At 66.8% G+C, this 115343-nt stretch carries 91 protein-coding genes, 1 tRNA gene, 1 pseudogene and 1 riboswitch (2 of these 94 only partly in view); of the genes and pseudogenes, 62 read left to right on the top strand and 31 right to left on the bottom strand.

Features of this window, described 5'->3' with window-relative positions; genetic code table 11:
* Positions 1-779, top strand: the 3' portion of a protein-coding gene (locus tag L1080_RS18845; protein ID WP_250774821.1) for an antibiotic biosynthesis monooxygenase. 193 nt of this gene lie to the left of the window's left edge; 779 of the gene's 972 nt are visible here — the last part of the coding sequence; its start codon lies off the left edge, out of view; the stop codon is at positions 777-779.
* Between the two features lie 38 nt (positions 780-817).
* Entirely contained in the window at positions 818-1438 is a 621-nt protein-coding gene (locus L1080_RS18840; RefSeq protein ID WP_250774823.1) for a PepSY domain-containing protein, read from the top strand.
* Between the two features lie 8 nt (positions 1439-1446).
* Here the strand turns inward: L1080_RS18840 and L1080_RS18835 are convergent, their stop codons facing one another.
* Positions 1447-4593, bottom strand: coding sequence for a multicopper oxidase family protein (locus L1080_RS18835; protein WP_250774825.1), 3147 nt, complete (start codon positions 4591-4593; stop codon positions 1447-1449).
* A gap of 120 nt (positions 4594-4713) precedes the next feature.
* Complete coding sequence (locus tag L1080_RS18830) at positions 4714-5481, bottom strand: hypothetical protein (protein ID WP_250774827.1); 768 nt, start codon at positions 5479-5481, stop codon at positions 4714-4716.
* Between the two features lie 209 nt (positions 5482-5690).
* Between L1080_RS18830 and L1080_RS18825 the strand changes: the two genes are divergently transcribed.
* Positions 5691-7931 carry an NADP-dependent isocitrate dehydrogenase gene (locus tag L1080_RS18825; protein ID WP_250774829.1) on the top strand — a complete coding sequence of 747 codons (2241 nt, stop codon included), beginning with the start codon at positions 5691-5693 and terminating at the stop codon, positions 7929-7931.
* Positions 7932-7958: 27 nt separating this feature from the next.
* Here the strand turns inward: L1080_RS18825 and L1080_RS18820 are convergent, their stop codons facing one another.
* The 5 genes from L1080_RS18820 to L1080_RS18800 form a co-directional block, all read right to left on the bottom strand.
* A complete protein-coding gene (locus L1080_RS18820; protein WP_250774831.1) occupies positions 7959-8591 on the bottom strand; it encodes a hypothetical protein in 633 nt (210 codons plus the stop codon).
* A gap of 65 nt (positions 8592-8656) precedes the next feature.
* Positions 8657-9850, bottom strand: coding sequence for an ABC transporter permease (locus L1080_RS18815; protein ID WP_250774833.1), 1194 nt, complete (start codon positions 9848-9850; stop codon positions 8657-8659).
* Positions 9847-10743, bottom strand: a complete 897-nt coding sequence (locus L1080_RS18810; protein ID WP_250774835.1) for an ABC transporter ATP-binding protein — start codon at positions 10741-10743, stop codon at positions 9847-9849. The genes L1080_RS18815 and L1080_RS18810 overlap by 4 nt, the downstream gene beginning before the upstream one ends.
* Positions 10744-10775: 32 nt before the next feature.
* On the bottom strand, positions 10776-11315 hold the full coding sequence (locus tag L1080_RS18805) for a hypothetical protein (protein ID WP_250775050.1): 540 nt from the start codon (positions 11313-11315) through the stop codon (positions 10776-10778).
* 22 nt (positions 11316-11337) lie between these two features.
* Complete coding sequence (locus L1080_RS18800; RefSeq protein ID WP_250774837.1) at positions 11338-11643, bottom strand: helix-turn-helix transcriptional regulator; 306 nt, start codon at positions 11641-11643, stop codon at positions 11338-11340.
* A 146-nt stretch (positions 11644-11789) separates the two neighbouring features.
* Here L1080_RS18800 and fdxA point away from each other — a divergent pair, with 146 nt between their 5' ends.
* On the top strand, positions 11790-12116 hold the full coding sequence (gene fdxA / locus L1080_RS18795; protein WP_005244047.1) for a ferredoxin: 327 nt from the start codon (positions 11790-11792) through the stop codon (positions 12114-12116).
* Between the two features lies 1 nt (position 12117).
* On the opposite strand, the gene L1080_RS18790 is transcribed toward fdxA, so the two are convergent.
* A complete protein-coding gene (locus L1080_RS18790) occupies positions 12118-13755 on the bottom strand; it encodes an ABC-F family ATP-binding cassette domain-containing protein (RefSeq protein ID WP_250774846.1) in 1638 nt (545 codons plus the stop codon).
* A 61-nt stretch (positions 13756-13816) separates the two neighbouring features.
* Entirely contained in the window at positions 13817-14410 is a 594-nt protein-coding gene (locus L1080_RS18785; protein WP_109327485.1) for a class I SAM-dependent methyltransferase, read from the bottom strand.
* Positions 14411-14548: 138 nt separating this feature from the next.
* Here L1080_RS18785 and L1080_RS18780 point away from each other — a divergent pair, with 138 nt between their 5' ends.
* Positions 14549-15403 (top strand): aldo/keto reductase, encoded by an 855-nt coding sequence (locus L1080_RS18780; RefSeq protein WP_250774848.1) that lies wholly within the window; start codon positions 14549-14551, stop codon positions 15401-15403.
* On the opposite strand, the gene L1080_RS18775 is transcribed toward L1080_RS18780, so the two are convergent.
* From L1080_RS18775 to L1080_RS18765, 3 genes are all read right to left on the bottom strand, one after another.
* Positions 15400-15843: a cupin domain-containing protein gene (locus tag L1080_RS18775; protein ID WP_159919929.1), complete on the bottom strand. Its 444-nt coding sequence runs from the start codon at positions 15841-15843 to the stop codon at positions 15400-15402. The two genes, L1080_RS18780 and L1080_RS18775, sit on opposite strands and share 4 nt — an antisense overlap.
* A gap of 32 nt (positions 15844-15875) precedes the next feature.
* Positions 15876-16589 carry a hypothetical protein gene (locus L1080_RS18770; protein WP_159919931.1) on the bottom strand — a complete coding sequence of 238 codons (714 nt, stop codon included), beginning with the start codon at positions 16587-16589 and terminating at the stop codon, positions 15876-15878.
* A 116-nt stretch (positions 16590-16705) separates the two neighbouring features.
* On the bottom strand, positions 16706-18202 hold the full coding sequence (locus tag L1080_RS18765) for a phospholipase D-like domain-containing protein (RefSeq protein WP_250774850.1): 1497 nt from the start codon (positions 18200-18202) through the stop codon (positions 16706-16708).
* 91 nt (positions 18203-18293) lie between these two features.
* On the opposite strand from L1080_RS18765, the gene L1080_RS18760 reads away from it, so the two are divergent.
* Positions 18294-19436 carry a lipase family protein gene (locus L1080_RS18760; RefSeq protein ID WP_250774852.1) on the top strand — a complete coding sequence of 381 codons (1143 nt, stop codon included), beginning with the start codon at positions 18294-18296 and terminating at the stop codon, positions 19434-19436.
* On the opposite strand, the gene L1080_RS18755 is transcribed toward L1080_RS18760, so the two are convergent.
* A complete protein-coding gene (locus L1080_RS18755; protein ID WP_250774854.1) occupies positions 19408-20499 on the bottom strand; it encodes an NAD(P)-binding domain-containing protein in 1092 nt (363 codons plus the stop codon). The two genes, L1080_RS18760 and L1080_RS18755, sit on opposite strands and share 29 nt — an antisense overlap.
* A 143-nt stretch (positions 20500-20642) precedes the next feature.
* Between L1080_RS18755 and L1080_RS18750 the strand changes: the two genes are divergently transcribed.
* The 16 genes from L1080_RS18750 (at position 20643) to L1080_RS18675 (ending at position 39209) form a co-directional block, all read left to right on the top strand.
* Complete coding sequence (locus L1080_RS18750) at positions 20643-21374, top strand: enoyl-CoA hydratase (RefSeq protein ID WP_204164881.1); 732 nt, start codon at positions 20643-20645, stop codon at positions 21372-21374.
* A 44-nt stretch (positions 21375-21418) separates the two neighbouring features.
* Positions 21419-22534 carry an MBL fold metallo-hydrolase gene (locus tag L1080_RS18745; protein WP_250774856.1) on the top strand — a complete coding sequence of 372 codons (1116 nt, stop codon included), beginning with the start codon at positions 21419-21421 and terminating at the stop codon, positions 22532-22534.
* 37 nt (positions 22535-22571) lie between these two features.
* Complete coding sequence (locus L1080_RS18740) at positions 22572-23903, top strand: MFS transporter (RefSeq protein WP_250774858.1); 1332 nt, start codon at positions 22572-22574, stop codon at positions 23901-23903.
* Between the two features lie 36 nt (positions 23904-23939).
* Positions 23940-26390 (top strand): HAD-IC family P-type ATPase, encoded by a 2451-nt coding sequence (locus tag L1080_RS18735; RefSeq protein ID WP_250774861.1) that lies wholly within the window; start codon positions 23940-23942, stop codon positions 26388-26390.
* 127 nt (positions 26391-26517) lie between these two features.
* A complete protein-coding gene (locus L1080_RS18730) occupies positions 26518-26709 on the top strand; it encodes an antitoxin (RefSeq protein ID WP_159919945.1) in 192 nt (63 codons plus the stop codon).
* 106 nt (positions 26710-26815) lie between these two features.
* Positions 26816-28444 carry a Na+/H+ antiporter gene (locus tag L1080_RS18725; protein WP_250774863.1) on the top strand — a complete coding sequence of 543 codons (1629 nt, stop codon included), beginning with the start codon at positions 26816-26818 and terminating at the stop codon, positions 28442-28444.
* Positions 28441-29679 carry a lipase family protein gene (locus tag L1080_RS18720; RefSeq protein WP_250774865.1) on the top strand — a complete coding sequence of 413 codons (1239 nt, stop codon included), beginning with the start codon at positions 28441-28443 and terminating at the stop codon, positions 29677-29679. The genes L1080_RS18725 and L1080_RS18720 overlap by 4 nt, the downstream gene beginning before the upstream one ends.
* Positions 29676-30041, top strand: a complete 366-nt coding sequence (locus L1080_RS18715) for an MmcQ/YjbR family DNA-binding protein (RefSeq protein ID WP_250774867.1) — start codon at positions 29676-29678, stop codon at positions 30039-30041. The genes L1080_RS18720 and L1080_RS18715 overlap by 4 nt, the downstream gene beginning before the upstream one ends.
* Positions 30038-31201: a sensor histidine kinase gene (locus L1080_RS18710; RefSeq protein WP_250774869.1), complete on the top strand. Its 1164-nt coding sequence runs from the start codon at positions 30038-30040 to the stop codon at positions 31199-31201. The genes L1080_RS18715 and L1080_RS18710 overlap by 4 nt, the downstream gene beginning before the upstream one ends.
* A gap of 33 nt (positions 31202-31234) precedes the next feature.
* Complete coding sequence (locus tag L1080_RS18705) at positions 31235-32047, top strand: LytR/AlgR family response regulator transcription factor (RefSeq protein WP_109327512.1); 813 nt, start codon at positions 31235-31237, stop codon at positions 32045-32047.
* On the top strand, positions 32032-32403 hold the full coding sequence (locus L1080_RS18700) for a hypothetical protein (protein ID WP_250774872.1): 372 nt from the start codon (positions 32032-32034) through the stop codon (positions 32401-32403). Before L1080_RS18705 ends, L1080_RS18700 begins: the two co-directional genes overlap by 16 nt.
* A gap of 7 nt (positions 32404-32410) precedes the next feature.
* Positions 32411-34168 carry a sodium/solute symporter gene (locus L1080_RS18695; RefSeq protein WP_250774874.1) on the top strand — a complete coding sequence of 586 codons (1758 nt, stop codon included), beginning with the start codon at positions 32411-32413 and terminating at the stop codon, positions 34166-34168.
* 188 nt (positions 34169-34356) lie between these two features.
* Positions 34357-34719, top strand: a complete 363-nt coding sequence (locus L1080_RS18690) for a DUF485 domain-containing protein (protein WP_159919957.1) — start codon at positions 34357-34359, stop codon at positions 34717-34719.
* Positions 34716-36350 carry a solute symporter family protein gene (locus tag L1080_RS18685; RefSeq protein WP_159919959.1) on the top strand — a complete coding sequence of 545 codons (1635 nt, stop codon included), beginning with the start codon at positions 34716-34718 and terminating at the stop codon, positions 36348-36350. The genes L1080_RS18690 and L1080_RS18685 overlap by 4 nt, the downstream gene beginning before the upstream one ends.
* A gap of 66 nt (positions 36351-36416) precedes the next feature.
* A complete protein-coding gene (locus L1080_RS18680) occupies positions 36417-36848 on the top strand; it encodes a type II toxin-antitoxin system Rv0910 family toxin (protein WP_159919961.1) in 432 nt (143 codons plus the stop codon).
* Positions 36849-36935: 87 nt separating this feature from the next.
* Positions 36936-39209: an ATP-dependent DNA ligase gene (locus tag L1080_RS18675; protein ID WP_250774886.1), complete on the top strand. Its 2274-nt coding sequence runs from the start codon at positions 36936-36938 to the stop codon at positions 39207-39209.
* A gap of 13 nt (positions 39210-39222) precedes the next feature.
* Here the strand turns inward: L1080_RS18675 and L1080_RS18670 are convergent, their stop codons facing one another.
* The gene (locus L1080_RS18670) at positions 39223-39807 is read right to left on the bottom strand and encodes a hypothetical protein (RefSeq protein ID WP_250774888.1); all 585 of its coding nucleotides are present in this window, start codon (positions 39805-39807) and stop codon (positions 39223-39225) included.
* Between the two features lie 180 nt (positions 39808-39987).
* Between L1080_RS18670 and L1080_RS18665 the strand changes: the two genes are divergently transcribed.
* The 3 genes from L1080_RS18665 (at position 39988) to L1080_RS18655 (ending at position 43261) form a co-directional block, all read left to right on the top strand.
* Positions 39988-40674: a response regulator transcription factor gene (locus L1080_RS18665; RefSeq protein ID WP_109327526.1), complete on the top strand. Its 687-nt coding sequence runs from the start codon at positions 39988-39990 to the stop codon at positions 40672-40674.
* Positions 40671-41693 carry a HAMP domain-containing sensor histidine kinase gene (locus L1080_RS18660; RefSeq protein WP_159919967.1) on the top strand — a complete coding sequence of 341 codons (1023 nt, stop codon included), beginning with the start codon at positions 40671-40673 and terminating at the stop codon, positions 41691-41693. The genes L1080_RS18665 and L1080_RS18660 overlap by 4 nt, the downstream gene beginning before the upstream one ends.
* A gap of 80 nt (positions 41694-41773) precedes the next feature.
* Positions 41774-43261 carry a DUF4153 domain-containing protein gene (locus L1080_RS18655; protein ID WP_250774891.1) on the top strand — a complete coding sequence of 496 codons (1488 nt, stop codon included), beginning with the start codon at positions 41774-41776 and terminating at the stop codon, positions 43259-43261.
* A gap of 4 nt (positions 43262-43265) precedes the next feature.
* Here the strand turns inward: L1080_RS18655 and L1080_RS18650 are convergent, their stop codons facing one another.
* The 3 genes and pseudogenes from L1080_RS18650 to L1080_RS18640 all read right to left on the bottom strand — a co-directional run.
* Positions 43266-44768 carry an HNH endonuclease signature motif containing protein gene (locus L1080_RS18650; RefSeq protein ID WP_250774894.1) on the bottom strand — a complete coding sequence of 501 codons (1503 nt, stop codon included), beginning with the start codon at positions 44766-44768 and terminating at the stop codon, positions 43266-43268.
* A gap of 3 nt (positions 44769-44771) precedes the next feature.
* Positions 44772-45086, bottom strand: a complete 315-nt coding sequence (locus L1080_RS18645) for a hypothetical protein (protein ID WP_236603394.1) — start codon at positions 45084-45086, stop codon at positions 44772-44774.
* Positions 45087-45224: 138 nt separating this feature from the next.
* Positions 45225-45347 (bottom strand): annotated as a pseudogene (locus L1080_RS18640) (TetR/AcrR family transcriptional regulator); the annotation flags it as partial.
* 178 nt (positions 45348-45525) lie between these two features.
* Here L1080_RS18640 and L1080_RS18635 point away from each other — a divergent pair.
* Together L1080_RS18635 and L1080_RS18630 are read left to right on the top strand one after the other, a co-directional pair.
* Positions 45526-46110, top strand: coding sequence for a hypothetical protein (locus tag L1080_RS18635; RefSeq protein WP_250774896.1), 585 nt, complete (start codon positions 45526-45528; stop codon positions 46108-46110).
* 102 nt (positions 46111-46212) lie between these two features.
* Positions 46213-46554, top strand: coding sequence for a hypothetical protein (locus L1080_RS18630; RefSeq protein ID WP_159919975.1), 342 nt, complete (start codon positions 46213-46215; stop codon positions 46552-46554).
* Between the two features lie 3 nt (positions 46555-46557).
* On the opposite strand, the gene L1080_RS18625 is transcribed toward L1080_RS18630, so the two are convergent.
* Together L1080_RS18625 and L1080_RS18620 are read right to left on the bottom strand one after the other, a co-directional pair.
* A tRNA-Arg gene (locus L1080_RS18625) sits at positions 46558-46630 on the bottom strand.
* A 111-nt stretch (positions 46631-46741) separates the two neighbouring features.
* Entirely contained in the window at positions 46742-46999 is a 258-nt protein-coding gene (locus L1080_RS18620; RefSeq protein ID WP_159919977.1) for a hypothetical protein, read from the bottom strand.
* A 204-nt stretch (positions 47000-47203) separates the two neighbouring features.
* Here L1080_RS18620 and cycA point away from each other — a divergent pair, with 204 nt between their 5' ends.
* Positions 47204-48682, top strand: a complete 1479-nt coding sequence (gene cycA, locus L1080_RS18615; protein ID WP_250774898.1) for a D-serine/D-alanine/glycine transporter — start codon at positions 47204-47206, stop codon at positions 48680-48682.
* Positions 48683-48795: 113 nt separating this feature from the next.
* Positions 48796-49590: a M23 family metallopeptidase gene (locus tag L1080_RS18610; RefSeq protein WP_159919979.1), complete on the top strand. Its 795-nt coding sequence runs from the start codon at positions 48796-48798 to the stop codon at positions 49588-49590.
* Between the two features lie 3 nt (positions 49591-49593).
* Here L1080_RS18610 and L1080_RS18605 read toward each other — a convergent pair whose 3' ends face one another.
* Complete coding sequence (locus L1080_RS18605) at positions 49594-49854, bottom strand: hypothetical protein (RefSeq protein ID WP_159919981.1); 261 nt, start codon at positions 49852-49854, stop codon at positions 49594-49596.
* A 112-nt stretch (positions 49855-49966) separates the two neighbouring features.
* Here L1080_RS18605 and L1080_RS18600 point away from each other — a divergent pair, with 112 nt between their 5' ends.
* From L1080_RS18600 to L1080_RS18580, 5 genes are all read left to right on the top strand, one after another.
* The gene (locus tag L1080_RS18600) at positions 49967-51475 is read left to right on the top strand and encodes a glutamate-cysteine ligase family protein (RefSeq protein ID WP_250774900.1); all 1509 of its coding nucleotides are present in this window, start codon (positions 49967-49969) and stop codon (positions 51473-51475) included.
* A 102-nt stretch (positions 51476-51577) separates the two neighbouring features.
* Positions 51578-52462, top strand: coding sequence for a universal stress protein (locus L1080_RS18595; RefSeq protein WP_250774902.1), 885 nt, complete (start codon positions 51578-51580; stop codon positions 52460-52462).
* Between the two features lie 58 nt (positions 52463-52520).
* The gene (locus L1080_RS18590; RefSeq protein WP_109327549.1) at positions 52521-53561 is read left to right on the top strand and encodes an LLM class F420-dependent oxidoreductase; all 1041 of its coding nucleotides are present in this window, start codon (positions 52521-52523) and stop codon (positions 53559-53561) included.
* Between the two features lie 55 nt (positions 53562-53616).
* Positions 53617-54504 (top strand): universal stress protein, encoded by an 888-nt coding sequence (locus tag L1080_RS18585; RefSeq protein WP_250774904.1) that lies wholly within the window; start codon positions 53617-53619, stop codon positions 54502-54504.
* Positions 54505-54509: 5 nt separating this feature from the next.
* Positions 54510-55145 carry a response regulator gene (locus tag L1080_RS18580; RefSeq protein ID WP_159919991.1) on the top strand — a complete coding sequence of 212 codons (636 nt, stop codon included), beginning with the start codon at positions 54510-54512 and terminating at the stop codon, positions 55143-55145.
* Here L1080_RS18580 and L1080_RS18575 read toward each other — a convergent pair.
* A complete protein-coding gene (locus L1080_RS18575) occupies positions 55142-56782 on the bottom strand; it encodes a sensor histidine kinase (RefSeq protein WP_250774906.1) in 1641 nt (546 codons plus the stop codon). The two genes, L1080_RS18580 and L1080_RS18575, sit on opposite strands and share 4 nt — an antisense overlap.
* A 116-nt stretch (positions 56783-56898) precedes the next feature.
* Here L1080_RS18575 and L1080_RS18570 point away from each other — a divergent pair, with 116 nt between their 5' ends.
* On the top strand, positions 56899-57522 hold the full coding sequence (locus L1080_RS18570; RefSeq protein ID WP_250774907.1) for a Tat pathway signal protein: 624 nt from the start codon (positions 56899-56901) through the stop codon (positions 57520-57522).
* Between the two features lie 11 nt (positions 57523-57533).
* Here the strand turns inward: L1080_RS18570 and L1080_RS18565 are convergent, their stop codons facing one another.
* The 5 genes from L1080_RS18565 to L1080_RS18545 form a co-directional block, all read right to left on the bottom strand.
* Positions 57534-58259 carry an SRPBCC family protein gene (locus L1080_RS18565; RefSeq protein WP_250774909.1) on the bottom strand — a complete coding sequence of 242 codons (726 nt, stop codon included), beginning with the start codon at positions 58257-58259 and terminating at the stop codon, positions 57534-57536.
* 1 nt (position 58260) lies between these two features.
* Positions 58261-58587 (bottom strand): cupin domain-containing protein, encoded by a 327-nt coding sequence (locus tag L1080_RS18560; RefSeq protein ID WP_159919999.1) that lies wholly within the window; start codon positions 58585-58587, stop codon positions 58261-58263.
* A gap of 71 nt (positions 58588-58658) precedes the next feature.
* On the bottom strand, positions 58659-59057 hold the full coding sequence (locus L1080_RS18555; RefSeq protein WP_250774911.1) for a hypothetical protein: 399 nt from the start codon (positions 59055-59057) through the stop codon (positions 58659-58661).
* 72 nt (positions 59058-59129) lie between these two features.
* Entirely contained in the window at positions 59130-59636 is a 507-nt protein-coding gene (locus L1080_RS18550; RefSeq protein ID WP_250774913.1) for a dihydrofolate reductase, read from the bottom strand.
* Positions 59636-60436, bottom strand: coding sequence for a thymidylate synthase (locus L1080_RS18545; protein ID WP_109327565.1), 801 nt, complete (start codon positions 60434-60436; stop codon positions 59636-59638). Before L1080_RS18545 ends, L1080_RS18550 begins: the two co-directional genes overlap by 1 nt.
* A gap of 85 nt (positions 60437-60521) precedes the next feature.
* Here L1080_RS18545 and cobF point away from each other — a divergent pair, with 85 nt between their 5' ends.
* The 5 genes from cobF to L1080_RS18520 all read left to right on the top strand — a co-directional run bounded on the left by cobF (position 60522) and on the right by L1080_RS18520 (position 64703).
* Positions 60522-61262 (top strand): precorrin-6A synthase (deacetylating), encoded by a 741-nt coding sequence (gene cobF / locus L1080_RS18540; protein WP_159920007.1) that lies wholly within the window; start codon positions 60522-60524, stop codon positions 61260-61262.
* Positions 61263-61280: 18 nt separating this feature from the next.
* Positions 61281-62147: an Fpg/Nei family DNA glycosylase gene (locus tag L1080_RS18535; protein ID WP_159920009.1), complete on the top strand. Its 867-nt coding sequence runs from the start codon at positions 61281-61283 to the stop codon at positions 62145-62147.
* Positions 62148-62173: 26 nt separating this feature from the next.
* The gene (gene purT, locus L1080_RS18530; RefSeq protein ID WP_250774915.1) at positions 62174-63385 is read left to right on the top strand and encodes a formate-dependent phosphoribosylglycinamide formyltransferase; all 1212 of its coding nucleotides are present in this window, start codon (positions 62174-62176) and stop codon (positions 63383-63385) included.
* Positions 63382-63864: a DUF456 domain-containing protein gene (locus L1080_RS18525; RefSeq protein WP_159920013.1), complete on the top strand. Its 483-nt coding sequence runs from the start codon at positions 63382-63384 to the stop codon at positions 63862-63864. The genes purT and L1080_RS18525 overlap by 4 nt, the downstream gene beginning before the upstream one ends.
* Positions 63865-63938: 74 nt before the next feature.
* Positions 63939-64703 carry a hypothetical protein gene (locus tag L1080_RS18520; protein WP_250774917.1) on the top strand — a complete coding sequence of 255 codons (765 nt, stop codon included), beginning with the start codon at positions 63939-63941 and terminating at the stop codon, positions 64701-64703.
* On the opposite strand, the gene L1080_RS18515 is transcribed toward L1080_RS18520, so the two are convergent.
* Both L1080_RS18515 and L1080_RS18510 read right to left on the bottom strand, forming a co-directional pair.
* On the bottom strand, positions 64700-65455 hold the full coding sequence (locus L1080_RS18515; RefSeq protein WP_250774919.1) for an amidohydrolase family protein: 756 nt from the start codon (positions 65453-65455) through the stop codon (positions 64700-64702). The genes L1080_RS18520 and L1080_RS18515 overlap by 4 nt on opposite strands.
* 93 nt (positions 65456-65548) lie before the next feature.
* The gene (locus L1080_RS18510) at positions 65549-66940 is read right to left on the bottom strand and encodes an FAD-dependent oxidoreductase (protein ID WP_109327579.1); all 1392 of its coding nucleotides are present in this window, start codon (positions 66938-66940) and stop codon (positions 65549-65551) included.
* 259 nt (positions 66941-67199) lie between these two features.
* Here L1080_RS18510 and L1080_RS18505 point away from each other — a divergent pair, with 259 nt between their 5' ends.
* From L1080_RS18505 to L1080_RS18495, 3 genes are all read left to right on the top strand, one after another.
* Positions 67200-67646: an Rv0361 family membrane protein gene (locus tag L1080_RS18505; protein WP_159920019.1), complete on the top strand. Its 447-nt coding sequence runs from the start codon at positions 67200-67202 to the stop codon at positions 67644-67646.
* Positions 67647-67712: 66 nt separating this feature from the next.
* Positions 67713-68132, top strand: a complete 420-nt coding sequence (locus tag L1080_RS18500; RefSeq protein ID WP_250775052.1) for a rhodanese-like domain-containing protein — start codon at positions 67713-67715, stop codon at positions 68130-68132.
* Positions 68129-69352 carry an O-succinylhomoserine sulfhydrylase gene (locus L1080_RS18495; RefSeq protein WP_159920021.1) on the top strand — a complete coding sequence of 408 codons (1224 nt, stop codon included), beginning with the start codon at positions 68129-68131 and terminating at the stop codon, positions 69350-69352. The genes L1080_RS18500 and L1080_RS18495 overlap by 4 nt, the downstream gene beginning before the upstream one ends.
* 22 nt (positions 69353-69374) lie before the next feature.
* On the opposite strand, the gene L1080_RS18490 is transcribed toward L1080_RS18495, so the two are convergent.
* Complete coding sequence (locus L1080_RS18490; protein ID WP_109327585.1) at positions 69375-70154, bottom strand: HAD-IIA family hydrolase; 780 nt, start codon at positions 70152-70154, stop codon at positions 69375-69377.
* Between the two features lie 79 nt (positions 70155-70233).
* Positions 70234-71001 (bottom strand): sulfite exporter TauE/SafE family protein, encoded by a 768-nt coding sequence (locus L1080_RS18485; RefSeq protein ID WP_250774921.1) that lies wholly within the window; start codon positions 70999-71001, stop codon positions 70234-70236.
* A gap of 214 nt (positions 71002-71215) precedes the next feature.
* Positions 71216-71314: riboswitch (SAM riboswitch) on the top strand.
* Positions 71315-71638: 324 nt separating this feature from the next.
* Between L1080_RS18485 and L1080_RS18480 the strand changes: the two genes are divergently transcribed.
* From L1080_RS18480 to L1080_RS18400, 17 genes are all read left to right on the top strand, one after another.
* Positions 71639-72694: an LLM class flavin-dependent oxidoreductase gene (locus tag L1080_RS18480; RefSeq protein ID WP_250774924.1), complete on the top strand. Its 1056-nt coding sequence runs from the start codon at positions 71639-71641 to the stop codon at positions 72692-72694.
* Positions 72695-72771: 77 nt separating this feature from the next.
* Positions 72772-74403: an ABC transporter substrate-binding protein gene (locus L1080_RS18475; RefSeq protein ID WP_250775054.1), complete on the top strand. Its 1632-nt coding sequence runs from the start codon at positions 72772-72774 to the stop codon at positions 74401-74403.
* A gap of 3 nt (positions 74404-74406) precedes the next feature.
* A complete protein-coding gene (locus L1080_RS18470) occupies positions 74407-75393 on the top strand; it encodes an ABC transporter permease (RefSeq protein ID WP_159920028.1) in 987 nt (328 codons plus the stop codon).
* On the top strand, positions 75386-76306 hold the full coding sequence (locus L1080_RS18465; protein WP_236603395.1) for an ABC transporter permease: 921 nt from the start codon (positions 75386-75388) through the stop codon (positions 76304-76306). The genes L1080_RS18470 and L1080_RS18465 overlap by 8 nt, the downstream gene beginning before the upstream one ends.
* A complete protein-coding gene (locus L1080_RS18460) occupies positions 76303-77952 on the top strand; it encodes a dipeptide ABC transporter ATP-binding protein (RefSeq protein ID WP_250774926.1) in 1650 nt (549 codons plus the stop codon). The genes L1080_RS18465 and L1080_RS18460 overlap by 4 nt, the downstream gene beginning before the upstream one ends.
* The gene (locus tag L1080_RS18455) at positions 77945-79087 is read left to right on the top strand and encodes an LLM class flavin-dependent oxidoreductase (protein ID WP_250774928.1); all 1143 of its coding nucleotides are present in this window, start codon (positions 77945-77947) and stop codon (positions 79085-79087) included. Before L1080_RS18460 ends, L1080_RS18455 begins: the two co-directional genes overlap by 8 nt.
* Positions 79084-80460: an NtaA/DmoA family FMN-dependent monooxygenase gene (locus tag L1080_RS18450; protein WP_250774932.1), complete on the top strand. Its 1377-nt coding sequence runs from the start codon at positions 79084-79086 to the stop codon at positions 80458-80460. Before L1080_RS18455 ends, L1080_RS18450 begins: the two co-directional genes overlap by 4 nt.
* Before the next feature lie 44 nt (positions 80461-80504).
* Entirely contained in the window at positions 80505-81647 is a 1143-nt protein-coding gene (locus tag L1080_RS18445; RefSeq protein WP_250774942.1) for an LLM class flavin-dependent oxidoreductase, read from the top strand.
* A 44-nt stretch (positions 81648-81691) separates the two neighbouring features.
* A complete protein-coding gene (locus L1080_RS18440) occupies positions 81692-81991 on the top strand; it encodes an acyl carrier protein (protein ID WP_159920038.1) in 300 nt (99 codons plus the stop codon).
* Positions 81988-83085, top strand: coding sequence for an acyl-CoA dehydrogenase family protein (locus tag L1080_RS18435; protein ID WP_250774945.1), 1098 nt, complete (start codon positions 81988-81990; stop codon positions 83083-83085). The genes L1080_RS18440 and L1080_RS18435 overlap by 4 nt, the downstream gene beginning before the upstream one ends.
* Positions 83082-84086, top strand: coding sequence for a 3-oxoacyl-ACP synthase (locus L1080_RS18430; protein ID WP_250774947.1), 1005 nt, complete (start codon positions 83082-83084; stop codon positions 84084-84086). The genes L1080_RS18435 and L1080_RS18430 overlap by 4 nt, the downstream gene beginning before the upstream one ends.
* Before the next feature lie 5 nt (positions 84087-84091).
* Entirely contained in the window at positions 84092-85126 is a 1035-nt protein-coding gene (locus L1080_RS18425; RefSeq protein ID WP_250774950.1) for an HAD-IIIC family phosphatase, read from the top strand.
* The gene (locus L1080_RS18420) at positions 85123-86682 is read left to right on the top strand and encodes an amino acid adenylation domain-containing protein (RefSeq protein ID WP_250774953.1); all 1560 of its coding nucleotides are present in this window, start codon (positions 85123-85125) and stop codon (positions 86680-86682) included. Before L1080_RS18425 ends, L1080_RS18420 begins: the two co-directional genes overlap by 4 nt.
* Positions 86683-86841: 159 nt before the next feature.
* Positions 86842-96009, top strand: coding sequence for a non-ribosomal peptide synthetase (locus L1080_RS18415; protein ID WP_250774955.1), 9168 nt, complete (start codon positions 86842-86844; stop codon positions 96007-96009).
* A 31-nt stretch (positions 96010-96040) separates the two neighbouring features.
* Positions 96041-100534: a condensation domain-containing protein gene (locus tag L1080_RS18410; RefSeq protein ID WP_250774959.1), complete on the top strand. Its 4494-nt coding sequence runs from the start codon at positions 96041-96043 to the stop codon at positions 100532-100534.
* A complete protein-coding gene (locus L1080_RS18405; protein ID WP_159920052.1) occupies positions 100531-101373 on the top strand; it encodes a 3-hydroxyacyl-CoA dehydrogenase family protein in 843 nt (280 codons plus the stop codon). The genes L1080_RS18410 and L1080_RS18405 overlap by 4 nt, the downstream gene beginning before the upstream one ends.
* Entirely contained in the window at positions 101360-112894 is an 11535-nt protein-coding gene (locus L1080_RS18400) for an amino acid adenylation domain-containing protein (RefSeq protein WP_459031291.1), read from the top strand. The genes L1080_RS18405 and L1080_RS18400 overlap by 14 nt, the downstream gene beginning before the upstream one ends.
* Positions 112895-112922: 28 nt before the next feature.
* Here the strand turns inward: L1080_RS18400 and L1080_RS18395 are convergent, their stop codons facing one another.
* Positions 112923-113882, bottom strand: a complete 960-nt coding sequence (locus L1080_RS18395; RefSeq protein ID WP_250774972.1) for an alpha/beta hydrolase — start codon at positions 113880-113882, stop codon at positions 112923-112925.
* Between the two features lie 91 nt (positions 113883-113973).
* Between L1080_RS18395 and L1080_RS18390 the strand changes: the two genes are divergently transcribed.
* Together L1080_RS18390 and fgd are read left to right on the top strand one after the other, a co-directional pair.
* Positions 113974-114315 carry a YidH family protein gene (locus L1080_RS18390; RefSeq protein ID WP_250774976.1) on the top strand — a complete coding sequence of 114 codons (342 nt, stop codon included), beginning with the start codon at positions 113974-113976 and terminating at the stop codon, positions 114313-114315.
* A gap of 55 nt (positions 114316-114370) precedes the next feature.
* Positions 114371-115343: the 5' portion of a glucose-6-phosphate dehydrogenase (coenzyme-F420) gene (fgd, locus tag L1080_RS18385; protein ID WP_159920060.1), read on the top strand. 35 nt of this gene lie beyond the right edge of the window; only the first 973 of its 1008 coding nucleotides appear in the window; its start codon is at positions 114371-114373; the stop codon falls past the right edge of the window.

Genomic DNA, 115343 nt, shown 5'->3' with positions numbered 1-115343 from the left:
TCGATTCCATCGCTCACGTGCAGGCCTGGATCAACAGCGCCACCCGGCAGGAGCACCTCGACGCGGGGCAGCGGTACGTCGACGGTCCCGCCACCCAGCAGGTCCTCGGCGGGGACACCCGACCCCACGACCCGCTCGTGACCGTCGTGGTGTCACATCGCGTCGCGCCCGGCAAAGTCACCGCCTTCCTCGAATGGCAGGAGCGACTGCGCCTGGAAGAGAGCAGGTTCGAGGGCTTCCGGGGCAGCGAACTCTTCCGTCCCGTGGAGGGCGTGCAGGACGAGTGGACCGCGCTGTACCGCTACGACACCGCGGCGCACCTCGACACCTGGCTCACCTCGAAGAAGCGGCGGGAGCTGCTGGCAGAGGGCGAAGAGTTCTCCGACTTCGAGTTACGCACCGTCGACAACTCCTTCGGCAGTTGGTTCGCGTTCGACGAGAACGGCACGGAGGCACCGCCGCCGTCGGAGACCAAAACCTCCATCGCTGTCTGGGTCGGCCTGTATCCCACCGTCGTGCTGCTCACACTTGCGCTGTCGCCGTTGCGGATGCCGCTGTGGCTCGGAATGCTCGTCGGCAATCTGCTGTCCAGCTTCACCATGAGTTTCTTGACGATGCCCCACTACGTTAACCCGCTCCTGGGGCGGTGGCTGCGGCCCCCGGCGGGTGCGTCGAAGGTGAAGACCAACGTCAGAGGGATCGCGCTCGTCGCAGCCGCCAATGTGTTCTGGATGCTCGTCTTCTTTTTGGTGACCACCCAGTTCTGGACGCTGCCCTGACAGCAGCGCCCCCGACACCGTCAACGGAAGGATCGATGATGACCGCGAAAACCGTTCGAGGTACGAGCCTGACCGCCCTTGCCATGGCATCGGCACTGCTCCTGGGAGGTTGTGGCTCGGACAGCGCTGACGACTCCGGTTCGCAGACCAGTGCCACGGCAGCCACCACCACGACGGATTCGGCAACCACGACTGGCGCCGGCACCTCGCCCAGCGGGACGGCGGCCTCGACGGCGGTGGGCAAGCAACAGGCCGAACAGATCGCTCTGGCGACGGTGCCCGGAGGCACGGTCGTCTCGTCCGAAGAGGTGAAGCGGGACGGTAAGACGGTGTGGCACGTGCATATCCGCGATGGCAGAGGCTGGGACTACGACGTGAACGTCGACGCTGCCAACGGCACAGTCGTATCCGAGGATCAGGACCGGGACAACGACGACACTGCGACGACACCCACCGTGCCGGCCGCGCCGCAGCCGGTCACCCAGCAGCAGGCGGAGCAGACGGCTCTGGCTACGGTGCCCGGGGGCACGGTGGCCTCGTCCGAGGAACAGCAGCGGGACGGTAAAACGGTGTGGCACGTGCATATTCGAGACGGTAGGGGCTGGGACTACGACGTGAACGTCGATGCCGCCACCGGCGTGGTGGTACCCGACAACTGACGGACGATCTACCGCCCACCGAGCGGCACCGGTCCGCTCGGTGCGGGAAGGGGAGGCAGAACGCCCAGTGGGGACGGCACGAGGGTGCCGGCCTGCGGGTCGGCCCTGCCGAGCCCGAACTTGCGGACCTCGGCGCCGCCCGGTCCGGCACCACTGACGAGGAGATCTGCGCCCGTGGTGGTGCTCGTGGTGGCCACCTGCACGCCGCTGCCCGGGAACGGCACGAAGGCGGCGATCTGCGTGAAGGTGACGGGCCCCGAATGATGGTTGGGACTTTCGAGATACATCGCCGGTTCGCCGTCGAGTCGTGAACCGCTCGACCAGACGCGAACCGTGCCGTCGCCGCCGAGCATGCCGGTGACGATGCTCTGAGCGCCGCCCTCGGCGCCCGCGACCCACCCGGTCGACAGGGAGACGCCACCGGTATAGCCCTCGTCGAAGGCCAGGAAGTCCGAGGTGGTCACAGGTCCGGCAGCGTGGCCGGCATGCTCGTCCGCCGATCCGCTCGCCTCGGCCGCGGCGGTCGGGGTGTACAGGTCGTAGCGAAAGGTCTTGACGCGGGGTGCTTCACCCGGACCGGGCGCGGTGACGATGCTGTCGCGGCCCGAGACGGCGTCGACCATGCCGGTGGCAACTGTGACACCCGACGTCGATCCTGGGTACGGCGTGAAGCTTCCGAACAGCCCGGGGGCCGTGCCCTTCTCGCCGGGAAGGCCGAAAATCTTCACTTCCGACTCGATTCCGGGACCGGAGCCGACGATGATGTTGTCGGCCAGGGCGTTGCCGTCGATGTCCGCGCCTGCGACGGTGACACCACCGCGGAATTCAGAGTCGAAGGGCGCGAAACGGGTGAGCTCGGAGAGGAACTCGTCTGCTCCGTCGTAAGCCACCACCTCGGGTGCCACACCCGCACCCGTGCCGGCCACGAGGTCGAGCACCATGTCGCCGTCGACGTCGGCCATGGCGACGGTCGGCGTTCCCTCGAACGAGGGAAAGGGCGTGGCGGTCGAGACGAGCCTGTCACCGTTGCCGTCGTAGACCTGCACGGTCGCCGCCCTGCCCGGTGATCCAGGTACCGCGACCGCGTACGTTGACACCTCGGGGATCACGTTGACGGTGGCCATCAGCCCGTTGTCCTCGTGGTTGAGGCGATGGCAGTGGATGACGAAGGTGCCGATGTACTCGGTGAACTTCGTGCGCAGCGTCACCGAGGCCGGTACGAGCGGATTCTCGTTCGCGTCGGTCACCGGCGCCGGCACGTTGACGTTGTCCTCACCCCACATCTGCACCCCTGTCCTCGTGCCTGCGACCGGGTCCACGATCTCGGTGACCTGAAAGTCGTTGACGTGGATGTGCATCGGGTGTTCGTCGTTGTTGAGATTGGTGATCAGCCACTCCTCGACGGAGTTCAGCCGGGGCTGAATCAAGGGAATGTTGGGGAAGGTGTTGTCGTCGAACTCATAGGTGAATGCCTTGGGGTCGCTGTTGCTGGCTTTCTCGTTGCCGAAACCGCCCGAGACGGTGAGGGTGCGTTTCACGTCGGGCGTCATCGCCGACGTGTCGACGAAAGACGTGTAGGCGTCGAGTTTCTGCCCGGGTTCGAACGGTGTGGTCCGTCCCTGGCCGTCGTCCGGTGTGGCCTGGATGAGCTTCTGCGTGGGAAAGGTGAAGAACCCGTCGGCGTAGCTGATGACCGACGGATCGACGGTGACGGTGCCCAGAACGGCGGGCGGGTTCTCGGTGCCGTCGTTCGTGTACAGCACACCGGGATTGCTGACCGGCTGCGCGTTGTCCAAGGGCGGCATGTCCAGCACCAGGTCGCCGGTCTGCGGCATCGTCACCGCAATCGCGTACCGCGACGCCGGCGGGATGACGAGCCGGGTCCCGTCACCGCCGACGGGCCTCTCGACCTGCGGGAAGGGATTACCGTCCTGGCCGACCACCGCAAATTTCGGGTGGTTGCCCGTCGCCGTCTCGGTGAGGCGCAGCGGCATGTAGGCGAAGTCGCTGATGTTCGCGAGCACCCAGATTTCGGTCTGTCCCGGTTTCAGCTTCAGTTCCGGCTGGAACTGGCCGTTCACCGTGTACTGCACATCGCGCTGATTGTCCGGCAGGGACGGATCTGCGGGGATGTTCGTCGTGTCGCTGCTGAAACTCTGCAGGTTGCCGGGCACGAACTGGTTCTGTCCCCGGTGGTTGGCGGGTGACAGCGGTCCGCTGTACCAGTTGGTGAAGTACTGGGCGCCCTCCGACGTCTCCGAGAAGTTCACCGGGGCCAGGCTCGGCGAGTAGGTGCCGTCGGCAAGCTGATCGCCTTCGGGAGGCGTCAGCGTGCTCACGTACTGCGGCCAGTTCGGGTCGTTCAGCTGATGCCCGCCGCCCTTGCGGTCGAACACGAAGTTGTACTGCAACGCCATGTCCCGGATCGGGATGTCGTTCTCGGTCACCAGCGGCAGGTTGCCGTCCGGACGCCCGATCTCGAGGAGTCCCGCGAGCCCGAGATATGTCTGCTGCGCCGTGACCGTGTGGCGGTGGCTGTGATACCAGTACAGGCCGTTCGGCATGTCCTTCGGCACCGCGTAGTCGTAGACGTTGCCTTTGCCCGCCGGGATGTCGAGTAGGACGTTGTCGGCGTTGCCGTCCGGACTGACATGAAGTCCGTGGGTGTGGAGATTGAGCGGTGACGACGTCAGAGCCGGTGGGTAGATCGGTACGTCCCCACCTGCGGGTGTGAAGGCGGGATCGTAGAAATCTTCGATCGTCAGGTTCTGCAGGTCGTTGTCGTAATGGATGATCAGACGCTCACCCGCATCGACCCGCAGTGTCGGGGCCGGGTAGACGCCGTCGGCCTCCGTCGAACCGTCGGAGGCCTTGCCTCGGAGAACCTCGTACCCGAAGAGCAGAAAATTCGATACCGGCGCCGAGGCGGTGTCGAGGTCGACGGTGCCCTGGCGGGCCGAGAGCCGCACTTCGAGGACCCCGCCGTCGCTCGTCAGCTTCACCGGCTCCTGGTACGCGACGGGCGTGCCGTCCGGCCCGGAATTGCCACCACCCACGGTGGCCGTCTCGGATGCGCAGCCGGCGAACATCAGAGTGAGCGACGTGACCATCGTGACAGCGACCAGGACGACCGGCCTTCTACGACGGACGACCATGACGTTCCCCGTTCCACGACCGCACGTGAGCAGCGCCGATCGACATATCGAACGCTACACGGCACACACGGCCGCAATCAGGGGATTCATGCCTTCACCCGCTCACGACACGGCACGGCCTCAGCCCCTGTCGTAGTCGCGTAGGTACTCCGCCAGCGGAGCGTGCCGTTGTATCCGCGACACGGCGATCCGGCGCGCCACCACCCACATCAACGCGGAGATGACGACGGCGAGGACGACGCACGGCGCGAAAGTGGAGGTGTCGATCCGGGTAGGCGCATCCGCGGGTCGCACGAAGCGCCACAGCGCGACTGGGGCGACGGCAACCGCCACCGACAACGCCGGGAACACGCCGTAGGGAAGTACCAGCAGGATCAACCATCGGACGACGACGGTGCGCCAGCGGGCGCGTTGCTCCCACCGCCACCGCAGGGACCGCTGATGATAGGGGAAGAACACCCCCACCAGACTCGACCCGGCCAGCGGACCGAACGGACACAACGCCACAGCGACGACCACCACGGCAGTGAACATCCAGTCCCGCTCGGCGAAACCGACGACGATCGCGATGGTCGCGCACAGCGGCGCGATCAGCATCCACAACGCCACCGCCTTGGCGCCGAGAATCCTGCGCAGCGCGGCGCGGTCGTCGAGCGAAGCGAGAACTTTCTCCCGGTCCGGTGCCAGCACGTTGGTCGCGGTGACATCGGCGTACATCCAGCCGGCCAAGGCCAGGGCGAAACCCGACGGTCCGGTCCACTCGAACAACCAGTTCCGCGGCAGCAGGAACCAGGCCCCGATCATCAGGACGGCGTTGAACGCGACGGTCGCAAGAGTGTCCGCGGGGTTGCGCCAGATTCTGATCCACTCCGCGTGAAGAGCGGCCACGACGTTCAGGGTAGAGCGCGCGCCATCGGACGTAGGTCTGTTTCCCGTGCGTCGAGCGGTCGACGAAACCAACGGCAGTGAAGCGGAGTTCGGAGTACCGGGCACCGGCGCTCGAATATGGTTCTATTGATCTCGCACGTAGCCTGGTTTTCGTCGCGATGCCACGAGCACCTTACGAAAACGGACCGAACTGACGCGGGAGAACAAGCATGAGCGCCGATAAACAGTCGACCATCATCTACACGCTGACCGACGAGGCGCCGTTGCTTGCGACCTACGCCTTCCTGCCGATCGTGCAGACCTTTGCCGAGGCCGCGGGCATCGAGGTCGAGTCCAGCGACATCTCGGTTCCGGCGCGCATCCTGGCCGAGTTTCCCGAGTGTCTGACCGAAGAGCAGCGTGTCCCGGACAACCTCGCCGAGCTGGGTCGTCTGACACAACTGCCCGAGACCAACATCATCAAGCTGCCCAACATCAGCGCGTCTGTGCCGCAGCTCCTGGCCGCCATCAAAGAGCTCCAGGGCAAGGGCTACCAGATTCCGGACTTCCCGGACCCCCCGAAAACCGACGAGGAACGTGAGATCCGGCAGCGCTACGGCAAGATCCTCGGCAGCGCGGTCAACCCGGTCCTGCGTGAGGGCAACTCCGATCGCCGCGCACCCAAGGCGGTGAAGGAGTACGTCCGCAAGCACCCGCACAGCATGGGTGAGTGGTCGATGGCCTCGCGGAGCCACGTGGCGCACATGCGGCACGGCGACTTCTATCATGGCGAGAAGTCGATGACGCTCGACCGGCCGCGCACGGTGAAGATGGAGCTGGTGACCAAGGGCGGCGAGACGATCGTTCTCAAGCCCGGGGTGGAACTGGGTGAGGGCGACATCATGGACAGCATGTTCATGAGCAAGAAGGCCTTGCTCGATTTCTACGAGGAGCAGATGGAGGATGCGCGCAAGACGGGCGTGATGTTCTCCCTTCACGTCAAGGCGACGATGATGAAGGTCTCGCACCCCATCGTCTTCGGTCATGCGGTGAAGACGTTCTACAAGGACGCCTTCGCCAAGCATCAGAAGCTGTTCGACGAACTGGGCGTCAACGTCAACAACGGCCTCGCCGACCTCTACGACAAGATCGAGAAGCTACCCAGCACGCAGCGGGAGGAAATCAGTCGGGATCTGCACGATTGCCATGAGCACCGTCCCGAGTTGGCCATGGTCGACTCCGCCCGCGGCATCTCGAACTTCCATTCGCCCAGCGACGTGATCGTGGACGCCTCGATGCCCGCGATGATCCGCTCGGGCGGCAAGATGTACGGCGCCGACGGACGGCCCAAGGACGTCAAGGCAGTGATGCCGGAGTCCACGTTCGCGCGCATTTACCAGGAGATCATCAACTTCTGTAAGACCAACGGCGCGTTCGACCCGACGACGATGGGTACCGTCCCCAACGTCGGGCTCATGGCGCAGAAGGCCGAGGAGTACGGCTCGCACGACAAGACCTTCGAGATTCCGGAGGAGGGCGACGCCAATTTCGTCGATGTCGACACCGGTGAGGTGCTGCTCACCCAGCACGTCGAGGCGGGCGACATCTGGCGCATGTGCACCGTCAAGGACGCGCCTATCCGCGACTGGGTCAAGCTTGCGGTCACCCGGGCGCGTAACTCCGGCATGCCGGTCCTGTTCTGGCTCGACCCGTACCGCCCGCACGAGAACGAGCTGATCAAGAAGGTCGAGCTGTACCTGCAGGATCATGACACCGAGGGCCTCGACATCCACATCATGTCGCAGGTGCGCTCGATGCGGTACACGCTGGAGCGGCTCATCCGCGGGATGGACACCATCGCCGCGACCGGCAACATCCTGCGCGACTATCTCACCGACCTCTTCCCGATCCTGGAACTCGGCACGAGCGCCAAGATGCTGTCGATCGTGCCGCTGATGGCCGGCGGCGGCTTGTACGAGACGGGCGCCGGCGGGTCGGCGCCCAAGCACGTCAAGCAGTTGGTGGAGGAGAACCACCTGCGCTGGGATTCGCTCGGGGAGTTCCTTGCCTTGGCCGTCAGCCTGGAGGACCTCGGGATCAAGACCGGCAACGATCGGGCCAAGATCCTGGCCACGACGCTCGACGCAGCCACCGGTCGGCTCCTGGACACGAACAAGAGCCCGTCGCGCAAGACGGGCGAGCTCGACAACCGGGGCAGCCAGTTCTACCTCGCGATGTATTGGGCGCAGGAACTCGCCGCGCAGACCGAGGACGAGGAACTGGCACAGCACTTCGCCCCGCTCGCCGAGGGGCTGGCCGAAAACGAGGACACCATCGTGCGGGAACTCATCGAGGTTCAGGGCGAAGCGGTCGACATCGGCGGCTACTACAAGCCGGACAGCGACAAGACGGTCGCCGTGATGCGGCCGAGCAAGACCCTGAACACCACGCTGGCGGGCGCCCAACGCTGAGCCCGAACGCCCGGGCGATCTTTCGGTTCAGGTCCGCTCTGCCACCGGTGGTGTGACCGCCAGGTCGTCGAGCAGCCCCAAGAATGCCCGGGTTCGGGGGAGGTCAGCGGTGACCGCCGCGACAGTGGTCCAGTCGACCTGTTCGCGTAGTGCGCGGGCGACCGGCAGCATCGGCACGAAGTTCCACCGATGAGCATCGAGATGACGAAGTTCGTCGATCATCAGATCGGTTGCGCTGAGGACCGGTGCCCAGATCTGCCCGATTCGCATCGTCTCGGCCCGTTCGAGGAGTCCGTGCCCGGTCCCGGTGGTGCGGGACGGATACAGCAGGGTGATCCGGTGATCGCCGTCGACCAGCAGGCGTGACCCGAGCCGGGGGGAAACGAGGGGCCGCATCCCGCCCGTCGCCAGCGCAGCCCTTGCCCCGGCCAGGTGAGTGTCCGAGGCGATGATGGTCACCGGGTGCTCGGCCGGCGGTCCGCCGCGGGCGTACACCGCGCAGTCCCCGCCCACCGCGAACGGCACTTCGGCGGCCGAGAGCAGGGACACCACCCGCCCCAGCGTTCGCATCAGCTGGGCTTCGCGGTTTGCAACCTTCCGGACGGTGGGGTATTCCTTCGCCCACGGCACACGATGGCGCGACAGGTGTTCTGTGGTCATGACCCTGGATACCCGGCGCTCCGGACCTCAACCGTGCGACGGGTATTCCCGGGAGATGCGCGACACTAGCGTCCCAGTGCCTCTTTCCACGACACCACCTTGCCGATACGCAGGATCGAGCGCTGGTAGATCTTGGCGGCCAGCACACTCAGCGCGGCAGTCACGGCGAGCATCAGTGCCACGGTTGCCACGACCTGCGTGGGTGATGCCACGCCGGCCGCGATCCGCAACGGCATCAGGATCGCGGAGAACGGCGGGATCCAGCTGAGTACGTTGCTCACTGTGCCGTCGGGGTCGCTCACCGAGGAGAACGCGCTGAAGAACATGATGACGATCAAGACCATCAGCGGTGACGCCGTGGCGTTGACGTCTTCCTGCCGGGACACCATCGACCCTGCAGCGGCGTAGAGCACGGCGAAGAACGCGAAACCGAGGACGAACCAGCCGAGTGTGCCCACCAGGACCCCGAGTGCCGTACCGGTCACGGTGAGGGTGCCGGTGGCGAGGCCTGCGCCCACGCCGGCCACCCCGTACGCGGCCAGCTGCAGCAGACCGACGGCGCCGATACCGATGACCTTGCCCCACAACAACTGCAGTGGCCGCAGCGTCGACAGCAACAGTTCCACGACGCGGCTCGACTTCTCCTCGACGACGCCCATCGCGACGTACATCCCGAACATCATGATCTGCATGTAGAGCAGCACCACCACGGCAACCGACAATGCCACCCGCTGCCCCTTCTCCGGGTCGGGCGGGTCCAGGGCGTCGACCGTCACCACGGCCTTGCCGGCTTCCTCTGCAAGTTGAGCGGGATCGACACCCTGCGCCGTCAGTGCTTCGGCCTGTGCTCGTTGCAGCACGGCGCCGTCGATCACGGCACGTAGGCCGGAGCCGATCTCCGATTCGGTGACCGCGGTGGCAGAGCCGTCGGCGCCCGGGATGAGGACCACGTCCAGATCACCGTTCTCGACGCGTTCGCGGCCGGCCTGTTCGCTGTCGATCGCCGTCACCTCCACCGGGGTGGCCACGGCGTCCCCGGTCGCGACGAGAACCGGTGCGAGCGCCTGGTCGCCGACGACGCCGATCTTCGCCCGGTCGTCGCCGCCGCCCGAAAAGAGCGAGTAGGCGACGATTCCGCCGATGATCGCGAGGAGAATGATCACGTTGCTGATGAGGAAACTCTTCTTGCCGACCTGTGTCAGAAACTCGCGGCGGGCTACCAAGCCGATGGCACGGACAGGACTCAGTGGGGCGCTCATGCCGTCACGACCTCTCGGAACATTTCGGTGAGGGACGGCCTATGCAACGAGAATTCGTGCACCGGGCCGGTTTTCAACGCGGTGTGGAGTATCAGCTGATCGTCCACGTGTGGTTCGAGCGACAGCAGGGTCCGGCCGTCGACGTGGCTGATCGTGGTCACACCGTCGAGGTGGTGCGCCCACCCGACGGGAGCTTCCGGTGCATACACGTCGAGTTGGACGTTGCCGGCGCCGCGTAACTCCTCGACAGTCCCGACCGCACGCATCTTCCCGGACGCGATGATGCCCACCCGGTGGCACAGGCGCTGCACCAGTTCGAGCTGATGGCTCGAAAAGATCACCGGGACACCGGTTCGCGCCTTCTCCAGCAACACGTCGCTCATGACGTCCACGGCGACGGGATCGAGCCCGGAGAACGGTTCGTCGAGCACCAGGACCGCCGGATCGTGGACCAGCGCTGCCGCGAGCTGGACTCGTTGCTGATTACCCAGCGAGAGTGCATCCACGGTGTCACCGGTGCGGTCCGAGATGCCGAGGCGTTCGGTCCACCGGCCTACCGACTCGCGGGCAGCCGCGCGCGTGAGACCGTGCAGCTCCGCGAGATACGCGAGTTGCGCACCCACTTTCATCTTCGGGTACAGCCCGCGCTCCTCGGGCATGTAGCCGATGGTCCGTCGCACCTCGAGGTCCACGGGCTTGTTCCCGAGCCGCACCTCACCCGAGTCGGCGGACAGAACGCCGAGGGCGATACGCATCGTGGTGGTCTTTCCGGCGCCGTTGCTGCCGACGAATCCGAAGATCTCGCCGGGCCGCACGTCGAACGAGAGGTCGTCGAGTGCGACGACGTCGCCGTACCGTTTGGAGATGCCGTCGATCGTGAGGGTGTGAGACATGGGTCCTTCCCATTTCGGAGGGCGAGAAGTTGTCATGGCGTCAGGTCTTCCGGTTCCGGATCGGGTTGTGTCCAGCCCAGAATCATGGCCGGGGTGCATCCGCCGACCATCAGCGCGGTGACCACGAGGAGACCGGCGGCGTACGGCACGTTGCTGTGATCGCCGTCCTGCGCGCCGACGAAAATCAGGTACAACCCGGGAACGAGCGTCAGCAGCTGGGTCACCGTGAGTCCGATCGACCGGGCGCTGTTCCGCTGCTGGATCTCCCACTCGTCGAGTGCATCACGGGGTGCGTCACCCTGCCGTCCGGAGACTATCTGCAACGTCGTCCACAGTGGGAAGAAGAAGAGGCAGGCGGGAAGCCACAGCAGTGGTCCCACCGCCATGTCGAAGTGGCACACGATCCCCACGGCGACCATGAACACGAATGTGAGCGCAAGGAGCACGACGAGTAGCCGCCGGCGGCGCTGTGTCCGCCACCCCGGCAGCCACGTCCGATAACGGGCTTCGTTCTGCAAAAACCTTCGGGTGCGGAAACCCTGGTACCGCTCCAACAGAGTCGTGTCAGGCAGAGTTGTATCAGGCAGAGTCGTGTCAGGCATCGGAACTCCTCTCGCTTCCTGTTTCGCGCACCGGACGGGTGTTGTGGTAGAGCTCAGTGGACAGTGGACCGAATTCGGTCCGGGAGAAGATCGCCTCCACGGGTAGCTCGAACACCCACGCGATGCGGAAGGCGAGGTCCAGGCTGGGGTAGTGGTCGCCCCGTTCCAGCGCGCCGACGGTTTGCGGATTGACGTCGATGAGGCCCGCCAGCTGTGCCCGGCTCATCCCTCGCTCGGCGCGAAGCACCCCGATGCGGTTGTAGATGGGAAGAGACTCCCCCCGGCGAACTGGACTCACACACAGAAGTGTTGTGAAAACCCAACGATTTGTCAATTGTGGGCAACGATCCGCGCGCCGAAGTCGACTTCGGTTGACCACGGGCAATTGAGTGGCAGAGTGGAGGCGATTCGCGCCGGACGGCAGGAAAGGCCAGGATTACTGACGTGACGTATACCATCGCCGAGCCCTGTGTCGACGTTCTGGACAAGGCATGCATCGAAGAGTGCCCGGTCGACTGCATCTACGAGGGTGGTCGGATGCTCTACATCCACCCCGACGAATGCGTCGACTGCGGAGCCTGTGAGCCCGTGTGCCCCGTCGAAGCCATCTTCTACGAGGACGATGTCCCCGATCAGTGGGTGGAATACACGAAGGCGAACGCCGACTTCTTCGACGACCTGGGGTCGCCGGGAGGTGCGGCGAAGCTGGGCAAGGTCGACTACGACCCGCCGTTCGTCAAAGCCCTGCCTCCCATGGCCGAGGGCGACTGACCTACTCCTCGAACAGCCGGCCCGCATCCATCCGCCACCGGCGGGTGCTGCGGGTCGTCTCCAGCATCCGGCGGTCGTGGGTGACGAGCAGCAGGGTGCCGTCGAAATTTTCCATCGCCTGCTCGAGTTGCTCGATCGCCGGAAGGTCGAGATGGTTTGTCGGCTCGTCGAGCACCAGGAGATTGACTCCGCGGGCCTGCAACAACGCGAGTGCCGCCCGGGTGCGCTCGCCGGGGGACAGCGACGACGCGGGACGCAATACGTGGTGGCCCTTCAATCCGAATTTCGCGAGCAGTGTTCGCACGTCGGCGTCTGCCCAGTCCGGCACCTGGGCGGCGAACGCGTCGGACACCTTTTCCGCGCCTTCGAACAGGCCGCGCGCCTGGTCGATCTCGCCGATCGCCACACCCGAGCCGAGCGACGCGCTACCCGCATCCGGAACGAGCTTGCCCAGCAGTACCTTCAGCAGCGTCGTCTTGCCGGAACCGTTGGCGCCGGTGATGAGGATGCGATCACCCCAGTCGACCTGGGTGGTCACGGGCCCGAACGCGAAGTCGCCGACGCCCTGGGTGATCGTGGCACCATTCGCCGTAGCGACCACGGACCCGCTGCGCGGGGCAGCAGCGATCTCCATGCGCAGTTCCCACTCCTTGCGGGGTTCCTCGACCACGTCGAGTCGCTCGATTCGGCGCTGGGTCTGACGGGCCTTCGCGGCCTGCTTCTCGGTCGACTCGGTACGCAGGCCCTTTCCGATCTTGTCGTTGTCCTTCGCTTTCCGCCGCGCGTTGCGGACGCCGTGCTCCATCCAGTTGCGCTGCATCTGCGCGCGGTCTTCCAGCTCCGAACGGGTGCCCGCGTACTCGTCGTAGGCCTCGCGGGCATGCCGTCTGGCGATCTCGCGCTCCGCGAGATACGACTCGTAGCCGCCGTCGTACACGGCGATCTGCTGCTGAACCAGGTCGAGCTCGACGATGCCGGTCACCGTGCGTGCAAGGAATTCGCGATCGTGGCTTACCACCACCATCGCTGCCCTGCTGTCCGCGACGAAACGCTCGAGCTGTTCGAGCCCGAGGAGATCGAGGTCGTTGGTCGGCTCGTCCAGCAGAAGGACGTCGTAGCGGGACAGCAGCAGCGACGCCAGCCCTGCCCGCGCGGCCTGCCCACCCGACAGGGCCGTCATCGGGGCGGTCAGCGGCACCCCGAGCCCCAGCTCGGCGACCACCTTCTCGGCACGTTCGGCGAGATCGGCTCCGCCCAGCGCCAGCCACCGTTCGAGAGCGGGGGAGTAGAGATCCTCCTCCGACTCGCCCAGGGTTTCGGCTGCGGCGTTCATCGCGTCCTCGGCCACGGTGACGCCGGTGCGCCGTCCCAGGAAATCGAGAACTGTCTCACCCGGCACACGCTCGGGCTCCTGCGCAAGGTAGCCGACCGCGGCGTCGGGTGGGCTGAGGATGATGCTGCCCTCGACGTCGGCCGATCCGACGCCGGCCAGAGCGGTGAGGAGGGTGGATTTGCCTGCGCCGTTGGCGCCGACCAGGCCGGTGACGTCGCCGGGGGCGACAGTCAGGTCGAGGCCGGAGAACAGTGTCCGCTCACCCCGCGAAGCCGACAGTCCGCTGATGCGCAGTGTTGCAGTCACCTGGGCATTATCCCCCGTGCGCACTTGTGCACCGCGGGCGGTGGACAAGTGCGCACAGGGGTCAGCGCTTGACGAGGCGGAACCAGCGGGGGTCGGCCTTCTTCAGCGGCCCGGGCATGCCCGTGGTGTCGGCGTCCACGTCGGAAGTCAGCTTCCACGCCTCGAAGGTGCGCTCGACGTTGGAACGGGAGGCACCGCGGGGGAGGGGTCCCCGGTGACCCGGGCCGAATGCGAACATCAGGAGAGTGGCTCCCGGTTCGGTGACGGTGGTGACGTTTTCTGCGTACGCGATGCGGTCGGCGTCGCTCATGCCGTGGTAGCACCCGACGTCGAGGACGAGGTGGTAGCCGCGGCCGACGGTGTGCTCGAGATCGGTGGCGTCCGCACGGAGAAATCGCGCGTCGACGCCCGCCTTCCGCGCCTTGGAGCGTGCCTTGTCCAGCGCGAGCTGGACGGTGTCGATTCCGGTCACGTCCCAGCCTCGCCTGGCCATTTCGATGGCATGGTCGCCCGTCCCGCAGCCGACGTCGAGGACTTTGCCCGGTGGGGTGTCGCACGGGTCGAGCAGACCTTCGATCTGATCGCCGAAGATTCGGCCCGCTTTTACCCAGGGTGTGATCTTGAACCGATAGGCCAGTTCGTACCCGAGGCCCATGCTCGCCCCTTCCGATGGGTGCGTCCCCACCTGAACACACCACTACCGACCGATTACCCGCTCCCCACCGGACGACACGCGACGTCCACATCCTGAGACTGAGGAACATCCTCGTCGGGTGTCCGGTTGGATTCACCTATGGGTTTCAACACTGCACAGAGTCCTGTACCTGTACCTACGGTCACGCTGAGCGACGGGAACAGCATTCCTGCGCTGGGCTTCGGTGTCTGGCAGGTACCCGACGACGAGAGCTACGGCGCGGTCACCGAGGCGCTGAAGGCGGGGTACCGCAGCATCGACACGGCGCGCATCTACGAGAACGAGGCCGGGGTGGGCCGTGCGCTGGCCGACTCGGGCATCGCTCGGGACGAATTGTTCGTCACGACCAAGCTGTGGAACGACGATCAGGGCTACGACTCCACGCTCCGCGCTTTCGACGCGAGCCTCGGCCGGCTGGGCCTCGAGTATGTGGACCTCTACCTCATCCACTGGCCGGTGCCGTCGGCGGATCGATACGTCGAGACCTTCAAGGCTTTCCAGAAGATCAAGGCCGAAGGGCGCGCCCGTTCGATCGGCGTTTCCAACTTCACGCCGGCCACCCTCGAGCGCCTGATCGCCGAGACCGGTGAGGTGCCGGTTCTCAACCAGGTGGAACTTCATCCTCGATTCAACCAAGCCGAGTTGCGGGCTTTCCACACCGGGAAGGGAATCGCGACCGAAGCGTGGAGCCCCCTCGGACAGGGCACCATCCTCGAGGACGAGTCGATCACCGCAATCGCGGCGGCACACGGTAAGTCGACAGCGCAGGTGATTCTCCGCTGGCATATTCAGATCGGGAACGTGGTGATCCCGAAGTCGGTGACCCCTGAGCGCATCGCCGCCAACATCGACGTTTTCGACTTCGAATTGTCCCCCGACGAGATCAACACGATCGGCTCCCTCAGCCGCCCGGACGGCCGTCTCGGCGGCGTCCCGGACACGTTCGCCGGCTAGACCAGCCGAAAATCCTCGAAGTCGAAACCCGGGGCGACGACGCAACTGACGAGAGTCGGTTCGTCGCCCGCCGGAGTGGCGCGCTGCCAGTGTCGGGGCGGGACCAGTAGCTGTGGCTGCTGGCCCGCCGCGACGTCGGGTCCGAGAATGTGCGCTGCCGGGGCGTCGGGTTCGCCGCCGTCACCACCGAGGTCGAGGCGCAGTGGGCTGCCCCGGTGGTAGAACCAGATTTCGGCACTGCGCACCGTGTGCCACGCCGACTGCTGATCGGGCAGCAGGAGGAACAGGATCGCGGTGCCTGCCGACCGCGGTCCCGGATAGTCGGCGGGCAGACTTTCGGCGGGGACGGTGATGTCGCTGCGCCACGTCTCGCGATACCACCCGCCCTCCGGATGAGGAGTGAGATCGAGGGTGCGCGCCCAGTCCGGAAGATCTGTCATGAACCCATTGTGTTCTGCCGATGGCGCACCCGTCACTCGGTCGGCCGATGGCGTTCCGGCTCATACGGCTCGAAAAACGACTCGCCGACCACGAACATGCCGCGCTGTGGCAACCAGAAGTCTCCCAGTCTCGCTTGATGATCGAGCGGTCCAGGCGGACCGATGTCGACGCCGTCGACCATGGCCCGGCTGTCGTCGACGGTCCACAGCATCCGTGGATTGGCGCGGAACCATTGGCCGTTCGACACCGTCCCGGTGAGGCCGACCTTTCCGGCGCGCAGCACTGGTCCCGCCACCTTCGACATCGCGGACAGCACCTTGTCGCTCCGCCACCAGGCCGCAGGCATGAGGCGGCCGATCCCGGTCATCGCCGCGGTGGCAACCGAGCGACCGAGCTCGAGTTCCCACACGATCTTGTGCCGTATCTCCACGGTGAAAGCGCGCGGACCGGTCCACTGGACTGAAATATCATCCACCCGTGCATCTTCGAGTTCCGAGCCGAAGTAGCGCGCGCAACTCGAGCTGGGTGGGACGCTGCTGTAGATCACCCAGTTCCCGGCCGGGTCGCGATGCCACACCGAGTCGTACCCTTCCCCGACCGAGCTCGCCGGGAAATGCCGGAACGCGAGGTAGTGCCCGCTGGCGAACGGCAGGCCCATCACCCCGTACCCCGCGAAACGCTCCTCGTTCAAACCGGCGGGAAGCGGCGTGTCGCGTTGGGCGATCGATCGCGGGCTGTCCGTCATCACGGCCTCCTCGGCTGAGCCCTGTCCGTTCATCATACTTTCCGGGAGCTCGAATTCCGGTACTCAGCAACCACATCAGGCGACGCGTCACTCGGTTGCGGGGCGCAGCCTGTAGCTCACGCGTGTAGCGATCCGGCCGCTTTCCTGCGTCGGACCAGTCTGCGCCGGAACCGGGTCCAGTTGGTCCTCTCCCAGATGCTCGGCGGTGTCCGTTCCGGGTCCATCAATTCACTCTCGGCCAGCGGGCTGTCCTCGCCCTCGACGGTGTCCGGTTCGAACGGCATCAGCGTCCGGCCGTCGCCGCGCAGCGCCTCGACGGTGGCCAACAACGAACCCTTCTCGGTGAGGAGGTCGTCGAAGGTGTCCGACGCGACGTCGAGGTGCTCGCACAACAGCTGACGCCGTATTCCGACGATGGTGTCGCGGAGTCGGTCGCCGTCCGCGGTGTCTGCCGTCACCTCGACCACCAGGTCGCACTCCGAGTCGAAACCCATCGACCGGTTGTTGAGATTCGACGAGCCGACCCGCAGAAGACGGTCGTCCATCACCAGAATTTTGGCGTGTACGTAAATAGGGTTTCCGCCTGCGGTGACCGGGTAGTACACGCCGAGCTTGCTGCCGGCGTCGGCGTCCCACAACAGGTGCAGCAGTCGTCGGCGGGCCCCGTCCATGGCCAGCCGCTCGAGCCACCCGTCGGCGTTGCGGGGCAGCACCAGGATGATCTCCGGGCCGTCCGGTTCACGCAGTCGCGTGGCGATCGCCTCCGCGATGGTGCGGGACGCCAGGTACTGACTCTCGATGTACAGCGATCGTGCCGCGCCCGCGATCGCCGCCAGATAGAGAGCCTCGATCTCGCGAACCTCCCCCCGATCGGCGAGTTCGGGCAGAGTACGGGCGATGCCGACGTCGACGGAATGCATCGTCGGCTCCAGCCCGTCCGGCCAGGGTGTCGTGGGCGCGGTGTCGTCGAGCGCCGGAAGTTCCTTGCCGGTGGCGGTCTTCCATCGGGCGCGGGCCTGTTCGCTGACAGCTTTGGCGGCGTCACCGTCCACCGCGGTGGTCGCGTCGTGCCACGGCCCGTAGCGGTTGCCGTTCGGCTGGGTGCGGTAGTGGTTGTCGTCCCGGTGATCGGAGGTGTCCCAGCGGTCGACGGTCATGTCGATACCGCCGCAGAACGCGAGCGTGTCGTCGATCACGACAATCTTCTGGTGATGAGCGGACCCGACCGGGTGAGCTCCGTCGATCTCGAAATGCAACCGGCGATCCGTCACCCAGTTCACCATGAACACCGGGGTCATACCGCGCCCGATCGCCGCGAAGGCCCCGATGTTCCACTTCAGCAGATAAATCTCCAGATCGGGACGCTTCCGGGTCAGCCAGACGAGGAATCGTCCCAGCCGATTCGGGCCCTCGAGCGTCTTCTCGTCCGGCTCGAACTTGATCCGGGTGTCGAAGTCCCAGCCGATCAGGATGATGCGGTGCCGGGCCTGGAGCATTGCAGATTTGGCGTGGCGGAAGTAGTCGGCGGCGTCGACGATGCACGCCAGCCGATCGGCGTGCGTGACCTGCCAGCACGTCTCGCCCGGTGCGAGTATCGGGCTCTCGTAACTCATGTTTCCGCTCTCCCCGTCCGGTGGGACCGCCCTACCCCCGAAGGCGGACGATTCACACTACTGCCATCCCTGCGCGGACTACCGTGGAGAGGTGCGGCGTTGGTGGCGCATCGTGGCGTTACTCGCACTGGTCAGCGTGCTAGGGGCACCCACTGTCGGTGCGGTGCCGGTGCGCCCCGATGACCGTCCCGGAACGGTCATCGCATCCTCCGAACTCCCGGCGGAGCTCCGACTCCCGGGTGCAGGCGCCGCGTACCGGATGACCTACCGCACCACCGACCGGCACGGCGTCACGCCCTGTACCGGAATGCTGTTCGTGCCGGCAGGCCCACCGCCCGACGGGGGCTGGCCGGTGATCGCCTGGGCGCACGGCACGGTGGGGAACTCCGATTACGACGCTCCGTCGGTGACCGGCGTCGACACGGAGTCGCGAGACTATGTCAGCAGCTGGCTGCAGAGGGGCTACGCCGTCGCGGCGACGGACTACGTGGGGCTGGGCACTCCGGGGGTACCGCCCTACCTCGACGGCAAGGTCGCCGGACGCAGTGTCGTCGATTCGGTCCGGGCTTCGAGGGAGGTCGACGACACCCTGTCCTCGTCCTGGGTCACGGTCGGACTGTCACAGGGTGGGCAGGCCTCCGTGTTCGCCGCACACGCTGCCACCACCTACGCGCCGGAGCTCGACTACCGCGGCGCCGTCGCGGGCGGTGTGCCCTCGAACGTCGAGCTGGTGGCGCCGTGGAGTGGTCCCTGGTTTCCGCCGCAGGGGCTCGCAGGCCTGACGGTGTACATGTCCTATCTGATCGCCGGGTTCCGCGACGCGTATCCGGAACTCGACCTCGACAGTTACCTCACCGAGGTGGGCAGGCGATTGGTCGATGCGGCGCCGGAGTTGCCGTTCCGCGACTTCGCGAGGCTGACACGCAACGTCTCGGTGGCGCAGATGCTGTCGCGCGGACTGGACGCGCCCGACCTGCAGTCGGCGCTGCGCGAGTATCTGGAAGTACCCGTCACCGGCTACGACCGCCCGCTACTGATCGTTCAAGGTGTCACGGACCCGTCGGTGCCGTTCCCCCTGACGGACAAACTGGCCGCCGACATGCGCCGAGCGGGAACCCCGCTCGACTACCGCATGTACTCGGGCGGCCACTTCGGCAGCATGTACCAGTCCGCGCCGGAGCAGGCCGTGTTCGTGGCGGCACTGTTCAGGCAGTCGACTCGAGGTACCGGGTGAGTTCGCGTGCGGCGGCTTGTCCCGCACGGTTGGCGCCGATGGTCGACGACGACGGGCCGTAACCGACCAGATGGATCCGCGGATCGGCAGCTACCTGGGTGGCCAGCCGCCCCGTCATCTCGATGCCGCCGCCCGGACCGCGGAGTCGCAGCGGCGCCAGATGGTCGAGCGAACTGCGAAAGCCCGTGCACCACAGGATCACATCGACGTTCTGCTCACGCCCGTCGGCCCATCGGACACCGGTCGCCGTGATCTCGCTGAACATGGGCAACCGGTCCAGCACCCCGCGCTCGCGGGCGGCGCGAATAGCGGGAGTGACAGGGAGGCCGGTCACCGACACCACCGAACCGGGCGGGAGACCACGCCGGACCCGATCCTCGACGAGGGCGACCGCGGCTCGGCCGATCTCGGGAGTGAAAGGCTCGTCCCGGAACTCGGGCGGACGCCGGGTAACCCACGTGGTGGTGGTGACCCGGGAGATCTCGTCGAGCAGTTGCACCGCCGAGATCCCGCCGCCGACCACCAGCACGTGGCGTCCCGCGAACTGATCCGCCGACGAATAATCCTTGGTGTGGAGCTGCTGTCCGGCGAACAACTCCGCGCCCGGATATCGGGGGATGAACGGGCGCTCCCAGGTGCCGGTGGCATTGATCAGCCCGCGAGCGGTGAAGGTGCCCGCGTCGGTCTCGATCCGCAGCCGCTGCTCGCGGGCACACACCACGCGCGTGTGCACGGGCCGGTGCACGGGAAGTTCGAACTGCTTCTCGTACGTCGCGAAATACTGAGGGACGGCGGTCGACGCCTGCACCTGGGCCGCCGCCACGTCATCGACGTCGACGCCGACCGCATCGGCGAAGGACAGGCCGGGAAGGTCGTGCACCCCGTTGACGGTGCTCAGGGTCAGTGACGGCCAGCGGAACTGCCAGGCGCCCCCGGGCCCCGCCGCATGGTCGAGAACCACGAACTCCGTCTCCGGCTCCACCCCCAACCTGCGCAGGAAGTAGGCGGCGGACAACCCCGCCTGACCGGCCCCGATCACCACCACGTTGACATTCCGACTCATGTTCGTCCTTACCTCCCCTTAGACAACTATCCGACCGGCTCCCGTGTTCCGGGCGTTCCGGCGTGTGGTTGGCTGGCAGCGGTCCAGTCGGGTGGGCACGTCAGCAACGCAATGGACAGCAAACACGGAGAAAGCGAGTGGACATGATCGGGACGAGTCGTGACGGCGACGTCATCACCCTCGAATTACAACGCCCCGACCGCCGGAACGCCCTGAACACCGAACTCTGCGAGCGCCTGCGCGAGGAGATGGAGACGTCCGTCACCGACGGCGGACGAGTGATCGTGCTCACCGGACAGGGCACCGCGTTCTGCGCGGGAGCCGATCTGTCGGGCGACGTGTACGCCGACGGGTTCACCGACACCCTGCTCGAGATGCTGCACACCATCGACTCGGTTCCCGTCCCGGTGATCGCCGCGATCAACGGTCCTGCCATCGGCGCAGGAAGCCAACTGGCCCTCGCCGCGGACCTACGGGTGGTGGCCCCCGAGGCGCGTTTCGCCATCCCCGCTGCCAAACTCGGTATCTCCGTCGACAGGTGGACCGTGCACCGGCTGGCGTCGCTGATCGGCGGCGGACCGGCCCGCACCATCCTTCTCGGGGCCGAGGAGGTCGGTGCCGACGAGGCCCTCGCCCACGGTCTCGCCAACAAGCGCGGTGACCTCGCGGTCGCACAGCGCTGGGCGCACTCCATCGCCCGGCTCGCCCCGCTGTCGTTGCAGCACCTCAAGATGGTTCTCAACGACGACGGAACCCAGAGCCCGCCGCCGCCCGAGCAGCTCGCCGCACTCCATGCCGCGTGGAAGAGTTACGACGCCCACGAAGCGCGGGTGGCACGCGCGGAGAAGCGGCCCCCGGTGTTCCGGGGCCGATAGCCGGCCGGGCCACGTACGGCGCACTCGTGGTTACAGTTGTCGGGATGAACGCGAAACGCGCTGTGACCACAGTCCTGGCAACTGCCACACTCGGGTGGCTGACGAGGGCTGCGTGGGGTCTGCCCGCGCAGATCGGTGCGTCCCGCGCGCAGGTGCGTCCCTACGCCGCGGCGTCGCCGAGATACCGCAACCAGCAGTTTCACAATTCCGACCCCGGCAGCACGATGTTGCCGGGATCGGAAACCGGAATCCTGAAGGCGCTCGTCACCCGGGGTACCGCCGGACGACCGCGCAGGCCGATTCCGCTTGCCACGCCCCTCGCACCGGTCGAGGCAGCCGACGTCGCGGTCACCTGGTACGGCCATTCGAGCGTGCTCGTCGAGGTCGACGGATACCGGGTCCTGGCCGATCCGGTGTGGAGTCGCCGGGTGTCTCCGTCGACCTTCCTCGGTCCGTCCCGCATGCATCCCACGCCCGTGCCACTCTCGGACCTGCCTGCCGTCGACGCCATCGTCATCTCCCACGATCACTACGACCACCTCGACATGGCGACGGTGCGGCAACTCGTCTCGAGCCAGAAGGCGCCGTTCGTCGTCCCGGTCGGGCTCGGCGCGCACCTGCGGCGGTGGCGGGTGCCGGAGGAGCGGATCGTGGAACTCGACTGGGACGAGTCGACCACCGTGGGTGCGCTCACGCTGACCTGCACGGAGGCGCGGCACTTCTCCGGTCGCGGGCTCGTCCGCAACACCACGCAGTGGGCGTCGTGGGTTCTCGCCGGCCCCGAACGCACCGTGTTCTTCGGTGGTGACAGCGGATACACCCCGAGGTTCGCAGATCTCGGCCGCCGCTACGGGCCGTTCGATCTCACCCTGCTGCCGGTCGGTGCCTACGACCCCCGGTGGGCCGATATTCACATGAACCCCGAAGAGGCGGTGCAGACACACACCGACCTCCAACAGGGCGACGCCGCCCGCGGACTCCTGGTTCCCGTGCACTGGGCAACCTTCAATCTCGCCTTCCATGCGTGGTCCGAACCGATCGTGCGGCTCGTCGAGGCCGCGGAAGACAGCGGCACGACGGTGGCCGTGCCGATGCCGGGCCAGCGCGTCGACGTGACGAAGCCGACGGCGCAGACGCCGTGGTGGACGGCCCTCGGCTGATCTGTGGAACGCGGTGCCGGGTGCTAACTTCCGGTCCATGAACACACGAACCCAGCGGCTGGACGAGCTTCCCTTCACCCGGAAGCACGGAAAGCTGCTGCTCGGCTCCGGCGTGGGGTGGGCGCTCGACGCGATGGACGTGGGGCTCATCTCGTTCGTGATGGCGGCGCTGGCCGTGCAGTGGAAACTGAGTTCGACGGAGCTGTCGTGGATCGGGTCGATCGGCTTCGTCGGCATGGCGGTGGGTGCTGTCCTCGGCGGGCTACTCGCCGACCGGATCGGACGACGTCAGGTATTCGCGGTCACGCTGCTGATCTACGGCATCGCGACCGGTGCTACCGCGCTCGTCGGTTCGGTCGCTCTTCTGCTCGTTCTGCGATTCGTCGTCGGCCTCGGCCTGGGCGCGGAACTTCCGGTGGCGTCGACGCTGGTCAGCGAGTATGCGCCGCGCAAGGTACGGGGGCGCGTCGTGGTGGCGCTCGAGGCGTTCTGGGCGCTCGGCTGGATTCTGGCCGCGCTGATCGGATACTTCGTCATCCCTCTCGGTGACGACGGATGGCGATGGGCCCTGGCCGTGGGACTCGTCCCCACCCTGTACGCGGTGGCGGTGCGGATCGGACTGCCCGAGTCGGTGCGGTTCCTCGAACGACAGGGCCGATACGAGGAAGCGGAAGCCGCGGTCCGCTCATTCGAGGAATCGGCGGGCGTGACGGCCGCGGTCGATGGTGGTAACGCCGACAACGCCGCCGGCCCCGACAGCGCTACCCCGCAGCCCCCGGCAGAGTCGATCTGGTCGCCGCGGCTGCGGTCCCGGACGGCCGCGCTGTGGACGGTGTGGTTCTGTATCAACCTCTCCTATTACGGCGCCTTCATCTGGCTGCCGAGCCTGCTCGTCAACCAGGGATTCGACCTTGTGAAGTCGTTTCAGTACACGCTGTTCATCACGCTCGCCCAACTGCCCGGTTATGCGGTCGCCGCCTGGCTGATCGAGGTGTGGGGCCGCCGCAGCACGCTCGCCACGTTCCTCCTCGGCTCCGCGGTGGCGGCAGGGCTGTTCGGACTCGCGGATACGCCCACCCCCATCGTGGCCGCCGGAATGATGTTGTCGTTCTTCAACCTCGGCGCGTGGGGTGCGCTGTATGCGATCGGTCCGGAGCTGTATCCGACGTCGGTGCGGGCGGCAGGGACGGGTGCGGCGGCCGCCTTCGGCCGGATAGCGTCGATCCTTGCGCCGTTGATGGTTCCCTGGCTGCTGATCGGCGGGGGAAACGCACTGGTGTTCGCCGTGTTCGCGGCAGCATTCCTCGTGGCCGCCGGTGCGGCGTTCACGCTGCCGGAGCGGGCCGGGATGGTTCTCGAGGCGGGATGACCGCCTGTCGCCGCCCCGTTGCGTAGCCTGTGGACCATGGCGTACGACGAGACCGGTACGGACGGCGTTGCCGTCCTCGCTGCGCACGGCTTGACCGCCGACCAGGTCGCCGAGCGGGTGGCCGCAGGCAAGACCAACGACGTGCCGGACCGCGCCAGCCGGTCGATCCGCGACATCGTGCGCGCCAACGTCTTCACCCGGATCAACGCGATCCTCGGCATACTGTTCGCCATCGTTCTGGCGACGGGTTCGATCATCGACGGGATGTTCGGGCTGCTCATCATCGCGAACAGTGGCATCGGCATCATCCAGGAGATCCGCGCCAAGCGGACTCTGGACGAACTTGCCATCGTCAGCCAGACCAAACCGGTGGTGCGCCGCAACGGATCGGCCGTCGCGATGGCGCCTCGGGAGGTGGTGCTCGACGACCTCATCGAGCTGGGATCGGGCGACCAGATCGTCGTCGACGGTGTCGTGGTGGAGGCGAGCGCGCTCGACATCGACGAATCGCTGCTCACCGGCGAGGCCGACCCGGTGCACAAGGCGGTGGGTGATCCGGTTCTGTCGGGGAGTTTCGTTGCCGCCGGCAGCGGCTGCTACCGGGCGACGAAGGTCGGCAGTGACGCCTATGCCGCGAAACTGGCGGAGGAGGCCAGTAAGTTCACACTCGTACATTCGGAGTTACGCAGCGGCATCGACACTATTCTGAAGTTCATCACGTACCTGATGATTCCGGCGGGGCTGCTCATCATCTACAACCAGCTGTTCTCGAGCGGTCAGGCGTTGCGACCGGCGTTGAACGGCATGGTGGCCGCACTGGTGCCGATGGTGCCCGAGGGGCTGGTGCTGATGACGTCGATCGCGTTCGCCGTCGGCGTGGTCCGGCTCGGCCGGCGTCAGTGTCTGGTGCAGGAGTTGCCCGCCATCGAAGGGCTCGCCCGGGTCGACGTGGTGTGCGCCGACAAGACGGGCACGCTTACCGAGAACGGGATGCGCCTGTCCGAATTGCGTTGCGCTGTAGCCGAAGATGTCGGTCCGGCCGGCGCCGCACTCGCTGCCCTGGCCGCCGACGATCCACGCCCCAACGCCAGTGTCCTGGCGATCAAGGAGGCGTTCCCGGACGATCCCGGCTGGGGCGACGCCACGGCGGAGGCGCCGTTCTCCTCGGCGAAGAAATGGAGCGGACAGTCGTACGGTTCCCACGGGAACTGGGTGCTCGGCGCACCGGACGTTCTCCTGGACCCGGGCAGCGTCATGGCACGGGAGGCGGAGCGTGCGGGTGCGTCGGGACTGCGGGTGCTGCTCCTCGGCAGCGGAGACGTTCCGGTCGATCATCCGGCGGCGCCGGGAGTTGTCACGCCTCGCGCGCTCGTGATCCTCGAGCAGCGGGTGCGACCCGATGCGCGCGGCACCCTCGAGTATTTCGCGGGTCAGAACGTCACGGTCAAGGTGATTTCCGGGGACAACGCCGTGTCGGTCGGTGCCGTGGCCGGATCCCTCGGCCTTCCGGGTGGGAACCGACCCGTGGACGCCCGCACCCTGCCGTCGGAACCCGAGGCCCTCGCCGATGCTCTCGAAGAATCCACCACGTTCGGCCGGGTGCGGCCGGATCAGAAGCGGGAAATGGTGGCAGCGTTGCAATCTCGCGGCCACACGGTGGCGATGACGGGTGACGGTGTCAACGATGTTCTCGCGCTCAAGGACGCCGACATCGGCGTGTCGATGGGATCGGGAAGCCCCGCGACGCGGGCGGTGGCACAGATCGTGTTGCTGGACAACAAGTTCGCCACCTTGCCGTACGTGGTCGGTGAGGGTCGCCGGGTGATCGGCAACATCGAACGCGTCTCCAACCTCTTCCTCACCAAGACCGTCTACTCGGTGTTGCTGGCGTTCCTGATCGGCCTGACGGGTGCGCTGTCGCAGATCTTCGATTTCGAACCGGTCCCATACCCCTTCCTGCCGAGGCATGTGACCATCGCGGCCTGGTTCACCATCGGTATCCCCGCATTCATCCTCTCGCTGGCTCCCAACAACGAACGTGCCCGCTCCGGCTTCGTCCCACGGGTGATGCGGCTGGCGGTGCCGTCCGGCGTCATCATCGGTGTCACCACATTCATTTCGTACCTCCTGGTCTACGCCGGGCCCGAGCAGACCCAGGCACAGAAAGTGCAGGCGGGTACGTCGGCACTGATCACACTCATCATGATCGCGCTGTGGGTGCTCGCCGTCGTCGCACGCCCGTACGTGTGGTGGAAACTGGTCCTGATCTTCGGGTCCGTCGCGGCCTACCTCGTCCTGTTCGCTCTCCCGTTCACGCGGACGTTCTTCGAGCTCGACCCGACCAACGTGGCTGCCACCACGTCGGCGCTCACCTGCGGTCTCGTCGGGGTGGTTCTGGTGGAGCTGGCGTGGTGGGTGACGGGCCGCCTCCACGGAGAGCACCGACGCCCCTTCGCGCCACCGGCGGATCTGCCGGGCCGCCGCTGAGGGCGGTGGCTCGCGTCCTGATAACGGGAGCGTTGGCGTCCCCGGCTCGATGCTGTGAGACTGGGTGCGCTGCGAGTGTTCGATCTCGCGCAGACGCTATGTGCGCAAGCACAGAGGAGGAAGAACGATGAGTTTTGGCGACACACTGAAGGGTTTGCTGGGCAAGGGGAAGGCTGCGGCCTCGCAGAACGCGGACAAGGTTCACGGCGCCATCGACAAGGCTGCCGACATCGCGAACAGCAAGACCGGTCGCAAGTACAGCGACAAGATCGACAAGGCTGCCGACGCGGCGAAGAAGGCAGTTCCTCCGAAGGAGTGACCACCCTTCCCTCCAGAGCTGTCCGGGCCCCGGTTCTCGAACCGGGGCCCGGACGCGTCCGCGGTGATGAGCCGCGATCTCGGGGCGGGCACGGCACAATCGAACTGTGAACGGCGTCCTCGTGCTTCTCGTCATCATCGCGGCCATCGCCGTGACGAGTCTCGCGAAGCGCCGCGATCTGCAGCCGCCCCTCGTTCTGGTCACGATCGGCGCGATCGCCTCCTTCATTCCCGGCCTTCCGCGCCTCGAACTCGACCCCGAGGCCATCCTCGGAGTCGTGCTGCCGCCACTGTTGTACTCGGCGGCCCTCAAATTTTCGGTGGCCACCTTCCGTCGCCACCTCGGGCCGATTCTGCGGCTCGGCATCTTCACCGTGCTGGCCACGGCATTCGCCGTCGCGTTCTTCGCCTCGTGGTTGTCGCCCGAGCTGACGTTGGGGGCTGCACTGGTACTCGGGGCGGTGGTCGCGCCGACGGACGCGGTCAGCGCTGTCGCCGTCGGCCGCCGGCTGGGGCTGCCGAATCGGGTGATCGCCATTCTCACCGGTGACGGCCTGGTGAACGATGCCACAGCCCTGACACTGTTCGCCGTGGCCGTCTCGGCCGTGGTCGGGACGGACGTACCGGTTCACCCGGTGTTGTACTTCGTCTACGAGGTGATCGGTGGAGTGCTCGTCGGACTGGTCCTCGCCAAGATCGTCGAGTGGGTGCGGCGCCGCATGTACGACTCGCCACTGGAAACGGTCCTAGGGCTGATGCTTCCCTTCGCGGCGTACCTCGCCGCCGGGCAGCTGCACGCCTCCGGCGTCCTCGCGGTGGTCACGGCCGGCTTCCTGATGGGCCACAAGGCAACCGACGCCTCGGTGTCCACCCGTATACAGGAGCGGTCCCTCTGGGAGAGCGTGGATCTCGTGCTCGAGATGTTCGTGTTCGCCTACATGGGTTTGCAACTCAAGTTCGTCATCGTCGACGTCCGCGACAACGGATTGCCGGTGCACCACATCTTCTTCTACGGGTTCGCGGTCCTCGTCGTGGTGATGGCGGTGCGACCGGCGTGGATACTGCTGCACCGGTTTCGCCGCCACATCGGTCTGGTGGTGCGTACACCGGGCGACACGGTGGAACTCGGCTGGCGCGAAAGCCTTGTCGTGTCGTGGGCCGGCATGCGCGGAGTCGTCACGATCGCGGCAGCGGCGGGAATTCCGATGACGGTCGCGAGCGGAGCGCCTTTCCCGGGACGGGAAGTCATCCAGGCCATCGCCTTCGTCGTCGCGGTGGGAACCCTGCTCATCCAGGGCGCCACCATGCCGTTGCTGATTCGAATGCTCGATCTGGCAGATCCCCTCGAACGTCAACGGGAAGAGGAACAGGTGAAGCACGCGCGCACCATTTCGCGCGAGGCCGGCGAACGGTTTCTCGACGACTGCGCCGAGCATCCGCCCTCGGGAATCGACTCCGCAGAGATGACCGACATTCTGTCGCGGGTACGCCGGTCGATGCGGGCACGCCTGCAGGCCGAAGAAGCGGAAGAGCCCGGCGAGAAGGCGCGGGCCGGCGTGGTGTTCGACGACATCCGCCGGGCAGCGCTGCGTGCGCAGCGGCAGGCGTTGATCGATGCCCGTGACGCGGGCAGTCTCGACGACGAGGTGATGCGTACCGTATTGGAAAGCCTCGACGTGGAAGAGGCTGCAGCGGAAGAGCGGGTCCGACGGCGTCGAGAATGGGGTGCGCGATGACAGGTCTGTCGAGGCGGCGTGCGGGATGGCCCGTGATCTTCGCCCTCACCGGTGTCGTGGTGCTCGCAGGGTGCGGCGCAGACGGGGCGACCGTCCCGCCGCCCTCCGCTCCCGCAGCGACCTCCACCGCCCCGTTGCCGCCGGCCCCCACTGGGGACGACCGCGGCGCGCTCACCGCGCAGACCCCCGTGGCCGACATCGACCCGGCGATCACGAATCTGGGAGCAACGGCAACCCGCGTCGTCTATCGGTCGACGTCGGGGGTCGACGGGGCCGGTACCGAAGTGGTGGGCACCGTGTTCACACCGGCAGGGCCCGCGCCCGAGGGCGGTTGGCGGGTGGTCACGGTGGGGCACGGCACGACCGGGGTCACCGACGACTGCGCGCCGTCGGCGTCACCGACGCTGTCGGGCACCACCGGACTCGTCATGCAGCTCCTGCAGAGGGGGTATGTGGTGACCGTCAGCGATTACCAAGGTCTCGGCACCGACGGCCCGCACCCCTACCTCGAACCCGTCACCGCGGCATACAACCTCATCGACGCCGTCCGCGCGGCCCGGAACGTGGTGCCCGAGGCCTCGATTCGCTGGGCGGCCCTCGGGGTTTCCCAGGGCGGTCAGGCGTCGTGGGCGGCGGCCGAACACGCGGACGACTACGGGGGCGGGCTCGAATTCGTGGGTTCGGCCAACCTGTCGCCCGCGGCTGATCTGTCGGGCATCATGGCGGAGGGAACCGCAGCCCCGTTGTCGTTGCCGCAGAAGATGTTCCTGCCGTATCTACTCGAGGGACTCTCGGTGCTCCATCCGGACCTCGATCCGGCCGACTACATGCGCGGCGCGCTCGCCGACAATCAGGAGATCACGCTGTCGTGCGTCACGGCGAGACTCTCCGAGAAGTGGACTGTGGCAACCCAGCTCACTCCGGAGGACACCGGACCGCGCACGGAGGCCGCCGCCGAACGGATGAACGGTTGGCTCGAGGAGATCGCGCTGCCACGCGAGCGTGCCGAAGGCCCGATGCTCGTCGTGGTCGGTGAGCGAGACAATCTCATTCTGCCGCAGTGGACTTTGGAGGCCGTCTACAACGCGTGTGTGCAGGGCGACGTCATCGAGTTCGAATCCCGACCCGGGGAGGGTCACGCCGACGGACGGGCCGTGCCCGGTGCGGTGCAATGGATTGCCGACCGCTTCGCCGGTGAGCAGGCGCCGAACACCTGTGACGGCGGCGCACGGTGAGCGAATCGGTGATCGACCGACTGCGGGCGTTGTGCCTGGCGTTGCCCGAGGCGACCGAACGCGTCAGTCACGGAGAACCCGCGTGGTTCGTCCGCCGGTCACCCCAATTCGCGACTCTCGCAGACCATCACCACGACGACCGCTTGTCGTTCTGGGCCGCCGCTCCCGCAGGCGCGCAGCAGGACTGGGTTCGGCGCGACGAGGAGCGCTTCTTCGTGCCGCCGTACGTCGGCGGGCGCGGGTGGGTAGGTGTGTACCTCGACGTGCCGCAGGATTGGCGCGACCTTGCCGACATCGTGGAGGAGGCTTACCGCACCGTGGCCCCGAAAACGCTGGTCGCTCGACTGGACGCCGGAGAATGAGCCGTCGCGGGCTGCTGCAGTGGTTGCGGGCGAGGCAGGAGCTGACCACACCCACCGAACGAGCGGTCCACACCACCTTGCACACGGCGTCGCTGGCGGCCGGATCGTTGCGGCGGGGACTCGACGAGACCTCGGCGCAGGAGGCGGCGCCGCATCTGCGCCTGCTTACGGGCGCCCAGGCGCTCGCAATCTTCGATGCCGCCGGACACCTCCTCGCCTGGAACGGCCCCCACGAGGCGTTGGCGGAACAACTCCACGATGCGGCGAGCCGGGCCGTCGACGGTGAGCGCCGGGTGCTCGTCGCCTACGGCGGACTGGTTCGCAGTGCCGGTGACCACGGGGTGCGGGCGCTGATCGCCCAGCCCCTGCTCATCGAGGCCACCGGCGTGGTGGGAGTGCTCGGGGTGGTCACCACGGAGGACCCGGGGCCCGGCATGCTGGGCGCCGTCACGGAGGTGGCCCGGTATGCGTGCAGTCAGATCGAACTGGCCGACCTGGATGCGTCTCGCGCGCGACTCGACCGCGCCGAGGTGCGGGCGCTCCGCGCACAGATCAGCCCGCACTTCATCTACAACGCGTTGAACACGGTGGCGTCGTTCGTGCGCACCGATCCCGACCGGGCCAGGGAACTGATCCTCGAGTTCGCCGATTTCACCCGGTATTCGTTCCGGTCGGCGGGGGAGTACACCCTGCTGGCGGACGAACTCCGCAACATCGACCGATACCTCACCCTCGAACGCGCCCGATTCGGTGACACGCTGGCCGTCACCCTGCAAGTGGCCCCGGAGGTGCTCAATGTGGTGCTGCCGTTCCTTGCGCTGCAACCGCTGGTGGAGAACGCGGTGCGGCACGGAATCTCCGGCAAACCCGAGGGGGGCACCGTCTCCATCGTCGCCGCCGACGAGGGTACGGACTGCGTGATCAGCGTGGAGGACGACGGAATCGGGATGGACCCGGAACTGCTGCGGTCGGGGTCGCTCGACGCGGTCGCCGAGTCGTCCGGCATGAAGGAGGCGGCGCATGTCGGGCTCGCGAACGTCGACGACCGGTTGCGCGCCGCCTTCGGCAACGACTACGGGCTGGTCGTGGAGACCGCGCCCGGGGCGGGCACCAAGGTGAGCATGCGCGTTCCCAAGTTCCGGCAGGGGATCCGCCCGTGACCCGGTGGGGTCCGTGCGAAAATCGGTTCCGTTGTGAATGACACTGACGACATGGCCCCCCGAGCGTCCGGAAGCGACGCGCCGCTCACCGTGCTGGCCGTCGACGACGAGAAACCCGCCCTCGACGAGTTGGCGTTCCTGCTGCGCGCGCAGGATGCCGTCGGGGAAATCCGCACCGCAGGAGAGGCCACGACGGCGCTGCGCATCCTCCGGGACGGGAACATCGACGCCGTGTTCCTCGACATCAACATGCCGGGACTCGACGGCCTCGAGCTGGCCGGCATCCTGTCGAACTTCGCGTCGCCTCCACCGGTCGTGTTCGTCACCGCACACGACGACCGGGCTGTGGACGCGTTCGACCTCGGTGCCGTCGACTATCTGCTCAAACCGTTGCGCGAGGAACGTCTCGCCGAGTCCGTGCGGCGGATCGTCGAAGGCCGGCGGCGCCGACAGGAACCCGCCGCACCCGGGGCGGTGTCCGACGAGGTGATCCCCGTCGAGCTCGGCGGCGTCACCACTCTGGTACACCGCTCGTCGGTGGAGTGGGTCGAAGCCGACGGTGACTACGCACGACTGCACACCGCCGACCGTTCACATCTCGTGCGCATCCCGATCTCCGCGCTGGAGGCACGCTGGGCCGATGCCGGTTTCCTCCGCGTGCACCGTTCCTACCTGGTGTCCCTGCCGCTGGTCACGGGAATTCGCACCGTCGGCAACGGCCTCGTCGTCTGTCTACGCCCGCACGGTGATCTGCCGCCCGTCGAATTGCCGGTCAGTCGAAGGCACACGCGAATTCTCAAGGATCGCCTGGTCCGGGCACCGAAACAGTCATGGACCGCGCGATGAGCTCGCCCGAACGGGTTCGAGTGGTGCTGGCGCAGCGGCGTGGGGCCCGCATCGTGCGTACCCGTGTCGAGGTCCAGGAACAGACCGAGGTCGGGGACGCCATGATCCGCGGACTCGTCCGGGCCCAGCTGTGGCTCGCTGTCCGGCTCGCCGTCCTCGCGGCAGGAGTGCTGTGCGCGGTACCGGTTGTCCTGCTGTCGTTCCCCGCGGTGTCGGAGGCGACCGTGCTGGGGATTCGCCTGCCGTGGGTGGTGCTCGGCGCCCTGGTGTATCCGGTGCTCCTGACGACCGGGTGGGTCTACATTCGGCAGGCCGAGCGCAACGAGCAGGAATTCACCGAACTCGTGGACGACTGAGCACGCCGTGACCACCGACCAGCCGATTCCCTGGCTCACGTTGGCCGGTCTGGCTGCGGCGGCCGTCGCCACCGTGGCCATCGGAATCTACGGCGTGCGGTTGGCCCGCACCACCTCCGACTTCCTGGTCGCCTCGCGTAGCGTCGGCCCGCGCTGGAATGCCGCCGCGATCTCCGGTGAATACCTCTCGGCCGCATCCTTTCTCGGAGTCGCCGGGCTCATCGCCAAGTACGGTGCCGACGCCCTGTGGTACCCGATCGGGTTCACGGCCGGATACCTGGGGCTGCTGCTGTTCGTCGCGGCGCCGCTGAGGAGGTCGGGGGCCTACACGGTGCCCGACTTCGCCGAGTTCCGGCTCGGCTCGGCTCGGGTTCGTACCCTCGCCATGATCGTCGTCGCCGTCGTCTGCGCGCTGTACCTCGTCCCGCAGTTCCAGGGGGCCGGTCTCACGCTGAATATCCTCCTCGGCGTCCCGAGCTGGGTCGGAGCGGCGGTGGTCGGGGTCATCGTCATCGCGAACGTGGTGGGCGGCGGCATGCGGTCCGTCACCTTCGTGCAGGCGTTCCAGTACTGGCTCAAACTGACCGCGGTCGCGATACCGGCGCTGGTGTTGTCCGTGTACTTCTTCGCCGACTCCCACGAGTTGGGTGCACCCGCACCGCCCACCGTCGACGAGCAGACCACCGTCGACATCACCACCGACGTCGTCGTGCAGGTGTCGGCTCCCGTGACGGTCGGGGGGTCGGGAACGATCGACGGAGTGAAGAACGCGGAAGACGTCATACTGGCACCCGGTGAACACCATCTCGGCGAGGGGACGTCGATGACCCTCGAAGCGGGGTCGCCCGTACCCGTCGTCGCGGGCGCACCGGCCGACAACTCCGACTGGATCACGCCCGGATGGGGTTTCGGGGGCGGGAATCCGACATATCAGGTGTATTCGCTGATCATCGCCACATTCCTCGGCACGCTAGGGCTTCCGCATGTCCTGGTCCGGTTCTACACCAATCCCGACGGACGGGCGGCGCGGTTGACGTCCCTCGCTGTCGTCGGACTGCTCGGGGTGTTCTACCTGTTCCCGACGCTGCTCGGCGTGTTCGCGCGGCTGTACGTGCCACAACTGCTGATCACCGGTACCTCCGACGCCGCGGTGCTCCTGCTGCCCGGCTCGGTGTTCTCCGGTTGGGGCGGTCAGCTGCTGGCCGCGCTCGTCGCCGCCGGTGCGATCGCCGCCTTCCTGTCCACGTCGTCCGGACTGCTCGTCAGCATCGCGGGGGTCCTCAGCACCGATGTGCTGCGCGGACGGGTCCGCGACTTCCGGATTGCCGCGACCCTCGCCGGGGTCGTGCCACTGGCGCTGTCGTTGGCGGTGACGTCGCTCGACCTGTCCCGAACTGTCGGCCTGGTCTTCGCGGTCGCAGCGTCGACGCTGTGTCCCTTACTCGTCCTCGGCATCTGGTGGCGCGGACTCACCGCGGCCGGGGCGGGCGCCGGGATGACGGCCGGGGGACTCGTCGCCGGTACTGCCGCAGCTGTCGTCGTGGTGGGCGGCGTCCCCGACGACATCGCCGACGGCTGGCCCGCCGCGATGGTCGCCTACCCTGCGGCGGTCAGTGTGCCGCTGGCCTTCGCCACGATGGTGCTGGTCAGCAAGATGACGAAGCGTCAGATCCCCGCCGACCTCAGCCGGATCTTCACCCGCATGCACGCCCCCGAGCGCCTCGGTGTCGGCTCCGACCGCGAGAGGGAGCTCCGCTCCCCGTGAGCCTTTTTGGTAGCTCCAGCGACCAGAAAGGCGCACGAGGGGTGAAGCCGCTCGTCGCGGTCGGGTAACCGTTCGGCGCACACTCCGACAGTTCGGCGTGTGACTGCCGCCACACTATGTTGTTGTGACTCACCTCTCAGTACCGTCGATTTTCAGTTCACTTCACGCGTGCGACCAAGGAGTCAGCAGTGACCACAGCCGATATCAGCGAGGGAGCGTCGCAAGAGCGGCGCACCCCTGATGCGCAAGCCTTCCTCGACATGCAGGCGAGTCCCGAATTTCAGGAGTTGCGGCGCCGCCTCCGTAGGTTCGTCTTCCCCATGACGGCGTTCTTCCTCGCCTGGTATGCGGCGTATGTGCTCCTGGCTACCTACGCCTCCGACTTCATGGCTACCAAGGTGCTCGGCAACATCAACCTCGGCATCATCCTCGGCCTCGGGCAGTTCGTGACCACCTTCGCGATCACCGCCCTGTACGTGCGGTTCGCCAACCGGGAACTCGATCCCCGATCCGCCGCCATCCGTGAAGAGCTGGAAGGACCCGTCAAGTGATCACCACCCTCGCGGCCGGTACCGACGTCGGCAACCCGCTCCTCAACATCGCGATCTTCGCGGCCTTCGTCGTGATCACGATGACCATCGTGATCCGTGCGAGCCGCACCACCAAGAAGGCCTCGGACTTCTACACCGGTGGCGGTCAGTTCTCCGGACCGCAGAACGGTTTCGCCATCGCCGGCGACTACCTGTCGGCGGCGTCGTTCCTCGGTATCGCCGGAGCCATCGCGGTGTACGGGTACGACGGATTCCTGTACTCGGTGGGCTTCCTCGTCGCCTGGCTGGTGGCTCTACTGCTGGTCGCCGAACTTCTCCGCAACACCGGCCGATTCACGATGGCAGATGTGCTGAGCTTCCGGCTGAAGCAGCGCCCGGTGCGCATGGCCGCGGCGCTCTCCACGCTCGTCGTGTCGCTGTTCTACCTGCTCGCGCAGATGGCGGGCGCCGGCGGACTCGTCGCGCTACTGCTCAACATCGACGGCAAGGTAGGCCAGGCCGTCGTTGTCGCCGTTGTCGGTGCGTTGATGATCGTCTACGTCCTCGTCGGTGGCATGAAGGGCACCACCTACGTGCAGATGGTCAAGGCGGTGCTGCTCGTCCTCGGTGCCGGTGTCATGTTCTTCCTCGTCCTGTTCGCGGTGCGCGGCAATTTCTCGCAGCTGCTCGCCGACGCGCAGGCCACGGCCGCCGGTTCCACGAACGAGGCAATCGCGGGCCGTGACATGCTCAGTCCCGGTGCCAAGTACGGCATCAGCTCGATGAGCAAGCTCGACTTCATCTCGCTCGGTATCGCGCTGGTTCTGGGTACCGCCGGTCTTCCGCACGTCTTGATGCGGTTCTACACGGTCCCCACCGCCAAGGAAGCTCGCCGCTCGGTCACCTGGGCAATCGGACTGATCGGCGCGTTCTACCTGTTCACTCTGGTCCTTGGTTACGGCGCCGCCAAGATGGTCGGACCGGACGCCATCCTCGCCGCGCCCGGCGGTGAGAACGCGGCCGCGCCGCTGCTCGCATTCGAACTGGGCGGCACCATTTTCCTCGCAGTCATCTCCGCGGTCGCGTTCGCGACCATCCTCGCAGTGGTCGCGGGCCTGGCGATCACGGCCTCGGCATCGTTCGCCCACGACATCTACGCCAGTGTCATCAAGCGCGGTAACGCCTCCGAGGAGTCGCAGGTACGGGTGTCGCGCATCACCGTCGTCGTGATCGGCGTCGTGTCGATCATCCTGGGCATACTCGCGATGGGGCAGAACATCGCGTTCCTGGTGGCGCTCGCATTCGCCGTCGCCGCTTCGGCCAACCTGCCGACGCTGCTGTACTCCCTGTTCTGGAAGAAGTTCAACACCACCGGTGCGCTGTTCAGCATCTACGGCGGCCTCATCAGCTGCCTCGTGTTGATCGTCTTCTCCCCGGCGGTGTCCGGCAAGAAGTCGTCGATGTTCCCGTCCGCCGACTTCGACTTCTTCCCGCTGGCCAACCCCGGCATCGTGTCCATTCCGCTCGCGTTCCTGCTGGGCGCTGTCGGCACCTACATCGGTCGCAGCAAGGCGGAGGATCCCGCCAAGCAGGCGGAGATGGAGGTCCGTTCACTCACCGGTGTCGGCGTGGAGAAGGCGGTCTCGCACTGATCCCCCTGTGAGTACTTATTAACCGCCCGCGGTTAATAAGTACTCACAGGCGGCTAGGCTGCAGCGATGGCGAAACTTACGGTCGAGACGGACGTCCCGCTGACTCCCCAGGACACCTGGGACAAGGCATCGAATCTGCAGGAGTTCGACAAGTGGTTCGTGGTGCACGACGGCTGGCGCAGCGAGCTTCCCGAAACGCTCACCGCTGGTACGGTTCTGAGCTCCGTCGTCACTGTCAAAGGGCTGCGGAACCGGGTGAAGTGGACCATCAAGGAGTACGACGCTCCGCGGCGACTTGTACTGAAGGGTGACGGCAAGGGCGGCGTGAAGCTCGGCCTCACGCTGGAAGTGAAGGCGAAGGGTGGCGGCTCCGAGGTGGTGTTCACCATCGAGCTGGGCGGCGCGCCGCTGTTCGGACCCATCGGCTCGGGTGTCGCGAAGGCATTGAAGGGCGACATCGAGAAGTCGCTGCAGACGTTCGTGGAGCTGTACGGCTGATCGACACACCTGCCGGACCCGGAATCGGAGCGAGGAAAATCCTTCCGCAGCGCACAATATGTATGTATTGGCGGCGGAAGGGTGTCGATGGCGAACACGGGAACCCGGCAGGTGACGGTCGACGGACATCGGCTGTCGCTGACCAACCTGGACAAGGTCCTCTACCCCGAGTCGGGCACCACCAAGCGTGAGGTGATCGAGTACTACACGCGCATCGCGCCCGCGATGATTCCCCACATCCTCGATCGGGCCGCCACCCGTAAACGTTGGCCGAACGGCGTGGAGAGCGACCCGTTCTTCGAGAAAAACCTGGCCGCTTCGGCCCCTGCCTGGCTGGAACAACGGGCCCTGGAACACTCCGACCGTTCCGTGCACTATCCGATTCTCAACTCTGTGGCGGCGCTCGCCTGGGCGGGTCAGCAGGCCGCGCTCGAAATCCACGTGCCGCAGTGGCGATTCGACGGGTCGCGGCGCGGACCGGCCACCCGGATCGTGTTCGACCTCGACCCGGGACCGGGCGTGGGTCTGCCGGAATGCGCCGAGGTTGCCCGCGCCGTCCGGGACCTCGTAGCCGAGCTCGGCTGGACCGCCTTCCCGGTGACGAGCGGCAGCAAGGGCATTCACCTGTATGTGCCCCTCGACCGGAAGTTGGAGGGGTCGGGGGCGTCGACCGTCGCGAAGCAGGTGGCGACGGGCCTGGAGAAGCTGATGCCCGATCTGGTCACCGCCACGATGGCCAAAGCGGTTCGCGCCGGGAAGGTGTTCGTCGACTGGAGTCAGAACAATCCGTCTAAGACGACCATCGCGCCGTACTCGTTGCGGGGACGACCGCAGCCGTTGGTCGCGGCGCCCCGCAGCTGGGACGAACTCGACGATCCGGAGTTACGGCAGTTGAGCTTCACGGAAGTGCTCGAGCGGTGGGAGACCGACGGTGACCTGCTGGCCGATCTCGACCCGCCGTGGGAGAACGAGGCGACGCTGGCTGACTATCGCCGCAAACGCGACCCGAGCCGAACCCCGGAACCGATGCCGGACAAGGTCATTCCCGGTGCGGGCAACAGTTTCGTCATTCAAGAACATCATGCCCGGCGCCTGCACTACGACCTCCGGCTGGAGCGCGACGGAGTGCTGGTGTCGTGGGCGGTGCCGAAGAATGTGCCCACCTCGACTGGTGAGAACCGGTTGGCCGTCCACACCGAGGACCACCCGCTCGAATACCTGACCTTCTCGGGCACCATCCCGAAGGGGGAGTACGGCGGCGGAACAATGACGATCTGGGACACCGGCACATACGACGTCGAGAAGTGGCGCGACGACGAAGTGATCGTGCAGTTGCACGGCGAGCAGGTGGAGGGTCGTTTCGCGCTGATCCGCACGAAAGGTGACCAGTGGTTGATGCATTTGATGAAGGACCAGTCGACGGGTGAGTCGACATCCGCCGAACTGCCACGGGATCTTTCACCGATGCTGGCCACGCCGGGCACCCTCGACGGGCTCGATCCAGCGGAATGGGCTTTCGAGGGTAAATGGGACGGCATCAGAGTGATCGCCGAGATCGTTGGGGGAGAAGTGCGTCTGCGCAGCCGGGCAGGTAACGACAAGACCCGCGACTACCCTGGATTGGGTTGGCTTGCAGACGCTCTCGCCGACCACGACGTCGTGCTCGACGGTGAGGTGGTCGCCTTCGATCGGCACGGAATCACCAGTTTCAGCCTGCTCCAACAAGGAAATGAACCCCACTTCCTGGCGTTCGACGTGCTGTACCTGGACGGTGTGTCGTTGCTGCGGAAGAAGTACACGGACCGCCGTCGGGTGCTCGAAGCCCTCGCCGCGAAAGTCGACGACCTCGTGGTGCCGCCGCAGCTGCACGGTACGGCGGAGGAGGCGCTGGAGGAGAGTGGCCGCCGCGGTTGGGAAGGTGTGGTGGCCAAACGTCGTGAGTCCGTGTACTTGCCGGGCAAGCGTGGGTCGAGCTGGATCAAGGTGAAGAACTGGCGGACCCAGGAAGCGGTGATAGGAGGTTGGCGGCGCGGGCAGGGCGGCCGTTCCCGGGGGATCGGTTCCATCCTTCTCGGAATCCCCCAGGACGGCGGACTGCGCTACGTGGGCCGGGTGGGTACCGGATTCACCCAGCGCGACCTGGACGAACTCGCATCCACCCTCGGTCCGCTCGAGACCGCAACCAGCCCCTTCGTCGACGTCCTCCCGACCGCGGACCGTAAAGGTGCGGTGTGGGTGAAACCCACCCTGGTGGGGGAGGTGCGATTCATGGAATGGACCGGCGCCGGACGACTACGGCACCCGAGCTGGCGTGGGTTGCGGGAAGACAAGCGTCCGGCGGATGTGGTGGACGAATCGTAGCGCTCCGATCCACTTACTCGCCGACAGTCGTTCCGCCGACGGACCCGCCCATTCCACCGGGGGCCTGCGGAACGCTCGGCGGCCGGGGCTTCGGTCCGCCACCGGCCGGGAAGGGATCGGTCGCGGGCGAGAGGACTTCGTCGTCGATCTTCCCGGGGAAGGGGAACGGGCGCTTCGGCGGCTTGACCGGATCCACCACGACGGGCGGTTCGACGACGGGCGGTTCGACGACGGGCGGTTTGGCGACGGGCGGCTGTGCGATCGGCGGAATCACGACCGGGGGCGCTGCGACCTGGGGTACCCCGACCGGCGGCGCTGCGACCTGAGGTGCCGGCGCGAAGACGATCGGTGGGACGACCTCCGGTCCGGGCGCCGCGACCTCGATATCGGCCGCCGCAGTACCCGGATCCACCGCGACGGCACCGGGCACAGCAGCGATGCCGGGAAGGACTCGCTGCTGCGAGTTGCTCCTGTCGGACGTCGGTGAGGGTGCGCCGTCGATGTGCCCGCCGGCGAGGAGGACGACTGCCGTCCCCACGAACGAGAAGGCAATGGCGGCGGTGGTGCCGAGTGCGATGCGGGTTGCGGTGGTGGTCACGGTGTAGGTCCTCCGGTGGGTTGGGGGTGTGCCGGGCTGATGACTCAAGCGTGCGCTGAAGACGAACGCTGCGACAGCGACCCCAGGGTGACGATCCACCACCCCGTGCGCGGGCAAACCTGCACAGAATCTTCACAGGCTCTGACGGGGATCCGCACGCGCGGGCAATACAGTCGGGGCATGAGCCAGCGAAGAGTGCTCGTCGTCGACGACGAGGCGACGATCTGCGAGTCGGTAGCCGCCAGGTTGCGTGCCGAGGGCTTCGACGTCGTCACGGCGTCCGACGGTCCGGGTGCCGTGGCGGAATGCGAGGCTTCCGAACCGGACCTGCTCGTCCTGGATGTGATGCTGCCCGGATTCGACGGGCTCGAGGTCTGCAGGAGGGTGCAGGCCGCACGGCCGGTACCGGTGTTGATGCTCACCGCCCGAGCGGACGAAACAGACATGCTCATCGGACTCGGGGTGGGTGCCGACGACTACCTGAGCAAGCCATTCAGCATGCGGGTGCTCGTGGCCAGGGTGCACGCGCTCGTGCGCCGCGCCGAACGGGCCACCGAGGCCGCCTCCAGCGGACAGGCGGGGATGTCGGTGGGTGATCTCGAGGTGGATCTCGTCGAGCGACGGGTCCGGCGCGGTGACGACGAAATACACCTCACGAGGACGGAGTTCGACCTTCTCGCGCATTTCGCCTCTCGCCCACGGGCCGCCATCTCCCGGGAGTCGCTGCTCGCGGAGGTCTGGGGATGGGGTGACGTGGCCGGCAGCAGGACCGTCGACAGCCACGTCAAGGCCCTGCGCCGCAAACTCGGCGGCGACCTCATCCGCACGGTCCATGGTGTCGGTTACGCGCTGGACGTGCAGAAATGAGCGCTGGTGACCGGGTCGGTGGCGGACGGATCGTCGACAGGTTGCCCCGACCGCTCGATCCCTTTCGGTCGTTCAAGGTCAAGACCGGGTTACTCGTGGTCGCGGCACTGTTCCTCGCCTCCCTGATGTTCTGGGTGACGGCGCGCTGGCCCTTCCGATACGCGCTCGCCCTGGCGATGCTGGTGTCGTTAGCAGTGACCCAGATCCTCGCGCACGGGATGACCTCGCCCCTGCGAGAGATGACGGCTGCGGCCCGCGCGATGGCGACGGGCGACTACTCCCGCCGGGTCCGGTCGACGTCGAGAGACGAAATCGGTGAACTAGCCCGCGCATTCAACTCCATGGCCGAGGATCTCGAGGCAGCCGACCGCTATCGCCGTGAATTGATCGGCAACGTCTCGCACGAGCTGCGCACACCGATTTCCGCACTGTCGGCACTGCTCGAGAACGTGGTCGACGGTGTAGAAGAACCCGATCCGGCTCGGATGCAGGTGGCACTCGATCAGACCGAGCGGCTTGGCCGGTTGGTCGCCGAACTTCTCGACCTGTCGCGCCTGGAAGAGGGTGCGGTGCAACTCGACCGCGAGCGATTCCCGGTCCGGGACTTCCTCGAGGATGTGGTTCGTCAGGCGGTGGGACCGGCAGGACCACGGCGGGTGCAAGTGGACGTGCAGCCGTCCGGCCTCTGCGTCGATGCCGATGTCGCGCGACTCCACCAGGCGGTGACGAACCTCGTCGACAACGCTCTTCGGCACGGCTCCGCCCACACCCAGGTCGTAGTGCGCGGCCGCCCCGCTCCGGGTGGCGTGATGATCGAGGTGGAGGACGACGGCCCCGGGATCAGCCCCGGTGAGCGCTCCCGGGTATTCGAGCGTTTCACACGCGGGGGTTCGACGGATGGCGGGACCGGGCTCGGACTCGCGATCGCGCGCTGGGCGGTCGAATTGCACGACGGCCGCATCGAGGTCGTCGACACGGTGCGCGGCTGCTGCATCCGGGTGACCCTGCCCGCCGGTTGACACGAACACACCAGATACGGGACCCGCCGGTCCCGCGATGACGCCTGCCCGAATCCGGGTGATGCAACCAGGGAGGACACATGACAATCGCACCTGCCCAACCAGTTCGGCCACGGCGGACACGATCGTGGCCGGGGGGAGTGTGGCGACGCGACCGCACGTCGATCGCTCCCCGCGCGATCGTCCTCGCCGCCGTCGGAGCCGGCGTGGTCGCTGCTCTCACGCTCCACATCACGGTGGTCGGTCTGGGTTACCTGCTGACCGGTACCGCGATCGCACTGGCGGTCTTCGCGACGCGCAGGGTGAGACCCACAGCTGCGCAGGCAGTTGCAGTAGTCACTGCACTCGCCCTGCTCGCTGTGCTCAGTGTTCGTGGCGCCGGCTGGCTCGCCGCCGTGTGTGTAGCCCTCAGCTGGGTGGTCGGGTCCTTCGCCGTGGTCGGAGGCAGAACCTGGACGGGTCTGGCCGCCGGTTCGTTCGCGCTGTGGTTCACCCCGCTGCGGGTGATTCGCTGGACACGACGCGGAGCCTCCCGCTGGAGTTCCGCCGAAAGAGTCTCGCTGCTTCGTGTTTTCGGCGTGGCGGCCGTCAGCGCGGTCCTCCTGCTGGTGTTCGGATCGCTGTTCGCCAGCGCTGATGCGAAGTTCGCCGAACTCCTCGAACAGGCGACACCCTCAGTGGAGGTGTCCAATCCGGTCGGCAGGCTCGTGCTCGGCACGCTCGTGTGCGGTGGGACGCTGGGTGCTGCCTATCTGCTGAGACGCACCCCACGGGTGGACGCACTCGCACCCGGTCCTGGTCGACCCGTTGCCCGCTGGGAGTGGGCTTTTCCACTCGCGCTGCTGAACTTGCTGTTCCTCGGTTTCGTCGCCGTGCAGTTGAGAGTGCTGTTCGGTGGGGACCGGCACGTGTTGACGACGGACGATCTCACGTACGCCGAGTACGCCCGGCAGGGCTTCTGGCAGTTGCTGGCCGTGACGGGGCTGACGCTGCTGGTGATCGCTGTTGCTCTCCGCAAGGCGGCGTGGAGGGAGGCGATCGACCGCACGCTGGTGCGAGTGCTGCTCGGCCTGCTCTGTGTTCTGACGCTCGTCATCGTCGCATCGGCGGTCGCCCGGATGTCGCTGTACGAGAGCCACTACGGGTACACGCAGCTGCGCCTGCTCGTTCTGGTGACCGAACTGTGGCTGGGATTGGTGTTCGTACTGTTGATCGTTGCCGGGCTGCGGTTGTCGGGGCGGTGGTTGCCGTGTGCGGTTCTGAGTTCGGCAGTGTGCGGGGTGCTCCTCCTCGCTGTGGTCGATCCGGACGCCTATATCGCGCAGAAGAACGTGGAACGCTTCGAGGAGACCGGACGCATCGATGTGAGCTACCTGAGGTCGTTGTCGGTCGATGCGGTTCCCGCTCTGGATCGACTGCCGGAGCCGGAACGCTCGTGTGCCCTGTATCGGCTCCAACACGAGGTCGATGAAGGAGCCGAGTGGTACGAGTACAACGCAGCGCGGAACAGGGCCCGCGATCTGTTGGCCGCTCACCCTGTCGGGCGCTGTGATCGGGTCGCGTCGTAGATCGCTAGAACGGCGGATCGTCGCGTGCCGGACCTGACACGGGAATATGGGTGAGGTCGGGGACGGCTGGTGCGGATCGTCGTGTTCGGTGAAGTTCTATGAGGTAGTCGAGGTCATGCTCGGCGTGGGAGCGTCGGGTCATCAACGCCAGCGTCCGGTCGTGCCGCGATGTGCGAGCGGTACGGACGAGATGGACTGCGGCACCTTCGGGTTCGGTGTACATGGTTTCACCGTGTGGGGTGGTCCATTCGAGATGTCCGGCGCCGCTCTGTTTCACGGTCCACAGTCCTCGGGTTTTGAGGCGGTGGTGTCGTCGGCAGAGGCAGGCGAGATTCGAGTCGACGGTGAGACCACCATTCTTGGGATCCTTGTGGTCGAACGGAGTCGTATGGTCGAGGTCGCAGTGTCGGGCGGGCACCTGGCAGTTCGGGAAGCGGCACTGTCCGTCGCGGGTACGGATGCGGCGGGACTGCCCGGTGCCGGGTGTGTAGGTGGTGGCGCAGGTGTCGTTACGGATCAGGTCCTTCGGTACGCCCGGGTGTTTCACGATGGCACTGATGCCGAGGATGTGGCTGCCGTCGCCGGGTACGTCGTTTTCGGTGAGGGTGTGGACGCGTTGGAAGACCCCGTCTGCGGCGAGAAGGCGGGCGGTGTCGGCGTCGATGGGCCCGTACCCGTCGAGGTGGGCAGGGGTTTCGTCCAACCCGAGCAGTGTTTCGGCGTTGATTACCACCTGGATCAGTGGTGCCCGACGGGTAGGAGAGGGCCTGGTTCGGGTGTGGCAGCCGACGTCCAGGCAGCGGCAGAGGAGTCTGCCGCTGCCGTCTGCGAGTGCGGTCAGGGCGTCGGCACGGCGTTGGGCGAGGGTTCGGGGGTCGCCGGTGCAGACGTCGTGAATGGCCATCTCACGTAGCCGCATCCCAATGGTGTGGGCGTCGGCCGCGGGGAGATGTCCGTCGACGAAGGACATGCCGTTCTCGGCGGGCCGCACCCGGACATCGCGGTCGACGGCGGCAAGCTTCGTCCGGCGACGGAGACTGCCGGGATCGTGCTTGGCGATCAGCCGGCGGCAGCGGACTCGGAGCGTGGTGGGTGGCACGTTACGGCCCTCCAGCACTGCGGATTCGAGGATGTCGAGGGCGCTGTCGTTCACTCCGGTCAGCATGGCGGAGATGACGCGGGCCTGGGCGAGGTCGATCCGGCCGGTCGCGAACGCCTCGCGCGTCCGGTGGAGACGGTGTCGTAATTCCAGTCCCAACTCGATCGACGCGGTGACCGTACCTTCATTCATGCCCAGTGCAGCGGACAGTTCGACTGCGGCGTGCATGCCGGAATGCGCGGGATTGATCCCACGTCGCTCGTCTTCGTTCGAGCACAGGTAGTAGTAGTCGGTGATGGCGTGGACCTGTGTGTACTGCGCCTGCGCGAGTTCGGCCTTCTGCTCTCGTAAGGCGTCGAGCGCCACGATGCCTGGTGGCGTCGCATCTAACTCGTTCTGTACCAACATCACTCACCCCCCGGTTGAATGTTCGTCGATACTACCTCCACCCTCCGACAAGTCCTGTAAGCCCGGGGCGAAGGACGCCAGCACTGTTTTGGTGATGTAGGACGCGGCGTCGCCCGGATCGACCCGTCCGGCACCGACTTCGGTTGCGGCGCAGTGCACGACACTGTGGAGAACGGCGGCCAACCACGACGTGGGCAGGTCGGTGCGGAACACGCCTTCGCTCCGACCGCGCTCGAGGAGCTCCCCGACGGGAACCAGCATCCCGTCGTGGGCGGCACGTATCTGTGCGGCGGGCAGGCTGCGTTCGGCGGCGGCCACCAGTGCACCGGCATCGGCAGTGAGTGACCAGGAACCGGCGACGAGCCGGTGTATGGCCTCCCGTGGATCACCGGTGAGGTCGATGACAGCAAGGGCGTGTTCGGCGGCGGTGAGTGCGCGCGTGACGACTGCGTCGACGAGGTCGGCGCGAGTCGGGAAGTGTCCGTAGAGCGTGACCCGCCCGACGCCGGCGGCTTTCGCGATGTCGCCGATGCTGGCGTCCGGGTCGGAGCTCAGACATGCGTGAGCTGCGTCGAGGATCGCTTCGATGTTGCGTTCCGCGTCCGCGCGGCGTCGGCCGGACTTCCTGGGTACCTCGCTGGTGCTCGTGGCTTCTCTTCCTCTTGTCGAACAGTTGTGTACAGGTTACGCTTCAAATAAGTTGAACATGCATGTTCAACTTGAGGACTTGATCGCTGACACGCGAGGGGAAGTCGATATGAGCACCACAGTCACACGGCACGCTCACCACCCGGACCGTTCCGTCCTGCAACGCTGGCCGACCCTGGCTGCCGTCGTATTCGCGATGTTCGTCATGTTCGATGGCAGCACCGATCTCGCGCCGGTCCTCGCCGCCGCCGCTCTCGTCTATCTAGGTGCCGCACTGCTGGGGCGCAGAAGCTCCGCGTGGCCGCTGTTCTTCGGGACGGTCGTAGTGATCACCGCGGGAAAACTGGCGGAGCGTGCCACGGACGTCGGCGTCGACGTCACGTGGGTGCTGTTGGGGTTCGGCGTCATCGGAATCGGCTACGCCGTGGGCCGAGCGGTCGTGGGGCACACGTTCCGGGTGCAGCCTGCGGTCCTGGCGATGGCCGCCTACGGTGCAGTGGCGGCCACGGCCGTCGTTGTCGCGCCCACGGTGGGGGCCTTCCTCGTCGGCTCCGGTCTGCTCGCTCATGCGGCGTGGGACCTTTACCACTACCGAGCGAATACGGTGGTCGACCGGTCCCTCGCGGAGTTCTGCGGTGTCCTCGACGCACTGCTCGGGCTGGCGGTCATCGGCATCGCATGCGCGGCACTCTGAGATGTGAGTAACTGTGCATCACAACTAGTTTCACTCACCGCTCGTTGGGGTCAAATTTCGCGCTCCGGTCCCCGGTGACCGCCGTCGCACTACACTCAGCGGATGAGAAATGCGATCGACGTTGCCCACGACTTGTCGCAGATCGCCGAGCCCTTCCTCGACGCCGGTGCCCGAAATCGGGTCGATGATTTCCTGGACATGGGTGAAGGACGCATCGCTGTCGAGACCATCCTGCGTGCTGCAGTTGCCGGCATGTTCACCATTCCGCGCCCGCTGCTGCACGAAGTGACGTCCTGCTTTCTGGTCGGCACCAGCTCCGAGCAGGGCGGGGAGGATCTTCGCTCGCTGGTCGACGCCGCACTGCGACACAACCGAGGAGTCGCAACAGATCGAATCGCAACCGAGGCGTCATCGCGCGTCCATTGCAAGCTGAGGCTGGGCTGACAGTGCCCTCGGCAGGATTCGAACCTGCGACCTACCCTTTAGGAGAGGGTTGCTCTATCCCCTGAGCTACGAGGGCGCGTGTACACCCGTGGCGTACGCCGTGGTGAGTGTAGCGGGAATTGTGGTGAGCTCGCGATCCGGAGTGCAGAGTCGGCAACAGATGTCCTGATGGAGCTATGCCCGGCAGTCAGGAGACGGCGTGCCGAGCGCGGGAGGTGGCGTTCCGGTAGTCGAGGCCGCAGACCTGCATGACCTGACCGAGCGTGAGGTACCCGTCCATGGTCGTGGCCTTCGCGAACTTGCCGTCGGCGCGCACGGCGACGGTCACGGTGGAGCGGTCGCAGTCGATGCGGGCGAGTTCGTACTCGTCCACACCGTTGCTCGCACGGGCGGCGGTCCGCACGGCGCCCTGTGCGTACGCGATCTCGATGAGGTCGTCGATCATGAACTCAGCTCCTGCCTCGGGAAGTTCTAGGAAGGTTAGCCTTAGCTGGGTGTGGCCTGTCAACCCCTGCGTCCGAAGACACTGCCCTCGAACGCTGGCCTCGAGGAAATCGCGCGTAACGTGACCCACGCTTTTGTGGGGTGCGTTTCTCGGGCGCCAGACTCCGAGGGCGCGGCACGTACGACGAAAGGGTTGCGGGTTTCCATGGCTGACCGAACTTCCTCGGCGGGCGCGATCGGATCGGAATCGGGCGAAACTCCGTCCACCGGATCAGCGGAAGCACCGCATCTGTCGCGGCAGCTGGCAAACCGTCACATCCAGCTGATTGCGATCGGTGGAGCCATCGGCACGGGCCTCTTCATGGGCTCCGGCAAGACGATCTCGCTGGCAGGGCCGTCGGTGATCTTCGTATACATGATCATCGGGTTCATGCTGTTCTTCGTCATGCGGGCGATGGGTGAACTTCTGCTCTCGAATCTGCAGTACAAGTCCTTCTCCGACTTCGCGGCAGACCTTCTCGGCCCGTGGGCCGGATTCTTCACCGGCTGGACGTACTGGTTCTGCTGGATCGTCACCGGAATCGCCGACATCATCGCCATCTCGGGCTACGTGCAGTACTGGTGGCCAGACCTGCAATTGTGGATTCCAGCGGTCGTTGCCATTGCAGCGTTGCTTCTGCTCAACCTCCCCACGGTGCGGGCGTTCGGCGAGACCGAGTTCTGGTTCGCTCTGATCAAGATCATCGCGATCGTCAGTCTCATCGTGGTGGGTCTCGTCATGGTGTTCGCCCACTTCACGGCTCCGAACGGTGCTCAGGCCGGCTTCGACAATCTGTGGAACGACGGTGGCATGTTCCCCACTGGCGCAATGGGTTTCGTCGCCGGATTCCAGATCGCGGTGTTCGCGTTCGTGGGCATAGAACTGGTCGGCACCACCGCGGCCGAAGCGAAAGATCCGGAGAAGAACCTTCCGAAGGCGATCAACTCCATCCCCATCCGCATTCTGTTGTTCTACGTGGTGTCGCTGATAGTGATCATCTCGGTCACGCCGTGGCGTGAGGTGGTTCCCGGTGAGAGTCCCTTCACGGCGATGTTCTCGCTCGCCGGTCTCGCGATCGCGGCGGGAGTGATCCAGTTCGTGGTGTTGACCTCGGCCGCGTCGTCGGCCAATTCGGGTATCTACTCGACGTCACGGATGGTTTACGGTCTCGCCCGCGAGGGTGACGCACCTGCCCGATTGGGCACGCTCAGCTCGCGCCGCGTGCCGGCCAACGCCTTGATGTTCTCGTGCACGTTCCTGCTGTCGGCCATCGCGCTTCTCTTCTCCGGCGATTCCGTGATCGAAGCCTTCACGACGGTGACGACCATCTCGTCCGTGCTCTTCATGTTCGTGTGGACAATGATTCTGGCTAGTTATCTGGTCTACCGGAAACGTCGGCCGGAACTGCACGAGGCGTCGGCGTTCAAGATGCCCGGCGGTGTGGTGATGTGCTGGGTGGTGCTGGGCTTCTTCGTGTTCCTGCTCTGGGCTCTGACGCAGGAAGAGGACACGCTCGAGGCCCTGCTCGTCACGCCCATCTGGTTCGTCGTGCTGGGTATCGCCTGGGCGGTAGTGCGGACGCGCGCCCCGCACAAGGCCCGCTATGCCGAATTCCGCGCCGAACTCGAACGGCGCAAAGCATAAAGATTCGGTCACGGTGGCGCTGACCTATATCGTTTTGTTACATTCGTCGCCAGACAGAGGAGCCCACCCCACACGGGGCGTGCTGCAATCCGACGACTGACGAGGTATCAACTGTGGGTTCCCACCACCGCTCGAACGGCAATTCGCTCCGATTCGAGATCGATCCGGACGCGGCGCGCGGGCGCCATCGCACTGCGCAGACCGGAGCGGGAGTGGGCGTGAAGGCAGCCACGGTTGCGGCGGCCACCGGCGCCCTCGTCGTCGGCGCAGCCCAGCTCGGAGCGGGCAGCGCGGCCGCTGCCCCGGCCGACTCGCACGCTGTCGAGCCGGCAGCCCCGCACACCGCTCCCGGCCTGCCCTTCGAGATTCCGGCGGGCGTCCTCCCTGCCGGCTTCGAATTGCCCACAGATTTGGGGGCCGCCGTCCAGAACTTCGGCGGACCCGACCTGGGGGCCCAGGCGCAGCAGTGGTTGAGCTCGGTCAACCCCGTCAAGCCGCACGCGGTGCAGCCGGTCTCGGGCACGCTGACCTCCAACTTCGGCTCGCGCTGGGGGGCGCACCACGGCGGCATCGACATCGCCGCTCCCATCGGTACACCCGTCCTTGCGGCCGCCGACGGTCAGGTCATCGACGCCGGCGCTGCGTCCGGTTTCGGCCTGTGGGTGCGGTTGCTTCATGACGACGGCACCGTGACGGTGTACGGGCACGTCAACGACTACACCGTCGCCGTCGGGCAGCGTGTCTCCGCCGGACAGCAGATCGCTCACGTGGGCAACCGCGGTCAGTCCACCGGCCCGCACCTGCATTTCGAGGTCCATGACGCCGCCGGCAACAAGGTCGATCCCGCCCACTGGTTGAAGGAAAACGGCGTGGCTGTCACGTGGGGCGACGCCGGCGCCAACGCCTGAGTCTCATTCCGGCTCGAGATCCGGGTCGTTACGGAAGACGAGGGGCCCACCGTCGAGGGCTATCGCCCATCGGCGCGACACGGCCCAGTTGCGGCCGTAGGACTCGTCGGTGATGTCCTGGACGCCGCCGAACTCGTCGACGATGACGCCCGTCTCGAGTGGCCACTCCTTCTCGGGTAGCTCGGGATCGACCGAATGGCGGGTCTTCACCCGCGTTCCCACGCTGAACTCTGGTTTCTTCCTCGAGTCGGTGTGAGGTGTCATCTCGGATCCTTCCGCTCACCAGCGTCTGGTTCGAGGTTATCCCGCCACCCCGGTCTCGTGCCGACCGAACGGATATGCTCGCGGAACCGAAGTCGCAGAGCAGAGGAGTGGCATGGGCCGCGAGGTCACCTCTCGGACATTCAGCCGAGCAGATCGACGTTTGTTCCGCCAGAAGGTACTGATGTGCGCCGACGCGCTCGAACGCATGCTGAAGGAAGGCGCTTTCCGGGACGACATCGATCCACCACGACCGATGCTGGGCATGGAGATCGAGTTCAATCTCGTGCACGCAGACATGACGCCGGCGATGTCCAACAATGCCGTGCTCGAGTCGATCGGCGACGACGCGGTGTTCCAGACCGAGCTGGGTCAGTTCAACGTGGAGATGAACGTCAAACCGGGGCCGCTTGTCGGTGACGGGACGTTCGAACTCGAGCGCACGCTGCGGGCATCGCTGTCCGTCGTCGATGCCCGGATCCACCGCCACGACGCACAACTGGTCATGATCGGGATGCTGCCGACCCTCGAGCTCGAGCACCTGGATCGCGAGTGGATCTCGGCCAACCCTCGCTACGAACTGCTCAACGAGCAGATCTTCGCGGCACGTGGGGAGGACATCGAACTCGACCTCGAGGGTGTCGCTCTCGAAGGCCGTCCGCAGGAGCAACTACGTGCCGACAGCAATTCTGTGGTCCCCGAGGCAGCGTGCACGTCACTGCAACTGCATCTGCGAGTGGCACCCGAAGAGTTCGCTGCACACTGGAATGCTGCGCAGTGCCTCGCAGGTGCACAGGTCGCGCTGGCAGCCAACTCGCCGTTTCTCGCGGGGAAAGCGCTGTGGCACGAATCGCGCATACCGATCTTCGAGCAGGCCACCGATACCCGACCCCTCGAGCTCAAGAATCAGGGCGTCCGGCCGCGGGTGTGGTTCGGGGAACGGTGGATCTCGTCGGTCTTCGACCTGTTCGAGGAGAACTCCCGGTACTTTCCGGCGCTTCTTCCGGAGGTGACGGATGTCGACCCCGCGGCCGAACTGGACGCCGGCCGCATTCCCGACCTGAGTGAACTGCAAATGCACAACGGCACCATCTATCGCTGGAATCGTCCCGTCTACGACTGTGCCGACGGCAAACCGCACCTGCGGATCGAGAACCGGGTGTTGCCTGCCGGCCCCACCGTGCTCGACATCATGGCCAACGCGGCCTTCTACTACGGCGCATTGCGAGGATTGGTCGAAGCCGATCAGCCCGTATGGACGCGGATGTCGTTCAACGCGGCGGAGGAAAACCTACGCGCCGGTGCCCAGCACGGCATGGATGCCCAGATGTACTGGCCGGGTGTCGGCACGCTGGGAGCGGACGAGTTGGTACTGCGGAGGCTGCTGCCGATCGCCGACCAGGGACTGGCGGCCTTCGGCCTGTCACAGAAAGCGCGGGACCGCTACCTCAGCGTCATCGAGGGCCGATGCCTCACCCGGCAGACAGGGGCGGCGTGGCAGCGCGCGCAGGTAGTTCGTCACGAGGACGCCGGGATGAACCGGCGGGACGCCCTCGCCGCCATGATGCGTCAGTACGTCGAGAACATGCGTGACGGGAGCCCGGTCCACACGTGGCGGGTGTGAATGCGAGGCGAAATGCGTTCGCGGGCAACATCTTGGACGCCGATCACATCGAAAGATGAAGGGCGGCAGACCCGAATTGGCGACCGGGGATAGTGTGGAGGCATGAGCGCACGGGACCGCAACAGCGTCGTCGTCGGGGTCGACGGGTCGGACAGCTCCAAGGCTGCGGTGCGAATGGCGGCTGAACTGGCCACCGAACGCGGACTGAATCTGAAGATCATCCACGCGCTCGATTTCGCCCCGTACGGTTTCGGTGGGCCCTACATGGACTCGGGGGGCGTGTACGAGTGGGTCGAGGCGAGCGGGAAAACGATCCTCGCCGAAGCGCAGGAACAGGCGTACGTGGTCAACCCCATCATCGACGTCTGCACCGAGCTGTCCATCGGCAGCAGCGCGCAGTGGCTCGTCGACCTATCCGAGACCGCGCGGATGGTGGTGGTCGGCGCGTCGGGGTCGGGGGCTGCGGCCACGGCCCTGCTCGGCAATACCGCGATCAACGTCACCAGTCACGCCCATTGCCCGGTCGTGGTGGTACGCGGTGACGCGCACTCCGGCGGCCCGGTCGTGGTGGGGGTCGACGGGAGTCGCACCAGTGAACGCGCCATCGCCGTGGGCTTTCACGAGGCCTCGTTGCGGAACGCGGCGCTGGTGGCCGTCCACGTCTGGAGCGACCTCGGCCCGATGACCTTCGACGACCCCCGCAACGCCGCGCTGGTACCCGTGGGCCTCGAGGAGGACGAGCGGGCAGTGCTCGCCGAGCGACTCGCCGGCTGGCAGGAAAAGTACCCTGACGTGCAGGTTTCCCGGAAGGTTTACGTCGACAACCCGCGAGCCCGGCTGCTCGGATGGTCGAAGAAGGCGCAGCTCGTGGTGGTCGGCAGCCGCGGCCGGGGCGGGTTCACCGGGATGCTGCTCGGCTCCACCAGTAACAGCCTGGTGTGCGGCGCCCATTGTCCGGTCGTCGTCGTGAGGCCTGAACGCCCCTGACGCCATCGGCGGCAGTAGTGTGCTGAGTTAGAGAAGAACGCCAGGATTGGGGAGCGACGTGCGCATCGGTATGGGCTTGAACTACAGCGGCGGATTCGCCGAAACGGTCGAAGAGGTCGCAGACCTGGAGAGGGCGGGCCTCGACATCGCGTTCGTGCCCGAGGCCTACTCGTTCGACGCGGTGAGCCAGCTCGGCTACCTGGCCGCCAAGACGTCCACGCTCGAACTGGCCTCGGGGATCTTCCAGATCTACACCCGTACGCCGAGCCTGACCGCCATGACGGCCGCCGGTCTCGACTTTGTATCCAACGGACGCTTCGTGATGGGTCTGGGCGCGTCGGGCCCACAGGTGATCGAGGGTTTCCACGGCGTCAAGTACGACGCACCGCTCGGCCGCACTCGTGAGGTCGTCGAAATCTGTCGTCAGGTGTGGCGTCGTGAGAAGGTTCAGTTCCAGGGCAAGTACTACCAGGTGCCGCTTCCTGCGGATAAGGGCACAGGCCTCGGCAAGCCGCTCAAGATCATCAATCATCCTGTGCGTGAGCGCATTCCGATCATCATCGCCTCGCTCGGCCCCAAGAACGTCGAGCTGACGGCCGAGATCGCGGAGGGCTGGGAGCCGATCTTCTACTACCCGGAGAAGGCGGCGAGTGTATGGGGCGAGCCACTGGCCAAGGGTAAGGCGAAGCGCGACCCCAGCCTGGGTGAACTGCAGGTTTATGCGTCGCCGGCGCTCGCTATCGGTGAAGACGTGGAGCACATGCTCGACTGGGTTCGCCCGAGTCTCGCGCTGTACATCGGCGGCATGGGTGCCAAGGGCAAGAACTTCTACAACGACCTCGCGGTCCGGTACGGCTACGAGAAAGAAGCCGAGACGATCCAGGATCTCTATCTTGCAGGCAAGAAGGACGAGGCCACCGCGGCGGTGCCCGACGAACTCGTCCGGGCCGTCTCGCTGATCGGACCGGAGAGTTACGTGGCGGAGCGCGTCGCGGCGTTCGCCGAGTCCGGCGTCACCACCCTCACCGTGTCGCCGCTGGCCGCCGACCGAGCCGGCCGCGTCGAGTTGGTCGAGAAGCTGCGCAAGATCTGCGGGTAACCGAACCACCGAATTGCCGTGCCTGGTAGCAGGTGTGAAGGAGGGGAAGGCAATCATGACCGGACATAAGCCGATCATCGTGGGTGTCGACGGATCCGAGTCGGCGTCCGCTGCCGTCGTGTGGGCGGCCAGGACTGCAGCTGCGCTGTCCCTGCCACTGCACATCGTGACGGTGGTGCATATCCCCGCCTTCTACTACACCGAGCCCTATCTGGCCGAGAGCTTCAAGGAAGAGCTGGCCGACACTGCCAAGGCCCGCCTCGGCAGTGCCCGCGTGCTGGCCAAGCAGACCGTGGACGGCACCCTCGACATCACCACCGAGCAGCACGAGGGCAAGGTGAGTCAGACGCTGATCGCCCTGTCTGCCGACGCGCACATGGTGGTGCTCGGCTCGCGCGGGCACGGTGAGTTCACCGGGTTGCTGGTCGGTTCCACCACATCCTCGGTGGCGGCCCACGCGCAGTGCCCGCTGGTGGTGGTGCGTGGCCGCACACTCGACGGGCGGCCGCCCACCGAAGGTCCGATCGTTGTCGGCGTCGACGGTTCGGAAAGCAGCAAGGCGGCAGTGGACGTCGCCTTCGCGCAGGCGTCGGCGATGTCGTCGACGTTGGTCGCGGTCAACGTGTGGAGTGACGTCAGCGTTCAGCCTTCGCTCGGTGCAAGCCCGGACGACCCTTTGTGGGGGGGTATTCAAACCGGGGAAGAGGTAGTACTTTCCGAGCGGCTCGCCGGCTTCCAGGAGCGGTATCCCGACGTCACGGTCGAACGCGTCGTCGCGCGGGATCGTCCAGTGCGTGTCCTCAGCGAATTCGCCGAGAAGGCGCAGCTCGTCGTGGTCGGCAGCCGTGGGCGCGGCGGCTTCACGGGTATGCTGCTCGGTTCCACCAGCAATGCCCTGATGCATACCGCCGACTGTCCGGTGATGATCGTGCGGGAACAGTAGCAAGCATGACCACGCGAGTGTTTCTCGTCGACGACCACGAGATCGTTCGCCGGGGCCTTCTCGACCTATTCGGCAGCGTGCCGGATCTGGAAGTGGTCGGGGAGGCGGGTTCGGTAGCGGAGGCTTTGTCCCGGTTGCCCACCAGCGGTGCGGATGTCGCCGTCCTGGACGTCCGGCTGCCGGACGGCAATGGTGTGGAGCTGTGCCGGGACCTTCGAGCCGCCCTGCCTGCGCTCCGCTGCCTCATGCTCACGTCGTACTCGGACGACGAGGCGCTATTCGACGCGATCATGGCGGGTGCGTCCGGTTTCGTCCTGAAGCAGATTCTCGGCACAGACCTGGTCTCCGCGGTCCGGACGGTGGGACAGGGGGGTTCGCTACTCGACAGCCGTGCCACGTCGGCGCTGATGCAGCGCATTCGTTCCGAGCGGAGAGAGGATCCGCTCGCGCAACTGTCGGAACAGGAACGGGCGGTATTCGAGCTGATCGGGGAGGGTCTCACCAACCGGGAGATCGCCGAGCGGCTGTTCCTCGCCGAGAAGACGATCAAGAACTACGTCTCGCGGCTGTTGGCCAAGCTTGGAATGCAAAGGCGAACTCAGGCAGCGGTATTGGCGACCGAGCTGCGGCGCCGGACCTAGGAGATGGGTACTCGCCATGTGACGAGTGTCCCCGAGGGGCCCGTCTCGACGGTGCAGGTGCCGCCGCACAACTCGGCCCGGTGATCGAGATTGGCCAGGCCGCTACGGTCTCCTGGCGTGATGCCGATCCCGTCGTCCTCCACGGTGATGCTGAGTTCGTCTTCGGCCGCGATGCAGATGTCGATCGTGGTCGCGCGAGCATGCCGCAGCGCATTACTCAGGGCTTCACGCAGGACTGCCTCGGCGTGCTGGTGGATCCGGTTCGGTACGAGTGTGTCAATGGCGCCGGCGAATTGAACGTTGGGAGCGATCGGTGACTGCGCCGTGAGATCACTGACAACGTCGAGGAGACGTCTGCGCAGGCTCGTCGCGGACGCGGCATCGGTGGCCTGAAGATCGAAGATCGTGGTACGGATTTCGCGCACCGTCCGATCGAGTTGCTCGACTGCGGTGGCCACGATGGAACGCACCGCCTCCGGCACATCCCCGTCGGCGTCGGTGCTCTGCAGGCTCATACCCGTGGCGAAGAGACGCTGAATCACGTTGTCGTGCAAGTCCCGGGCTATCCGGTCGCGATCGGCGAGTACCGACAACAGTCGCTGTTTGCGTTGCTGGTCCGCGAACTCGACGGCCACAGCGGCGAGGTCGGCCACCGACTCGAGCCGAGCAACCTCGTCGGGGTCCCACGGCACGTTCCCGCGGGCGGTGACCACCAGGACGCCGCCGACCCCAGATGCCGTCGACAACGGAAGAACGGCGGCGCGACCGGCATCCGGCGAGAACGGTGCCATACCGGCCAATCCCGTCAGCAGAGCGGGAGTCCGGGAATGCTGGACCTCGGCCAGCGGCTCGGCTTGCGCAGCGATCCGATAGGCGTCGGGGAGGGGACGTGCGGCGGTATCCGCTCCCACCACGGCGCCGTCGCCCTGCGTGACGACGATGAACACCTCGTCGCCGCTCGACAATTCGCGTACCTGCCCGGCGAGGGTGCGTAGGGTCTCGTCGAGTGAGCCACCGACCATCAAGCGCGACGTGATGGAGGCGACCGCCGTCAGCCACCGCTCGCGCGTCCGCGACTTCTCGAACAACCGGGCGTTGTCCACAGCTACCCCGGCCGACGTGGCGAGAGCGAGCAGGATCACCTCGTCCTCTTCCGTGAACTCGGGACCGCTGCGTTTCTCGGTGAGGTAAATGCTGCCGAACACGGTCCCGCGCATCATGATGGGCGCGCCGAGGAAGCTGCTCATCGGTGGGTGGCCGGGCGGAAGGCCGACAGCTTCGGGATGGCGGGAGAGGTTCGGCAGACGGACCGGGCGCGGGTCGTTGATCAGTAGGCCGAGCAGCCCGCGACCTTCCGGGAAATGGCCCATCCCGGCGCGCTCGTCCGGGGTGATGCCCTGAAACACGAACTCGGCCAGACCGCCGTCGGGGGCACGCACACCCAATGCGCCGTAGCGGGCGTCGAGCAGCGAGGTGGCCGAATCGACGATGCGCTGCAGGGTGGAATCGAGTTCGAGACCCGACCCCACCACCAGGACCGCCTCGAACAGACGCTGCAGACTCTGACGGGTGGGTACGACCTCGCTGAGGCCTCCGCGAGGCAGTCTGATCCTCATCCCGTGCTGGTCCCGTCCCATGTCAGCAGCATAGGTGTGAGAGGGGGGTAACGCCGGGAACTGGGGTATCGATAGAGGCGCGAGAGTGTTTACTCATTCGAAGTAACGCTTATCCATGAAGGACGAGGAGAAGAAGAATGAATCGACGGCACTTCGGACGACGGATCGCGGCAGGCCTGACCGCTGCAGTGGCAGCGACGATGATGTTTACCGGGGCGGCTTCGGCGCAGCCCACAGATTCAGTTCCGGCTGTCGACCCCACCACGGCGATCGCCAAGCTGCGGACCGCTGCAGCGGGTAATCCGGGCGCCGAGGCCGCCATCGAACGGCTGGCACTCTCACCGACCGATGCGGCCGCGATGGACATCGCCCTGCCGGGCCAGATCTTCCAGGTTCCCGCGTACTCCGACACCGGTCAGGGCGGACCCGTCCTCGGCCAGCTGTACGGCGCCGGAGTGGCAACCAACATGAGCAATCAGTTCCGCTTCGGGTTCTTCGGGGGACCGGGAACCATCGCTGCCGACCAGGCGGGTGCCCAGCTCGAGGTCGTGTATTACAGCTTCGCCACCGGTGCCAGTGGCGTCGTCAAGCTGGACCAGAACAACGTGGCGGTTCCCACCGTCATCTCCACCCCGCCGGTCGCGGGTCTCGGTGGTGGCCTGGTCGTGGCGGCCGTGTACGGGTCGCTGAATCATCAGGTCGGTCCGAACATCGTCAAGAGCACGATCTGGTGGCCCAGTCTGGGTACCGTGCTCGCCTGACAGTCGAGCCACTAGGTGGCGGGTCCGGCCGGCGGCCGGGCCTGCCACCACTCCGTCCAGCGCTCCTCCAGCTCGCGGAGCTCTTCCTCGTCCAGGCCGTACACGGCCAGCAGTATCTGAGCACCACCGTGCGGGCGCGCAGAGTTGACCGGCTGCTCGCCGAACTGCAGCAGTCCAGGGCCGAGATCGTCGACACTGACCGCGGTCTGATGCTCGCCGACGAAGCACACCACGCCGGACAGCAGGTCGCCCGCCGCAGAGACGGCGCTGAAGTGATCGCCCGGCCTCGAGCCGGTGATCTTGTCGAGGCCCAGCAGATGCTGCGCCGAATCTCCGTGCGCGACCGGGCCTTCGAGGAACAGCGTGCGCCGCTCCGCCAATCCGTGCCGCTCGATGCCGAATTTCAGGAACTGCAGAAACGTGGTCCAGCCCTCGGTGACGTCGTCATACCAGTCGGCCGCGTCCGGGCTGCTGTCGCGGGGCGGCCGGGTGATCCGCACGAGGGTAGTGCCCTCGTGTTCGTGGAGCGTGAAGCGGTCACCCCCGGCCAAGGCCAAGCTGTACGTGGCAGGATCCTCGATCACGTCGCGGAAATAGATTTCCTGGATCTCGGCGTCGAGGCCGTCATAATCCCATCCATGCCAGCGCCGGATCAGCTCCGGATCCCGCAGCGCGGGCCACACCACGGACGGCGCCGCAGCCACGGACACCTCGATCACCGGTTGCGTGTAGGTCATGTCACATGGCGACGGTGAGCAGGAAAGCCACGTCCTCCAGCGCTTCGACGCTGTGCCGATCACTCGGGAGAACCAGGAAATCGCCCGAGGAGCCTTTCCACGAATCCTCGCCCGACACCAGGGTCAGCTTGCCGCTGAGAATGAACAGAGTGCCTTCGCCCGGGCTCTCGTGCTCCGCCATCTTCTGACCTGCGGTGAGCGCGACAACGGTCTGACGGAGACTGCGCCGGTGGCCGCCGTACACGGTCTGCGAACTGCGACCGCTGGACGTCCCGCCTGCCAACTTCAGTTGCTGACGGGCAAGGGCGGTCAGTGACTTCTTGTCCATGAGTCGAGTATGACCCAACGCGCGCACCGTCACCCGGTGAATGGGGTAACGGTGCGGTCGTGGTGCTGTGGTCAGCGACGGGCGAGTGTCCACCCCTGCAGCGCCGCGAAGGCCCCGACCACAGCGGCCTGCAGTACAGCCCAGGCAGCTCCGGCAGTGGTGAGATGCTGCCATCCCGCGAGTACGAGTGCCAGGCTGGCGACCACCCACGCGGCATTGGCGACGATGACGGCCTCGACGGTCGCGGTTCGCGGGCGGTCGGGCGCACTCACCGACCACACGCCCACGGCGAAGGCGAGGAGGAACACCCCGATGACCCGCAGAAAACCAGTCGTCGGACCGAGAAGGCCGTCGAGTAGGCCGGCGGCAACGAGATAGGCAAGCCCGTTGACGCCCGTGACGACGGCGTCGAGGCGCAATACGAGGCGCAGCGGGGAGAGGGCGGTTCGGGCTTCGAGTGCGGCGATCATGTCGGCGATCCTCACGTGAGACGAGTGAACGGGTATGTCACTCAGACTCGCGCCGAAACCTAATGCTCTCAATTACCTCGCAGGTAATGCCCGGGTGTAGGTAATCCACCGGTACCGGGTGCCGTTCTTCGCCGACGTGAGCCACTCACCGGTGTCCTCGGCGTACCAGGAGTCGTCGATCGGCGGCGCCCAGGCATCGCCGTCGACCGTGACGTCGACTTCGGTGACGAACAACTGTGTGGCGAAAGGCATTGCCGCATTGTATATTTCGCCGCCGCCGATGATGCAGACGTCCTCGCTCGTCAGTGCCAGGGCCGATGCGAGCCCGGACGCGGTCTCCGCGCCCTCCGCCATCCAGTCCGGCTGCCTGGTGACCACGATGTTGCGCCGCCCCGGTAGTGGCCGGAATTTTGCCGGCAACGAGTCCCAGGTCTTACGGCCCATCACCACGGGGTGTCCCTGCGTGACCTTCTTGAAGTACGCCATGTCCTCGGGCACGTGCCACGGAATGGTGTTGTCGCGGCCGATGACGCCACCGTTCGCCTGCGCCCAGACCAGGCTGACCTGCCGTACGCCCACTAGACGGCCACCGGGGCCTTGATGGCCGGGTGATGCCGGTAGTCGACGATCTCCACGTCCTCGAAGGTGTAGTCGAAGATCGAATCCCGCTTGTTCAGCTTCAACGTCGGATACGGGAACGCTTCCCGGCTCAGCTGCTCCGTGACCTGGTCAACGTGATTGTCGTAGATGTGGCAGTCGCCGCCCGTCCAGATGAAGTCACCCGGTTGGAGTCCGGCCTGCTGCGCCACCATATGGGTGAGCAGCGCGTAGCTGGCGATGTTGAACGGAACACCCAGGAACATGTCCGCGCTGCGCTGATACAGCTGGCACGACAACCGGCCGTCCGCCACGTAGAACTGGAAGAACGCATGGCACGGCGCCAACGCCATCTGCGGGATGTCGCCCACGTTCCACGCCGACACGATGATGCGCCGGGAATCCGGATTGGACTTCAGCGTCTCGATGGTCTGGGTGATCTGATCGATGTTCTCACCCGAGGGGGTGGGCCAGCTGCGCCACTGCACGCCGTAGACCGGGCCGAGTTCACCGTCCGCGTCGGCCCACTCGTCCCAGATGGTCACGCCGTTGTCCTGAAGCCATTTCACGTTCGAGTCGCCGCGCAGGAACCACAGCAGCTCGTAGACGATCGACTTGAGGTGCACCTTCTTGGTCGTGACCAGCGGAAACCCGTCCGCCAGATTCCACCGCATCTGATGACCGAAGACACTCCTCGTGCCGGTTCCGGTGCGGTCGGCCTTCGGTGTGCCGGTGTCCAGCACGAGTCGGAGGAGGTCTTCGTACGGGGTCGGCACAGTCACGGCGTTCAGTTTAGGCGCTCCGCGCCCGTGCGCCTTTCTGGTGGCTGGAGCAACCAGAAAGGCGCACGGGCGATAGCCTTCGCCCATGCGTGAACTTCTCGTGATCGGCATCGGCGCCGGCGACCCCGATCAGGTGACCGTCCAGGCGATCAAGGCGATGAACAAGGCTGATGTGTTCTTCGTCATCGGCAAGGGCGACGAGAAGCAGGACCTCGTCGATCTCCGCACCACCATTCTCGAGGAACACGTCACCGGTCCGTATCGGGTGGTCGACATCGTCGACCCACCGCGGAACCGCACGCCCGACGACTACGAGGGCGTGGTGGACGACTGGCACGAGCGCCGGGCGGCACTGTTCGAGGAGAAGTTTGCGGCCGAACCGGGAGTCGGGGCGATCCTCGTGTGGGGTGACCCGTCGCTCTACGACAGCACGTTGCGGATCGTCGAGCGAGTACTCGCCCGCGGGAATGTGTCGTTCGACTACTCGGTGATCCCCGGTGTGACCAGTGTGCAGTCACTGGCGGCGGGACACCGGATGGTGCTCAACCGCATCGGTGAACCCATTCACATCACCACCGGTCGCCGGCTTGCCGAGGGACTCCCCGAGGGCGTCGACAACGCGGTGGTGATGCTCGACGCGAACACGACGTTCACCCATGTACCCGGCGAGGACGTACAGATCTGGTGGGGCGCCTACCTGGGCACCCCCGACGAGGTCCTCATCTCCGGTCGCCTCCGCGACGTCGAAAGCGAGATCCAGCGGGTGCGGGCCGAACTTCGCGAGCGCAAGGGCTGGATCATGGACACGTACCTGCTGCGGCGGTAGGTCGGTTAGCCTGGTGCTATGCCCGAGCTGCCGGAGGTGGAGGCGTTAGCCGAGTTCCTGCGGAAACACGCCGTGGGGGCGGTGGTCGGACGGGTGGACGTGGCCGCGCTGAGTGTCCTGAAGACGTTCGACCCACCGATCACGGCGTTGCAGGGCCGGGATGTGACGGGTGCTGCGCGTTTCGGTAAGCACCTGGCCCTCGACTGCGACGGGGTGTGGTTGGTCACGCATCTTTCCCGCGGAGGATGGTTGCGCTGGACCGACAACCCGTCGGCCGCCCCGCCGAAGCCGGGGAAGGGTCCGCTCGCGTTGCGGCTCCACTTCTTCACTCCGGAGGGGGCGACACCGGCGTTCGACCTCACCGAGGCGGGAACGAAGAAGCGGCTCGCGGTGTGGGTGGTGCACGACCCGCAGGAAGTGGAGGGGATCGCGCGTCTCGGCCCCGACGCCTTGGAGGTCACCGAACCGGAGTTCGCCGCGTTGCTCGAGACCTCCTCGGCGCGGATCAAGAACGCCCTGGTCGATCAGTCTCTGCTGGCCGGCGTGGGCAATGCGTACTCGGACGAAATACTGCACACGGCGAAGATTTCACCGTTCGCGACGGCGAAGACACTGCCGGAGGATTCCGTCCACATTCTGTACGACGCGATGCGCACGGTGCTGATCGATGCTGTCGAACGGTCGCTCGGCCAGGATGCCGCGCGGCTCAAGGGGGAGAAGAGATCCGGTATGCGGGTGCACGCGCGCACAGGTCTACCCTGCCCGGTGTGCGGCGACACGGTGCGGGAAGTATCGTTCGCGGAGAAGTCTTTTCAGTACTGTGCCACCTGTCAGACCGGCGGCAAGGTGCTCGCGGATCGGCGGATGTCCAGGCTGCTGAAGTAGCTCTACGCACGCATATAGTTGTCGCCATGCGGAAACAGGCACCCGAGCGGTTCGGTACACCTCTGACGGCGGGCGCGATACGCGTGATGCTGCTCGGGTCGGGTGAGCTCGGCAAAGAAGTCATCATCGCCCTGCAGAGACTCGGCGTCGAGGTGATCGCGGTCGACCGGTACGACAATGCGCCCGGGCATCAGGTGGCGCATCGCGCGCACACCGTCGACATGAGCGACCCGGATGCGCTGTTGCGGCTCATCGACGCCGAGAAGCCGCACTTCGTTGTTCCCGAGATCGAGGCCATTGCCACCGACGCGCTGGCCACCGTAGAGGAGTCCGGTGCCGCCGTGGTGATCCCGACGGCGCGCGCGACCGCGCTCACCATGAATCGGGAGGGGATACGCCGTCTCGCGGCAGAGGAACTGGGACTCCCGACGTCGCCGTACGAATTCGCCGACTCGCTGGACGCAGTGCGTTCCGCTGTCGAACGCGTCGGTGTGCCGTGTGTGATCAAGCCGGTGATGTCCTCGTCAGGGAAGGGGCAGTCGACCGTCCGCGATCTCGAGGACGTTGACAAGGCCTGGGAATACGCACTTTCCGGGGGCCGGATCAATCACGGACGCGTCATCGTCGAGGGGTTCGTCGACTTCGACTACGAGATCACGCAACTCACCGTCCGGGCCGTCGGAATGGACGGTGAAGTGCACACCGCCTACTGCGAGCCCATCGGTCACCTGCAGGACGCCGGTGACTACGTGGAGTCGTGGCAGCCGCAGGCGATGAGCCCGGTAGCGCTCGCCCGTGCGCGGGAGATAGCGGGGACGGTGACCGCGGCGCTGGGCGGCAGGGGAGTGTTCGGTGTCGAGCTGTTCGTCAAGGGTGACGACGTCTATTTCTCGGAGGTGAGTCCCCGTCCACACGACACCGGCTTGGTAACTCTACGCACTCAACGCTTCTCGGAGTTCGAGCTCCACGCGCGCGCCGTACTCGGGCTTCCCGTCGACACCACGCTCACCGCGCCCGGCGCGTCCGCGGTGATCTACGGCGGCAGGGACGCAGTCGGCATCGGTTTCGAGGGCGTTGCCGAAGCGATGGCCGTACCGGAAACCGACCTACGGCTGTTCGGGAAACCCGAAAGTTACGTCCGACGGCGCATGGGAGTGGCCGTGTCCACGGGACCCGACGTCGAGACGGCGCGCAGCAGGGCGCGCGAGGCCGCGTCCCGCGTTCGTCCGGTCGCATGAGCACGGGAGCAGAGGCGCTCGTCGGCCTCGTTATCGTGATCGGGTTGATCGGTGTGGTCATTCCGGTACTACCCGGAACGATACTGATCTTCGCCGCAATTCTGGTGTGGGCCATCATGTCCGGCACCGCTACCGCGTGGGCCGTGTTCGCCGCTGCCACGCTGTTTCTCGTGGTGAGTGGCGTCGTGAAATACACTTGGCCAGGTAAGCGGATGCGCAGTGCCGGCGTGCCCAACATGTCACTGGTCGCCGGTGGACTGACGGGGATCGTCGGATTCTTCGTCATCCCGGTAGTGGGTTTGTTTCTCGGCTTCATCGCGGGAACGTATGTGGCCGAGCTCTACCGGCTGCGGGCGCACAACCGTGCGTGGGCGTCGACGTGGCACGCGTGCAAGGCGGTCGGGCTGTCGATGCTGATCGAACTGCTCGGCGCCCTGATCGCCTCCGGTGTCTGGCTGGCCGCCGTGGTCGCGACTTAGGGGTATCCAGACGCCGTCGACACCTGCAAGTATGGAATGCGGAACGAGATCTCCCACCTAGCGGAGGAACGCCCGTGCATACCAAGACGACCTGGATACTCGGTCCCCTCACTGTCATCGTCCTGGCCATGAGCGGCTGTGGGGACGACTCGTCAGGCTCGTCGGCGGCGAGCGACACCAGCGCCGCAGCCTCGGCGACCACCACCGCGGCAGCGGCCGCCCTGATGGAGCAGATTCCCTCCCCGTTCGAAGAAGAACCCCAGCTCGAGAGAACCTTCCTCGGCGCGGTGAACGATTCGGACGCCTATGTTGCTGTCGTTACGTCGGGTAGCGACGCCGTCGCATTCCTGTGCGATGGCGACGACATGTGGATGTGGATGTCCGGAACGATGGACGGTGACCGGCTGGCACTGACCGCGCCGGACGGGTCGACGCTCACCGGCACGATGAGCGACGGAAAGGTGTCGGGGACGGTCACCGGTGCGGGCATGACCGACAAGGCGTTCGAGGCCGCACCCGCGGCGGTCGATGAAGGGCTCTACCGCGCCACCACCAACCGCGACGGTGCCGACTACACCCTCGGTTGGATCATGCGCACTGACGGGGTTCGGGGGCTCGAACGGCAGGCCAACGGATCGACCATGGGTGGTATCGCCGTCGACCGGAACGACGACGACATGGACGAACGCAACCGGGAGCGGCGGCAGGAGCGCAGGGACAACGATCAGGCCGCATGCGAGCAGATGGGCGGATACAACGACTGGCTCGCCTCACAACCGCAGACGCCGCCGGTCAGCGAGATGATGTCGATGAACAGCATGCAGATGGAAGGCTGCTAGCAGGGGCCCTGTTCGGAATTGCAGCGGTACCACTCTCGTGCGTTGTCGCCCATGACGGCATCGAAATCGTCTCCGACCGCCTCCGCGACGATGTCGATGTCGCTGTCCTGGAACACTCTTCGTGAACGGCTGCCGGGGAGATCGGTGCCGAACATCAGTGCCCGGGGATTGACGGCATGAATTTGGCGGAGCACTTCGCACACGTCGTCGATGGTCGTTCTACCGAACCCCGTTGCTTTCACGCGTGCGCCGCGGTCGACGAGATCCAGTAGGTAGGGCAGCCCGCGGGTCGACATGCCGAGGTGATCGATACTGACGGCAGGCAGCTTGGCGAACACCGGCTCCAGCGACAACAGGAGTGTGGCGTCGACGTAGAACTCGGCGTGCCAGCCGGCGAGTTCGTACGCGCGCAGTGCCTGCTTGGTGAGGAGCTTCAGGTCGGTCGCGCTGCGGCGGAGGTTGAACCGGACTGCCCGCACGCCGGCAGAATCGAGTCGCAGAATGTCTTCGTCGGTGGCGTCGGGCTCGAGGTGTGTGACGCCGACCCAGCTGGGGCCGAGTTCTTCCAGCGCGGCAATCAGATAGCTCTGGTCGGTGCCCTGGTACGACGCCGTGACCACGGCGCCACCGTCCACGCCGAAACCTTCGGTCCGTGCACGGTAATCGGCAATGGTGAAGGGGTCAGGCAGGTAGCCGTGATTCTCGAACACCGGGAACCGGGGATCGATGATGTGCACGTGGGCATCAAACACGGTTCACATTTTGCCTTGTCGTCGGCGTACCACGCGGGGAGGGACTGCGAAGGGAGCCTCCCGTGGGAGGCTCCCTTCGCTGATGCTCGACGATCAGGCCTTGTCGGGCTCGCTGGCCTTGAGCATGTCTTCGCGTTCGACGACCTTGATGCGCTCGCGGCCCTCGGGCTCACCGAGGCTGCGCTCGTGCGCGTCGAGGCGGTACCAGCCCTGCCAGGTGGTGTACGGAATCTGCTTGCCCTCGAGGTACTCGATGATCGCGTCCTCGGACGGGTTGGCCGGTTCGGCGAAGGTGGGCCGGTCCTCGAGCAGGTTTGCCACGGTCTCGTTGGCGTCGCCCTTGGTGTGCCCGATCAGGCCGACGGGGCCGCGCTTGATCCAGCCGGTGACGTAGGTGGCCGGCATGAACCGGGCGGCACCCTCGGCCGAGTCGTCGGCGATGACGCGTCCGGCCTCGTTGGGGACGGTGCCGGCCTGCTCGTCGAACGGCAGCTTCGCAATGTTCTGCGACAGGTAGCCCACCGCGCGGTACACGGCTTGGACGTCCCAGTCGTTGAACTTGCCGGTGCCCTTGACGTTGCCGGTGCCGTCGAGCTGGGTGCGCTCGGTGCGCAGACCGACGACCTTGCCGTCCTCGCCGAGGACCTCGGTGGGTGATTCGAAGAAGTGCAGGTACAGCCGGTGCGGCCGGTTGCCGACGTCGCGGATGGCCCAGTCCTGCAGGGTGTTGGCCACCATGTCGACCTGCTTGGAGTTGCGGCGTGCCTGCTCCGAGCCCTCGTCGTAGTCGATGTCCTCGGGGTCGACGATGACCTCGATGGTCGGGGAGTGATCGAGTTCGCGCAGCTCGAGGGGCGTGAACTTGGCCTGCGCCGGTCCGCGGCGGCCGAAGACGTGGACCTCGACGGCCTTGTTGGCCTTGAGTCCCTCGTAGACGTTGGCGGGGATTTCGGTCGGCAGCAGCTCGTCGCCGGTCTTCGCGAGGACGCGGGCGATGTCGAGGGCGACGTTGCCGACACCGAGGACGGCGACCTTCTCCGCGTCGAGCGGCCAGGTGCGCGGCACATCGGGGTGACCGTCGTACCAGGAGACGAAGTCGGCGGCGCCGTAGCTGCCGTCGAGGTCGATGCCCGGGATGTTCAGGTCGCGGTCGGCGTTGGCGCCGGTGGAGAAGATCACCGCATCGTAGAAGTTGTGCAGGTCTTCGAGGGTGATGTCGGTGCCGTAGTCGATGTTGCCGAGCAGGCGCACCGACGGCTTGTCGAGCACCTTGTGCAGGGCGGTGATGATGCCCTTGATGCGCGGGTGGTCGGGGGCGACGCCGTAGCGGATCAGACCGAACGGTGCCGGCATCCGCTCGAACAGGTCGATGCTGATCCCGCCGTCCGAGGCGGCATCAGATTTCATGAGTGCATCGGCAGCGTAGATACCGGCGGGGCCGGCACCGACGATCGCTACGCGCAACGGACGTGTCTGATCAGTCATCTGGAGCGAACTACCTTCTGATGGGCGGACAACGAATTTTCAGCTTAAGTTAAGCCCAGCCTAATCGGGTGGCCGAGGTGTGGCGTCACGCCCCTGCCCGGCCGGGCCCGCACTCGGTGGCGCCGGTGAGAGCTGGGCGGCTCCCATTGTCTGGGCTTGCGAATGTCGAGGGTAGTCGTCTCCCGGTTGGGGGGTCACAAATCAGATTTGTACCAGCTGCTCTATACACTGCTGACCACGCCGAAAATGAAGGGAAGTCATGTCCGATCCGAGCGAATCGCCGCACAACGCCGCGGGGGACGACCCGGAGGATCCCCGGCGTACCACTGCCACACCGTTCATCGCCGCCGTCGCCCTCGTCGTGATCATCCTGGTCGCGATCGTCGTCGGCAGTATTCTCTCGCCCGCCGACGAGAACGTCACCGAGGCGGACCGCATCAACCGCTCGGTGGCCGATTACATCCAGGCCCGCAATCATGACGACGCCGACCTGCAGAAGTCGTTGGTGTGTTCTACCTGGTCGGACGACCGTTCACCGCTCGCGGGGCGCGAAGGGGAGGTCACCCTGCAGGGTGTCGACTCCTCCGAGGTGAACGGCGACCGCGCCCGGGCAGAGGTGCGGATCACGGCCGAGGACGGTCGTGGTGAGACGACGGACACCTGGCAGCTGGCCCGCTCCGGCGACAAGTGGGTCGTGTGCAATTGATGCGTGCCCAGAAGAGGCCGCTTGCCCGGGAGGGCATCGAAAAGAGGGTTGTGAAAAGCTGACATGGTGAGTTACGCAGGCGACATAACGCCGGAGCATGCCTGGGAGCTGCTTCGCGACAATCCCGACGCTGTGCTGGTCGACGTACGAACAGATGCCGAATGGAAATATGTCGGTGTTCCCGATACGTCCTCACTGGGCAAGCAGCCGGTGCTGATCGAGTGGGTGAGCTATCCCCACGGTGCGCGCAACGACAATTTCGTGGATCAGTTGAAGGAAGCCGGGATCACCGGGGGCGAGGACGCACCCGTCATCTTCCTGTGTCGATCCGGTCAGCGTTCCATCGGTGCGGCGGAGGCCGCGACAGCGGCGGGCATCGGCCCGTCGTACAACCTGCTCGACGGTTTCGAAGGCGCCCTGGACGCCGACGGTCATCGTGGGGCGGTCGGCTGGCGGGCGCTGGGCCTGCCGTGGAGGCAGTGGTGAGTGCAATTCCCCAGGGCGGCGCGTTTCAGAAGGCGCTGCCGGACGGCATCGGTCAGGGCACGATCAGTGTGCGCGGCGGAACCCTTCGATCAGGCTTCGAGGAGACGTCCGAAGCGATCTTCCTGAATTCGGGCTTCGTGTTCGAGAGCGCGGGTGCGGCCGAGGCGTCGTTCACCGGCGATATCGACCACTTCGTCTATTCGCGTTACGGCAACCCGACCGTGAAGATGTTCGAGGAGCGGCTCCGTCTCATCGAGGGTGCGGAAGCGTGCTTCGCCACCGCGAGCGGGATGTCGGCGGTGTTCACCGCCCTGGGCGCCCTGCTGAAGGCCGGAGACCGCCTGGTGGCGGCGCGCAGCCTGTTCGGGTCCTGCTTCGTGGTGTGCAACGAGATCCTGCCGCGCTGGGGTGTCGAGACCGTGTTCGTCGACGGCGAAGACCTCGACCAGTGGGAGGAGGCCCTCTCGACGCCCACCACGGCAGTGTTCTTCGAGACGCCTTCCAATCCGATGCAAACGCTCGTGGACGTGCCGCGCGTGGTGGAGCTGGCGCATGCGGCAGGTGCCAAGGTGGTGCTGGACAACGTGTTTGCTACACCGCTGCTGCAACGCAGCCTCGATCTGGGAGCTGACGTCGTCGTCTACTCCGGGACGAAGCACATCGACGGTCAGGGGCGCGTGCTCGGCGGTGCGATCCTCGGCTCACAGGAGTACATCGACGGTCCGGTCCAGAACTTGATGCGTCACACAGGTCCGGCACTCAGTCCGTTCAACGCCTGGACGCTACTCAAGGGCCTGGAGACGATGCCGATTCGCGTGCGGCACTCGGTCGGTTCCGCTTTGCAGATCGCGCGGTTCCTCGAATCGAATGCCTCGGTCGAATGGGTCAAGTACCCGTACCTCGAGTCCCATCCCCAGCACGAGCTCGCCAAGCGCCAGATGAGCGGCGGCGGCACGGTGGTCACCTTCGCGCTCGCTGCCGCCGAGAACGAGGCCAAGAAGCGTGCGTTCGAAGTACTCGACGCGCTGCGGCTGGTCAACATTTCGAACAATCTCGGTGACTCCAAGTCGCTCATCACCCACCCCGCCACCACGACCCACCGGGCAATGGGACCCGAAGGGCGTGCGGCAGTGGGAATTACGGACGGCGTCGTCCGGCTCTCCGTCGGACTCGAAGACACCGAGGACCTACTGTCCGATCTCGAGCACGCGCTGAGCTGACTACACCTCGGACCGTCCGAAGTCAGACCGAGGTTTCGGCCCGATCGAACGGATCCGAGGTGCGCCCGACGAGATCGGCCACGGACTTGAGGACTGCTGTGGGGCGGTACGGGAAGAGCTCGACCGAATCGCGCGTCGAGATACCGGTCAGCACCAGAATGGTCTGCAGCCCGGCTTCGAGCCCGCACACGATGTCGGTGTCCATGCGATCGCCGATCATCAGGGTGTTCGCGGAGTGCGCCCCGATGGCCCGGAGTGCCGAGCGCATCATCAGGGCGTTCGGCTTGCCCACGTAGTAGGGGTCGCGGCCGGTGGCCTTGCTGATCAACGCGGCAACGGACCCGGTGGCGGGTAACGATCCCTCCCGGGACGGTCCGGTGGGATCGGGGTTGGTGGCGATGAAGCGAGCACCTCTCTCCACCAGGCGGATTGCGGTGGTGATCGCCTCGAAGGAGTACGTGCGGGTCTCGCCGAGCACCACATAGTCGGGATCGTTCTCGGTGAGGACGTAACCGATGTCGTGCAATGCGGTGGTGAGACCGGACTCACCCACCACATAGGCGCTGCCGTTCGGGCGCTGGCTCGCCAGGAACGTTGCGGTCGCCAACGCGGACGTCCAGATGGATTCCTCGGGAATGTCGAGTCCCGTGCGGAGAAGCCGGGCGCGGAGGTCGCGGGGTGTCCTGATGGAGTTGTTGGTGAGCACGATGAATGGGATCTCGGCTTCGCGGAGCTCGGCCAGGAAGAGGTCTGCCCCCGGGACCAGGTGTTCTTCGTGAACGAGAACTCCGTCCATGTCCATCAGGTACGTCCAGCCGGGGTTCTCTACATCTGTTGTGCTCACCGACCCAGTATGAGGCAGCACCAGGCGGCATGCGCGACTACGCCAGGAGCCGGCCCAGCCCGATCAGGCCGACCACCACGATGGTCACCCGGAGTGCGGTGGGGGACAGGCGACGGCCGTAGCGGGCCCCGAGCACTCCGCCGAGGAGCGAACCGACCGCGATGAGGCCCGCGGCGGCCCAGCTGATCCGGTCGAAGGCGACGAGCGTGTACGCGAGCGCGGCGACGATGTTGACGAGCAGGGAGAGCAGGTTCTTCGCGCCGTTCATCCGCTGCAGACTCTCGGGGAGGATCGCCCCCATCACACCCATCAGAAGGATGCCCTGCGCTGCGGTGAAGTACCCGCCGTACACCCCGACCGCGAACGTGCCGGCCGTCAGCAACAGCAGACGCGGCCGGCTGAGGCCGGCTTCGTGGCTACCGCGCTCCTTCGCCCACGCCTGGATCCGCGGCTGCAACACCACGAGCACGAGCGCCAGGACCAACAACACAGGGACGATGAACTCGAACACCGATTCGGGCAGGTGCAGCAACAACCAAGCGCCGAGAATTGCACCGCACAGTGACGCCGGGATCTGCCAGCGCAGCCGGGACCCCTGCCCGGCCAACTCTCGCCGGTAACCCCAGGTGCCGGAGACGCCGCCGGCGACCAACCCCACCGCATTCGACATCGTGGCGGTCACGGGTGGAAACCCGAACGCCACCAGGGTCGGGAAGGTGATGAGCGTGCCGCTGCCGACGACCGCGTTGATCGCACCTGCGCCGATGCCGGCAACGAGGATCGCAATGGCTTCGAGTGGAGTCACCGGGGCGACGTTACAAGGGACGTCTGGCACCCTGCGCCCGGGTTCCGGAGACGCGGCCCCGTAGAGAGGTGCCCACCCCATCCAACCTCATGGCGCGGCCGGTGTCAGCAATTGCACGCAGCCTGATCCGATTGCGTGGGTTCTTCGGGTTTCCCCTGTGTGGCAGGGGAATTCACGTGTTGACGAGGTGGCGTGATGCGGATAGTGTTCGCGTCAACCATCCAGAGCGACCGAGAGACCTGGCTCGTCGACGTCGCAGCAACCCTTCCGACATTGTTTCGGGTGTGGGTGCTACCGCCAGGATCGATGGAAGGCATCACATGACTCACCCCGCACGCAGCACCTGGCGCAGACGGCACATCGATCTGTGCCGCACCAAGTCTTGCGGTTGTTGACGTAGGCCCACCTCTCAGCTCACCGGGCGCAGCGCTCGGTGAGTCTCTCGCGCGTGTCCACGGGGAGCGTGGAAGTGCGCTTCCCTCTCGATCCTCGCCTCGATGAAAGGCCGTGTAGTGATGTCTGTCATAAGTGCGCCCCGACCCGTGGAGGACAGCCTCGACGACGGTGCACTCGGGGTGCACGCCTTCGAGAAGGCTGTGCCCGCTCCCTCGTCGGCGTCGAGGAAGTTCCAGTCGGCATGAAGTTTCTCCTGATGACTCTCGTCACGCATCAGCCCGACCCGGTAACCGGCGAGAAAGTCGACACTGCGACGCGATTGCGGGAAGTAGTCGATTCGGCGGTCCTCGCCGAACAACTCGGGTACGACGGGTTCGCTGTCGGTGAGCGGCACGAACATCCGTTCCTGTCTTCGGCACCGCCCGTCGTGCTCAGCGCGATCGCGGCGCGTACCACCACATTGCAGTTGTGGACAGCCGTGACCACGCTCAGCCTGCTCGACCCGGTCCGGGCCTTCGAGGACTATTCGACGCTGGACAACCTGTCGGGCGGCCGCCTGCAGCTGATCATCGGCAAGGGAAACGGCACGGCCCAGGCCGAACTGTTCTCCGTGACCCCCGACGACCAGTGGGATCGCAATCGCGAGGGGTACGAACTGTTCCGGCAACTGTGGGAGAGCGAGGACGTGACGTGGGAAGGCAGCTTCCGTCCGCGTCTCGAACACGCTGTCGCACTTCCGCGACCACTCCAGCCCTGGATCCGGATCTGGCACGGCAGTGCCACGAGTGAGGAGTCGGTCGACTTGGCCGCTCGCTACGGTGATCCACTCTTTTCCGCCAACGTCACCAACCCTGTCGAGCCGTATGCCGAACTCATTCGCCACTATCGCGAGCGGTGGATCGACTACGGCCGCGACCCCGCTGACGCTCTGGTCGGCGCCGGGACTGCGGGCTTCTATGTGACGCCGAAGTCGCAGGACGCCGTCGACACCTGGCGGCCGATCCATGCCGCAAGGATCGAGTTCGCGCGCAGGACCGGACTGCCCGTGGTGTTCGACACGGTCGAAGACTTCGTGGAGCGAAGCTCGGCGCTCATCGGCAGTCCGGAGCAGGTGATCGACAAGGTCGCGCGGTACCACGAGCAGTTCGGCCACGAAGTGATCCACCTCGGGGCCGATCGAGTGGGGACAAGCGACAAGCAGCACCGCGAAAGTCTCGAGCTCTTCCAGGCAGAAGTGGCGCCCGCGTTGCGCGCGACCATTCCGAGCCGATCCCTCGCAACCCTTCCGTGCACGTGAGCGTCCCCGAATCCCGGGTGTCATTCGTGCCTGTCGTCGAAATTACGGAGCTATCGGTGTCCTCAGTGCTTGTGTCCTTGTCCCCGACCTTCCGCGGAAAAGCCCGCATCGCAGCAGGTATCGGCGTCGCCGCCGTGCTGGCCACGGCGCTCACCGCCTGCGGTGGCGGTTCCAGCAGTTCCTCCGCGGATGCGGGTCCCGCGCAACCGGGCGGCACACTCCGCTACGGCCTGTCCCAGGCGCCCACATGCGCCGACCCCGCACAGTCCGGCACGAACCAGACGATCTACGTGACTCGCCAGGTGGTCGATTCGCTCACTGATCAGGATCCCCGAACAGGTGAACTGACGCCGTGGCTCGCGGAGACCTGGGAACTGAACGCCGACGCCTCCGCCTTCACCTTTCGCCTGAAGGAGGGCGTCACCTTCAGCGACGGAACGCCCCTCACTGCTGAGTCGGTGAAGAAGAATTTCGACGCGCTCGTCAACACCCTCACCGGGGCCAAGGCGCCACTGGCCGCCAGCTACCTGACCGGATACATCGGGACCACCGTGATCGATGCGCGCACCGCGCAGGTCAACTTCTCGGCACCCAACGCCCAGTTCCTGCAGGCATCGTCCACCCCGCAGCTGGGCATTCTGTCGGATGCGTCCGTCGCCAAGCCGGCGGAGGAGCGCTGCACCGGCAACATCTCGGGAACCGGGCCGTTCACGTACGCCGACTACCAGCAGGACAAGTCGGTGACCCTCGCCAAGCGGGCCGGATACAGCTGGGGATCAGACGTGTTCGGTCACGACGGCGAGGCCTACCTCGACACCATCGAGTTCAGCGTGGTGCCCGAATCCGGTGTCCGTACGGGCAGCCTGTCCTCGGGACAGCTGGACGCAATCAGCGATGCGCTGCCGCAGGATGCCCCGCAGATCGAAGGCGCCGGTGGGCAGGTGCTCACCACATCGAACCCGGGTACGCCATTCGGCTTCCAGCCCAACGTGACTCGCGGACCGCTCGTGGATCCCGTCGTGCGCAGTGCGCTGGTCTCGGCGATCAACCGGCAGGAACTGGTCGACACCGTGCTCGGCCCCAACTTCACGCCCGCCACCAGCACGCTGGCCAGCCGCACCCCCGGCTACGTGGCGCTGCCGGACGTGACGTACGACCCGGAGAAGGCCAAGTCCATCCTGGATCAGGCCGGTTGGGTTCCCGGTGCCGACGGCATCCGGGAGAAGAGCGGTCAGAGGCTGAGCTTCCCCGTTCTGTTCAGCTCCGTGTTTGCCGGCAACCAGGCCATCCTCGAACTGGTGCAGCAGCAGCTCACAGCGGTGGGAGTAGATCTGCAGCTGAATCTCGTGGCCACTCCGGAGGCCACCGCTCGCCAGAATGCCAAGGACTTCGACGCCACCTACTACAACAGCACCCGCGCCGACGGTGACATCCTGCGTACCCAGTTCGGACTCGACGGCCGCAACCTCAACAGCCGTGGCCCGATTCCCGCGCTCGACGACGTGCTTGCAAAGCAACTCGCCACCACCGACACCACCGAGCGGAACGCACTTCTCGCCGACGCCCAGCAGCAGGTGCTCGACAACGGCCTGTGGATTCCCACCGTGGAGCTGTCGCAGGCGATCGGCGCAGGACCGGACGTGCAAGATCTGAAGTTCGAGGCCTCGGCCAGGCTCCAGTTCTTCGATACCTGGATCAGTGGACGCTAGAAGATGACTCGATACCTCGGATCCCGTGTCCTGCAGGCGTTGGGCGTGCTGTGGGCAACATTCACCGTGTCGTTCGCAGTCCTGTTCCTACTGCCTTCGGACCCCGTGAGCATCGCGGTCGATTCCGCAACAGCGGGGACGACGGTCGATGCGGCGGCCGTTGCGGAGTTGCAGGCGCGGTACGGCCTGGACCAGCCGGTATGGGTGCAGTACTGGAACTCCCTGAGCCACTCCGTTCGCGGTGACTTCGGATACTCGATCGCCACCGGGCAGTCGGTGACCGAGGCCATCGGGAACGCGGTGCCCAGCACCCTCGCGCTCGCGTCCGTGGCGCTCGTTCTCGCCGTGGTGTTCGGGACCGCGGTAGCGTTCGTCGCCACGTACACCAGGGTGCGCGGGGTACGGAATCTGTTGTTCTCGCTGCCCCCGCTCGGTGTCGCGGTGCCGACGTTCTGGGTAGGTCTTATTCTGCTGCAGCTGTTCTCGTTTCGATTGAAAGCCTTTCCGGCGTTCGGCGACCAGGGAATCGCGACCCTGGTGCTTCCCGCGGTCACTCTCGCGCTGCCGACCGGCGCCGTGATCGCCCAGGTGCTCGCCGCGAGTCTGCAGACCACGTGGCGGCAGCCGTTCATCGACACCGCCCGGGCGAAAGGAGCCTCCCGGTGGAGGATCCAGACCCGGCACGCGCTGCGGTTGTCGAGCATCCCCGCCTTCACCATCGCCGGAGTATTGGTGGGCACGCTGCTGGCCGGGTCCGTGGTCGTCGAAACGGTGTTTTCACGAGCCGGAGTCGGGCGGCTCACGCAGACTTCCGTGATGGCGCAGGATATTCCGGTGGTCCAGGGAATCGTGGTACTGAGCTCGCTTGCCTACGTCCTCGTCAACCTCGCCGTGGATCTGCTCTACCCGCTGATCGATCCGCGAATCGTCGAGGGCAGGAAGCGGGCGAGCATGGAGCACACGAAAAAGGAGGAGATCGTTCATGTCTGACATCCTCACGAGGGAGGTGACGGGCGAGGTCGTCGATGTCGGCGCGTCTCCGCGCATACTCACACCCGTGGCCGGGTTCTTCCCTGTTACCCGCCGGCGCAGTGTCACGGCCTGGTTGCGTCGCAATCTCGTGCTCGTGACTTCCGCCGTCGTGCTCCTGCTTGCTGTCGGGTGTGCGGTGGCGCCCTCCGTATTCGCGGGCGGCAACCCACTCACCGGCGTGCCCGCGCAGAAGCTGCAGGCCCCGAGCGCCGCGCACTGGTTCGGGACCGACAACATCGGCCGGGACGTGTACACCCGAGTCGTTCACGGTGCCGGACTCTCGCTCACCGCAACCCTGCTGGCGGTGGGGATCGCCCTGGTTGTCGGTTCGCTGATCGGTCTGCTGTCCGGTGCGGCCGGGGGAGCGGTCGATGCGGTGTTGATGAGACTCGTCGATGTGTTGCTGTCCATTCCGGCATTGCTGCTCTCCCTCGCACTGGTCACGGCCTTGGGATTCGGCACCGTCAACGTCGCTGTGGCCGTGGGTGTTTCCCTGATCGCGAACTTCGCCCGTGTGATGCGGTCAGAGGTGCTGCGAGTGCGCCGGTCACTCTACGTCGAGGCCGCGTTCGCGTCGGGAGTCCGGTGGCACACGGTGCTCCACCGGCACATCCTGCGGAACTCCTACGCACCCGTCGTCGCCCTCGCCGCCGTGGAGTTCGGCATGGCGGTCCTCGCGGTGTCGTCGTTGAGCTTCCTCGGATTCGGGGCGGTACCACCGACACCCGAGTGGGGTTCGCTGATCTCCGAGGGCCGCAACTACCTCGCGACGGCGTGGTGGATGACCACCTTGCCCGGCCTGGTGATCGTGGCCGTCGTGCTGTCGGCACACCGCCTCGGGCATGCACTCGAACAGAGAGAGTCGCGATGAGCACGAACGACACCCCGCTGCTGCAGGTCTCCGGACTGCGGGTGGCGTACGGGAGCGTGAGCGATCCAGTTCTGGCCGTGACGGGCGTCGACCTTACGGTCTCGCGCGGGGAAGTGGTGGCCGTGGTGGGCGAGTCCGGCTCCGGTAAGTCGACCACCGCGCACGCGATTCTCGGGCTACTGGCGGGGAGCGGACGCGCGATCGGCGGCACCGTCACCTTCGACGGCGAGCGCCTCGACACCCTGCCCGAGCGCGCACTGGGGCGCATCCGCGGCGCCAGGATCGGGGTGGTGCCACAGGACCCGACGACCTCGCTCAACCCGGTGATCAGGGTGGGGGTTCAGGTCGCCGAGGTGCTGCGGGTGCACGGTCTCGCCGACCGGCGGACGGCCGGAATCGAGGCGGTGCGCATTCTCGCCGAGGCCGGGATCGACAAGCCCGAGGTGCGTGCCCGGCAGTATCCGCAGGACCTGTCGGGCGGCCAGCGGCAGCGCGTCCTGATCGGAATCGCGTTGGCCTGCAACCCCGAACTGGTGATCGCGGACGAGCCCACCAGCGCACTCGACGTCACGGTTCAACGCCGGATCCTCGATCACCTGGCTGCGCGTACCGCCGAGTCGGGGACCGCAGTCCTGTTGATCACGCACGACCTGGGTGTCGCGGCCGACCGCGCCGATCGGATCATCGTGATGAACCGCGGCGAGGTGGTGGAGTCGGGGCCCACCCGGGAGATCCTGACGCAGCCGCAGCATGCGTACACGCGCGCACTGCTGGCAGCCGCGCCCAGCCTGTCCGCGGCACCCCGGCGCACAGACCACTCGTCCACCGTGGCCGACCCGCTCCTGCGCGTCTCGGGGGTGTCGAAAACATTCCGGATCGACCGGAAGACAGCGATCGAGGCCGTCGAGGACGTGTCCTTCGAGGTTCCGCGCGGTCGCACGCTGTCCCTGGTCGGCGAGTCGGGATCCGGCAAGTCGACGGTGGCCCGCATCGCGATCCGACTGGAGACGCCGTCTCGTGGCAGCATCGAGTTCGACGGAGCGGACATCACGACGCTGCGGGGTGGCGCCCTGCGTGCCCTCCGCCGGCGAGTTCAACTCGTCTACCAGAATCCGTACGCCTCGCTCGATCCCAAACTCGCCGTCGCCGACATCGTGGCCGAACCGCTCGGCGCCTTCGGGATCGGGAGCAAGGCCGAACGAGCGGAGCGGGTCGCCGAACTCCTCGAACAGGTGGCGCTGCCGCGCAGCTACCTCGCACGGAAACCCGCAGAACTGTCCGGCGGCCAGCGTCAACGGGTCGCCATTGCCCGGGCGCTGTCACTGCACCCGGAACTTCTCGTGCTCGACGAGCCGGTGTCCGCTCTGGACGTTTCGGTGCAGGCGCAGATACTCGATCTACTGGAGACCCTCCAGCGCGAACTCGGCCTCAGCTACCTGTTCATCTCGCACGATCTCGCGGTGGTCCGGCAGATCAGTGACACGGTCGCCGTGATGCGGTCCGGTCGCATCCTCGAATTCGGCACCACCGCCGAGATATTCGAAACACCACGTCACGACTACACCCGGGAGCTGCTCGACGCGATCCCCGGGCGGTCCATCGCTCGCCCACCGTCAGCACAGCTGGAGGAAGCCATTCATGCCTGAACTTCGTCACCACCCCCTCATCGCCGTCGACCTGCACGGCGCCGGTCTGCACCCGCAGGCGTGGCGTCGCCCCGACTCGCGCGCAGAAGATCTCTTCACGGCCGGTTACTGGACCGGGCTCCTGGGAGTTGCCGACAGGGCCGGCATCGACCTCGCCTTCCTCGGTGACTCCTTCGCCCTCGCCTCGACGGGTCACGCCGAACAGCGGGGGCAACTCGACGCTGTCGCGATCGCGTCACGGGCTGTGACGAGCACCCGGACCATAGGTCTGGTCCCGACGGTGACCGTGACCCACACCGAGCCGTTCCACGTCTCGAAAGCCATCGCGAGTCTCGACCATGCCTCACTGGGTCGCGCGGGGTGGCAGGTCGACGTGTCGGCCGGTCGAGCCCAGGCCCAGCTGTTCGGCCGTAAGGAACCCCAGGACGACGAAGATTTGTGGTCGGAGGCGAGCGAGGCCATCGAAGCCGTGCGTCTGTTGTGGGACAGCTGGGAGGACGACGCCGAGATCCGCGACGTCGCCACCGGCCGATTCGTCGACCGGGACAAACTGCACTACATCGACTTCGAGGGAACCCACTTCTCCGTGAAGGGGCCGTCGATTACACCGCGCTCACCACAAGGCCAGTCGCTGGTCGTGCTCGGTGTGCACGACGAACATTCCCGCCGGGTGGCCGTATCGCACGCCGACGTGATCCGCATCAGCGGCCTCACCGTCGACGCGGCCGGGCGGGCTGCGGCGGACATTTCCCGCGACGTGGTCGAGGCGGGCCGCGACAGGAGCGCGGTCCGCATACTTCTCGACGTGGAGGTGCTGCTCGCCGCCGACCACAGTGGCGCCGCCCGGGACCTCGCCCAGCTCGAGAACTGGGCCGGGACCGGGTACGAACCACGATCGCTCCTCTACCGGGGGGATGCGGCGGGACTGGCCGATCTCGTCGCGAACGTGGCGCGGGCGGGCGAGGTGGACGGCGTGACTTTCCGCCCGCTCGCGCTTCCCTCCGGACTGGACACCCTCGCCGAGGCAGTACTGCCGCTACTGCGACCTGACGGAGGCGACGTGCGTTTACTGCGGGAACGCCTCGGCTTCGACCGTCCCACCAATCACTTCACCCGAACAGGACTTTCGGCATGACGACATCGCGACCGGTGCCCCGCAAGCAGATACACCTCGCAGCGCACTTCCCGGGGGTGAACAACACCACGGTGTGGAGCGACCCCGAGTCGAAGAGCCAGATAGATTTCGACTCGTTCGTGCACCTGGCGAAAACAGCGGAACGCGGGTTGTTCGACTTCTTCTTCCTCGCCGAGGGCCTGCGGTTGCGTGAGCACCGCGGACGGATCCACGACCTGGACGTCGTCGGCCGGCCAGACACCCTGACCGTGCTCGGTGCGCTGGCCGGGGCGACGACCCACCTCGGCCTGGCCGGAACGATCAACACCACCTTCAACGAACCGTACGAATTGGCGCGGCAATTCGCGTCACTCGATCATTTGTCGGACGGCCGGGCTGCGTGGAACATGGTCACCTCCTCGGACGCTTTCACCGGCGAAAACTTCCGGCGCGGGGGATATCTCGACCGCAGAGACCGCTACGTCCGCGCAAGTGAAGTGATCGAGGGCGCGCGGAAGTTCTGGGACAGCTGGGATCAGGACGCGCTCGTGATCGACCGGGAGCACGGGGTTTTCGCGCACGAGTCGTCGATCCGTGAGGTCGCCTTTTCGGGTTCGCAGTTCGATGTGCGGGGACGGTTCACGGTACCCCGCAGCCCCCAGGGTCATCCGGTGCTGCTGCAGGCGGGGGATTCTGAGGAGGGCCGCGAGTTCGGGGCGGCTCAGGCCGACGCCATCTTCACCGTGCACGGCACACTCGAGGACGGCCGCACGTTCTATTCCGACGTCAAGGGCAGACTGGCGAAGTACGGGCGCAGAGCCGAGGACCTCAAGGTGCTCCCCGCGGCCACCTTCGTTCTGGGTGATACGGCGGCGGATGCCGCCGAACGGGCCGATCACATCCGGCACCAGCAGGTAGGTCCCCAGACAGCCATCGCATTCCTCGAGCAGGTGTGGGGACGTGACCTTTCCGGATACGACCCGGACGGTCCCCTTCCGGACGTCGAACCCGCCGACAATCCGGACATCACCCGCGGCCGTGTCCGGCACGTGAAGGATCCGCGGGAGATCGCCTCGGCATGGCGGGCGAAAGCCGAGGCGGAGAAGCTCAGCATCCGTGAGCTGATCATCGCGGTCACCGCCCGGCAGCAGTTCGTGGGCACCCCGGCCCAGGTGGCCGAGGACATCGACCACTATGTGCAGTCGGACGCCTGCGACGGTTTCATCCTCGTGCCGCACCTCACACCGGCCGGGCTCGACGAGTTCGTCGAGAAGGTGGTGCCGCTCCTGCAGGACCGTGGCAGTTTCCGCACCGAATACTCGGGCACCACCCTGCGCAGCCATCTCGGGCTGAGCCATCCGCACCACCAGAACGAAGGAGTACGAGCATCATGACCGCAGCGTCGGAAGCCACTGGATTCGAACAGGACCGGCAGTAGATGGTCACCCCGTTGTCCGTCCTCGACCTGTCGCCCGTCAGCGAGGGATCCACCGCCCGAGCCGCGCTGCGCAACACCGTGGACCTCGCCCAGCACGCAGAGCTGTGGGGCTACAAGCGGTACTGGGTTGCCGAGCATCACTTCGTCGGCGTCGCAAGTTCGTCACCCGCCGTGCTGGTCGGCATCCTCGCTGCGGCGACGAGCACATTGCGTGTCGGCGCCGCTGCCGTCCAGCTGGGGCACACCACGGCAGCAGCAGTGGTGGAAGCGTTCGGAACTGTTGATGCCCTGTACCCGGGGCGCGTGGACCTCGGCCTGGGGCGGTCGGGTCAACGCAGGGCGCAGGCACTGCAGGCGGTCGGCGAACGCCGACACCAGTCTTCGTTGCCGCGGCGTCCGACCGAGATTCGGGACGGCGTCGTGATTCCGGCGCCGTTCGACCCGTCCGAACTGCTGTTGTCACCGCGGCTCACGGCGTCGATGTCGGTGCTACAGCAGCCGGGGGCACGGTCACCCGAGTTCGAAGACCAGGTGGACGACATCCTCGCGTTACTCGAGGGCACGTACCGCACCGAGGACGGCATCGACCTCCACGCGAGTCCGGGGGAGGGCGCCGACGTCGAGCTGTGGGTGTTCGGGAGCAGCGCGGGCCCGAGCGCAGAACTCGCCGGGCGGCTCGGGCTGCCCTTCGGGGCCAACTACCACGTGAGTCCGGCGACGACGATCGACGCCGTCGAGGCATACAGGGCCGCCTTCCGGCCGTCACGGGTACTGCGGGAACCGTACGTCGTCGTCTCCGCGGACGCCGTGGTGGCGGAGGACGACGCGGCAGCCCGGGAGTTGGCATCGACCTTCGGACATTGGACCCACAGCATCCGAAGCGGGCACGGTGCGATCCCGTATCCGGATCCCCGCCGTACCCCGCCGCTGGGTGAGACCGAACGCGCAGCGGTGGAGGACCGGCTGATCACGCAGTTCGTCGGGGCACCCGCCACCGTTGCCGACCGGCTCGACAGCCTGCGGAAAGTCACCGCCGCGGACGAACTGGTGGTCACCAGCGTCACCCACGACCACGCGGACCGATTGCGTTCCTACGAGCTGCTTGCGCGGGAATGGGGGCTGCCCCGACTACTCGCTGCCTGACACCGCGATGGTTGAACGCTGGTCCAAGTGGGCATCCCCCGCTCATGGACACAGCACACGCCCCTGTGCCCGAGCCTTCTGACGGGTTGGTCGAGCAGCTACGGCAGTACCTCAGTTCGATCACGTCGACGGATCTCGGACCCGACGACGACTACTTCACGCTGGGCCTGGTGAGTTCTCTGCGGGCCCTGGAGATCGTCACCTACATCGAGGGCTCCCACGACGTCGTGGTCGAGGTTGAGGACCTCGACCTCGACAACTTTCGCACCGCTGCCCGTGTCGCCGAGTTCATCCGGAGGAAGCGGGGCGAGCAGGTTCGGGCCACGGACGGGGCGTCGCCGTGATCGGGATCGACACTCTCGTCGCGGCAGCGGAGACGGATGCGGTCGCATGGGACGAGTCGGGGCTTCCTACCGAGGTGATCGACGCCGCCGCCCGGGCCGGTGTCCTGGGTCTGGACCGGACCCCCGCCTGCAAAGGCCTCGGCCTGAGCGCAGCCGAACTGGGCTCGGTGGCAGAACGACTGGGAGCTGTCTGCACGTCGCTGCGGTCGCTCCTCACGGTGCAGGGAATGGTGAATGCCGCCCTCGACCGATGGGGAAGTGCCGAACAACGGGAGCAGTGGCTGCCGGTGCTGACGACCGGTGAGCTCCTCGCGGGGTTCGCGGCGACCGAGGCCGGTGCTGGAACCGAACTCTCCTGCGTGGCCACCACCTTCGACCCCGCCGGTTCCGATTACCGGGTGTCGGGCAGGAAGCTGTGGGTCACCTACGGCCAGGTCGCGGACGTACTTTTGGTCCTCGGACAGACGTCCGGCGGCCTCACGACCGCACTCGTCGAAACGAGTTCGCCGGGGGTCACCGTGGAACCGGTACAGGGGCAGCTCGGCATGCGCGGTACACGGGTGGCGCACATCGAACTCGACAACGTGTCCATACCCGCGACCCACGTCATAGCGCCGCCCGGATTCGGTCTGTCCCACGTCACCGGCACAGCCCTCGACCACGGCCGGTACACCATCGCGTGGGGGTGCGCGGGGATGGCCCGGGCCTGCCTCGCCGATGCGGTGGCTCATGCCTCGACCCGGGTGCAGGGCACTGCCGTGTTGTCCGAGCAAGACGCGGTGCGGTCGATGATCGGCCGCGGTTGGGTCGAGGTCGCCGGTGCGCGCGCCCTCTGTGAACGCGCCGCACAGGAACGCGACGCACGCGAGCACACCGCCCTCTTCACCACCGTTGCCGCCAAGTACGCCGCTGCGCGCGCAGCCGTGACGCTGAGCCAGCAGGGAGTCCAGATCCTCGGCGCCACCGGATGCGCCGGAGACAGCAGGGTCGGCCGATTCTTCCGGGACGCGAAGGTCATGCAGATCATCGAGGGCGCCACCGAGGTCGCCGAATTGCAGATCGGTGAGTACGTGCTGGCCGGCGGTGTTCGATGACCGCCCCCGTCGCCCTGCACTCGATCGCGCTGTGGTTCCCGGACGACGAGGTCACCGTGGCGGGTCTGCCGGAACTCGATCAGCTTCCTGTGGCGCAGCGCGAGCACGCCCTGTCCCTCGGCATCGACACCGTTCGGATCGGCATCGGTCAGTCCGAGTCGGACATGGCTCACGCCGCCGCCACCGCGTTGCTGCGCGCTGCGGACATCGACCCGACCCAGCTCGATGCCCTCCTGCTCGTGCAAGGGAGGGTTCCGCAGTATCTGCTCGCCTCCGAGGCCACCCGGCTGCAACACCGGCTCGGCGCGACTCAGGCCTTCACTACCGGCGTCGGTGACCTGGGCTGCGTTTCCATCTCCGCGGGATTCGCACTGGCGTCAGCATTACTTCGGGGAGACCCCCACTGCCACAACGTTCTGGTCGTCGCTGCGGCGAAGACGCCCACGCGAGCCCGCTACCGCTCACCGATGACACTGCTCGGGGACGGTGCGGCCGCGGTGCTGCTGACGACGTCGGGGACCGGGCGATACGAACTCGTCGACCAGATCGTCCGCAGCGACGGAAAGTACTCCGACCTGTTCCGCATCGACTACCGGAACGTGCGCGAGGCCGACTGGACCGAAGAATGCACGGACGAGCCGACGTACTCGTTCCGGCTGGCCGTCGAGAGCCGGAAACGCTTCACCGACATCAATGCTGCGCTTCTCGGACGCAACGGTGTGGAACACGACAGGGTGGGGACGTATCTGATGCAGAACCTTTCGGCCGGTGCGTTCGCGTTTTGGCAGGAAGCCCTCGATGTGCCCATCGACCCGGTGTGCCGCGCGAACCTGGCCCGGTTCGGCCACCTCGGATCCGTCGACGTCGCGCTCAACCTGGAAGCCGCGGCGGCGTCGCAGCGGCCGGGGGACTATGCCGTACTCATGAACAGCAGTCCTGTCGCGGCGTGGAGTAGCGCACTCCTGCGGCGACTGCCGGATCCGACCGAGAACGGGAAGTAAGCGCAATGGAGCAGACCGTCAAGTGCGTGGTCTGGGACCTCGACGACACCATCTGGGACGGGGTGGTGCTCGAGCAGGATGTCCCGGTGCCGAAGGCCGAAGTGCTGCGCACGATCGACGTGCTCGACCGCCGCGGCATTCTGCACGCCATCGCGAGCCGCGGAGAGTTCGAACCCGCTGTCGCTCATCTGCGCGCCCATGGCCTCGAGGAACTGTTCTGCGCAGTCGACGTCAGCTGGGGGCCGAAATCCGGTGCAGTCCGGCGGATAGCGGACACGCTGAATATCGGCCTCGACACGGTGGCCTTCGTCGACAACGATCCGGTCGAGCGCGCCGAAGTCGCCGGGGCGTTGCCGTCGGTGCGGTGTTATCCGGCCGAGAGTATCGCTTCCTTCCCCGATCTGCCCGAGCTGACTCCGGAGTCGATCACGGCCGAGGCAGCGGGGCGCCGCGCGCTGTACCGCGCCGAGCGGATCCGGCAGAGCTGTGAGGAGGTTTTCGCGGGGTCGAGCGCCGAGTTCCTCGCCTCGCTGGGTTTGGTGATGACCGTGCGCACGGCAGAGGACGAGGACCTGGCACGGGCACACGAACTGACCGTGCGTTCACATCAACTCAACACCACCGGTCGCACCTTCGGCATCGACGAACTCCGCCGACTGTGCCGTTCGGATCGCCACGAGGTGCTCGTGGCTGCCCTGGAGGACCGTTTCGGTGTATACGGAACCATCGGACTCGCGGTGTCGGAGTTTCGTGGAGACGACTCGGTGCTCCAGTTGCTGTTGATGTCGTGCCGCGTGATGTCCCGCGGAGTGGGCGCGGCCCTGATTCAGCATGTCGTCGACCGGGCGCGGGCGCGCGGACAGCAGCCCTGTGCGGAATTCGTGGCCACCGAGGTCAACCGCGTGATGCTTGTGACCCTGCGTTTCGGTGGGTTCGAGGTCGCCGCGACGGACCACGATCGGTTGCTGTTGCGGCACAACGGCATTGCTCACGGTGGACCGAACACCGATCACGTCCGCATCGTGAGCGCGGTGCCATGAGCGCCTGGTGTCCGGGTGACGAGGTGATCGCGGGGATCCTCGAGCAATGCTCACGGGTTCCCGGGCGGATCGCGATAGCGGTGGGGGAGCGAGCCCTGACCTATGCCGATCTCGATTCGGCGAGTGCGGAACTCGCCGCCGAGCTGGTGTCGACCGGCGTGCGGCCGGGCCGGGTGGTTCTGATCTACCGGAAGCAGAGCACCGACACGATGGTGGCGATGATCGCCGCTCTGCGGGCGGGCGCCGCCTGGTGCGTCATAGAACCTGGCCACCCGGCGATGCAACTGCGCGCCCTGCTGTCGGACGTCGACTGCGGGGCCATCGTGTTCGACTCCTCGGACCCGGCCACCTCCACGGAGGGTGTCGGTGCCCTCGCCTGTGAAGCCGGTGCCGGCGTGCCTGCATTGATCGACCGGCACGGGGAATTACCGCCGCGGTCACGTGCGATCGGCCTTCCCGAACGTGTCCCCGCAGGCGCACCTGCCTATGTGATCACTACCTCGGGAACGACCGGTGTTCCCAAAGCCGTCGTGGTCACCCGTGCCAATCTGGCGAGCATGGTCGCGGGGCGGAACTACGACTACGACGAGTCCGATCTGGTCACGTTCTCCGCGTTTCGTCTGACGTGGGACGGCGCCCTGCTGAAGACCATCTGGGCGCTCTGCACCGGCGGCACCAGCGTGCTCCCCGACGCGGGCGGTATGCGCAATGCCGAGGCCGTCGCAGCGCTCGCAGGGAAGTGGCGGGCCACCCATCTGGCCGCGACACCGTCGTTCTACCGCCTGCTGCTGCCGCACCTCGCTCCGCTGCGCTCGCAACTGCAGTGGGTGACCCTGGCCGGCGAGGCGCTTCCCAGGACACTCGTCGAACGGCACCGTGCCGTGCTGCCTGGCGTGCCGCTGGGCAACGAGTACGGGCCCACCGAGACCACCGTCAGCTGCATCGCGCACCGGGTGCGTGAGCTGCCCGCGTCGATCGCCCCGATCGGCAGGCCGCTGGGGGCGACAACGGCGCACATCCTCGACGCGAAGCTCGTTCCTGTGCCGCCGGGAACGGTGGGGGATCTCTACCTCGGTGGTCCCCAGATCGCGGCGGGATACGCGCATCGCCCGGCGGGCACCGCAGCCAGATTCGTGGCCGACCCGTTCGCCACAAATCCAGGTTCCCGGATGTACCACGCGGGTGACCTCGCACGCGTCGATGTCCACGGCGACATCGAATTCTGCGGACGGGTCGACGGTCAGGTGAAGGTGCGGGGAGCGAGGGTCGAGCGGCACGCGGTGGAGTCGGTGCTCGAGAGTCACCCGGCGATCCGTCAGGCGGTGGTGCTCGCGACCGTGGACGAGTACGGCGACACCGCCCTCACCGCCTTCTGGGTTCCTGCCCCGGCGGCGACGATCCTGCCCACCACCCGCGACCTGATCGCGCATTGCACCGAGCGTCTCGTCGCGCAGGCGGTGCCCGCCCATTTCGTGGCGCTCGGCGCCCTTCCCCTCGCGGCGAGCAGCAAGGTCGACGAAGCGGCGCTGCGGACATTGCTGGAAAGCCCGAGATGAACGGCGGTGGCGGCGGTTGACAGTGTGCTGGATTGGAGGCAGTCTCGATCTTCTCGGGGATTTCGTTGCGTGGTCAGGGTGAGGGCAGGTAGTCCGTCACCGTGGTTGGTTGCTCCCGGATGCGAAGGCGATGGGGGCCTTGGCTGGGATGCGATTGCGATGGAGCGACGAGCAGCGAGGGTGTCGGCCGGCGAACCCGCTTGTGTCGCCGACGCTCCCGCCCGTTTCCCCGCTTCACCGGCCTCACCGTTTCCACTGTCCGCCGCGCAGTACGAGGCCTGGCTGGCGCAGCAGCTCGCACCGGACGTGCCGTTGTGCATCGCGCAGTATGTGGAGTTGCACGGAACGCTGGACGTCGATCTCCTCATGTCTGCCACGGTGGCCGCCGCCGACGAGTTCGGGTCGCCGTTCCTGCGTCTGATCGAAGTCGAGGGCCGCCCGTTCCAGCTGGTCGACCCTTCGACGGACCGATCCATCGGGCTGGTCGACTTCCGCGGAGAGGTCGACCCGGAAGACGCGGCTCGCCGGTGGATGCGGGCGGACTGCGCCACGCCGATCGACCTGACCCACGACCGCCTCGTCGAATCCTCGATTCTGCGGGTCGGCGACGAGCACTACCTGTGGTACAGCAAGATTCATCACGTGGCGCTGGACGGCTACGGCGCAATGACGATGCTCAACCGGATCGCGGTCCGATACAGTGCAGCGACTGCGAACCGGGAGCCGCCACCGAATGAGGCTGTCGATCCCCGGTACCTCCTCGACGTGGACGAGCAGTACCGATCATCGAGCCGCTTCGCCGCGGACCGCCAGTTCTGGGCCGAGCGGATCGCCGGGCTCGGTCCTGCGCCGAGCCTGGCTCGCAGGGCCGCACCCGCGGTGATCGACAGCACCGACATCGCGGGACCGCTGCCCGAGGCGGCCGAGCGTGCGCTGCGCGAGACCGGGCAGCACGGCACGGCGAAAATCATCGCCGGGTTCGCCTGCTACCTCGCACGCATGACAGGACGCCGGAACGTGCTGGTCACTATCCCGGTGTCGGCGCGAACGACAGCGGTTCTGCGACGTTCGGGCGGCATGGTGGCCGGTATCGTGCCGCTGCCGGTGGAGATCCGGCCCGAAGACACGGTGGGTGAGCTGGTCGAACGAGTCCGGCTCGACTTGCTCGGTGCCCTGCGACACCAGCGTTTCGGGCTCGGGGACATTCGCCGCGACGCCGGGGCGGGCGCCGCCGACACGCTGTCCGGGCCGATGGTCAACGTGATGCTCTTCCACCAGGAGCTGAGGCTCGGCTCCCTCGTGGGCGAATACCACATCGTCACGTCCGGGCCGGTGGATGATCTGCTCGTCGACGTGTACCAGAGCGGTGCGCCGGTGAAGACCTTCGTCCACTTCCTGGCGAACCCGAACCGGTACGACGCCGAGGAGGTCGGTGCCCACCACCGCCGGTTCGTGGAACTGCTCGACGAGTTCCTCCGGGCGGACGCGGACGCCGCGATCAGCACCGTCCACGAAGACACAGCCAGATTGGATTTCTGGACGCGGACGCTGGCGGATGCGCCGCCGCTGATCGAGCTGCCTGCCGACCGGCCCCGGCCACCCCGGCCGTCCGGGCGCAGCGCCGCCGTGGAGGTGGCGATCGGCGCAGCTCTGCAGCATCGGCTGACGATGTTCGCGGCCGAGTACCGCACCGACGTGTTCACGGTGGTCCACGCTGCGCTCGCACTGCTGCTGTCGCGGGTAGCGCGGACCGCGGACGTGGTCGTCGGAGCGGCGGTGGACGCGGAGGTACTGGTGTCGCGGACCCGGCTGCGCGGCAGCGAACCGTTCACGGAGGTGGTCGAGAGGGTGCGGGACGCGGCACGAGAGGCGGCCGCTCACCGCGGCGTGTCGTGGGAGCAGATCGTGGACGCGCTCGACCCGCCGCGGTCCCGAGCGCATGCGCCACTGTTCCAAGTGCTGCTCGACTACGGAGACCGAGGCCGGGACCTCGGCGATCTCGACCTGGTGGTGACCGTGGACCAAAGACATGAGTGGGCCCGATTCACCTATGCCGCAGATTTGTTCGACGACGGCACAGTCTCGGGCTTCGGTCATCGGCTGCTCCGAGTCGCGGAGACCGCCCTCGACGACCCGTCCGTCCCGGTCGGCGACATCGATCTGCTCGCGCCGGCCGAGCACACGCTTCTCCTCGAGTGGTCGACGCGCCCCACGTCGCCCCCACGTCGGACGCTGACGGAGCTGTTCGCAGTGCGGGCCGCAGGCACACCTGATGCCACCGCGGTCGTGGCGGGCGGCGAACGGCTCACGTACGGCCGGTTGGACGCCCGATCCAATCGTCTTGCGCGGCAGCTTCTGTCGCGGGGGGTGGGTCCGCAATCCCTGGTCGCGGTCGCGGCACCGCGGTCGGCCGCGCTGGTGGTCGCGCTGGTCGCCGTCGTCAAGGCCGGTGCGGCGTATCTCCCGATCGACGTCGATCACCCCGGTGAGCGGTCGGCGCTCGTGCTCGACGACGCCCGACCGGTGTGCCTTCTCGCCACCCAGGACACCGCAGCGGCACTGGCGCCGTCGAATATCCCTGTCTTCCTGCTCGATTCGGAGGAAGGCGAGCTCGACGCCGTTTCAGAGCTGCCGGTGACGGACGCCGAGCGGGCGCCGATCAACCCGGATTCGCTGGCGTACGTGGTCTACACGTCGGGATCGACGGGGAGGCCGAAGGGCGTGGCAGTGACGCACGGAAACGTGGTGGCCCTCTTCGCGAGCGCCGAGCAGCTGTTTCGGTTCGACGACACCGACGTCTGGACGATGTTCCACTCACCGGCGTTCGACTTCTCCGTCTGGGAGCTATGGGGCGCTCTGCTCCACGGGGCGACGCTCGTGGTCGCCGACTTCGACGCCACCCGTTCGCCGGCACAGTTCCTCGAAGTGCTGCGCCGAGAACGGGTGACGGTGCTGAGCCAGACGCCCACAGCGTTCGCCCAGCTGATCGAGGCGGAAGCCACGAACGAAGACGCCGAACCACTCCCGCTGCGATACGTCGTGCTCGGCGGTGAAGCTCTCGACCTCGGGCAGCTCGCGCGCTGGTACTCGCGGCACGACGACAACGCGCCCGTACTCGTCAACATGTACGGCATCACCGAGACGACGGTGCATGTCAGTCACCTTGCCCTCGACCCGGAGTTCGCAGCCGCCGCATGGACGAGTGTGATCGGGCGGGCCATTCCGGGTTTCCGCGTATCGGTGCTCGACCCACGACTCCACCCTGTGCCGGTGGGCGTAGCCGGCGAACTGTACGTTTCGGGACCGCAAGTGGCGCGCGGCTATCTGGGCCGCGCCGGGCTCACGGCATCCCGATTCGTCGCGGACACGTCCGGGTCGCGCATGTACCGGACCGGTGACGTGGTGCGGTGGCGCCGGGACGGACGTCTCGAGTACCTCGGGCGCGACGATCAGCAGGTCGAGATTCGCGGATTCCGCGTGGAGCTCGGCGAGGTGGAATCGGTGCTGGGCCGCTGCGACGGGGTGGCGCAGGCGGTGGTGACGCTGCACCGGAACGAGGTGACCGGCCCGGCCCTTGCCGCGTACGTGGTACCCGAACCGGGGGCGCTCATCGACCCGGGGGCCATCCTCGAGGCAGCGGAATCCGCTCTTCCCTCGTACATGGTTCCCGGGTCGGTGACCGTTCTCACCCAGCTGCAGCTCACCGTCAACGGCAAGGTCGACCGGGCGGCCCTTCCGTCTCCGGTAGTGCAGGCCCGTGCGGACTTCGTCGCACCGGGCTCTGCCGTCGAGGAGGCGCTGGCGGCTGTCTTCGTGGAGTTGCTGAACGTGCCGTCCGTCGGTGTCGACGACGACTTCTTCGGACTGGGCGGCAACTCGCTGATCGCCGCCAGGGCCGCGGCCCGAATCCAGACCGAACTCGGTGCGGGTGTGGGCGTGCGCGACCTCTTCGAGGCCCCGACGATCCGGTTGCTGGCCACTCGTGTGGGTGAGGCTGCGACGACGACGCGGCCACCGCTGGTCCCGACGGATCGCTCCTCGCCGGTGCCCGTGTCCCTCGCGCAAACGCGGATGTGGTTTCTCGACCAGTTCGACACGACGTCGCCCGCCTACAACATTGCGGCGGCCTTCCGATTGCGCGGGCCTCTCGACGCCGCCGCGCTGGAGGCAGCATTGATCGATGTGGTGGACCGTCACGAAATTCTCCGGACCGTGTTCCCGCTGGCCGGAGACACCCCCGTGCAGTCGGTGCTCCCGGTGAGGGACGCCCTGCCGGGCCTCCGCGCGGTGGCGGTGACAGGAGAAAGCGAACTGCGCCAACGAATCTCGTCGGCTTTGGCGACAGGCTTCGATCTCACGACGCAGGTGCCCTTGCGGGCGGAACTGTTCGAAGTCGGGCCGAGCGAGCACGTCTTCGCTCTCGTGGTGCACCACATCGCGGCGGACGCGCTGTCCCTGGGCCCACTCGCCCGGGATGTGACGGCGGCCTACGCGGCTCGGGTGGCCGGCCACGCGCCGCGGTGGGAACCGCTGCCCGTGCATTACGGCGACTACAGCAGGTGGCAGCGGGCGCTGCTCGGATCGGCGGACGTCCCCGACTCCCTGATGTCCCGGCAACTCGCATACTGGCGTTCCATGCTCGCCGATGCGCCGATCGTGGCGGACCTACCGCTCGATCGTCCTCGTCCGGAAGTGCGGTCACTCGCCGGGGCGGGCGTGTCGTTCACCGTCGACGCACGCCTGCACGAGCGGCTGCGGGACCTCGCGCGAGAACACGAGGTGACGGTGTTCATGGTGTCGCACGCGGTGTTCGCGGTACTACTCGGGAACCTGACCTGCACGAGTGACGTGGTGATCGGGTCGCCGGTCGCCGGTCGTAGCGAAACGGTCCTCGACGACCTGGTCGGGATGTTCGTCAACACTCTCGCGCTCCGGACCCCGGTTCCCGGCTCCGGCTCCTTCGCGGACCTGCTCCACACCGTCCGGGACCGTGACCTCGAGGCGTTCGCGCACGCCGACGTGCCCTTCGAGCGGGTAGTCGAGGCGCTCGACCTACCGCGCACCACGTCACACGCGCCGTTGTTCCAGGTGTTGTTCGAGTTCCAGGACGTCGAACGGCCGACGCCGGCCCTACCGGGTCTCACGGTGGAAGAGATCGATCTCGGCGTGTCCGTGTCGACCTTCGACCTGCAGCTGACGTTGATCGAACAGTTCGCCGAGGACGGCTCCCCGGCGGGAATGAGTGGTGGCTTCACCTACGCCACGGATATCTTCGACGCTGCGACCGTGCACGCGTTCGCCGAACGGTTCGTGCGTCTGCTCGACACGATCGTGGCATCGCCCGACGTTCTCCTGGCGCGCATCGATGTGCTCACTCCCGACGAGCGGGGGGCGCTGGTTCCGGTCGGCGGACACCCTGCCGAAGCGCCCCGGTTGCTGCCGGACATTCTCTCTGCTGCGGCGCAACGCGATCCGCATGCCGTCGCGTTGTCCTACGGCAACGCGGTGATGTCGTATCGCGAACTCGACGACTGGTCGAACCGGCTGGCCTGGGTGCTGATCGATCGCGGAATCGGCCCGGAAGACCAAGTGGCGATCGGCCTCGTCCGGTCGGTGGAGTTGGTGGTGTCGGTGTGGGCGGTGGCGAAGTCGGGGGCATCCTTCGTACCGGTCGATCCGAGTCTGCCGCAGGCGAGGATCGCCGACATCCTCGCCGATTCCGGCGCGGTCGTCGGTTTGACGGTCGCCGAACAGCGCGACCGGATGCCCGACGGTGTGGAGTGGCTACACCTCGACTACCCTGGTCCGTCGCGGCGGTGGCGGTCCCATCCCATCACCGACGGCGACCGGGTCGCCGCGCTGCGCCCGGAACATCCCGCCTATCTGATGTACACGTCCGGGTCGACCGGAACGCCCAAGGGTGTGGTGATCACCCACACCGGGCTGCAGAATCTCACCGTCGAGCAGCACATCCGGTATGCCACGACCGCCGCGTCCCGGGTGCTCAATCTTGCGGCGCCCGGATTCGACGCGTCGATGCTGGAGTACCTCATGGCCTTCGGTGCGGGCGCCCGACTGGTGATCGCGGCACCCCAGGTGTACGGCGGCGACGCGCTGACGGATCTGCTGGCCTCCGAGCGCATCACGCATGCCTTCGTGACCCCCGCCGTGCTCGCCACGGTCGATCCGCGCGGCCTGCACCTCCTCCGCACCCTTGTCGTCGGCGGGGAACGCTGTCCACCGGAGTTGCTCGACCGCTGGGCATCCGGGCGCACCCTGCTCGTCGCCTACGGGCCCACGGAGACGACGGTGGTGTCCAACATCGGGGCCCCGATGGCGCCCGGCGACCCCGTGCGGATCGGGCGTCCGATCCGCGGCATCCGCGAACTCCTCCTCGACGAGTGGCTGCGCCCGGTTCCCGTCGGAGTGGTCGGTGAGCTGTACATGCTGGGGGATGGGTTGGCGCGCGGTTATCACCGGAAGCCCGGTTCGACCGCCGCCTCGTTCGTGGCCAACCCGTTCGACCGCGCGGGCTCGCGGATGTACCGTACCGGCGACCTCATGCGGTGGACACCCGACGGTCTACTGAAGTATGTGGGCCGCAATGATTTTCAGGTGAAGTTGCGTGGACAGCGGGTGGAGCCGGGAGAAGTCGAGGCGGTGCTCACCCGCTGCCCCGGGGTCGCGCAGGCGGTGGTCACGGTTCGCCGCACCCCGGCCGGGCAGGCGGTGCTCGCCGGCTACGTCACGGCGGACGAGCATGTGGATCTCGACAGCACTGAAGTCCTGCTCTTCGCCGGATCCGTCCTTGCGCCGTTCATGGTGCCGGCCACGGTGACCGTCCTGGATCGAATGCCGCTCGGTCCGAACGGAAAGGTCGACAGGCGGGCACTCCCGGATCCCGAGCTCGCCCCGCGTGTCTTCCGGGCACCCACCACGCCGTTCGAGTCGATGATTGCCGGCATCTTCGCGGAAGTGCTCCGAAGCGGTGCCGTAGGCGCCGACGACGACTTCTTCGCGTCGGGTGGCAACTCCCTGACAGCGACACAGGTCGTCGCGCGGATCAACGCCGCACTGGGCGCGAGCATCGGGGTGCGCGACGTGTTCGAGGCCCCCACAGTGCGGGCCCTGGCTGGACGGATCGAGGGCAGAGGCGCTGCCGACCGGCCCAGATTGACGGCGGTGCAACGGCCGGACCCGCTCCCGCTGTCGTGGGCGCAACACCGGATGTGGTTACTCAACCAAATCGACACCGCCTCGCCCGCCTACAACATCGCGATGATGGTGCGGCTCTCGGGAACACTCGACGTGGACGCGCTCGCCGCCGCACTCACGGATGTGGTGATCCGGCACGAGACGCTGCGCACGCGGTATCCCCACGGGGTCGCGGGGCCCACCCAGGTGATCATCGACGCTCACGACGTCGCGGGGCTCACGGTGGTGACCACGGGAGAGGCACCCCTGTCAGAGTTGGTGTCGACAGGGTTCGACGTGGCCGCCGAAGTCCCGATGCGGGCGCGACTGTTCGAATACGGCGAACGGGACCACCTGCTCGTCGTCGTGGTGCACCACATTGCCGCGGACGGGTTCTCGATGGTCCCGCTGGCGCGGGATGTTCTCACGGCGTACACCGCCCGAGCCGCGGGCCGCGCGCCGGGGTGGGACCCGCTGCCGGTCCAGTACGCCGACTACACCGTGTGGCAGCGGCAACTTCTGGGTTCGGAGGACGACGCCGACTCCCTGATGTCCCGGCAACTGGACTATTGGCGAGCCGTCCTCGCCGATGCGCCGGTGGTAACCGAGCTACCCGCGGATCGGGAACGGCCGCCGCATCGATCCGGTGCCGGCGACCGTTGGACGTTCACCATCGACGAGGACATGCACAGGGATGTCGTAGCGCTCGCACGGTCGCGGCACTGCACCGTTTTCATGGTGGTGCACGCGGCGTTCGCGCTACTGCTGTCCAGGTCGGGGGGCACCCGCGACATCGTGATCGGATCACCCGTCGCCGGACGCGGAGAGGCGGACCTCGACGACGTCGTCGGAATGTTCGTCAACACCCTCGTCCTCCGGACCGAGGTCTCGGGAACGTTCGCCGATCTTCTGGGGCGGGTCCGCGACACCGACCTCGCTGCATACACCCACGCCGACGTGCCGTTCGAGAGAGTGGTGGAGATTTTGAATCCGCCTCGCTCGCAGTCGCATTCGCCGATGTTCCAGGTGCTGCTCGAATTCCGGAACACCCAGTACCCCGCGCTTCCGCTCCCACACCTCGATGTCGAGGTGCTCGAACCCGAAGTCACGGTGTCCCTGTTCGACCTGCAACTGACCCTTCGTGAACGCCACGACGAGTCCGGGTCGCCGACCGGGATGACCGCTGCCTTCACCTACGCCACCGACCTGTTCGACGAGCAGACCATCCATACTCTCGCCGACCGGTTCACCAGAATCCTCTCGGCCGCAGTCGCGGAGCCGGGTATCGCCGTCGACGAGATCGATCTCCTCGGTCCCGCCGACCGGCGGCAGCTCCGCGAACACAGCTTGGCGGCAGGCACTTTCGTTCTCGATTCCTACCTGCATCTGGTACCCGAGGGGGCGACGGGCGCGGTGTACCTGGCCGAGTCCGCGGCGGACGACCTGTCACCGCGGGAGGCGGCCACCACTGTCGTCGCCAATCCGTTCGGCGCCCCCGGATCCCGCATGGTCCGCACCGGCCGGCTCGCTCGGTGGACACGGTCGGGACGCCTCGTCGGCGTCGACGGCTCCCCGCTTCACTCGATTCCGGACATCATGAAGACTCACCCCGCAATCCGCGAGGCGGTCGCGCTGACGACGGCGGCGGGAATCACGCTGTTCTGGGTTCCGGCGGCAACTGCGGCGGTTCTGCCGACGCCCGAGGATCTGCGCGCATTCGGTGCCCAGCGCCTCGAATCCCGACTCGTGCCCGCGCAGTTCTTCGCGCTCGGTGCGGTGCCGCGCAGCCCCGACGGCGAGGTCGACGAGGATGCGTTGCGTGCACTGATTCCGGAAGCGCAGGCACCCGACCGCACGTCACGACAACGGTGGACCGAGGTGCAGCGCGCCGTCGCCGAGGAGTGGGCGGCAGTGCTGGGGCATGAAGATTTCTCGCGCGAGGACGGGTTCTTCGACGTCGGCGGCAATTCTGTCCGTGTCGTGGAACTTGCGCGGCGGTTCGAGGACCGGTGGCCGGGCGCCCTCCGGGTGGGCCGGCTGTTCGACGTCGTCACGGTCGCCGCGCAGGCCGAGGTGATCTCGCACTCTGCCGACGCAACGCAAGTCCGCGCGCCCGCTACCTACGAATTCTGACCGAACTTCTGACCAACTCCGGGAGGCAACAGTGACCCAGCGACAACCGGGCGACGACGACGCCGTCGTCGTGGTGGGCATCGCCGCGCGCTACCCCGAGGCCGACGACCTGGCGGAGTTCCGCGCGAACCTCGCGGCCGGCCGGGATTCGGTGCGTCCGCTGTCCCGGTCGCGGGCCGAGGCCACCGGACTCGGTCCGCCCTCGGACTACCAGCCGATGGGGTTCGTCGAGGACATCGCCACTTTCGACTACTCGTTCTTCACGCTGTCGAAGCGGGAGGCGTCGCTGATCGACCCGCAGCAACGTCTGGCGCTGGTCCTGGCGTATCGAGCGATCGAGGAGGCCGGCTATTCGGCGACCGACTTCCGGGACAGTGCGACAGCGGTAATCTTCAGCGCCGCGACGTCCACGTACCCGGCGATGTGGGCGGAACCGGGCGTCCTGAGCACCCTGGGCAACGTTCCGTTCGCGGTGCCCGCCCGCATCGCGTACCAACTCGGGCTCACCGGTCCCTGTTATGCCGTCGACTCGGGTTGCAATGGTTCGCTGATCGCGGTGCACCACGCCTGCCGGGAGCTGCGCTCGGGAGACGCCGATTTCGTGCTCGCGGGCGGTGTCAGTCTGCGGGTGAACGGTATTCGCGCCGATCTGGCCGAGGGCTCGGCCGAGCTGATGTCACCCGGCGGACGATGCCGGGCATTCGATGCGAGCGCGGACGGTACTGCCGTCGGCGAGGGTGGCGCGGCGCTGCTCCTCACCACGATGGGCCGCGCGCGTGCCGACCGTGTGCCGGTGCACGCGGTGATCCGCGGCACCGCAACGGTGTCGAGCGGTCATTCGTCGGCGACCATCAGTTCACCGAGCGCTCGGGCGCAAGTGGCCGTGATCGAGCGGGCCTGGCGCAACGCGGGGCTCGCACCGAGCGATGCCGGGTATCTCGAAGCGCACGGTTCGGGAACACCGCTGGGCGATGCCGTGGAACTGGAGGGAATCGCCAGCGCATTCGAGGGCAGGTCGGGTGTTCTGCCCATCGGTTCGGTGAAGACCAACATCGGCCATCTCGACCACGCAGCGGGAGTGTCGGGCCTGGTGAAGGCGATCCTTGCCGTCGAGCACGGTGAGCTCTACCCGTCGCTGCATTTCGACAAGCCCACCGGCGGAGTAGATTTCGCAGGCAGCGGGATCGAGGTGGTCACCGAGGCCAGGACCTGGAGCGAGGAGGGCAGTCCTCGACGGGCCGGAGTCAGCTCATTCAGTCTGGGCGGTATCAACGCGCACTGCGTGGTGGAGCAGCCACCCCGGCAGGACACCGCGCCCCGCGCCGAGGACACCGCGCCGCGCGCCGAGGACACTGCGCCGCGCGCCGAGGACGCTGTGCCGCGCGCCGAGGACACTGTTCGGCTCGTGGGTGTGTCGGCGAAAAGCGTAGCGGCGCTGGCCACTCTGTGTGACGATCTGGCGTCGGCGGTGCGCGGGTATCACCTCGCCGACATTGTTTTCACCCTCAACCAGGGGCGGCCGCATCACGAGTATCGGGTGGCGGTGCAGGCGCGCACTGTCGACGAACTGGCGAAGGCACTCGCCGCGCAGGCCGCGGACCCCGAGGGTCGGAACGAGAGTGCGCCGACCCGGCGGGCACCGTCCGTGGCACTGCTGCTGTCACCGGACCCGATGCCCGCCGCACTCCGTGGCCGTTCCCTTCCGCCGGGACTGCCGGCCACGGGTGACGAGGCGGACCTTCTCGCCGGCCAGATCGCCGTTCACCGGGAATTGCGGAACGCTGGGGTATCCGTGGACGCCGTCCTCAGCGGTGGTGTGTCGCGCTATGCCGCGAGGTATCTGCTCGGCACGTTGTCGGAGGTCACCGCCTCCGAGATCGCGGCGGCCGCCGCCGACCCTGCGATCGACACGGGACGGTTCGTCGCCGTCGCGAAAGGAATGCTCGCCGACGGACCCGTCGTGTTCGTGGAGCCGAGCCCGGACGGGCAGCTCGGACGGTTGCTCGCCGACGCGCTCGGTGACCGAGCCGATGCAGAGATCCTGCGCGTACCGGACACCTCCGGGGCCGTCACCCATGTGCTCGCGGGGTTGTACGAGCGCGGAGTCGACCTCGACTGGGCTGCCGTCGGTGCGGCTGACGAGACCGCTCGGCGGGTGCGGTTGCCCGGACACCCCATGCTGGGCTCGCGGTGCTGGTACGACCTGCCCGGCCGGCCGGAGTGGGGTCGAACCCCCGAAGTCGTCGCGCCGGAACCGAATCCGGAACCGGCGCCCCTCCCCCCGGTGGACAGCCTCGACTGGCTGCAGACGACACTGCGCGGCCTTCTGCACAGCGAGACGGCGGTTGCCGCAGACGACGACTACTTCGAACTCGGCGGCAACTCGCTGATCGCGATGCAACTCGTCGACAAGGTGGCCGAGCAGTACGGGGTCAGACCCAAGTTGATCGACCTCTACGAGCGGCCGAAGGTCGCAGATTTCGCAGAGCTGCTCGCGGCGGGCACGTCCGCAGCCGGTGGGCTGCCCCCGATCACACCGCGCGGCCGGCATGTGATGTCTTTCGGCCAGGTGCGCATGTGGTTCCACCACCAACTCGACGCCACCACGACGATCTACAACCTGCCGATGGTCAGCGACCTGCACGGACCGATCGATGAATCGGCCGTCCGCGGAATGTGGGACGACCTCGCCGCACGGCACCAGGTACTGCTGTCCAATTACGTCAACGTCGACGGAGAGCCGCAACTGCGCATTCGCCCATCGCTGGGCGACTTCTTCCGGACCGCCGACGTGTCGAACGAGCCGGACCCTGTGGCTGCGGCCCGGGCACTCGTGCACGAAGCGGCGATCGCACCGTTCGACCTGGCCAACGACCCGTTGGTGCGTGCTCTCCTCGTCCGGATCGGCCCGGACGAACACGTCCTGCAGGTGACCACCCACCACTCCGTCAACGACGGTGGATCACCGCGAATATTCGAACGCGAACTCCCCGCCCTGTACGCCGCACGCCGGACCGGTCGCCCCGCGGATCTCCCGCCACTGTCCATCCAGTACTGGGACTACGCGCTGTGGCAGCGGGAACTGATTGCCAGCGCCGCACTCGAGCCGGAACTCGACTACTGGCGACAGGTACTCGCCGATGTCCCGCTGCTGCGGCTTCCCACCGACTTTCCTCGACCGGAACGGAAGAACTTCACCGGCGCTTTCCACACCTTCACCATTTCTGCCGAACAGACAGCACGCCTACGAGCCGTGGCCCGGCGTGAGTCGGTGTCACTGTTCGTGGTACTCCTCTCCGCGTTCTTCCTACTCATCGCAAGCCGGAGTCGCCAGCGGGACATCGTCGTCGGGACTCCGACGACGGGGCGCAACCGGCCGGAACTCGCCGGCATGATCGGGTACTTCAACAGCACTGTGGCGTTGCGCGCCGACCTGTCCGGCGAACCGAGCCTGACGGAACTGTTCGGCCGGGTGCGCGACATCGTGCTGGGCGCCCTCGAACATCAGGAGATTCCGTTCGACCGGGTCGTGACGGCACTCACCGGTGACCGAGACACGAGCCGAACCCCGCTCTTCGACGTCTGCCATGTCCACCAGGAACTGCCCGCGTTGCAGGCGCAACAGGGGCTCACCGAGACGCTGTTCGATCAGGAGGATCCCTCGGCCATCGCTTTCGGCGGGGTGCCCTCCGGTACAGCGAAGTTCGACCTCACCCTCGTCACCACGGAGCGCGGCGGCGAAGACGACATGGCCGCCGGGCTCGAGTTCAGCACGGAACTCTTCACCGAGCAGACCGCCGCCGCGCTGTGCGGGAAATACGTCACCATCCTGGCGGGAATCGTCGATTCTGCGGCGGTGCAGCCGATCTCAGCGTTGCTTCCCGACTCGTCCGACGAGTTCCCGTCGCGCGATTTGCCGATCGCACCCCCGGTGGTACCGGCCGACCGGCCGCGGCCGACATCGAACGGCGCGGAACCACTTCGCTACTCGATCGCTCGGGTGACCGCGAAGCTCGACGACGCCCCGGGTTTCGCCGAGCTGCTCGCCGCGTGGATCGCCCTCCTCGCGTGGTACACCGCTCAGGACGAGGTGGTCGTCGGCACCGCCGCGGCCCCCGGGGGTCCGCCGCGGCTCGTCGGTGTGGACCTGTCGGGTGAACCCTCGTTCCTCGAACTGGTGTCGACGGTCCGCCGGGAGCTGTCCTCCGAGAGCAGCATGCGCGATTCCGCAGCAGTACACTTCCCGGTCCGCTGCGACGGAGAACGCGCCCCGAGTAACGACCGTGCCGAGGCATCGTCCGCCGAACTGGCGCTGGCGTGGTCCCGCGGGCAGGGCCCGAATCTGACCCTCGAACTCGACTACGCGGTGGAACTGTTCGACCGAAGCACGGCAACTGCGATGCTCGCCGACCTCCGTCAGCTCATCCGGGGGCTGGTGACGCATCCCGACCTGCCGGCCCAGGAGGTGGCGATGGAGTACGTGCATCAAGACGACACCGGTCTCTCCTCGGAGGCGGCGCGATGAGCATCGGTGTGGTGGGCGCGGGCACCATGGGCGTCGGAGTCGCCGAGTGCTGTGCGCACTCCGGCCACGACGTGATCGTCGTCGAGTCGGATCCGCACGCCGTCGAAGTCGCGCGCAAGCGCATGAGCGACTCGCTGCGGCTCGCGATACTCCTCGGCCGCAGCGCGGGCCCGAAACCCGCCGAGGTGGCGGCGCGTGTGCGATGGACCGATCAGATGTCCGAGCTGCACGACGCCACCGTCGTCGTCGAGTGTGTTCCCGAACGGATCGACCTCAAAGAGAAGATCTTCGCCGAACTGGACCGCTGCTGCGCCGCCGATGCCGTACTCGCGTCGTGCACCTCGGGGATTCCGGTCGATCTCGTCGCCGCGTGCACCTCGAGACCGGAACAGGTTGTCGGGCTGCACTTCATGAACCCGGCGCCGCTCAAGGACACCGTAGAGGTAGTGGCCGGACCGCGAACGTCCCAGCGCACCCTGGACCGCGCGCAGGAGTTCCTCACCTCCCTGAACAAAACCGGCATCGTCGTGGGTGACGGACCCGGCTTCGTGTTGAATCGCGTGCTCATGCTGTGCATCGCGGAGGCGGCCGCCTCCGTCGACGCCGGTATCGCCGACCCGGAAACCGTCGACGCACTGTTCGAGGGCTGCCTCGGCCATCCCATGGGGCCGCTGCGGACCGCGGACCTGATCGGCCTCGACAACGTTCACGACACGATGACCACCCTCCGCGCGCTGACAGGCGACGACCACTACTGCCCGCCCGAGTCGCTCACCGCATTGGTCGATGCCGGCCACCTGGGGCGTAAGACCGGGCGGGGCTTCCATGACTACCGATGAACGACCGCCTACCGATGAAGAGCTCACTGGCAGTGTGGAACTGCCCCTGACGTACGACCAACTCGCAGTGCTCGAGACCGGACACGACGAGCCGACTTTCGCGTTGTATCTCGAACTCGACGGCCCGCTCGTCGAGGACGCATTTTCTACCGCGCTGCGGCAGACGCTGTCCGAATGTGGTTGTCTACGAGTCGCCTTCGGCGGAAACCGGCAAGAACTCCGCCAGAGCACCGGAACCGGCCATGTGTCCGGACCGGAGGTGATCGACGCGAGCGCCTCGTCCGACGCCGACACCCTCGTCGCGGCGTGGATCGGCCGCGAACTGGACCGGACCATGGACGTCAACACCGGCCCGCTGTACGTCCACACGCTTTTCCGGCTGCCGCACGGACGGTTCGGCTGGTTCCAGCGCTACCACCGCCTGGTCAACGACGAACCGGGCATGGCGGCGATCGTCCGGGCCACCGCCGAAACCTACGAGGCCGCCCGCACCGCGCCGCCTCGGAGAGCGAACTGGCCGTTCACGTCCCCGTCGGCACTGCTCGCCTCCGATGCCCGCTACCGGGAGAGCGCCGCGTGGCTCGATGACCGCCGCTACTGGGAGGAACTCCTCGCCGGGGTCCCGGAAGCGGAAGAACTGTTCGATCGGGTTCCCGAACAGAAGGATTCACGCTACGAAAATGTATCGGTCGGCGGTGTAGCGGCGCGACTCGCACGCCGCAGCGGCGGCGGTACGGCAGCCGTTCTACTCGCGGCTCTCGCCCTGTACCGGCAGAGCCTTACGGGCGTCGACGACGTACTGCTCGGGTTCCGGGAACATGGGACGACGATGCCGGTCAGGGTGACCCTCGCCCCCCATTTCACGTTCGATGCGGTGACGCGGCAGGTGGGCCTGCAACTGCGGAGATCCCGTCGACGGCGCTTCCTCTCCACAATCGATGCTGCCGTATTCGGGCAGGACTGGTGCCCGCTGGCGGGTGAAGTGCGGGAACCGCTCGGCGTCGAGCGGATCGGGAACTGCGCCGTCACAGTGGTGAAACGTTGGGGCGCAACGGGCGAGCGCGCATCTTTCGCCGTGGACGACCGGGATGGGACGTGGTCCGTCGAAGCACACGGTCCGGCCGATCTGCAGCGCTTCGTCCGAATACTCACGGCCGCACTGGAGTCGCCGGATGGGTTGTTGGCGGGGTTGGAGGTGTTGAGTGCGGAGGAGTGTGGTGTGTTGGTTCCGGTGCGGGGTGGGTTGGGTGTGGGTGTTCGGGTGTTGCCGGAGATTTTGGCTGGTGGGGTGGGGGTGGATCGGGGGGCGGTGGCGGTGTCGTGTGGTGGGGTGGAGGTGTCGTATGGGGAGTTGGATGAGTTGTCGTCGCGGTGGGCGCGGGTGTTGATCGGTCGGGGTGTGGGGCCGGAGTCGGTGGTGGCGGTGGTGGTGGGGCGTTCGGTGGAGTTGGTGGTGGGGGTGTGGGCGGTGGCGAAGGCGGGTGGGGCGTTTTTGCCGGTGGATCCGGTGTTGCCGTTGGTGCGGGTGCGGGAGATGTTGGTGGATTCGGGTGTGGTGGTGGGGTTGTCGGTGTCGGGGTGTGTGGTGCCGGATGGGGTGGAGTGGTTGTGGCTCGATGATTCGGGTGTGGTGGAGGGGGTGTCGGGGGGTGTGGTGTCGGATGGGGATCGGGTGCGGCCGTTGTGGGCGGGGTGTGCGGCGTATGTGATGTATACGTCGGGGTCGACGGGGCGGCCGAAGGGTGTGGTGGTGACGCATGAGGGTTTGGCGAATTTGGCTGTGGAAGAGCGGGTTCGGTTCGGGGTGTCGTCGGGTTCGCGGGTGTCGCAGGTGTCGTCGCCGAGTTTTGATGCGGTGGTGTACGAGTGGTTGATGGCGTTTTCGGTGGGGGCGCGGTTGGTGGTGGCGCCGCCGGGGGTGTTCGGGGGTGTGGGGTTGGTGGAGTTGTGGGAGGCGGAGGGGGTGTCGCATTGTTTTGTGACGCCGTCGGTGTTGGCGACGTTGGGGTCGGGTGTGGGGTTGGGGTCGGTGCGGGTGTTGGTGGTGGCGGGGGAGGTGTGTGCGCCGGAGTTGGTGGCGCGGTGGGCGCCGGGTCGGGAGTTTTTCAATGCGTATGGGCCGACGGAGGTGACGGTGCAGGCGACGGTGGGTGGGCCGTTGGTGGCGGGGGGTGTGGTGTCGGTGGGTGGTCCGGGGTTGGGGGTGGAGGTGGTGGTGTTGGACGGGTGGTTGCGTCCGGTGCCGGTGGGGGTGGTCGGTGAGTTGTATGTGGCGGGGTCGGGTGTGGCGCGGGGGTATCGGGGTCGGGCGGGGTTGACGGCGGTGTCGTTTGTGGCGAATCCGTTTTCGGGTGTGGGGTCTCGGGTGTATCGGACGGGGGATGTGGTGCGGTGGGTTGAGGTGGGGGTGTTGGAGTTTGTGGGGCGGGTTGATGGGCAGGTGAAGGTGCGGGGTCAGCGGGTGGAGTTGGGGGAGGTGGAGGCGGTGTTGGCGCGGTGTCCGGGGGTGGCTGCGGCGGCGGCGGTGGTGCGGGAGGGGGGTCGGTTGGTGGGGTATGTGGTGCCGGAGGTGGGGGTGCGGGTGGATCCGGATGTGGTGGTGGAGTGGGTGGCGGGGGTGGTGCCGGGGTGGGTGGTGCCGTCGGTGGTGGTGGTTGTGGGGGAGTTGCCGGTGACGGTGAGTGGGAAGCTGGACCGCACAGCACTACCCGAACCCGAACTTGTGCACCGACCTCAGCGGCCCGCGCGCACCGCAGCCGAAGAGACGTTGGCATCGGTTTTCGCGGAAGTACTCGGAATCGAACGGGTGGGGTACGACGACTCGTTCTTCGCGTTGGGCGGCGACAGCATCCTGTCGATCCGGCTGGTGTCGCGGGCCAAGTCCCGAGGACTGGTGTTCACCCCGCAACAGGTATTCGAGCACCGAACGGTGGCTGCGCTGGCAGCACAATCGGACATCGCGGACCGCACGACGCCCGGCCCTCTCACTGAACTCGCCGGCGGCGGCATCGGCACTTTCCCGCCCACACCGGTGGTGCGGTACCTGCTGGAGCGCGGCGGCCACTTCGAGCGGTTCAGTCAGAGCCTGCTGCTCACGCTCCCCGCCGGGATCGACGAAGACGGACTCGTCGCTGTCGTCGCCGCGGTGATCGCACGGCACGACATGCTGCGGTCCCGGCTGTTCCGGGATGCGAGCGGGCAGTGGCAGATGGAGACCCGCCCGGATACCGACGTGGATGCGGCGTCGCTGATCCGTCGCGTCAGGTTCGACCTCACCATCGAGGCCGACCCGCCGGCGACACTCGTCGCGGCCGAGCACCAGGCGGCTGTCGAGAGACTGCGTCCCTCCGATGGGGTCGTCGTCCAGTTCGTGTGGCTCGATCCGGGACCGTCGAGAGTACCCGCAACCTCGGGCCGATTGATCGTCGTGGCTCATCATCTTGCCGTCGACGGGGTGTCCTGGCGGATTCTGTTGCCCGACTTCGCGACCGCCTGGTCGCAGATCTCCGCCGGACACGCGGCGAAGCTGCCGGAGCCGGGAACGTCCATGCGCCGGTGGGCGCATGCCCTGGCGGAGGAGGCGCAGCGCGGTGAGCGGGTCGCCGAGCTGGCGTGGTGGCGGAGCGCCGTGGACGGGCCGGACCCCCCGATCACCGACCGCCCTCTGGATCCCGCGGTGGACGTGGCGACGGCAATTCGTGACGTCGGCGTCGAGATGTCGACCGAAGACACCTCCGTGCTGTTGACAACCCTCCCGGGGCTGTACCACGGTGGTGCCCACGACGTGCTTGTCACCGCCCTGGCAGTGGCATCGTCGAGGTGGCGACGCGATCGGGGAATCTCGTTGTCGTCGATGCTGATCCGCATGGAGGGGCACGGGCGCGAGCAGTATGTGGTGCCGGGCGCCGACCTGTCCCGCACCGTCGGCTGGTTCACCACAATCTTTCCCGTCCGCCTCGACCTCGCCGGCGTCGACGTCGACGATGCGCTGGCCGGCGGCCCCGCGATGGGCCGGGCGGTCAAGGTGGTGAAGGAGCAGCTGCGTGCTGTACCCGACATGGGCATCGGCTACGGCCTCCTCCGATACCTGAACCCCGACACGGCCGACACTCTGCCGAAGACCGAACCGGGGCATATCAGTTTCAACTATCTCGGCCAGGTCCCCGACGCACCCGCCGGCAGCGCGGTGGCATGGGCACCCGCCGACGGATTCGGCGACCTGCACTACGTTCCGGATTCCGACATGCCTGCCTCGGCCGCGCTCGAGGTCAACTCCATCGTGGTCGGCGGAAAACTCCGGGTGAGCGTGGGTTACCCGGACACCCTGGTGGCCCGCGACGATACCGAGCGGTTCGCGACTCGGCTGCGGGAGGCGTTGTTCGCATTGATAACTCACTCTCACCGACCTGAGGCCGGGGGGCTCGCCCCTTCCGACGTTCCCCTCGTCACCGTGACTCAGAGCGACCTCGACGCGTGGGAGGAGCGCTTCGGGCCGCTCACAGATGTGTGGCCACTCGCACCTCTGCAGGCCGGGTTGCTGTTTCACGCCCTCATGGCGAAACCCGCGATCGACGCCTACACGGTGCAGGTGTCGCTACATTTGAAAGGCGCCGTCGATCCGGCGCGGATGCGCCGCGCGGCTCAGGCATTGCTGGATCGGCACGCGAACCTGCGGGTGGCCTTCGTGCCGTCCGCCGACGGCACGTTCGTACAGGTGGTGCCGGCGACCGTCGACGTGCCGTTCCGCCAGATCGACCTGACGGGTATTCCCGAGGAGGCGCGCGGCGCCGAACTGGACCGGATTCTGGCCGCCGATCGCTCTGCGGCATTCGACACCTCCCACGCACCGCTGATGCGATTCCTTCTCCTGTCCATCGGACACGACGAATTCCGGCTGGTGTGGACCAACCACCACACCCTCCTCGACGGGTGGTCGATGCCACTCGCGATCCGGGATCTCCTCGCCCTGTACGTGGCAGACGAGGCAGGGGCGCTGCCGAGTCCCCGGCCCTACCGGGACTTTTTGACCTGGCTGCAACACCGAGATCCGGAGGAGTCGCGGGGAGTGTGGGCGAACGCGCTCGCCGGTATCGAGGGACCGACGCTGCTCCTGCCGGATGCGTGGGGAAAACAGCCGTCGGTCCCACCCGCCCAGGTGCAATTTCCGCTGTCCGAGAGCCTTACTGCGGAACTCGCGACTCTGGCACGCGAGCGCAACGTCACTGTGAATACGGTGACCCAGGTGGCGTGGGCACTCCTGTTGAACGGGGCCACGTCCTCGTCCGATATCACGTTCGGCGGCACGGTGTCCGGGCGATCACCGCAACTCGCCGGCGCAGAGTCGATGATCGGATTGTTCGTCAACACCGTCCCCGTCCGGATCACGCTCGATCCCCGGGAAACGGTGGGCGAGTTGCTCGAACGAACGCAATCGGAGCAGGCGGCGTTGTTCGACCACCACCACCTGGGTCTCGCCGATATTGCGCGCGCGGCCGGCCCACAGCTCGGATTCGACACGGCAACCGTCTTCGAGTCGTACCCGATCGATCGAGGTGGGCTGACCGAGGACACCGACCTGGCCGGAATCCGGGTGGTGGACGTCAGCGGTGTCGATGCCACGCATTACCCACTCAGCGTGGCCTTCTCGATGGACACGCAGCTGCGCATGACCTTTCACTACCTACCCGACCTGATCGAGGCGGCCACGGTCGAGACCATCGCGGCACGGGTCACCGGGATATTCGAGGCGATGGCCACCGAACCGGATGGGTTGTTGGCGGGGGTGGAGGTGTTGAGTGCGGAGGAGTGTGGGGTGTTGGTTCCGGTGCGGGGTGGGTTGGGTGTGGGTGTTCGGGTGTTGCCGGAGATTTTGGCTGGTGGGGTGGGGGTGGATCGGGGGGCGGTGGCGGTGTCGTGTGGTGGGGTGGAGGTGTCGTATGGGGAGTTGGATGAGTTGTCGTCGCGGTGGGCGCGGGTGTTGATCGGTCGGGGTGTGGGGCCGGAGTCGGTGGTGGCGGTGGTGGTGGGGCGTTCGGTGGAGTTGGTGGTGGGGGTGTGGGCGGTGGCGAAGGCGGGTGGGGCGTTTTTGCCGGTGGATCCGGTGTTGCCGTTGGTGCGGGTGCGGGAGATGTTGGTGGATTCGGGTGTGGTGGTGGGGTTGTCGGTGTCGGGGTGTGTGGTGCCGGATGGGGTGGAGTGGTTGTGGCTCGATGATTCGGGTGTGGTGGAGGGGGTGTCGGGGGGTGTGGTGTCGGATGGGGATCGGGTGCGGCCGTTGTGGGCGGGGTGTGCGGCGTATGTGATGTATACGTCGGGGTCGACGGGGCGGCCGAAGGGTGTGGTGGTGACGCATGAGGGTTTGGCGAATTTGGCTGTGGAAGAGCGGGTTCGGTTCGGGGTGTCGTCGGGTTCGCGGGTGTCGCAGGTGTCGTCGCCGAGTTTTGATGCGGTGGTGTACGAGTGGTTGATGGCGTTTTCGGTGGGGGCGCGGTTGGTGGTGGCGCCGCCGGGGGTGTTCGGGGGTGTGGGGTTGGTGGAGTTGTGGGAGGCGGAGGGGGTGTCGCATTGTTTTGTGACGCCGTCGGTGTTGGCGACGTTGGGGTCGGGTGTGGGGTTGGGGTCGGTGCGGGTGTTGGTGGTGGCGGGGGAGGTGTGTGCGCCGGAGTTGGTGGCGCGGTGGGCGCCGGGTCGGGAGTTTTTCAATGCGTATGGGCCGACGGAGGTGACGGTGCAGGCGACGGTGGGTGGGCCGTTGGTGGCGGGGGGTGTGGTGTCGGTGGGTGGTCCGGGGTTGGGGGTGGAGGTGGTGGTGTTGGACGGGTGGTTGCGTCCGGTGCCGGTGGGGGTGGTCGGTGAGTTGTATGTGGCGGGGTCGGGTGTGGCGCGGGGGTATCGGGGTCGGGCGGGGTTGACGGCGGTGTCGTTTGTGGCGAATCCGTTTTCGGGTGTGGGGTCTCGGGTGTATCGGACGGGGGATGTGGTGCGGTGGGTTGAGGTGGGGGTGTTGGAGTTTGTGGGGCGGGTTGATGGGCAGGTGAAGGTGCGGGGTCAGCGGGTGGAGTTGGGGGAGGTGGAGGCGGTGTTGGCGCGGTGTCCGGGGGTGGCTGCGGCGGCGGCGGTGGTGCGGGAGGGGGGTCGGTTGGTGGGGTATGTGGTGCCGGAGGTGGGGGTGCGGGTGGATCCGGATGTGGTGGTGGAGTGGGTGGCGGGGGTGGTGCCGGGGTGGGTGGTGCCGTCGGTGGTGGTGGTTGTGGGGGAGTTGCCGGTGACGGTGAGTGGGAAGCTGGACCGCACAGCACTACCCGAACCCGGCGCCGGGACGCGTCGCTTCCGGGCTCCCGCCACCCCCCTCGAAGCCGTCGTGGCCGGTGTGTTCGGCGACGTCCTCGGAATCGAACAGGTCGGCGCCGACGACGACTTCTTCCGCTTGGGCGGCGACTCGCTGTCCGCCACCCGCGTGGTTGCCCGGGTCGACGCGGCACTCGACGTCGAAGTCGGACTGCACGCCCTCTTCGAGGCGCCGACCGTCACAGCGTTTGCGGCCCGTGCCGCGAAAGCCACCGTGCGTACCGACCGACCGGTGTTGCAGGCCGGACCGCGTCCGGAACGAATCCCGGTGTCGCTGGCGCAGACTCGCATGTGGTTCCTCAACCAGTTCGACACCTCCTCGCCCGCGTACAACATCGCCATGGCGTTCCGGCTCACCGGCACACTCGATGTCGACGCGTTGCGCGCTGCGGTGGCCGATGTGGTGGCGCGGCACGAATCGCTCCGGACCCGCTTTCCGATGTGCGACGGTGAGCCGGTGCAGGTGATCCTCCCCGACGCGGCACCGGACCTGCCCGAGGTGACAGTGACCAGCGAAACCGAGTTGCGCGAGCGGCTCTCGGCGTCGGTGTCGGAAGGCTTCGACGTCACCAAGCAGGTGCCGGTGCGAGCCGCATTGTTCGAGACCTCCGATGCCGAGCGAGTGCTCCTGGTGGTGGTGCACCACATCGTCGCGGACGGAGCATCGATGGTCCCGCTCGCCCGGGACGTGCTGGTGGCCTACACGGCCCGCACCCACGGGGGTGCCCCGGAATGGGAACCCCTGGCGGTGCAGTACGCCGACTTCGCACTCTGGCAGCGGCAACTCCTCGGTTCCGACGAGGATCCGCAGTCGCTGGTGTCGGCGCAGCTGGACTACTGGCGGAACGCGCTGGCCGGTCTTCCTGCCGCACTGGATCTACCAGCGGACCGTCCGCGTCCGATGCAGCGGTCACCGGGTGGAAGCCGAGTGGGATTCGAAATCGACGCCGACCTGCATCGTCGGCTGACGGCGCTGGCGTCCGCGCACCAGTCGACGCTGTTCATGGTCGCGCATGCCGCCCTGGCCGCTTTCCTGGCCCGGATGTCCGGTTCCGAGGACATCGCCATCGGAACCCCCGTCGCCGGACGGGGTGAGGCCGCACTCGACGACATGGTCGGAATGTTCGTCAATACCGTGGTGTTACGCACCGTCATCCGGTCCGCGAGCACATTCGCCGAACTGCTCGAGCAGGTACGCGTCGTCGACCTCGGGGCATACGCCCACGCCGAGGTGCCGTTCGAGAAGGTCGTCGAAGCGCTCGACCCACCTCGCTCGACGGCGCATTCACCGCTGTTCCAGGTACTTCTCGAATTCCAGAATGTGGAGCAATCCGACCTGTCACTGCCGGGCGTCGAGGTGACCGGCATCGACCTCGGTGCGACGATCGCACGATTCGACTTGCAGCTCACCGTGTCCGAAGAGTACGACGACGAGGGGTCACCGTCGGGTATCAGGGCCGCATTCAGTTACGCCACCGACCTTTTCGATGCCGACACCGTCGCCGAGCTGGCCGACCGTTTCGTTCGCATGCTCGACGCCGTGGTGGACCACCCCTCGGTGCGGCTGGGAGACCTCGACATACTGGACGCCTTCGAACGGGACGAACTCGCGCCGGTCCGGGGTGCACCCGCGGTTCCGGAACGGACGCTGTCGGACGTGCTCGTCGCCGGCGCCGCCGTGGACCCGGAGGCAATCGCACTGTCGAGCAACGGCATCGACGTCTCGTACCGGACGCTCGACGAACGGTCCAACCGGTTGGCCAGAGCGCTCGTCGACCGGGGTGCCGGTCCCGACTCCTTCGTCGCCGTCGGGGTGCCGCGGTCGATCGAATCGGTGCTATCGGTGTGGGCGGTCACGAAGTCGGGTGCGGCGTACGTGCCGATCGATCCCGCACTCCCGACCGCCCGCATCACGGCGATGCTCGAGGATTCCGGTGCAATCCTCGGACTGACCGTATCGGCGCACCGCGAGCATCTGCCCGGCGCGGTGCAGTGGCTGCTGCTCGACGACCCGGAGGTCGACAGCGCGTACCCCGGGGACCGGGTCACCGACGACGACCGCGTGCGACCGTTGCATACCGAGCACGCCGCCTTCCTGCTCTACACCTCCGGCTCGACCGGCACACCGAAGGGTGTCGTCGTCTCGCACAGCGGTCTGGCAAACCTGGTAGTCGAGGAGCGGGAACGCTTCGCAGCGACGCACGGGGCACGGGTGTCACACCTGGCGTCGCCGAGTTTCGACGCGTCCGTCTTCGAGCTGCTGATGGCCTTCACCGTCGCGGCGACGCTGGTGATCGTGCCCCCCACCGTGCTCGGTGGCCGTGAACTGGCCGAACTCCTCGAGGCCGAACACGTCACACATGCGTTCTTCACCCCCACCATCCTGGAAACGGTGAGCCCCGAAGAGCTTCCATCCGTCCGAGTTCTGGCAGTGGCAGGTGAACGATTCGCGCCCGAGCTTGCGAACCGCTGGACACCGGGCCGGTTCGTCTTCAACGGATACGGTCCCACTGAGGCGACCATACAGACCACGGCCAGCGAGGCGCTGTCGCCGGACGAGCCGGTCACCGTCGGGGGTCCCGGCCGCGGCGTCGACGTGGTAGTCCTGGATCCGTGGTTGCAGCCGGTCCCGGTGGGTGTGGTGGGCGAATTATATGCGGCGGGACCGGGACTGGCCCGTGGATACCATCGGCGCCCGGGTATGACAGCAGCGTCGTTCGTGGCGCACCCCTTCGGAGTTCCGGGCTCCCGCATGTACCGTACCGGTGACCTCGTGCGCTGGACCGAGATAGGCCGGCTGGAATACATAGGCCGCAACGACTTCCAGGTGAAGATTCGAGGACAGCGGGTGGAGCTCGGCGAGATCGAGTCGGTACTGGCCCGCTGCGACGGGGTGGGCCGGGCGGCGGTGACCACACACGCCGGAGCGATCGATCGACTGGTGGGTTACGTTGTCCCGGAGGGTAATGCGAGCATCGATCCCGCGGAAGTGCTGCGCTACGCCGCTTCTCATCTCGCGCCCTACATGGTGCCCGCTCAGTTGGTGGTACTCGACGAGCTGCCGGTCGGGCGCACAGGCAAACTGGACCGGCGGGTACTTCCCGCGCCGACGGTCTCGCCCAGGCCGTTCAAGGCACCAGCCACTCCGCTCGAGCACGCGGTCGCGGAGGTGTTCGCCGACGTACTCGGGGTAGAACGCGTCGGAGCCGACGACGACTTCTTCGCACTCGGTGGGAACTCCCTGGTCGCGACCAGGGTGGCGTCCGCACTGCGGGACCGGCTCGGCACGGACGTCGCACTGCAGTGGATCTTCCGCAACCCCACTCCCGAAGCGCTGGCGCGCCGCATCGTCGACCCGTCCACGCCCGGCGCCGCGGTGACCGACGACGTGTTGAGTGTCGTGGTCCCGCTCCGGTCCGGTGGAACACGTCCCGCTGTGTTCTGCGTGCACCCCGCGGGCGGACTCGCCCTCGGATACGCCGGACTGATTCAGCACCTCGCGCCGGACAGGCCGGTGTACGGGCTGCAGTTACCCATCCTGAGCGGAGGCGCGACGTTCGACTCGATGGAAGAACTGGCACACCGCTACGTCGTCGAGATGCGGGCGGTGCAGCCCCGAGGCCCGTACCACCTGCTGGGATGGTCACTCGGTGGCGTGATCGCACACGCGATCGCCGTCGAATTGCGGGAGTCCGGTGCGGACGTCGGCACGCTCGCGATGATGGACAGCTACCTGGCAGAGGAGGGCGACTTCGGTGACCTCGAGGTCGACGCCGAGCAATGGCTGCACGGACTGGGCGTCGACTTCGAGGGCAGCGGCGACGACGACAGGTCGTACCGAGAGCAGTTGGTCGAGATGCTCGGCCGATCGTTCGGCCGGGACCCGGCGTTCGCGTCGACCCTCCTGGGCCGCATCAGCGCGGGCCTCGAGAACTCGAAGCGGATCTCGGCCGAACATCGGCCCCGCGTGTTCGACGGCGACTTGCTGTTCTTCGCCGCCGCGCAGAGCACCGACGACGAGGGTGAACGACCCTCGCCGAGCGTGTGGCAGCCCGTGGTGACCGGCGTAATCACCGCGAACGAGGTGGAGTGCGAGCACGTGCGGATGACCACACCGGAGGCTTTCGCGGTGATCGGGCCGATCCTGGAACGCGCACTGGGGCGCACGCTCTGATGGTCGCCGCTCATGCTTCGATCGTTGCTTATGCCCCGAGAGCACTGCCGATGACGGGCCAGGAGTCGCGTAGCTCGGTTTCGAACAGGCCCCAGGAGTGGGTGCCCTGCGGTAGGTAGGCGAACGTGGCCGGGATTCCGAGCTGCCGAAGCCGCGATTCGAACGCACCGGCGCACACATGGGTGACCATCTCGACGACACTGCCGCCGATCGTCTGCGGCACGGCCAGTAGTGGGTCGTGGTTGTCGACGGGCCCCGGCATCCCGTTGCCGGTCGACACGAACAGCGTTGTGCCGCTCAGGCGCTCGGCGCTCAGCATCGGATCGTGCCGCGCCCACGCGGGATCCCCGGGGCCGCCCCACATGTTGGCGGCGTTACCGCCGCCTCGCAGTTCGACCATCGACCGCACCATCGCCTGCCCGAGCACGCCACTGGTCTGTGCGCACCCGCTGTACGAGCCCACCGCACGGTAGAACCCCGGTACCTGCGCGGCGAGGTCGAGTACCGCGCTGCCCGCCATCGAGACTCCGCCGATGGCTTTCGAGCCCGTCGTCGAAAACCGGCTGTCGATTGCGGCGGGAAGCTCGTGAGTGAGGTACGTCTGCCACTTGTTACGCCCGAGCACCGGATCGTCCGCGACCCAGTCGGTGTACATGCTGTACTGGCCGCCGATCGGCATCACGACATTCACATGCTTGTCGGCGAAGAAGTCCCGGACCCCCGTGTTGTTGAACCACGAGATGCCGTCCGATCCGCCGCCGATCCCGGTGAGCAGGTAGAAGGTGGGCGCGGGCGCACCGGAAGCGGGCGAGATGACGTCGTTCGAAACCCAGCGGCCCATCGCCTCCGAGTAGACGTCCACCCGGGTGATCCGCGGCTCCGCCGAGGCAGGCGGCGGTCCGAGCGCCAGCCACGCCGACAACAGCAGGACCGTCACCACCAGTCCACGCAGAGGGGCCGAGCGTCGCAGAATGTCGAACGGTCGCATGATGCCCCCTGCCTGTGGCCTGCTCGTCCAATCTAAGACGCCGGCCTACCTGCTTGTCGCGGTTCCACGGAACCGGTGTATAGATGGATCGATGACGGACAACGACCGGCCCGACGAGCGATTCACACTCGCCAGTGAGCGGACGTTTCTGGCATGGATGCGAAGTTCGCTGGCCTTGCTCGCGGGTGGTCTCGCGATGATCCACCTGGTCCCCGAATTCAGCACCGGATGGGTGCGGACGACCCTCGGCCTGATTCTGATCGGTCTCGCCGCGGCAGCGGCCCTCGTCGGACTGCGACGGTGGTCTCAGGTCGAGAAGGCCCTACGCGACGGCGCGCCGATGCCACCGCCCCACGAGTTGAGGCTGTTCGCCGTGGCTCTGACGGTGGTGGCGCTGGGAGCGGGGCTCGCCAGCGTCGTCGCCGTTCTCTAACCTGCAGAAGAGGTTTGCATAACGCGAACCGGACGTGACGACGAAGGAGTACACGGTGGCCCACGAGCTCAAGCTGGGATACAAGGCGTCGGCGGAGCAGTTCGGTCCGCGGGAGTTGGTGGAGCTGGGTGTGCTGGCGGAGGCGCACGGGATGGATTCGGCGACGGTGTCGGATCATTTCCAGCCGTGGCGGCACGAGGGTGGGCATGCGCCGTTCTCGATTGCGTGGATGACGGCGGTGGGGGAGCGGACGGAGCGGTTGCAGTTGGGGACGTCGGTGATGACGCCGACGTTCCGGTACAACCCGGCGGTGGTGGCGCAGGCGTTCGCGACGATGGGGTGTCTGTATCCGGGTCGGGTGATGCTCGGGGTGGGTACCGGTGAGGCGCTCAACGAGATCGCGACGGGTTTTGCGGGGCAGTGGCCGGAGTTCAAGGAGCGGTTCGCGCGGTTGCGGGAGTCGGTGCGGTTGATGCGGGAGTTGTGGCTCGGGGATCGGGTCGATTTCGAGGGCGAGTTCTTTTCCACGAAGGGGGCGTCGATTTATGACGTGCCCGAGGACGGGATTCCGGTGTATATCGCGGCGGGTGGTCCGGTGGTGGCCCGGTATGCCGGGCGCAGTGGGGACGGGTTCATTTGTACGTCGGGTAAGGGGATGGAGTTGTATACGGAGAAGTTGTTGCCGGCGGTGGCGGAGGGGGCGGCGAAGGCGGAGCGCGATGTCGCGGAGATCGACAAGATGATCGAGATCAAGATTTCGTATGACACGGATCCGGAGTTGGCGCTGGAGAACACTCGGTTCTGGGCGCCGTTGTCGTTGACGGCGGAGCAGAAGCATTCGATCGATGATCCGATCGAGATGGAGAAGGCGGCGGATGCGTTGCCGATCGAGCAGGTTGCGAAGCGGTGGATCGTGGCGTCGGATCCGGATGAGGCGGTGGCGCAGATCAAGCCGTATCTCGACGCGGGATTGAATCATCTGGTGTTCCACGCGCCCGGACACGACCAGAAGCGGTTCCTGGAGCTCT

This window comes from Rhodococcus sp. MSC1_016 (genome assembly GCF_023667485.2).
Classification (GTDB): domain Bacteria; phylum Actinomycetota; class Actinomycetes; order Mycobacteriales; family Mycobacteriaceae; genus Rhodococcus_F; species Rhodococcus_F oxybenzonivorans.
Note: the sequence above shows the minus strand (reverse complement) of the source record. Positions and strands in the feature narration are given on the sequence as shown.

What these genes read in the sequence shown, in the direction of transcription:
- L1080_RS18840 (WP_250774823.1), top strand. Translation starts at nt 818, where the DNA reads ATGACCGCGAAAACCGTTCGAGGTACGAGCCTGACCGCCCTTGCCATG.
- L1080_RS18835 (WP_250774825.1), bottom strand. Translation starts at nt 4,593, where the DNA reads ATGGTCGTCCGTCGTAGAAGGCCGGTCGTCCTGGTCGCTGTCACGATG.
- L1080_RS18825 (WP_250774829.1), top strand. Translation starts at nt 5,691, where the DNA reads ATGAGCGCCGATAAACAGTCGACCATCATCTACACGCTGACCGACGAG.
- L1080_RS18820 (WP_250774831.1), bottom strand. Translation starts at nt 8,591, where the DNA reads ATGACCACAGAACACCTGTCGCGCCATCGTGTGCCGTGGGCGAAGGAA.
- L1080_RS18815 (WP_250774833.1), bottom strand. Translation starts at nt 9,850, where the DNA reads ATGAGCGCCCCACTGAGTCCTGTCCGTGCCATCGGCTTGGTAGCCCGC.
- L1080_RS18810 (WP_250774835.1), bottom strand. Translation starts at nt 10,743, where the DNA reads ATGTCTCACACCCTCACGATCGACGGCATCTCCAAACGGTACGGCGAC.
- L1080_RS18785 (WP_109327485.1), bottom strand. Translation starts at nt 14,410, where the DNA reads ATGGGCCTCGGGTACGAACTGGCCTATCGGTTCAAGATCACACCCTGG.
- L1080_RS18780 (WP_250774848.1), top strand. Translation starts at nt 14,549, where the DNA reads ATGGGTTTCAACACTGCACAGAGTCCTGTACCTGTACCTACGGTCACG.
- L1080_RS18775 (WP_159919929.1), bottom strand. Translation starts at nt 15,843, where the DNA reads ATGACAGATCTTCCGGACTGGGCGCGCACCCTCGATCTCACTCCTCAT.
- L1080_RS18770 (WP_159919931.1), bottom strand. Translation starts at nt 16,589, where the DNA reads ATGACGGACAGCCCGCGATCGATCGCCCAACGCGACACGCCGCTTCCC.
- L1080_RS18765 (WP_250774850.1), bottom strand. Translation starts at nt 18,202, where the DNA reads ATGAGTTACGAGAGCCCGATACTCGCACCGGGCGAGACGTGCTGGCAG.
- L1080_RS18755 (WP_250774854.1), bottom strand. Translation starts at nt 20,499, where the DNA reads ATGAGTCGGAATGTCAACGTGGTGGTGATCGGGGCCGGTCAGGCGGGG.
- L1080_RS18750 (WP_204164881.1), top strand. Translation starts at nt 20,643, where the DNA reads ATGATCGGGACGAGTCGTGACGGCGACGTCATCACCCTCGAATTACAA.
- L1080_RS18745 (WP_250774856.1), top strand. Translation starts at nt 21,419, where the DNA reads ATGAACGCGAAACGCGCTGTGACCACAGTCCTGGCAACTGCCACACTC.
- L1080_RS18740 (WP_250774858.1), top strand. Translation starts at nt 22,572, where the DNA reads ATGAACACACGAACCCAGCGGCTGGACGAGCTTCCCTTCACCCGGAAG.
- L1080_RS18735 (WP_250774861.1), top strand. Translation starts at nt 23,940, where the DNA reads ATGGCGTACGACGAGACCGGTACGGACGGCGTTGCCGTCCTCGCTGCG.
- L1080_RS18730 (WP_159919945.1), top strand. Translation starts at nt 26,518, where the DNA reads ATGAGTTTTGGCGACACACTGAAGGGTTTGCTGGGCAAGGGGAAGGCT.
- L1080_RS18720 (WP_250774865.1), top strand. Translation starts at nt 28,441, where the DNA reads ATGACAGGTCTGTCGAGGCGGCGTGCGGGATGGCCCGTGATCTTCGCC.
- L1080_RS18710 (WP_250774869.1), top strand. Translation starts at nt 30,038, where the DNA reads ATGAGCCGTCGCGGGCTGCTGCAGTGGTTGCGGGCGAGGCAGGAGCTG.
- L1080_RS18700 (WP_250774872.1), top strand. Translation starts at nt 32,032, where the DNA reads ATGGACCGCGCGATGAGCTCGCCCGAACGGGTTCGAGTGGTGCTGGCG.
- L1080_RS18680 (WP_159919961.1), top strand. Translation starts at nt 36,417, where the DNA reads ATGGCGAAACTTACGGTCGAGACGGACGTCCCGCTGACTCCCCAGGAC.
- L1080_RS18675 (WP_250774886.1), top strand. Translation starts at nt 36,936, where the DNA reads ATGGCGAACACGGGAACCCGGCAGGTGACGGTCGACGGACATCGGCTG.
- L1080_RS18665 (WP_109327526.1), top strand. Translation starts at nt 39,988, where the DNA reads ATGAGCCAGCGAAGAGTGCTCGTCGTCGACGACGAGGCGACGATCTGC.
- L1080_RS18660 (WP_159919967.1), top strand. Translation starts at nt 40,671, where the DNA reads ATGAGCGCTGGTGACCGGGTCGGTGGCGGACGGATCGTCGACAGGTTG.
- L1080_RS18655 (WP_250774891.1), top strand. Translation starts at nt 41,774, where the DNA reads ATGACAATCGCACCTGCCCAACCAGTTCGGCCACGGCGGACACGATCG.
- L1080_RS18650 (WP_250774894.1), bottom strand. Translation starts at nt 44,768, where the DNA reads ATGTTGGTACAGAACGAGTTAGATGCGACGCCACCAGGCATCGTGGCG.
- L1080_RS18635 (WP_250774896.1), top strand. Translation starts at nt 45,526, where the DNA reads ATGAGCACCACAGTCACACGGCACGCTCACCACCCGGACCGTTCCGTC.
- L1080_RS18630 (WP_159919975.1), top strand. Translation starts at nt 46,213, where the DNA reads ATGAGAAATGCGATCGACGTTGCCCACGACTTGTCGCAGATCGCCGAG.
- L1080_RS18620 (WP_159919977.1), bottom strand. Translation starts at nt 46,999, where the DNA reads ATGATCGACGACCTCATCGAGATCGCGTACGCACAGGGCGCCGTGCGG.
- cycA (WP_250774898.1), top strand. Translation starts at nt 47,204, where the DNA reads ATGGCTGACCGAACTTCCTCGGCGGGCGCGATCGGATCGGAATCGGGC.
- L1080_RS18605 (WP_159919981.1), bottom strand. Translation starts at nt 49,854, where the DNA reads ATGACACCTCACACCGACTCGAGGAAGAAACCAGAGTTCAGCGTGGGA.
- L1080_RS18600 (WP_250774900.1), top strand. Translation starts at nt 49,967, where the DNA reads ATGGGCCGCGAGGTCACCTCTCGGACATTCAGCCGAGCAGATCGACGT.
- L1080_RS18595 (WP_250774902.1), top strand. Translation starts at nt 51,578, where the DNA reads ATGAGCGCACGGGACCGCAACAGCGTCGTCGTCGGGGTCGACGGGTCG.
- L1080_RS18585 (WP_250774904.1), top strand. Translation starts at nt 53,617, where the DNA reads ATGACCGGACATAAGCCGATCATCGTGGGTGTCGACGGATCCGAGTCG.
- L1080_RS18580 (WP_159919991.1), top strand. Translation starts at nt 54,510, where the DNA reads ATGACCACGCGAGTGTTTCTCGTCGACGACCACGAGATCGTTCGCCGG.
- L1080_RS18575 (WP_250774906.1), bottom strand. Translation starts at nt 56,782, where the DNA reads ATGGGACGGGACCAGCACGGGATGAGGATCAGACTGCCTCGCGGAGGC.
- L1080_RS18570 (WP_250774907.1), top strand. Translation starts at nt 56,899, where the DNA reads ATGAATCGACGGCACTTCGGACGACGGATCGCGGCAGGCCTGACCGCT.
- L1080_RS18565 (WP_250774909.1), bottom strand. Translation starts at nt 58,259, where the DNA reads ATGACCTACACGCAACCGGTGATCGAGGTGTCCGTGGCTGCGGCGCCG.
- L1080_RS18560 (WP_159919999.1), bottom strand. Translation starts at nt 58,587, where the DNA reads ATGGACAAGAAGTCACTGACCGCCCTTGCCCGTCAGCAACTGAAGTTG.
- L1080_RS18555 (WP_250774911.1), bottom strand. Translation starts at nt 59,057, where the DNA reads ATGATCGCCGCACTCGAAGCCCGAACCGCCCTCTCCCCGCTGCGCCTC.
- cobF (WP_159920007.1), top strand. Translation starts at nt 60,522, where the DNA reads ATGCGTGAACTTCTCGTGATCGGCATCGGCGCCGGCGACCCCGATCAG.
- L1080_RS18535 (WP_159920009.1), top strand. Translation starts at nt 61,281, where the DNA reads ATGCCCGAGCTGCCGGAGGTGGAGGCGTTAGCCGAGTTCCTGCGGAAA.
- purT (WP_250774915.1), top strand. Translation starts at nt 62,174, where the DNA reads ATGCGGAAACAGGCACCCGAGCGGTTCGGTACACCTCTGACGGCGGGC.
- L1080_RS18525 (WP_159920013.1), top strand. Translation starts at nt 63,382, where the DNA reads ATGAGCACGGGAGCAGAGGCGCTCGTCGGCCTCGTTATCGTGATCGGG.
- L1080_RS18510 (WP_109327579.1), bottom strand. Translation starts at nt 66,940, where the DNA reads ATGACTGATCAGACACGTCCGTTGCGCGTAGCGATCGTCGGTGCCGGC.
- L1080_RS18505 (WP_159920019.1), top strand. Translation starts at nt 67,200, where the DNA reads ATGTCCGATCCGAGCGAATCGCCGCACAACGCCGCGGGGGACGACCCG.
- L1080_RS18490 (WP_109327585.1), bottom strand. Translation starts at nt 70,154, where the DNA reads ATGGACATGGACGGAGTTCTCGTTCACGAAGAACACCTGGTCCCGGGG.
- L1080_RS18480 (WP_250774924.1), top strand. Translation starts at nt 71,639, where the DNA reads ATGAAGTTTCTCCTGATGACTCTCGTCACGCATCAGCCCGACCCGGTA.
- L1080_RS18470 (WP_159920028.1), top strand. Translation starts at nt 74,407, where the DNA reads ATGACTCGATACCTCGGATCCCGTGTCCTGCAGGCGTTGGGCGTGCTG.
- L1080_RS18465 (WP_236603395.1), top strand. Translation starts at nt 75,386, where the DNA reads ATGTCTGACATCCTCACGAGGGAGGTGACGGGCGAGGTCGTCGATGTC.
- L1080_RS18460 (WP_250774926.1), top strand. Translation starts at nt 76,303, where the DNA reads ATGAGCACGAACGACACCCCGCTGCTGCAGGTCTCCGGACTGCGGGTG.
- L1080_RS18455 (WP_250774928.1), top strand. Translation starts at nt 77,945, where the DNA reads ATGCCTGAACTTCGTCACCACCCCCTCATCGCCGTCGACCTGCACGGC.
- L1080_RS18450 (WP_250774932.1), top strand. Translation starts at nt 79,084, where the DNA reads ATGACGACATCGCGACCGGTGCCCCGCAAGCAGATACACCTCGCAGCG.
- L1080_RS18445 (WP_250774942.1), top strand. Translation starts at nt 80,505, where the DNA reads ATGGTCACCCCGTTGTCCGTCCTCGACCTGTCGCCCGTCAGCGAGGGA.
- L1080_RS18440 (WP_159920038.1), top strand. Translation starts at nt 81,692, where the DNA reads ATGGACACAGCACACGCCCCTGTGCCCGAGCCTTCTGACGGGTTGGTC.
- L1080_RS18430 (WP_250774947.1), top strand. Translation starts at nt 83,082, where the DNA reads ATGACCGCCCCCGTCGCCCTGCACTCGATCGCGCTGTGGTTCCCGGAC.
- L1080_RS18425 (WP_250774950.1), top strand. Translation starts at nt 84,092, where the DNA reads ATGGAGCAGACCGTCAAGTGCGTGGTCTGGGACCTCGACGACACCATC.
- L1080_RS18420 (WP_250774953.1), top strand. Translation starts at nt 85,123, where the DNA reads ATGAGCGCCTGGTGTCCGGGTGACGAGGTGATCGCGGGGATCCTCGAG.
- L1080_RS18415 (WP_250774955.1), top strand. Translation starts at nt 86,842, where the DNA reads ATGGAGCGACGAGCAGCGAGGGTGTCGGCCGGCGAACCCGCTTGTGTC.
- L1080_RS18405 (WP_159920052.1), top strand. Translation starts at nt 100,531, where the DNA reads ATGAGCATCGGTGTGGTGGGCGCGGGCACCATGGGCGTCGGAGTCGCC.
- L1080_RS18400 (WP_459031291.1), top strand. Translation starts at nt 101,360, where the DNA reads ATGACTACCGATGAACGACCGCCTACCGATGAAGAGCTCACTGGCAGT.
- L1080_RS18395 (WP_250774972.1), bottom strand. Translation starts at nt 113,882, where the DNA reads ATGCGACCGTTCGACATTCTGCGACGCTCGGCCCCTCTGCGTGGACTG.
- L1080_RS18390 (WP_250774976.1), top strand. Translation starts at nt 113,974, where the DNA reads ATGACGGACAACGACCGGCCCGACGAGCGATTCACACTCGCCAGTGAG.